This window comes from Levilactobacillus humaensis (assembly GCF_024345185.1).
GTDB classification, from domain to species: Bacteria; Bacillota; Bacilli; order Lactobacillales; family Lactobacillaceae; genus Levilactobacillus; species Levilactobacillus humaensis.
Map to the genome: position 1 here is coordinate 1 of NZ_BROB01000001.1, position 115,343 is coordinate 115,343.

Annotated in this window: 105 protein-coding genes and 1 riboswitch (1 of these 106 running past the window's edge); of the genes, 14 read left to right on the plus strand and 91 right to left on the minus strand. The window is 49.9% G+C overall.

Annotated elements, in window-relative coordinates; all coding sequences use genetic code 11:
* The 3 genes from OCU14_RS00005 to OCU14_RS00015 all read left to right on the plus strand — a co-directional run.
* On the plus strand, window positions 1-184 hold a 184-nt coding region (locus OCU14_RS00005), incomplete at its 5' end, for a hypothetical protein (protein WP_261809217.1).
* Window positions 185-913: 729 nt separating this feature from the next.
* On the plus strand, window positions 914-1,549 hold the full coding sequence (locus OCU14_RS00010; RefSeq protein ID WP_261809218.1) for an ATP-binding cassette domain-containing protein: 636 nt from the start codon (window positions 914-916) through the stop codon (window positions 1,547-1,549).
* The gene (locus OCU14_RS00015; protein ID WP_261809219.1) at window positions 1,536-2,069 is read left to right on the plus strand and encodes a hypothetical protein; all 534 of its coding nucleotides are present in this window, start codon (window positions 1,536-1,538) and stop codon (window positions 2,067-2,069) included. The genes OCU14_RS00010 and OCU14_RS00015 overlap by 14 nt, the downstream gene beginning before the upstream one ends.
* Before the next feature lie 71 nt (window positions 2,070-2,140).
* On the opposite strand, the gene OCU14_RS00020 is transcribed toward OCU14_RS00015, so the two are convergent.
* The 44 genes from OCU14_RS00020 to OCU14_RS00235 all read right to left on the minus strand — a co-directional run bounded on the left by OCU14_RS00020 (window position 2,141) and on the right by OCU14_RS00235 (window position 54,900).
* Window positions 2,141-2,641 (minus strand): dihydrofolate reductase, encoded by a 501-nt coding sequence (locus OCU14_RS00020; RefSeq protein WP_261809220.1) that lies wholly within the window; start codon window positions 2,639-2,641, stop codon window positions 2,141-2,143.
* 17 nt (window positions 2,642-2,658) lie between these two features.
* The gene (locus tag OCU14_RS00025; RefSeq protein WP_261809221.1) at window positions 2,659-3,609 is read right to left on the minus strand and encodes a thymidylate synthase; all 951 of its coding nucleotides are present in this window, start codon (window positions 3,607-3,609) and stop codon (window positions 2,659-2,661) included.
* 13 nt (window positions 3,610-3,622) lie between these two features.
* A complete protein-coding gene (locus tag OCU14_RS00030) occupies window positions 3,623-5,515 on the minus strand; it encodes an ABC-F family ATP-binding cassette domain-containing protein (protein WP_261809222.1) in 1,893 nt (630 codons plus the stop codon).
* 26 nt (window positions 5,516-5,541) lie between these two features.
* Complete coding sequence (locus tag OCU14_RS00035; protein WP_261809223.1) at window positions 5,542-6,735, minus strand: CCA tRNA nucleotidyltransferase; 1,194 nt, start codon at window positions 6,733-6,735, stop codon at window positions 5,542-5,544.
* A gap of 237 nt (window positions 6,736-6,972) precedes the next feature.
* Window positions 6,973-8,235: a tetratricopeptide repeat protein gene (locus tag OCU14_RS00040; protein WP_261809224.1), complete on the minus strand. Its 1,263-nt coding sequence runs from the start codon at window positions 8,233-8,235 to the stop codon at window positions 6,973-6,975.
* A 214-nt stretch (window positions 8,236-8,449) separates the two neighbouring features.
* Window positions 8,450-8,725, minus strand: a complete 276-nt coding sequence (hbs, locus tag OCU14_RS00045) for a non-specific DNA-binding protein Hbs (RefSeq protein ID WP_011667553.1) — start codon at window positions 8,723-8,725, stop codon at window positions 8,450-8,452.
* A gap of 237 nt (window positions 8,726-8,962) precedes the next feature.
* Window positions 8,963-10,270, minus strand: a complete 1,308-nt coding sequence (gene der, locus OCU14_RS00050; RefSeq protein ID WP_057878912.1) for a ribosome biogenesis GTPase Der — start codon at window positions 10,268-10,270, stop codon at window positions 8,963-8,965.
* A gap of 93 nt (window positions 10,271-10,363) precedes the next feature.
* The gene (gene rpsA, locus OCU14_RS00055) at window positions 10,364-11,677 is read right to left on the minus strand and encodes a 30S ribosomal protein S1 (RefSeq protein WP_261809225.1); all 1,314 of its coding nucleotides are present in this window, start codon (window positions 11,675-11,677) and stop codon (window positions 10,364-10,366) included.
* A 73-nt stretch (window positions 11,678-11,750) separates the two neighbouring features.
* On the minus strand, window positions 11,751-12,437 hold the full coding sequence (cmk, locus tag OCU14_RS00060; RefSeq protein ID WP_125572892.1) for a (d)CMP kinase: 687 nt from the start codon (window positions 12,435-12,437) through the stop codon (window positions 11,751-11,753).
* A 36-nt stretch (window positions 12,438-12,473) separates the two neighbouring features.
* On the minus strand, window positions 12,474-13,088 hold the full coding sequence (locus OCU14_RS00065) for a LysM peptidoglycan-binding domain-containing protein (protein ID WP_261809226.1): 615 nt from the start codon (window positions 13,086-13,088) through the stop codon (window positions 12,474-12,476).
* Window positions 13,089-13,159: 71 nt separating this feature from the next.
* Window positions 13,160-14,575 (minus strand): RecQ family ATP-dependent DNA helicase, encoded by a 1,416-nt coding sequence (locus tag OCU14_RS00070; RefSeq protein WP_261809227.1) that lies wholly within the window; start codon window positions 14,573-14,575, stop codon window positions 13,160-13,162.
* Window positions 14,550-15,611 (minus strand): helix-turn-helix domain-containing protein, encoded by a 1,062-nt coding sequence (locus tag OCU14_RS00075; protein ID WP_261809228.1) that lies wholly within the window; start codon window positions 15,609-15,611, stop codon window positions 14,550-14,552. The genes OCU14_RS00070 and OCU14_RS00075 overlap by 26 nt, the downstream gene beginning before the upstream one ends.
* A 92-nt stretch (window positions 15,612-15,703) precedes the next feature.
* Entirely contained in the window at window positions 15,704-16,288 is a 585-nt protein-coding gene (locus OCU14_RS00080) for an ECF transporter S component (RefSeq protein WP_261809229.1), read from the minus strand.
* 112 nt (window positions 16,289-16,400) lie between these two features.
* Window positions 16,401-16,519: riboswitch (FMN riboswitch) on the minus strand.
* A 59-nt stretch (window positions 16,520-16,578) separates the two neighbouring features.
* Complete coding sequence (locus OCU14_RS00085; protein ID WP_261809230.1) at window positions 16,579-17,301, minus strand: pseudouridine synthase; 723 nt, start codon at window positions 17,299-17,301, stop codon at window positions 16,579-16,581.
* Entirely contained in the window at window positions 17,302-17,901 is a 600-nt protein-coding gene (scpB, locus tag OCU14_RS00090; RefSeq protein ID WP_261809231.1) for an SMC-Scp complex subunit ScpB, read from the minus strand.
* Window positions 17,879-18,667: a segregation and condensation protein A gene (locus OCU14_RS00095; RefSeq protein WP_261809232.1), complete on the minus strand. Its 789-nt coding sequence runs from the start codon at window positions 18,665-18,667 to the stop codon at window positions 17,879-17,881. The genes scpB and OCU14_RS00095 overlap by 23 nt, the downstream gene beginning before the upstream one ends.
* Window positions 18,621-19,016, minus strand: a complete 396-nt coding sequence (locus tag OCU14_RS00100) for an N-acetyltransferase (RefSeq protein ID WP_261809233.1) — start codon at window positions 19,014-19,016, stop codon at window positions 18,621-18,623. The genes OCU14_RS00095 and OCU14_RS00100 overlap by 47 nt, the downstream gene beginning before the upstream one ends.
* Before the next feature lie 54 nt (window positions 19,017-19,070).
* Entirely contained in the window at window positions 19,071-19,967 is an 897-nt protein-coding gene (gene xerD / locus OCU14_RS00105; protein WP_261809234.1) for a site-specific tyrosine recombinase XerD, read from the minus strand.
* An 11-nt stretch (window positions 19,968-19,978) separates the two neighbouring features.
* The gene (locus OCU14_RS00110) at window positions 19,979-20,860 is read right to left on the minus strand and encodes a CvfB family protein (protein ID WP_261809235.1); all 882 of its coding nucleotides are present in this window, start codon (window positions 20,858-20,860) and stop codon (window positions 19,979-19,981) included.
* A 201-nt stretch (window positions 20,861-21,061) separates the two neighbouring features.
* Window positions 21,062-22,819 (minus strand): pyruvate kinase, encoded by a 1,758-nt coding sequence (gene pyk, locus OCU14_RS00115; RefSeq protein ID WP_261809236.1) that lies wholly within the window; start codon window positions 22,817-22,819, stop codon window positions 21,062-21,064.
* 257 nt (window positions 22,820-23,076) lie between these two features.
* Window positions 23,077-23,805, minus strand: coding sequence for a transaldolase (locus OCU14_RS00120; protein WP_261809237.1), 729 nt, complete (start codon window positions 23,803-23,805; stop codon window positions 23,077-23,079).
* Window positions 23,806-23,901: 96 nt separating this feature from the next.
* On the minus strand, window positions 23,902-27,246 hold the full coding sequence (gene dnaE / locus OCU14_RS00125; protein WP_261809238.1) for a DNA polymerase III subunit alpha: 3,345 nt from the start codon (window positions 27,244-27,246) through the stop codon (window positions 23,902-23,904).
* A gap of 140 nt (window positions 27,247-27,386) precedes the next feature.
* A complete protein-coding gene (gene clpB / locus OCU14_RS00130; protein ID WP_261809239.1) occupies window positions 27,387-29,987 on the minus strand; it encodes an ATP-dependent chaperone ClpB in 2,601 nt (866 codons plus the stop codon).
* 139 nt (window positions 29,988-30,126) lie between these two features.
* Window positions 30,127-31,368, minus strand: a complete 1,242-nt coding sequence (gene pepT, locus OCU14_RS00135; protein WP_261809240.1) for a peptidase T — start codon at window positions 31,366-31,368, stop codon at window positions 30,127-30,129.
* A 56-nt stretch (window positions 31,369-31,424) separates the two neighbouring features.
* Window positions 31,425-32,231, minus strand: a complete 807-nt coding sequence (locus tag OCU14_RS00140; protein ID WP_261809241.1) for a Nif3-like dinuclear metal center hexameric protein — start codon at window positions 32,229-32,231, stop codon at window positions 31,425-31,427.
* A complete protein-coding gene (locus OCU14_RS00145) occupies window positions 32,218-32,925 on the minus strand; it encodes a tRNA (adenine(22)-N(1))-methyltransferase (RefSeq protein WP_261809242.1) in 708 nt (235 codons plus the stop codon). The genes OCU14_RS00140 and OCU14_RS00145 overlap by 14 nt, the downstream gene beginning before the upstream one ends.
* Before the next feature lie 154 nt (window positions 32,926-33,079).
* On the minus strand, window positions 33,080-36,355 hold the full coding sequence (locus tag OCU14_RS00150; RefSeq protein ID WP_444979788.1) for an MMPL family transporter: 3,276 nt from the start codon (window positions 36,353-36,355) through the stop codon (window positions 33,080-33,082).
* Window positions 36,356-36,391: 36 nt separating this feature from the next.
* Entirely contained in the window at window positions 36,392-36,910 is a 519-nt protein-coding gene (locus tag OCU14_RS00155) for an RrF2 family transcriptional regulator (RefSeq protein ID WP_261809243.1), read from the minus strand.
* A gap of 269 nt (window positions 36,911-37,179) precedes the next feature.
* Window positions 37,180-38,310: an RNA polymerase sigma factor RpoD gene (rpoD, locus tag OCU14_RS00160; RefSeq protein WP_373875056.1), complete on the minus strand. Its 1,131-nt coding sequence runs from the start codon at window positions 38,308-38,310 to the stop codon at window positions 37,180-37,182.
* Window positions 38,311-38,320: 10 nt separating this feature from the next.
* Window positions 38,321-40,165, minus strand: coding sequence for a DNA primase (dnaG, locus tag OCU14_RS00165; protein ID WP_261809244.1), 1,845 nt, complete (start codon window positions 40,163-40,165; stop codon window positions 38,321-38,323).
* A gap of 268 nt (window positions 40,166-40,433) precedes the next feature.
* Entirely contained in the window at window positions 40,434-41,036 is a 603-nt protein-coding gene (locus OCU14_RS00170) for an SdpI family protein (RefSeq protein ID WP_261809245.1), read from the minus strand.
* A 306-nt stretch (window positions 41,037-41,342) separates the two neighbouring features.
* Window positions 41,343-43,418, minus strand: a complete 2,076-nt coding sequence (gene glyS, locus OCU14_RS00175; protein WP_261809246.1) for a glycine--tRNA ligase subunit beta — start codon at window positions 43,416-43,418, stop codon at window positions 41,343-41,345.
* Window positions 43,418-44,347: a glycine--tRNA ligase subunit alpha gene (gene glyQ / locus OCU14_RS00180; RefSeq protein WP_057878937.1), complete on the minus strand. Its 930-nt coding sequence runs from the start codon at window positions 44,345-44,347 to the stop codon at window positions 43,418-43,420. The genes glyS and glyQ overlap by 1 nt, the downstream gene beginning before the upstream one ends.
* 358 nt (window positions 44,348-44,705) lie before the next feature.
* Complete coding sequence (locus OCU14_RS00185; RefSeq protein WP_261809247.1) at window positions 44,706-47,000, minus strand: leucine-rich repeat protein; 2,295 nt, start codon at window positions 46,998-47,000, stop codon at window positions 44,706-44,708.
* Window positions 47,001-47,324: 324 nt separating this feature from the next.
* The gene (locus tag OCU14_RS00190; RefSeq protein ID WP_261809248.1) at window positions 47,325-48,290 is read right to left on the minus strand and encodes an aldo/keto reductase family protein; all 966 of its coding nucleotides are present in this window, start codon (window positions 48,288-48,290) and stop codon (window positions 47,325-47,327) included.
* Between the two features lie 116 nt (window positions 48,291-48,406).
* Window positions 48,407-49,564 (minus strand): MFS transporter, encoded by a 1,158-nt coding sequence (locus OCU14_RS00195; RefSeq protein WP_261809249.1) that lies wholly within the window; start codon window positions 49,562-49,564, stop codon window positions 48,407-48,409.
* Between the two features lie 6 nt (window positions 49,565-49,570).
* Window positions 49,571-49,996, minus strand: a complete 426-nt coding sequence (locus tag OCU14_RS00200; RefSeq protein ID WP_261809250.1) for a MarR family winged helix-turn-helix transcriptional regulator — start codon at window positions 49,994-49,996, stop codon at window positions 49,571-49,573.
* A gap of 190 nt (window positions 49,997-50,186) precedes the next feature.
* On the minus strand, window positions 50,187-50,984 hold the full coding sequence (gene recO, locus OCU14_RS00205) for a DNA repair protein RecO (protein ID WP_125545700.1): 798 nt from the start codon (window positions 50,982-50,984) through the stop codon (window positions 50,187-50,189).
* Between the two features lie 25 nt (window positions 50,985-51,009).
* Window positions 51,010-51,915, minus strand: coding sequence for a GTPase Era (gene era, locus OCU14_RS00210; RefSeq protein WP_057878764.1), 906 nt, complete (start codon window positions 51,913-51,915; stop codon window positions 51,010-51,012).
* 12 nt (window positions 51,916-51,927) lie between these two features.
* Window positions 51,928-52,329 carry a diacylglycerol kinase family protein gene (locus tag OCU14_RS00215; protein ID WP_261809251.1) on the minus strand — a complete coding sequence of 134 codons (402 nt, stop codon included), beginning with the start codon at window positions 52,327-52,329 and terminating at the stop codon, window positions 51,928-51,930.
* The gene (gene ybeY, locus OCU14_RS00220) at window positions 52,307-52,795 is read right to left on the minus strand and encodes an rRNA maturation RNase YbeY (RefSeq protein ID WP_261809252.1); all 489 of its coding nucleotides are present in this window, start codon (window positions 52,793-52,795) and stop codon (window positions 52,307-52,309) included. The genes OCU14_RS00215 and ybeY overlap by 23 nt, the downstream gene beginning before the upstream one ends.
* Entirely contained in the window at window positions 52,795-53,781 is a 987-nt protein-coding gene (locus OCU14_RS00225) for a PhoH family protein (protein ID WP_261809253.1), read from the minus strand. The genes ybeY and OCU14_RS00225 overlap by 1 nt, the downstream gene beginning before the upstream one ends.
* Before the next feature lie 98 nt (window positions 53,782-53,879).
* Window positions 53,880-54,362: a GNAT family N-acetyltransferase gene (locus tag OCU14_RS00230; RefSeq protein WP_261809254.1), complete on the minus strand. Its 483-nt coding sequence runs from the start codon at window positions 54,360-54,362 to the stop codon at window positions 53,880-53,882.
* 91 nt (window positions 54,363-54,453) lie between these two features.
* Window positions 54,454-54,900: a GatB/YqeY domain-containing protein gene (locus OCU14_RS00235; RefSeq protein ID WP_261809255.1), complete on the minus strand. Its 447-nt coding sequence runs from the start codon at window positions 54,898-54,900 to the stop codon at window positions 54,454-54,456.
* A gap of 154 nt (window positions 54,901-55,054) precedes the next feature.
* Between OCU14_RS00235 and OCU14_RS00240 the strand changes: the two genes are divergently transcribed.
* Window positions 55,055-56,080: a zinc-binding alcohol dehydrogenase family protein gene (locus tag OCU14_RS00240; protein ID WP_261809309.1), complete on the plus strand. Its 1,026-nt coding sequence runs from the start codon at window positions 55,055-55,057 to the stop codon at window positions 56,078-56,080.
* Window positions 56,081-56,142: 62 nt separating this feature from the next.
* On the opposite strand, the gene rpsU is transcribed toward OCU14_RS00240, so the two are convergent.
* A complete protein-coding gene (rpsU, locus tag OCU14_RS00245; protein ID WP_261809256.1) occupies window positions 56,143-56,331 on the minus strand; it encodes a 30S ribosomal protein S21 in 189 nt (62 codons plus the stop codon).
* Window positions 56,332-56,511: 180 nt separating this feature from the next.
* Between rpsU and OCU14_RS00250 the strand changes: the two genes are divergently transcribed.
* Window positions 56,512-57,339 carry a pyruvate, water dikinase regulatory protein gene (locus tag OCU14_RS00250; protein WP_261809257.1) on the plus strand — a complete coding sequence of 276 codons (828 nt, stop codon included), beginning with the start codon at window positions 56,512-56,514 and terminating at the stop codon, window positions 57,337-57,339.
* A 70-nt stretch (window positions 57,340-57,409) separates the two neighbouring features.
* On the opposite strand, the gene OCU14_RS00255 is transcribed toward OCU14_RS00250, so the two are convergent.
* From OCU14_RS00255 to hisS, 8 genes are all read right to left on the minus strand, one after another.
* On the minus strand, window positions 57,410-58,339 hold the full coding sequence (locus tag OCU14_RS00255) for a deoxyribonuclease IV (RefSeq protein WP_261809258.1): 930 nt from the start codon (window positions 58,337-58,339) through the stop codon (window positions 57,410-57,412).
* Window positions 58,340-58,341: 2 nt separating this feature from the next.
* The gene (locus OCU14_RS00260) at window positions 58,342-59,562 is read right to left on the minus strand and encodes a CDP-glycerol glycerophosphotransferase family protein (protein WP_261809259.1); all 1,221 of its coding nucleotides are present in this window, start codon (window positions 59,560-59,562) and stop codon (window positions 58,342-58,344) included.
* 24 nt (window positions 59,563-59,586) lie between these two features.
* Window positions 59,587-60,396, minus strand: coding sequence for an ABC transporter permease (locus tag OCU14_RS00265; protein WP_125545680.1), 810 nt, complete (start codon window positions 60,394-60,396; stop codon window positions 59,587-59,589).
* 33 nt (window positions 60,397-60,429) lie between these two features.
* Window positions 60,430-61,542, minus strand: a complete 1,113-nt coding sequence (locus tag OCU14_RS00270; protein WP_261809260.1) for a CDP-glycerol glycerophosphotransferase family protein — start codon at window positions 61,540-61,542, stop codon at window positions 60,430-60,432.
* A gap of 489 nt (window positions 61,543-62,031) precedes the next feature.
* Window positions 62,032-62,907 (minus strand): YitT family protein, encoded by an 876-nt coding sequence (locus tag OCU14_RS00275; protein ID WP_261809261.1) that lies wholly within the window; start codon window positions 62,905-62,907, stop codon window positions 62,032-62,034.
* Window positions 62,908-63,011: 104 nt separating this feature from the next.
* On the minus strand, window positions 63,012-63,536 hold the full coding sequence (gene msrA, locus OCU14_RS00280; protein ID WP_261809262.1) for a peptide-methionine (S)-S-oxide reductase MsrA: 525 nt from the start codon (window positions 63,534-63,536) through the stop codon (window positions 63,012-63,014).
* A gap of 188 nt (window positions 63,537-63,724) precedes the next feature.
* Window positions 63,725-65,524, minus strand: a complete 1,800-nt coding sequence (aspS, locus tag OCU14_RS00285; protein WP_261809263.1) for an aspartate--tRNA ligase — start codon at window positions 65,522-65,524, stop codon at window positions 63,725-63,727.
* Window positions 65,525-65,537: 13 nt separating this feature from the next.
* Entirely contained in the window at window positions 65,538-66,833 is a 1,296-nt protein-coding gene (gene hisS, locus OCU14_RS00290; protein WP_261809264.1) for a histidine--tRNA ligase, read from the minus strand.
* Between the two features lie 360 nt (window positions 66,834-67,193).
* On the opposite strand from hisS, the gene OCU14_RS00295 reads away from it, so the two are divergent.
* The gene (locus OCU14_RS00295; protein ID WP_261809265.1) at window positions 67,194-68,048 is read left to right on the plus strand and encodes an N-acetylmuramoyl-L-alanine amidase family protein; all 855 of its coding nucleotides are present in this window, start codon (window positions 67,194-67,196) and stop codon (window positions 68,046-68,048) included.
* Between the two features lie 92 nt (window positions 68,049-68,140).
* Window positions 68,141-68,980, plus strand: a complete 840-nt coding sequence (locus tag OCU14_RS00300) for a fructosamine kinase family protein (RefSeq protein WP_261809266.1) — start codon at window positions 68,141-68,143, stop codon at window positions 68,978-68,980.
* Between the two features lie 183 nt (window positions 68,981-69,163).
* Here OCU14_RS00300 and OCU14_RS00305 read toward each other — a convergent pair whose 3' ends face one another.
* From OCU14_RS00305 to OCU14_RS00335, 7 genes are all read right to left on the minus strand, one after another.
* Entirely contained in the window at window positions 69,164-69,805 is a 642-nt protein-coding gene (locus tag OCU14_RS00305) for an HAD-IA family hydrolase (RefSeq protein ID WP_261809267.1), read from the minus strand.
* Window positions 69,806-69,858: 53 nt separating this feature from the next.
* A complete protein-coding gene (gene dtd, locus OCU14_RS00310; protein WP_261809268.1) occupies window positions 69,859-70,305 on the minus strand; it encodes a D-aminoacyl-tRNA deacylase in 447 nt (148 codons plus the stop codon).
* Window positions 70,306-70,317: 12 nt separating this feature from the next.
* Entirely contained in the window at window positions 70,318-72,549 is a 2,232-nt protein-coding gene (locus OCU14_RS00315; protein WP_261809269.1) for a RelA/SpoT family protein, read from the minus strand.
* A gap of 31 nt (window positions 72,550-72,580) precedes the next feature.
* Window positions 72,581-72,916, minus strand: a complete 336-nt coding sequence (locus tag OCU14_RS00320; RefSeq protein ID WP_261809270.1) for a hypothetical protein — start codon at window positions 72,914-72,916, stop codon at window positions 72,581-72,583.
* A 67-nt stretch (window positions 72,917-72,983) separates the two neighbouring features.
* The gene (locus OCU14_RS00325) at window positions 72,984-73,733 is read right to left on the minus strand and encodes a 16S rRNA (uracil(1498)-N(3))-methyltransferase (protein ID WP_261809271.1); all 750 of its coding nucleotides are present in this window, start codon (window positions 73,731-73,733) and stop codon (window positions 72,984-72,986) included.
* Between the two features lie 2 nt (window positions 73,734-73,735).
* On the minus strand, window positions 73,736-74,686 hold the full coding sequence (prmA, locus tag OCU14_RS00330; protein WP_261809272.1) for a 50S ribosomal protein L11 methyltransferase: 951 nt from the start codon (window positions 74,684-74,686) through the stop codon (window positions 73,736-73,738).
* Between the two features lie 92 nt (window positions 74,687-74,778).
* The gene (locus OCU14_RS00335) at window positions 74,779-75,096 is read right to left on the minus strand and encodes a hypothetical protein (RefSeq protein ID WP_057879152.1); all 318 of its coding nucleotides are present in this window, start codon (window positions 75,094-75,096) and stop codon (window positions 74,779-74,781) included.
* A gap of 323 nt (window positions 75,097-75,419) precedes the next feature.
* Here OCU14_RS00335 and mscL point away from each other — a divergent pair, with 323 nt between their 5' ends.
* From mscL to OCU14_RS00360, 5 genes are all read left to right on the plus strand, one after another.
* Window positions 75,420-75,791, plus strand: a complete 372-nt coding sequence (gene mscL, locus OCU14_RS00340) for a large-conductance mechanosensitive channel protein MscL (RefSeq protein WP_057878809.1) — start codon at window positions 75,420-75,422, stop codon at window positions 75,789-75,791.
* A 281-nt stretch (window positions 75,792-76,072) separates the two neighbouring features.
* Entirely contained in the window at window positions 76,073-76,744 is a 672-nt protein-coding gene (locus OCU14_RS00345) for a sunset domain-containing protein (protein WP_261809273.1), read from the plus strand.
* Entirely contained in the window at window positions 76,744-77,586 is an 843-nt protein-coding gene (locus OCU14_RS00350) for a DNA/RNA non-specific endonuclease (RefSeq protein ID WP_261809274.1), read from the plus strand. Before OCU14_RS00345 ends, OCU14_RS00350 begins: the two co-directional genes overlap by 1 nt.
* A 63-nt stretch (window positions 77,587-77,649) precedes the next feature.
* Window positions 77,650-77,904 (plus strand): hypothetical protein, encoded by a 255-nt coding sequence (locus OCU14_RS00355; protein WP_261809275.1) that lies wholly within the window; start codon window positions 77,650-77,652, stop codon window positions 77,902-77,904.
* A 211-nt stretch (window positions 77,905-78,115) separates the two neighbouring features.
* On the plus strand, window positions 78,116-78,478 hold the full coding sequence (locus OCU14_RS00360) for a hypothetical protein (RefSeq protein ID WP_261809276.1): 363 nt from the start codon (window positions 78,116-78,118) through the stop codon (window positions 78,476-78,478).
* Between the two features lie 83 nt (window positions 78,479-78,561).
* On the opposite strand, the gene OCU14_RS00365 is transcribed toward OCU14_RS00360, so the two are convergent.
* Complete coding sequence (locus tag OCU14_RS00365) at window positions 78,562-78,819, minus strand: MarR family winged helix-turn-helix transcriptional regulator (RefSeq protein ID WP_261809277.1); 258 nt, start codon at window positions 78,817-78,819, stop codon at window positions 78,562-78,564.
* A 417-nt stretch (window positions 78,820-79,236) separates the two neighbouring features.
* Between OCU14_RS00365 and OCU14_RS00370 the strand changes: the two genes are divergently transcribed.
* Both OCU14_RS00370 and OCU14_RS00375 read left to right on the plus strand, forming a co-directional pair.
* The gene (locus OCU14_RS00370; protein ID WP_261809278.1) at window positions 79,237-79,824 is read left to right on the plus strand and encodes a hypothetical protein; all 588 of its coding nucleotides are present in this window, start codon (window positions 79,237-79,239) and stop codon (window positions 79,822-79,824) included.
* A gap of 149 nt (window positions 79,825-79,973) precedes the next feature.
* Window positions 79,974-80,792, plus strand: a complete 819-nt coding sequence (locus OCU14_RS00375; protein ID WP_261809279.1) for an SHOCT domain-containing protein — start codon at window positions 79,974-79,976, stop codon at window positions 80,790-80,792.
* A gap of 554 nt (window positions 80,793-81,346) precedes the next feature.
* Here the strand turns inward: OCU14_RS00375 and OCU14_RS00380 are convergent.
* The 30 genes from OCU14_RS00380 to rpsB form a co-directional block, all read right to left on the minus strand.
* A complete protein-coding gene (locus tag OCU14_RS00380) occupies window positions 81,347-81,898 on the minus strand; it encodes a KwaA family protein (RefSeq protein ID WP_261809280.1) in 552 nt (183 codons plus the stop codon).
* A gap of 14 nt (window positions 81,899-81,912) precedes the next feature.
* Complete coding sequence (locus OCU14_RS00385) at window positions 81,913-82,875, minus strand: Kiwa anti-phage protein KwaB-like domain-containing protein (RefSeq protein WP_261809281.1); 963 nt, start codon at window positions 82,873-82,875, stop codon at window positions 81,913-81,915.
* Window positions 82,876-83,169: 294 nt separating this feature from the next.
* Window positions 83,170-85,002, minus strand: a complete 1,833-nt coding sequence (lepA, locus tag OCU14_RS00390) for a translation elongation factor 4 (protein ID WP_261809282.1) — start codon at window positions 85,000-85,002, stop codon at window positions 83,170-83,172.
* Between the two features lie 138 nt (window positions 85,003-85,140).
* On the minus strand, window positions 85,141-86,430 hold the full coding sequence (gene dltD, locus OCU14_RS00395; protein WP_261809283.1) for a D-alanyl-lipoteichoic acid biosynthesis protein DltD: 1,290 nt from the start codon (window positions 86,428-86,430) through the stop codon (window positions 85,141-85,143).
* 3 nt (window positions 86,431-86,433) lie between these two features.
* A complete protein-coding gene (gene dltC / locus OCU14_RS00400) occupies window positions 86,434-86,667 on the minus strand; it encodes a D-alanine--poly(phosphoribitol) ligase subunit DltC (RefSeq protein ID WP_057879157.1) in 234 nt (77 codons plus the stop codon).
* A gap of 38 nt (window positions 86,668-86,705) precedes the next feature.
* Window positions 86,706-87,914 (minus strand): D-alanyl-lipoteichoic acid biosynthesis protein DltB, encoded by a 1,209-nt coding sequence (gene dltB / locus OCU14_RS00405; protein WP_261809284.1) that lies wholly within the window; start codon window positions 87,912-87,914, stop codon window positions 86,706-86,708.
* On the minus strand, window positions 87,914-89,443 hold the full coding sequence (gene dltA / locus OCU14_RS00410) for a D-alanine--poly(phosphoribitol) ligase subunit DltA (RefSeq protein WP_261809285.1): 1,530 nt from the start codon (window positions 89,441-89,443) through the stop codon (window positions 87,914-87,916). Before dltA ends, dltB begins: the two co-directional genes overlap by 1 nt.
* Before the next feature lie 55 nt (window positions 89,444-89,498).
* Entirely contained in the window at window positions 89,499-89,648 is a 150-nt protein-coding gene (locus OCU14_RS00415; protein WP_057877593.1) for a teichoic acid D-Ala incorporation-associated protein DltX, read from the minus strand.
* Window positions 89,649-89,950: 302 nt separating this feature from the next.
* Window positions 89,951-91,096, minus strand: coding sequence for a molecular chaperone DnaJ (gene dnaJ, locus OCU14_RS00420; RefSeq protein ID WP_261809286.1), 1,146 nt, complete (start codon window positions 91,094-91,096; stop codon window positions 89,951-89,953).
* A gap of 124 nt (window positions 91,097-91,220) precedes the next feature.
* Window positions 91,221-93,095: a molecular chaperone DnaK gene (gene dnaK, locus OCU14_RS00425; protein WP_261809287.1), complete on the minus strand. Its 1,875-nt coding sequence runs from the start codon at window positions 93,093-93,095 to the stop codon at window positions 91,221-91,223.
* Between the two features lie 38 nt (window positions 93,096-93,133).
* A complete protein-coding gene (gene grpE / locus OCU14_RS00430) occupies window positions 93,134-93,712 on the minus strand; it encodes a nucleotide exchange factor GrpE (protein ID WP_261809288.1) in 579 nt (192 codons plus the stop codon).
* A 20-nt stretch (window positions 93,713-93,732) separates the two neighbouring features.
* Window positions 93,733-94,770 (minus strand): heat-inducible transcriptional repressor HrcA, encoded by a 1,038-nt coding sequence (hrcA, locus tag OCU14_RS00435; protein WP_057877589.1) that lies wholly within the window; start codon window positions 94,768-94,770, stop codon window positions 93,733-93,735.
* Window positions 94,771-94,904: 134 nt separating this feature from the next.
* On the minus strand, window positions 94,905-95,855 hold the full coding sequence (gene ribF, locus OCU14_RS00440; protein ID WP_261809289.1) for a riboflavin biosynthesis protein RibF: 951 nt from the start codon (window positions 95,853-95,855) through the stop codon (window positions 94,905-94,907).
* 24 nt (window positions 95,856-95,879) lie between these two features.
* Window positions 95,880-96,788 carry a tRNA pseudouridine(55) synthase TruB gene (gene truB / locus OCU14_RS00445; RefSeq protein ID WP_261809290.1) on the minus strand — a complete coding sequence of 303 codons (909 nt, stop codon included), beginning with the start codon at window positions 96,786-96,788 and terminating at the stop codon, window positions 95,880-95,882.
* A 102-nt stretch (window positions 96,789-96,890) separates the two neighbouring features.
* Complete coding sequence (gene rbfA, locus OCU14_RS00450) at window positions 96,891-97,244, minus strand: 30S ribosome-binding factor RbfA (RefSeq protein ID WP_057877586.1); 354 nt, start codon at window positions 97,242-97,244, stop codon at window positions 96,891-96,893.
* A gap of 19 nt (window positions 97,245-97,263) precedes the next feature.
* On the minus strand, window positions 97,264-99,678 hold the full coding sequence (gene infB / locus OCU14_RS00455; protein WP_261809291.1) for a translation initiation factor IF-2: 2,415 nt from the start codon (window positions 99,676-99,678) through the stop codon (window positions 97,264-97,266).
* 47 nt (window positions 99,679-99,725) lie between these two features.
* Entirely contained in the window at window positions 99,726-100,031 is a 306-nt protein-coding gene (locus tag OCU14_RS00460) for a L7Ae/L30e/S12e/Gadd45 family ribosomal protein (RefSeq protein ID WP_057877584.1), read from the minus strand.
* The gene (gene rnpM / locus OCU14_RS00465; protein ID WP_261809292.1) at window positions 100,024-100,320 is read right to left on the minus strand and encodes an RNase P modulator RnpM; all 297 of its coding nucleotides are present in this window, start codon (window positions 100,318-100,320) and stop codon (window positions 100,024-100,026) included. Before rnpM ends, OCU14_RS00460 begins: the two co-directional genes overlap by 8 nt.
* A 27-nt stretch (window positions 100,321-100,347) precedes the next feature.
* Complete coding sequence (nusA, locus tag OCU14_RS00470; RefSeq protein WP_261809293.1) at window positions 100,348-101,577, minus strand: transcription termination factor NusA; 1,230 nt, start codon at window positions 101,575-101,577, stop codon at window positions 100,348-100,350.
* A 24-nt stretch (window positions 101,578-101,601) separates the two neighbouring features.
* Window positions 101,602-102,075: a ribosome maturation factor RimP gene (gene rimP / locus OCU14_RS00475; protein WP_125572813.1), complete on the minus strand. Its 474-nt coding sequence runs from the start codon at window positions 102,073-102,075 to the stop codon at window positions 101,602-101,604.
* Window positions 102,076-102,602: 527 nt separating this feature from the next.
* Window positions 102,603-106,940: a PolC-type DNA polymerase III gene (locus OCU14_RS00480; RefSeq protein WP_261809294.1), complete on the minus strand. Its 4,338-nt coding sequence runs from the start codon at window positions 106,938-106,940 to the stop codon at window positions 102,603-102,605.
* 100 nt (window positions 106,941-107,040) lie between these two features.
* Entirely contained in the window at window positions 107,041-108,753 is a 1,713-nt protein-coding gene (locus OCU14_RS00485) for a proline--tRNA ligase (protein WP_261809295.1), read from the minus strand.
* A 36-nt stretch (window positions 108,754-108,789) separates the two neighbouring features.
* Window positions 108,790-110,067 (minus strand): RIP metalloprotease RseP, encoded by a 1,278-nt coding sequence (rseP, locus tag OCU14_RS00490; RefSeq protein WP_261809296.1) that lies wholly within the window; start codon window positions 110,065-110,067, stop codon window positions 108,790-108,792.
* Between the two features lie 93 nt (window positions 110,068-110,160).
* Window positions 110,161-110,949, minus strand: coding sequence for a phosphatidate cytidylyltransferase (locus OCU14_RS00495; protein ID WP_261809297.1), 789 nt, complete (start codon window positions 110,947-110,949; stop codon window positions 110,161-110,163).
* Window positions 110,950-110,970: 21 nt separating this feature from the next.
* Window positions 110,971-111,759 (minus strand): undecaprenyl pyrophosphate synthase, encoded by a 789-nt coding sequence (uppS, locus tag OCU14_RS00500; protein WP_261809298.1) that lies wholly within the window; start codon window positions 111,757-111,759, stop codon window positions 110,971-110,973.
* A 101-nt stretch (window positions 111,760-111,860) separates the two neighbouring features.
* Window positions 111,861-112,283 carry a hypothetical protein gene (locus OCU14_RS00505; protein WP_057877574.1) on the minus strand — a complete coding sequence of 141 codons (423 nt, stop codon included), beginning with the start codon at window positions 112,281-112,283 and terminating at the stop codon, window positions 111,861-111,863.
* A 31-nt stretch (window positions 112,284-112,314) separates the two neighbouring features.
* Window positions 112,315-112,872, minus strand: a complete 558-nt coding sequence (gene frr, locus OCU14_RS00510) for a ribosome recycling factor (protein WP_373875055.1) — start codon at window positions 112,870-112,872, stop codon at window positions 112,315-112,317.
* A 2-nt stretch (window positions 112,873-112,874) separates the two neighbouring features.
* Window positions 112,875-113,597, minus strand: a complete 723-nt coding sequence (gene pyrH / locus OCU14_RS00515) for a UMP kinase (RefSeq protein WP_261809299.1) — start codon at window positions 113,595-113,597, stop codon at window positions 112,875-112,877.
* 147 nt (window positions 113,598-113,744) lie between these two features.
* Window positions 113,745-114,629: a translation elongation factor Ts gene (tsf, locus tag OCU14_RS00520; protein WP_057877571.1), complete on the minus strand. Its 885-nt coding sequence runs from the start codon at window positions 114,627-114,629 to the stop codon at window positions 113,745-113,747.
* Window positions 114,630-114,782: 153 nt separating this feature from the next.
* Window positions 114,783-115,343 carry the 3' portion of a 30S ribosomal protein S2 gene (rpsB, locus tag OCU14_RS00525; protein WP_057877570.1) on the minus strand. 240 nt of this gene lie beyond the right edge of the window, so the window shows 561 of its 801 coding nt (coding positions 241-801); its start codon lies off the right edge, out of view — the gene reads right to left on this strand; it ends in the stop codon at window positions 114,783-114,785.

Here is a 115,343-nt window from a genome sequence, read left to right on the forward strand (position 1 = left end):
ATTGGCGTACACCATTAGAGGTCTTCTGGGAACAGATGAGGTTCTAATAAGTGTTCGGATAATTCTTGCAATCTCCCATTTTGAAACGCCATTAGTAAAATTGACTAGTTGTCTTAGTTTGTTGCTAATGCTTGGAATTATTTCAGCAATTTTAAATGCCATTGTAAAAGGTAGGGATTATTAAGTGACCAGATTGATGTATGTACAATTCAAATACTTAATGTCACATGTGCTTCAGCGTTTTTTATGGCTTACTGGCATTTACGTCGTGACGATTATTATCTTGAGTATACGATTTCATGCTTACAATTCTATTCTAGAAATGCCGACGAATGGTCCAAGCTTTGAAATGATTCAGGCCGGGCACCCCTACCTGCCTATTTTCTGGATGCTATTACTAACGTTACCCCTATTTATTGTAGGTGATAGTTTTAATCAAGTTCACCAAAAGTTACTGTCCCAAATTAAAGGCCAGAGATTCACCAAAAGTCAGGTAGGACTAGTCAATTTATCTTTTTTAATCTCACTAGTCTTAGGATACATTGGGGTAATCCAGCTAACCACGACACTAGTTGATCTCAACTCTCTAGGGTTCACTGACTTTTTAAAACACCATTTGATTGAACAGTATTTATCATTTAATTTTATCCTGTTTCTGTCACTACTATCGATTCTTGTCATTCAACAGTTGTGTGGCTGGATCAATAGAATCTTCCTCTTACTGGCACCAATACTTCTTGTTGTTTACACCGCCTTTTCGGTAAATAGGCTGAATCCCTTAAATCTGACAATGGCTACAAGAAGAACGGTAATGCCGCAGACAGCAATTGTTGAACTGATAGTTGGTTCCCTACTGCTGTGTGTTGCGTATGTGTTAATCTATGGAAAATTTGAAATGAAATGAGAGAAAATAATGAACTTAATCGAGTTGACGAATGTCAGTAAAGTCATCAAGGGTCGGACATTGCTGGACAATGTCTCCCTGACTGTAAGAAAAGGTAGCATCACAACTTTAGAAGGAATCAACGGCTCTGGCAAAACCTTGATTCTAAAATCCATTTTAGGATTAATCAAAACGACTGGTGAAGTTAAGGTTAATGGTGAATTGGTATCAGTAAGCAGTCGATTCCCGGTTAGATCCGGTGCATTGATTGAATCTCCCAGCATCATAGAAGAATTTTCAGCATTTAAAAATCTTGAGCTCATTGCGAGATTACAAGGGCCTGTCAATGAAGACAGCATTCTACACTTACTGACTAAATTCGACTTGCCTACTGATAAAAAGAATCGGGTTAGAAAGTTTTCGCTAGGTATGAAACAAAAACTGGGTATCGCGCAAGCAATGTTAGGAAACTGTGAATTAATTGTCCTAGACGAACCCACTAATGCGCTGGATGAAGAAAGTATCCAGAAATTAACCACCTACATTCGTGAGATGAATGTGATGGGATCAACATTTCTAATTACATCTCACGATCGGGAATTTTTAGAAAACATCACCTCACAGCGAATAAAGGTAAAGGCTGGCAAAGTAAATGAAGAAGCGTAATTTAACACTGTATAGTCTCATGGCCCTCGTAGCTTTGAGCTTAATCAGTCTAGGCGTTTGGCAATATACAAGAATAAACAATGGGCCTAAGCATCCTGTGAGTGAAAAAATATTTTCTCAAAACGAGTGGGTAAATGCCCCACAAGTTAGGTTCAAGGTTTTAAAGGTCGTGACGTCAACCGGTGCTGATGAAAAACGTGCTACTGTGACGATGCGAATTAAGCAATTGGCCCCCGGGAATTATGGGGCAATAAAAGGGAACTCCAACATTCTCGAAAGCATTTGGATTAATATTCCGTATGGTTTTAGTAATATGAGTCAGTGGATGAAAAACGCCAACGGAACTCGCTATACGATGAAGGAACTGGGCGATGGCAAAAGTAAGATTGCAAAATTCTATTTTACAACCCCTTCTGCTAATTATAAATACAGAAGTGCACCTGCTCGATTAAGCATTTTGATACCAGATAATGATAAATTTGAACACTTTACCAAGTATTCCATGTTGGTAGATTTGTAGGAGCCAAGTGATGTCGATAAAATGACCCCCTGAACTGGAGAAGATCCAATTCAGGGGGTCATTTTATTGGCTTATTTCACTGAATAGCGCTGGTATTGTTCGAACCGATACTCATAAGGATTCTTCTCGTTTCGGACGCCAGGCTGCGTCGCAGTCAACTTGAATTGACTATAATCAATCGCGGGCATCCAGGTATCCCCGGCAAAGTCAGCCTCAATCACGGTGCGATAGAGCTGATCGACATCGGGCAGTAAGGCTTCAAAGATCTGGGCCCCACCCACGACGAAGAGCTTGTCTTGCCGATGGGTTGCGGCATACTGCCGAACGGCATCGATGCTATCAAGCACGATGACCTCTGCGGGAAAGTTGGTACGGTCCTGGTGAGTGATCACGATATTTTGGCGATTGGGTAACGGCCGGCCAAACGAGGCATAGGTCCGTGACCCTGCCAAAATGGTGTTCCCGGTCGTCACGGTCTTGAAGAAATGCATGTCGGCCGGCAGATGCCAAGGGAGCTGGCCATTTTGGCCGATAACGCCCTGGTTACCCTCCGCCCATAAGAAGATCAGCATAGGTGGGTCCTCCTGTCTTAGACGGCCACAGGGGCCTTAATTGCGGGTGCTGGGTCGTAACCTTCGACCTTGATGTCGTGCATGTCGTAATCGAAGATACTGGACTTATCTGGATTCAGCCACAGCTTAGGCGCCGCTTTCGGCGTCCGTGCCAGCTGGGTCTTAACCTGTTCGATGTGATTGCTGTAAATGTGGGCATCACCCAAGGTGTGGACAAAGTCACCGACCTCGAGGCCAACCTCCTTGGCAATCAAGGACGTTAGCAGTGCATAACTGGCGATGTTGAACGGCACCCCAAGGAAGATGTCCCCACTCCGTTGGTAGAGCTGACAGCTCAGTTTACCGTCATTGACGTAGAACTGGAACAGCGTGTGACAAGGTGGCAAGGCCATGGAAGGCACGTCGGCGGGATTCCAAGCTGAAACGATCATCCGTCGAGAATCAGGATGCGTTCGCAACGTCTGAATCACATTGGCCAACTGGTCAATCGTTTCGCCGTTGTGTCCCTGCCAGGCACGCCATTGACTCCCATAAACCAAGCCGAGATCACCGTAGTGGTCCCCGAAGGCTTGATCGTTTAAGATTCGGTCGTCAAAGGCCTTCTTCTCGGCCTGGTACTGGTCATTGAAGTCGGAATCGACGAGTGAACGCCGTCCGAAGTCGGTCATGTCAGGACCATGGTAGTCGGGGCTCTCGATGAACCGTTGAAAGGCCCATTCGTCCCAGATATGGTTGTGATGCTGGAGGAGAAAACGAATATTGGTATCCCCCTTTAAAAACCAGAGTAGTTCCGATTTGATAAGGCCGAAGGGAACCTTCTTCGTGGTTAAGAGTGGAAAGCCTTCTTGCAGGTTGAATCGCATCTGGTAACCAAACAAACTGATGGTCCCAGTCCCCGTTCTATCGGTTTTCTGGTGACCTTCCGTCAAAACAGTTTTGGCAAGGTTGAGGTATGCCTCTTCTAACATGCTGGTCGTCTCCTTAGTCGGCGTATTCGCTGAGATATTCCCAGCGAGCCATCTTTTCATCGAGCTGTTGATCTAATTGGTCTAGTTGCTGTTGCAGATCGGCTAACTTGTCATAGTTGGCGCCATTGGCATTCATGGCGTCCTTAACCTGTGATTTCTGGTCTTCCAGGCCATCGATGACGCCTTCGATACCTTCCCATTCCTTCTGTTCCGCGTAGGTCAGCTTGACCTTCTTCTTAGGTTTGTCAGGGGTTTCTTTTGCGACAGGCTTGGGTGCTTTCTTTTCGGTTGTCTGTGCCTTATCGGCCTTCAGACGGTCGTTCAGGTACGTACTGAATCGGCCGGAATACCGGTCAATCTGGGCGTTCCCATTGAATATCAGAAGCCGATCGGCCACCTTGTCCAGGAAGTAACGGTCATGGGAAACCGTAATAACGGTGCCGGCAAATTGTGAAATGTAATCTTCCAAAACGGTCAAGGTCCCAATATCGAGATCATTAGTTGGTTCGTCTAACAGTAAGACGTTTGGCTGTTCCATGAGCAGTTTCAACAGGTAGAGCCGGCGTTTCTCCCCACCGGATAATTTGCGAATCAGGGTCCCATGCATGAAGCGTGGGAACAGGAATTGTTCCAGGAGATCCGTGACACTGACGGCGTTCCCATCCTTATCCGTGACTGTTTGGCCAACTTCGGAAAGGTAGTTAATCATCCGCTTATCTTCCGGAATGGGTTCGATCTGTTGCGTATAGTAAGCCATCTTGACGGTTTCGCCGATGGACACCGTTCCGGAATCCAGTGGCAGCCGCTGGGCGATGACATTTAAGAGGCTGGATTTGCCGGCCCCATTGTCGCCACTGATCCCGATGCGTTCGCCGGCCTGAATCAAGTCGCTGAAGTCATTGAGAATGTGGTGACCACCGAGATCCAGTGAAGCCTCTTTGAGTTCGATGACCTTCTTCCCAAGACGTTGTTGACCTAAGGAAATGGCAACATTGTGCTGTACCTGACGGGTACCCACATTGTCTTCCAGATCGTTAAAGCGGTTGATCCGGGCCTGTTGCTTGGTTGAACGGGCTTGCGCCCCGGCCTTCATCCAGGCTAATTCCTGTTGATAGAGTCGCTGCTGCTTACGATCCGCAACGGCTTCCTGGTTGACCCGTTCGGCCTTCTCTTGAACGTAATCCTGGTAGTTCCCAGGATATTGGTAGAGTTTCCCGAAGTCGAGTTCCCAGATCTGATTGGCAACTTGATCCAAGAAATACCGGTCATGGGTCACGACGAGTAAGGCCCCTTTGTAGGCACTCAGATACTGTTGGAGCCAGGCAATGGAATCGAAGTCCAAGTGGTTGGTCGGTTCGTCTAACAGGAGTAGATCTGGCGATTGGATCAGCACTTGTGCCAAGCCAACCCGCTTAATTTGGCCCCCGGACATGGTCTTAATCGACTGGGAGAGGTCTGTTATCTTCAATTGTGTCAGGATAGTCTTGACGTCACTCTCGGCCGTCCAGGCGTCCTCTTCGTTCATCTGAGCCTCAGCATCCAGATAGCGTTGAAGGGCCTTTTGATCCTCTGGGTGAGCCCCATAGGTGGCCAGAGCGGCTTCATAACGCCGAATGGTCTTAAAGACGGGTTGGTCTCCAGAAAAGACGGCGTCCATGACCGTTAAGTTCTCATCGAGAGCAGGTTTTTGGGTGAGGTAACCGATGCTGTATTCCTTAGGGGTGTCGATCACCCCTGTTTGGTCATTGCTGACGCCGGCTAGGGTGTCCAATAACGAGGTTTTCCCACTCCCGTTAACCCCAATCAGACCAATACGGTCGTGTTCATTAATGATGAAATTCAAATTATCAAAAAGTACTTTTTCACCATAGGTTCGGTGTAAATTCTCTCCACGTAAGGTTTGCATACTGTCTTCACTCTCTTAGTTTAGATTCAGTTGGTAGTAACTTGTTTAATTAGCGCTGCGGCGTCGTTAGATAACTGTCCCGTGACGACTTGAAATTCGAGATCACCGAGGCTCGCTCCCAATTGGGGTCCGGGTTGAATCCCTGCTTTCATGAGATCGCGTCCCGTGACGGCTAATTGTTTTTTATCATGAATGGGTAGTGCGGCGTAGGCCTGTGTTAGTTCGGTCTCACGATCGGGAGCGCCAAGGATGACGGCGACTTCATTAGCTCGTGCCAAATTAGCGCCACCCTGGTAAAGTTGCCAGGCATTGAGCTCCCCTTGGCGAAGGCGTTGTGCCATCTGGCTGGCATTCTGAACGATGGCGATGGTCTGATTGGCCGTCTTCCAGTGTTTCAGAAATGGGGAAACTTCAGCGACTGGCAAGTCGAATTGCGTGGCGAGCAGTGTCCAAGCAGTCTCGGCATCACTGACCCCACTGGTCAGGCGTTGCGTCAAATCAGTTAAGGCGGCCTCATGCGTCGCAAAGTCCGGACAATGTTGCCACAAGCCTGTCTCCATGAACGGTTTCAGTCCCCGTTGTGGTGTCCGACCCGTGAAGAGTTTGAGAAGTTCGACTTGAGTCCGTTCAACGGCAATTTTAGCAAGTAGTTCGGCGTGATCGGTGATGGCCGCCAAAGTTGGTTCAACAATGTTAAAGTCGAGTTGACTTGCGAAGCGGACAGCTCGCATCATGCGCAAGGCATCTTCGTGGAACCGTTCCTGAGGATCGCCCACAGCGCGAATTTGATGATTTTTCAGGTCGCCGAGGCCGTCGAAAAGATCAATGATTTGGCCGTCTTCCTTCATTGCCAAGGCATTGATGGTAAAGTCTCGGCGCTTGAGATCTTCTTCCAATGAGCGAACGAAGGTTACTTGGTCCGGTCGCCGGAAATCGGTATAGGTTGACTCCGACCGAAAAGTCGTCGTTTCATAGCCGGTTCCGTGGTCTAAAATCATAACCGTTCCGTGTTCGATACCGGTATCGACGGTGCGGTGAAAGAGCCCCTTTATCTCATTAGGATAGGCACTAGTGGCGATATCAACGTCGTGAATGGGTTTCCCTAAAATGGTGTCACGGACACTGCCGCCAACGAAGTAGGCTTCGTAGCCCGCGCGTTCAATAGTTTGTAAGACGGGCCGTGCCAGCTCGAATTCCTGTGGTAAGTGGGTCAATTGCATGTTTTCCGTCACCTTTCCAGCCGATAGTAGTCGGTAATGCTCTATATGCCAGTCTAACAGATTCGGCCGCAGAATTGAATTCAAAGACGGGGTCGTTTTGACTGAACTGGGCCGACTGTTGTTTAGGGGTTGCAACCGCGGGTTTTGCGGTTGTGATTCTAAAAATGCCATAGGTTAAAGTAATTATTGTGTTATGACTTATTAAAAAAGATGACCTACTCGGCCACCCTTTTGTTCTTAATCTTCTTGATAACCTTCTAACATCAAGGCCATCTCTTCATCATCTGGGACAACCTTCAGATAAGCCTCGAGTAGTTTCACGACTTGGTCGGTAGCCCCTTCCTCACGGTAAAAGTAAATGGCTGGCTTTAAGAAGTCGGCCTGATCCATAAAGAATGGTGTCGCAGCATCGTAGTACTTTCGTGCCGCGTCATAATCCTCTTGATTTAACGCCGTCACTGCCAGGTTCCAGTATAATTGTGGGTCGGCATCCTCACTCGCCAAATAAGGCTTGGCAAGTTCAGCATTCTCGTCCCAACGCTCCTGCTTCACATAAAGGTTACTGAGCTGAATCACGGCACCTAAGTCCTCGCTATCCAGTTCATGTCCCTTCTTCAGGTAACGTTCAGCGAGCTTCTCATCGTCCAATTTTGTGGCCACGTGAGCCGCCTGGAGCCAGAGCTTCTCGTTATACTGGTCAACACCCAAACCTTCCTGGAGGCTCTTCAGGGCCTCAGGAAGCCGGTTCTCGTCCTCTAGGGCTTGTCCCAGATAAGGATAGAGTGACGTGTAATGCGGATCACTATCCTTTAATTCGTTAAATAAGTTAATCGCCGTTGCCCGTTCCTTCAATTGCAGGTAGGTAAATGCCGTTTCAAATTTGACATCCGGGGTCATATCACCTGGATGAATCTGTTTGAGATAGCCGATGGCTTGCTCAAATCGGCCCGCGTTGGCATAAGCGACCCCTAGCCGTTCCACCAGGTTAACCTGTGAGAGCGACGTCGTGCCACTGGTGATCAGGTCGAGGTACAAGGGAATAGCCTTCCGAAATTCACGCATGGTGAAGTACAATTCGGCCAGAGCAAAGGTAATCACCGGCTCGTCTGGGGCCAATTTCTTCGCCGTCAGGAGCTTCTGCTCGCTCACCTCAAAGAGCTCTTGGGTCTGATACAAGTCGGCGGCAACCATCAAGGATTCCACATAGGCCGGTGAATCCGGGTTGACCTGGTTCAAATAGTCCAGGGCTTCGTCATTTTTATCTTCATCAATCGCAATATCTGCTAAGTTCGTTCGTAGCTCATCCTCGTCCGGATACTTCTTCAAAAGTTTCTCATAGATGCGTCGGGACTGGTTCAGAAAGCCCAGTGAGTAGAGTTCCTCCGCCAAACTGAATAAGGTATCATCGTCGTCATGACGCAGCGACAAGGCATACTGCTTTTTGAAATCCTCGAGCTGCCCCTTTTCCAATTGGTCAAGTGCTGTTTGTGCGTAACTCATAACCCGCCTCCATTTAATCTGCTTGTTAGGTGTAGCACTGCCACGGCTACACCCGTTTCATTAAATTCTCTAAAATTCGCAACGCATTTAATTATACGCAATCCCAGCAAACATGGAAACTATAAACACTCAGTCCAGCACAAATTTTGGACAATAAAAAACCAGACCGACAAAAGTCGACCTGGTCCTTTACCGATTAAATAATGAAGAGTCATTATTTAACAGCATCCTTTAAAGCTTTACCTGGCTTGAATGCAGGTACTTTGCTTGCAGGGATTTGGATTTCTTGTCCAGTTTGTGGGTTACGGCCCTTACGAGCTGCACGTTCACGAACCTCAAAGTTACCAAAGCCGATCAATTGAACCTTTTCGCCTTTAGCTAACGTTGCTTGGACAGAATCGAAGACTGCATCAACTGCAGCCGTTGCGTCTTTTTTAGTTAAACCAGTTGCAGTTGCAACGTCGCTAACCAATTGTGCTTTGTTTGCCATGTTTGAATTCACCTCCTGCAAAGAAGATTAGATGATTACCATCTAGGTCATTTTTGAGTGGTCCAAAAATGATGAAACAAATACGGTCAGCCGCATCATTTCTTAATCAAAGATAGCACAGGAAGCCTTATATGACAAGGGATAACGGCATTTTTTAGTAATAAAACGTCGAATATTAAGAGTTTTCGGTGAAAACTCACCAAAATCCCCCTTAGACCCGGTCTAAGGCCCTTTGTCCTACTTTCTTGCGCGTTCGATCAGATGAAGCGGTGTTCCCTCGAAATCGAAGTGTTCCCGAATCTGATTTTCTAAGAAACGTTCGTAAGAGAAGTGCATCATTTTCGGATCGTTGACGAAAACCACGAAAGTTGGTGGGGCCACGGCGACCTGCGTCGCGTAGTAAACCCGCAACCGTTTCCCGTTGTCCGAAGGCGTTGGGTTAACGGCAATGGCATCCATGACCACATCATTCAATGTGGACGATTGGACCCGCTTATTATGGTTCTCGGAGACTCGCTTGATCAGTGCCGGAAGTTGTTCCAAACGTTGGCCCGTCTTCGCAGAAACGAAGATAATTGGGGCGTAGCTCAAGTATTGGAACTCTAGTCGAATCAGGTTCTGGAAGTCCGTCAGCGTATGGTTATCCTTCTTCAAGGTATCCCACTTGTTGACCAAGATAATAATCCCGCGGCCCGCCTCATGAGCGTAACCAGCAACTCGTTTATCCTGTTCACGGATACCTTCTTCAGCATTCATGACCATCAGGACAACGTCGGAATTATCAATCGCTCGCATGGCCCGCATCACACTGTAACGTTCCGTGTTTTCGTAAACCTTCCCGCGCTTCCGAATTCCGGCCGTATCGACCATGGTGAACTTCGTCTTATCAGCGGTAAACTTGGTATCAATCGCATCACGCGTGGTCCCGGCAATGTCAGAAACAATGACCCGGTCTTCACCAAGAATGGCGTTAACCAGTGATGATTTCCCAACATTGGGCCGACCAATCAGACTGAAACGAATCGTATCGTCCTTAGGAGCACCACTGTTGTCAGGGAATTCCTTAACAACAGCATCAAGTAAGTCTCCTAAACCAAGTCCGTGAACCCCAGAAACGGGGTATGGATCGCCGAATCCTAAGGAATAGAAGTCGTAAATTGACTCCCGAACTTCAGGGTTATCGGCTTTATTGACGGCCAGAATGACTGGCTTGTCGGCCCGATACAGGATCTTAGCAACCCGTTCATCGGCATCGGTCACACCCTCAGGGGCGCTCACGATAAAGACGATCACATCGGCTTCTTCAACCGCGATCTCGGCTTGTTGGGTAATTTGATTCATGAATGGTTCATCACCGAGGTCAATACCCCCGGTATCAATCATCCGGAATTCGGTTCCTAGCCACTCTCCACCGGCATAGATCCGGTCACGAGTGACACCCGGTGTATCTTCAACGATCGAGATACGCTCACCGGCAATCCGGTTGAATAGCGTCGACTTCCCCACGTTGGGGCGGCCGACAATGGCAACTACTGGAAATGCCACGACAATCCCTCCTTTAATTTCAAATAGTGACGAAAAAAGGTCTGGAACGAAACCAACAAAAGTTTCGCTCTAGACCCATTTCAACCAAACGTATTAGTTGTTTTCGTTATCTTCCATATCTTTCTTTAAGCTATCACCAATCAGATCACCTAAAGAGAAACCAGTGCTTTCTTCTGGGGCGTTAGCCGTTGAAGTTTCAGCAGAGTTCCGGCTGTTACGACGACGGTTGTTGTTACCGCCATTGTTACGGCTACGGTTGTTGTTACTGCTGCTCCGGTGTTCGCCAGCATTGCTGTCGTCGCCAGATTGTGGCTTTTCTTCAAGAGCCTTGATTGATAAGGCCAAACGGTGGTCGTTAGGACGAACGTCCAAGACCTTAACCTTGATTTCTTGACCAACCTTCAGAACGTCAGCAGGCGTTGCGATGTGTTGGTGAGAAATTTGGGAAATGTGAACTAAACCTTCAACGCCAGGGAACACTTCAACGAAGGCCCCAAAGCTAGTCAAACGCTTAACAGTTCCATCCAAGACACTACCTTGTGGTGCCTTTTCTTCGATACCGTCCCAAGGTTCTGGTAACGTTTGCTTGATGGAAAGGGAAATCCGGTCACGATCTGGGTCTACAGATAAGACCTTAACCTTAACTTCTTGACCCACCTTCAAGACATCGCTAGGCTTTTCAACCCGTTCAAAGGCGATTTCTGAAACGTGAACCAACCCATCAACACCACCAAGGTCAACGAAGGCACCGAAGTTGGTCAAACGAGCAACCTTACCTTCGACAATGTCGCCGGCGGTCAACTTAGCCATGATTTCAGCCTTTTGTGCTGCCCGTTCCTTTTCGACAAGTGCCCGGTGAGATAAGATTAACCGGTTTTCGCTAGGTTCGATTTCGATGATCTTGAATTCAAGAGTTTGGCCCTTGAATTGAGAAAGATCTTCAACGAAGTGGTCGGATACCATAGATGCAGGAACGAATCCACGCACACCAGCATCAACGACTAACCCACCCTTAACCACTTGGGTAACAGGGGCAGTTAACGTATGACCAGCTTCGAATTCCTTTTGGATGTCGTCCCAAACCTTACGGGCTTCCAAACGACGTTGAGACAGTAAGTAGCTACCGCCTTCCTTATCGGTACCGATACGAGAAATTACGACGAGGTCCATAACGTCCCCGACTTTAATTACAGTATTAATGTCATCTACTGGCTTAGTTGATAATTCCTTCTTAGGAACCACCCCTTCAATACCAGTGTCGGCAATGCCGACGATTGCTTGTTGGTCATCATCAATTGCTAAGACTTCACCCTTAACAACGTCACCAACTTTAACGGTTTCGATGCTGTTTAAAGCATTCAATAAATCGTTGTTTTCATTGTTTTGACTCGTGCCATTTTCACTCATGCGAATTTTTCCTCCTTGCGACAACTCTATATACTATTCTAGCCGATTGTGCCAGTAAAAGCTAGTAAAATGCCTATTTCTCTAGGGATTCTTTTTCTTGAATAATTTCAGCGATTCGATCGGCCACTTGTTCGATAGACATTGACGTCGTATCGAGCCGAATTGCGTCGTCTGCTTGCGTTAATGGTGAAATCTTCCGAGTAGAATCTTTGCGATCCCGTTCTTCGATCTCGTACTTCAATGTTGCCAATGGGGTATCAATCCCCTTAGCTGCATTATCCTTCAAACGGCGTTGGGCCCGTTCATCGACGCTTGCAACCATGAAAATCTTCACTTCAGCGTCCGGCAGAACGGTCGATCCAATGTCGCGACCATCCATGACAATGCCTCCAGCGTCGGCGATTTGCCGTTGCCGTTCCGTCAATTCGGAACGGACCGCAGATAGTGCGGATACTTGAGAAACCGCGTTCGTCACATCCGGTTGGCGAATGGCTAACGTCACTTCGGTATCATCCACGTAAACCTTTTGAACGGGCTTACCGGGTTCAAACCGAATCACGATGCCATCTAACAACTTTTTGATAGCGGCTTCGTCATCCAAAGCAACACCTGCCTGTAACGCCTTCCAAGTAATTGCCCGATACATTGCACCTGTATCACAGTAGATGTAGTGGAACCGTGTTGCGACAATCTTAGCAACCGTACTCTTACCAGCTGATGCCGGTCCGTCGATTGCGACTTGCAAACCTTGTTTATCCATGAAAACCAAGCTCCCTATCCAATTTTAATCATTTGCTTATCTAACCCGTAAGCGCTGACCCGGATACAATGATGAACCCGAGGAAAGGCCGTTAAGTTCTAGCAATTTGTCTACCGAGATACCGGCGTTAGTCGCCACCCGATAAACCCCTTGGCCAGATTCAACGGTCGTGTACTTGGCACCAGCAGTTGTACTACTACTGCTACTCGTGGTCTTGCTAGACGATGAGGCTGCTTGACTTTCTTGGGTAGCCGAAGAACTGCTAGTCTTCGTTGCTGAACTAGCAGTCGTATTTGACGTTGAACTCTTCTTGCGACTACTAGTCGTTGAGGAAGACTTTTTACTGGCCGAGGATTTGCTCGACTTGTGTTTAGCCGCCTTAGACGAGTGTGACGAACTGGCCGCCACGCTCTCTGTATTCTCGGGCCGGTTAACCGCGCTTTGCCGTGCTAAACCATAAACCAGTGAGGCCGCTGCAATAACGATAATAATCGCGACGAGAATAATCGTCACCATCGTATTGCTGTGATTCTGCCGCCGCATCTTTGACCGCGACAGGTTACCCTGATCGTCGCGATCATCGGCAAACGATTGATCCCACGGATGGGATTCTTGCTCCTTTGGTGTTTGATCGTCACGCTTTTGACTCATCATCTAACCTCCCAGAAAAACTTTCACCCGTAATTGTACCATATCGACAACCTGAATTCTCTAAAATCTTCTTAAAATAGCTGTCTGAGCTGGTCACGCCATGCAGTTTTGGTGCTAGTGACTGTCGCCAGAGTCGACTGTTGGAGCCCCAAGGTTGCCAAATCGAGGGCCACTGCTTTAGGCGCACAGCACTTATCGCTGTGCGTTCCCTGCTCATCGAAGGCTTTCAGCCAATTCTGACGCAGGCAATGCGGTTCTCTGACGTAGCTGAGCATCTGGGCCAAGGCCCGATTGCGTTCTCGCTCCCGTCGTGTGAAGAGCCGAACTACCGCCGCCTCACTAATCCCGTGATTACGGTAAAAGGCCAGGAGATGTACTCCGGGGTCGTTGACATCAAACGCCGCCGGTCGTGCATAGTAATCATGCACGGTGACCGCTGTTGGTCGATTGGCCTGTCCCAGCATCAAGGGTAACTGCTCATCCCCGGGAGCATACAACAATACGGCTAGACTGGGTTCACCATCCCGACCGGCCCGGCCGATCTCCTGCGCATAGCTTTCCATATCCGCTGGCAGGTGGTAGTGAATCACATACCGAACGTCATTCTTATCGACACCCATCCCAAATGCACTGGTGGCACAGATCAGATCCAATTGGCCGGCCATATATTGTTGCTGAATCTTAAACCGTGACTCATTGTCTAAACCGGCATGGTAAGCCGCAACGACCTTGCCCGTTTGTGACTGCAACCACAAGGCCATGTCACTGGCAAGTTGCTTGCTAGAAAAGTACACGATTCCCGGCCCTGGCAGCTTACCTACCAGTTCGGCCAACCGCGCCTGCTTCTCGTTGCCATCGCCCACGTCTTCCACATCCAGAAAAATATTTGGACGATCCACGGAAGTTGCCACAACCTGTGGCTGACACCGTAACTGATGGGCGATCTCCTGGCGGGTCGTCTTACCCGCCGTGGCCGTCAACATCAGCGTCCGGGGCATCCCCAATTTCTCACGAATAGCACCCAATAACAGGTATTCCGGGCGGAAATCAGGCCCCCACTGGACGATACAATGTGCCTCATCAATGACGAGCAGACTGAGATCGACCTGACGAAGTTGACTCAGCATTGTCGGCTGCGACAACATCTCCGGGGACATGAAGAGAAACTGATACTCCCCTAAATGACGTAAGATCGCCTGGCGTTCGTCTCGTCCGGTTAGCGAATTAATTGCCGCTACTCGGCGAAACCCAGCCATCCGCATGCGATCCACTTGATCATTCATTAAGGACAATAAGGGCGATACGATCAGGACACAGCCCGGATGACGATACCCATAGAGCTGATAGATCAGTGTCTTACCGGCACCAGTCGGTAGAACGGCCAGCACATCTTGTCCCGCCTCTAGGTCGCGTAAAGTCTCCGCCTGCCCCGTTCGGAACTCTTCAAAACCAAAGACCCGTTTAAGACTCGCTGTTAGCTCTTCCATCGACTAGCACGCCCCCTTTCTCAATCCAAATGGCATAGAGCCGAAAATAAAAGAAGTCATATTGCTGCTGCAAATCAGCGGGCAGACTGGTGTATTGCCAGTCATCGATTGCCCCCGTTAAATTCTGGGCAAAAAGCCGACATAACTCGGGTGTCAGAATTTGCTCATAGGGAAAGCCCGACAGTGGGAGAAAAATGGCCGCTTCCAGTAGATGCTCCCGCACCGTACTCAACTTAATTCGACGTTGTGCCGCCACACGGTCAAGGTCGCCAGTCTGCCGGACCGCTTCTAATGTCAGCTGGGCACTCCGCGTGACCGGTGATTGCCACAGGCTATTCAGCAGACTGGTAAATGGCGTCTCTGCGACCCGAGCATCCTGACTGATCTGCATCAGGCCATCCAGTTGCATCAGGGTAACCTCCCAGGCCGTCTGCTGATGCGCCTGTGCGACCTGTTCTCGCGTTAACCCAGGATGCTGATAGCCAGTCAACAGACTCGTCGTGACCACCGCAACCTCCTCTGGTAGCTGTTCTAGGGCGTGTGTCAGGGCTTGTAAAAGCTGCTGACCCAGTTGGTCGGATTTTACCCGTTGAAACCAGGCTCTGACCGCCTGACGAGTCGCCAAATCCGTCATCAGTGGATAGTAACGCCGAGTGGCATGGGTATATTCACTAACCACCTGAACGGCTAACAGGATCCGCTGCCGTGCCGCCATCAAATCCAACTGAATCCATTGATCGGCCGTTTGTGGCCGATAGTAATCTCGTTGGGCGGCAATGACTCCGGCCGGCGTTAATCGTAGCTGGTCATTTTCCTCATCCAGCGTTGCCAAGCCTCCGGTGACCAGCGACCGGGCCGAAGCATCTAACGCCCCACGATCGAGCGTCTTATCCAGTCCGATAAGCGGCAATAACTGGTATCGCTGTCCCCAATAAAGCGTTGAGACCGTCTTTTTACCACGAAGGAGGTTTTCGATCACCCGCAGACGCCGGGCTTGTTGTGGGGTCAAAACCTGAATTAAATCCGCCGCTTCCAAAAGACCATCTCCTCATATCGCTTAATTTTACCATAGAAAAAGGACTGACGACTGCCAGTCCCTCGTTTGCCTGTAATTGTTTATGTGCGTCTTTATGACAGCGCATGCTTAGCCATCCAGGGCGCCAATCGCCGATTCAAGGGGATAAATAACACCCCAAGCACAATCCCCTTAATCAGGTTGAATGGGACCACTCCCAGCAGCACTAACTGCTTTACGGGGAGTCCGAGATCCATATGCCAGACCTTGAGATAGAGCGGCGTAATGACCCACCAGTTTGCCAGTGACAGCACGACCGTCAGACTCACCGTCCCCGCAATAATCGCGAGAATGTGGCGCCCGATGGAAGCCTTGTGTTGCCGCCGTAGAACGGCACTGATGGGCAAGACGTAAGCCACGTCAGCAATAAAGGCCGTCATGACCCCAATGAAGTTCATGATGTCCATCCCAGTCGTCACAAAGTACAGCAGTTCCTTAAGGGCGGCGATCAGAATCGCCCCCGCGGGCCCAAAGACCCCCAGTCCCACTAAGACCACCAGATCACTGAGATCCAACTTCATGTACGGCACAATGGGAATAATTGATACCGACATGAACATGAGAATGTAGGATACCCCCGCAAACAGTGACATTTCCACCATCGCGCGAACGCCTAAACCCTTGTGAACATTTTCCATAATTCTGTTCCTCCTTGCGGCCATCTCAGTGGTGAGACCACGAAAAAAGATCCCACCACAGAAGGGTAAGACCTTGGCTTTACGTAAACATGGGCCTACGCAAAGAGCAACGTCTCATCTTCTGCATACCAGACTTTACTGTCGGTTCCGGAGTTTCACCGAATCAACCGCTTAACGCGGGTCGCGGACTTTACCGCCGGTCGGGAATTTCACCCTGCCCTGAAGATGAACCATAAATTATTTGACACCATAAATATACTAATACTGCGCGTTACTGTCAATCATTTGACTTAGGCCAGATCCGTCAGTCGTCTGAGTTCCTTCACTTCTTCGGGCTTCAGATAACGTGAATCCCCGGGATTAAGTCCCTTGAGCGTCAATTTGGCATATTCTTCTCGCTTCAACTTTTCCACGGGACAACCCACACTAGCCAACATCTTCTTGACCTGATGGTTCTTCCCTTCGTGAATTGTTAACGAGACAATCGCCGTATGCTTCTTGTCATCAGTGCTCAGCACCTTTGCCTTGGCTGGTGCATAGGTAATATTATCCACCTCAACCCCTTGACGCAATTGACGTAAGGCATCGTTGGTTGGGATTCCCGTGACCTTCGCCACGTAAGTCTTCTCGACCCCGTACTTGGGATGGGTCAACCGATTGGCCAGTTCACCGTCGTTGGTTAACAACAACAGCCCCGTCGTATCGTAATCTAACCGGCCTACAGGATAAATCCGTTGAGGTACGTTTTCGATCAGGTCGACAACGGTTTCGCGACCCTTTTCATCGTTAGCAGTCGAAACTACCCCACGAGGCTTGTACAACAGGACGTAGGTTGGGGCTTCGCTGGACACCGGCACACCGTCCACCACGATTTTATCGTGAACGCCGACCTTAGTTCCAAGTTCCGTGACCACGTCACCGTTGACCCGTACTCGGCCACTCATGATGAGTTTTTCCGACTGACGCCGTGATGCAACCCCGTCGTGGGCTAAAACTTTTTGTAATCGTTCCATTTATTGGTCATCTCCTGCTTGATTGAGTTGTTGATTGAAGGCCTTTAAAAAGATGTCGCCACCGTCTTCATCCGCATGGTCACCGGTGGTTGCCGCAGCGGGTAATGGCGGCAGATCCGTCAATTCTTCCAGGCCGAAATAGTCCAGGAAGTAGGCACTGGTCCGATACAGCTTTGGTCGACCGGGCTCATCTAACCGTCCCGCATCTTCGATCAGTCGGCGCAAGACCAGCTTCTGCACGGTCGAGGCACTCTGAACCCCGCGAATCTCATCAATCTCGATACGCGTAATGGGCTGGCGGTAAGCAATAATTGCGAGCACTTCTAAGGAAGCCGGCGACAAGCTCGTACTCAACGGATTTTCAAAGTAACGTTTGATGAGGTCCCCAGTCGCCGCCTTGGTTACCAGCCGGTAGGTGGTCTCATTCACCATCAGCTCCAGGGCTGAATCGGGATCGTCCCGGTATTTCTCCGCCAGCCGTTCCAGACTGGCCAGGATGGCCGGTCGTAAGAGGCCAGTTGCCGCAGCTAAATCCGCCACGGTGATCCCTTCATCGCCACTCACGAACAGGAGACTTTCAATTTGTGCCAGAGGTGACATCGGTGGCATAACTTCCTTTCGCTTTCAAGAAATTCACTTGCAGGGGCAACAGCCGACTGGCCTGAGAGAGCGCCACTTGTCGTTGCCGGGCCAATTCGAGGATTGCCAAGAATGTCGTGACAATCTCGTCGACAACCGTGGTTTGGCCCACTAGGCGTTCAAAATCCATTGGACCCTGAGCCCGCTCTAATCGAGTCAAGACCACCTGCATCTGTTCTTTAATTGTATATTGTTCCTGCTGAATGCTCTGGGTGACTGGCCGGGCAATACGCGCGCGTTTAATCAGTCGTGCCAGGGCCGTTTGGAGATCGGCGGCCTGAATCCCCGGTTCCACGGTTAAGACCACATTGTCCGGAACAGCCATCGCCGGACGGGTAAAGTGTTGCTGTCGCTGTTGGGCTCTGACCTTCAGTTCCTGGGCAGCCTGCTTATAACGCTGGTAATCCAGTAGCCGTTGGACCAGGTCCTCACGCGGATCACCCTCGGGTTCCACATCGTCGTCCGTCACCAGTGTTGGCTTAGGCAACAACAACTTGGCCTTAATGGCCATCAGGTTGGCCGCCATGACAAAGTATTCCCCCGCAATATCCAAACGCAAGACCTGCATCTGATGCAGGTACGTCAGGTATTGACTCGTGATGGTTGCAATCCGGATATCATAAATATCCATTTCATTGGTTTTAATTAAGTGAAGCAATAAATCAAGCGGTCCCTCAAAATCACTGACCTGAATCAGTGGTTGACCGCTGGGTGTGACTTTGTCCATGTTGATACTCCCATTTTGCAATAATCTTAGCGGTCGTCAGGGTCCCCATTAACCGTTTATCTGGTAGCGCCGTTGCGAGTTGGTCCAGCATCTGCCAGGTATTCTCGGTGAGGTCTTGGTCTGGGGTCAAAGTGACCAGCCGGACAATCAGATAGTCGCCCTGAATCTCAGTCCCCACGGCCCCAGCAAAATCATCGTGATCGTCCTTCCACAGGTAGAGTCGCCGGCTATCATCACTCTGATACCAGGTCAATTCCCGTTGTAGCCGATCCCAATCCTTAAAGGTGGGCAACAGGCTCAGGAGTCCCATCGCAATCTTTTGATAATCGCTCCGATATTTCAGTAACATGGTCTGCCTCCGTTTAAATCGTCCCTATACTTTACCACAAAGCGCTGGTCACCGCTAGGCACGCGGATGTGCCTGGTCATAGACGGCCACTAACCGCTTCTTGGAAATATGGGTGTAAATCTGAGTCGTGGTAATGTCCGCGTGGCCCAGGAGTTCCTGAACCACCCGTAGGTCCGCCCCGTTCTCCAACAAATGCGTCGCAAAAGAATGCCGCAGGGTATGGGGGGTGACGTCCTTGGTAATATCCGCCAATGCCACGTAGCGCTTGATCTTCTGCCAAATGGACTGTCGCGACAAGCCCCCACCGTGGGCATTCAAGAAGAGGTAGGGACTCGTGCGCTGCTTCAACAACAGTGGCCGGCTTTCGGTCAAGTAGTGTTGAATCCAGTCACTGGCGACATCGCCAATGGGCACGATCCGTTCCTTGTCCCCTTTACCCAGGGTTTGAATCAACCCCATCTCCAGATGCAGGTCGCCAAGCTTGAGGTGAACGAGCTCGCTCACCCGCAATCCCGTGGCGTACATGACCTCGAGAATGGCACGGTCGCGAATCCCATACTTATTCGCCGTGTCGGGGGCCGCCAGCAGGCGGTCCACCTCGGCCACCGTCAGGACCGCCGGCAAATGCTCGGCATGCTTAGGTGCCGCAATATTTGCCATCGGGCTCTCCGCCATTTGATGGGTCTGAACGAGGTAGCGGTAAGTCTTTCGTAAGGCCGAGACCGCATGGATCACGGAGTTACGCGACTTGCCACTCTTGGTCAACGTTTCCAAATAGGCCATCACCTGTAGGCGATCGACCTGGGTCAGAGACGTCACATGCTGCGTGGTCAAATAGTCAGCGAATCCCCGCAACTCCTGGACATAACTCGTGACCGAATTCTTTGCTAATCCCTGTTCTACCGTAAGATAGTGGGCAAAATCCGCAATCTGCGTTGTCAATTCGGTCATGTCGTCACCTCCTATTTTGTCGCTTGTTCATCATCCTTAACTAGCCAAAGTTGTCCATCATGCTGGGTAATCTTCCGAGCCTTCAAGAGGTGCCCAATGGCCCGTTTAAATTGACCCTTACTGATCCCAAAGTAAGCCTTGATGGCAGCCGGATCGCTCTTGTCGCTGAAGTCCAGGTAGCCTTCACCACTGTGTTCCAATGCAGCCAATAACATGGCAGCGTCGTCGTCAATGGCTTCGAAGGTCCGTGGCCGTAATGACAAGTTTAACGTCCCATCATCGTGAACGCCAATCACCCGCGCGTGGAGTTCTTCTCCCAAACGAGGTTCCGTTTCACGTTCTGAGGGGTGAATAAATCCTAACTCGTAATGGTCAGTCATCACCCGCGTTCCCACCAGTTTTAATTGATAAGCCCGAGCCACGACATTAGAATTTTGCAGCTTCTTCTTAGCAGGCTGGCCAATGGCTTGGTAAATGTCGCCGTCGGCTAACACCCCCCAGAGCCGCTGTTTCTTATCTTCACGCAGGGCGATCAGTAACCGATCTCCTTGTTGTGGCCAAAGTTCCATCATCGCTGGCAGATCATCTAAAGACACCACGATGTCCTTGTTAGGTAGTCCAACATCCACGAAGACGCCTAATGTTCGTTGGGTCCGAACAACCGTACCGAAACCATAATGGTCCACTTGAACCTCGGGTGCGTCCCGGGTAATCTGCATGTCATGGTCTTCATTTTCATAAGCGAAGCCCTTGAAGACCGACCCTAGCTTCAGCGGCTTCTTGATCTCTGCCTTATCCAAGCGGAAGGTCGTCCCCGCCACTTGTACATAATAATCTTTTTCATTCTCGTCGGTAACTTTACCCGCAACGATGCGGCCTAATAGTTCTTCCATAATCTCCTCAATTCTACTGGCGAGGCCAGTTTTCCGTTCAAAGTGTCTAATGCCTATTTTACACGGAAACGCCCCAACTAGCGACCTTTTCTCATAAAATTCGTGGCAATCTTCTCGACTTGTGTCTTGCACAGGGCTTCGAAAAAAAGAAAAAACGGACCCCCGACAGAGGGTCCGTTTTCATAACAGGTTTATCTCTTATTAAAGCGCGTTGGAAGCACCGTGGTAGACGATACCGCGACGTGAGTCAACGGTGATCAATTCACCATCGGAGATCTTGTCGCTGGCACCAGTAGCACCAACGATAACAGGAATCCCCATGGAAATCCCAACAACAGCCGCATGAGAAGTCAACCCACCGTTTTCAACGATAACGGCACTAGACTTTTCGATAGCTGGCAAGTAGTCCTTGTCGGTGTTCTTGGCAATCAAGATACCACCTTCAACAACCTTGGCGTTGGCTTCGGCAGCGGTGTTGGCAATGATTGCCTTACCGATAACCGTGTCATCACCGACACCTTGACCTTGAACTAACTTTGAACCGATCAATTGGATCTTCATCAAGTTAGTGGTCCCGCGTTCGCCGACTGGCACACCAGCGGTGATCAGGATTAAGTCGCCTTCCTTAGCTAAGCCCGTTTCAACGGCCTTGGCTGCGGCAAGATCGAACATTTCGTCAGTGTTAGCTGGCTTTTCGGTAACGATTGGGTAAACACCCCAGTTAACCATCAAACCACGACGAGTCCGGTCATCAAAGGTAACAGCTAAGATATCAGCATTTGGCCGGTACTTAGAAATCATCTTGGCGGTGTAGCCACTTTCAGTAGCAGCAACGATCGTCTTAACGCCTAATTCGTTGGCAACACGTGCAACGGAAGCACCGATTGATTCGGTAACGTCACCGTTGTCGAAGTTCAAGTTGTCACGACCAAAGTCTGGCAAAGCATTTTCAGCCTTGATGTCGATCTGGTTCATAGTTGCAACGGCTTGTACTGGGTATTCACCGTTAGCACTTTCACCAGAAAGCATAGTTGCGTCAGTACCATCAAAGACGGCGTTGGCAACGTCAGAGGCTTCGGCACGCGTAGGACGTGGGTTTTCTTGCATGGAGTCTAACATTTGGGTAGCCGTGATAACGGGCTTGCCTAAGATGTTACACTTCTTGATCAAAGCCTTTTGTACTAAAGGTACGTTTTCCGTAGGAATTTCGACACCCATGTCACCACGAGCAACCATCAAACCATCGGAAACCTTGATAATGTCATCAAAGTTGTTGATACCTTCTTGAGATTCGATCTTAGGGAAGATTTGCACGTGTTCCATGTGCTTTTCTTCAAGGAGTTCACGAATATCCATCACATCTTGAGGCTTCCGTACGAAGGAAGCAGCGATGAAGTTGATTTCGTGGTCCAAACCAAAGCGAATGTCATCTGAGTCCTTTTCAGTGATCCCAGGTAAGTTGATGGAAACACCAGGGGCGTTAACACCCTTACGGGAACCTAAGATACCATCGTTTTGAACAGTCACAACTAATTCCTTAGTTGCATCGTCCTTTTCGTCAACAACAGTGTCTAATAAACCGTCATCAAACAGAACGTGGCCACCTTCGTGAACGTCATCGTAAAGACCTGGGTAAGTAACCGCAATCTTTTCGTTAGTTCCTTCAAGTGAGGCATCCATGGAGATCCGGAATTGGTCGCCAGTGCTAAATTGCAGCTTGCCGCCCTTTTCAACGGTCGTCCGAATTTCGGCACCCTTAGTATCTAACATGATACCAACAGTCTTGCCAGTAATCTTTTCGGCTTGGTGAACTTTGTCCAAGCGACCTAAATGTTCTTCGTGGTCACCGTGAGAAAAGTTAAACCGGAAAATGTTGGCACCGGATTCGATTAACTTAACAATCGTATCGACGTCATTACTTGCAGGCCCAAGGGTACTTACGATCTTGGTTTTCTTCATTAGAAAAATCTCTCCTTTAGAATTGGCCCGATGGTTACTAATTTTAAAAAATTAGCAGACCAAAAGTTTCGGCACAAATTTCATTACACCAATATTCTAGCACTTTTAATTTTTTCTGTCTGCTATGTTTATCGAATTTCGAGCCTTTTGTACATCTTTTCTCAAAGTAAGCGTTTTCTGCGAACTGACGGGCCCCAGCGCAATTAAAAACCTACTCGTTTGATAACGAGTAGGTTATAAAAGGGATAACTTTGATTTTATTCTTGGATGCCGTCAGCTACTGGAATCGTAAACCCGAGTTCGGCGATGTCGGAATCAAAAGTCTTCACCGTGTCAACCGAGATTTGGAAGGCTGGTTTGCCAAACTTGTCTAACTTGTTCAAGATCTTTGGGGGTACCGTGATGATGTCACAGCCCGTTTCATTAGCTTGAACGATGTTGATAGATTCCCGCGTGCTGGCCCATAACAAGTCAATGTTAGCCTTGGCGTGGCAAAGGTTAGCAGATTGTCTCATCAATGGTAAAGGATCAACACCGGTATCGGCTACCCGTCCAGCGAAGACGGAGACGATCCCGCCAACTTCTGGGTTCAAGGCATCAACGGCCCAACGAACTTCTTCTAAAGTGGTAATTGCCGTGACGTTCACACGAACCCCGGCATCGGATAACTTAGAAATGACATCGGTATTGTCTTCACCAGTGGCACGAATGATTGGCACCTTAACTGCGACGTGTTTCCCCAATGATGCTAACGTCTGTGCTTCGGCCAGCATCCGTTCCGGTGTGTTCCCAAAAACTTCGAAACTGATCGATTGGTCGGGGAAAGTTGCCACGGCTTCCTTAGCAAAGGCTAAGTAGTCGGTAATCCCGGCAGCCTTCATCAAGCTAGGGTTCGTGGTGAATCCTTCAACTAAGCCCTTAGCAGCAACAGCCTTCATAGCGGATAATTCTGCCCCATCGGAGTAGACCTTGACGTTTAATTTCATTTTGTAAATCCTCCCAAAATAGATTATCTCGTTCATTGGTATATATAATACCGAACTTGATAACAATAGTCCAGAAGTATTTTTCACAAAATTGGTCTATCCATTCCTCAGAATGACATTTTTCGCACCCATTAGGCTTCTCAGCCCAGTCATAACAGCATTCTCATTTGAAAGCCATTGTTCATTAGGTAAGATTCTTTTCTGATCGGTCTGGGCTTGATAGATGATTACCGGAACTTTTCCGGGGTTGGATTTGATGAATTGGCCTAGTTGTTTAGCAATTGGTCGTTGGTCATGTTGTTCATCCACCCGGATGTACCAACAAGGACCCGCAGGTAACTTCGTCGGCTGTGCTGACTCAGTGACCGGTCGTTCTAACCGGTCCACGACAATCTGCAGTCCCCGCTGTTGTTCCACCTTCCCAGTCACTAGAACCACTTGGTTGGGCGCCAACCACTCGCCGACAATTCGGAACTGGTTGGGGAAGACCGTCAGACTAATCTCCCCGGTCTCGTCACTTCCCGTCACAAAGGCCATGGGTTCGCCGCGTTTCGTGCGGATCGTCCGAATCTTCGTGACGTAGACAATTACCGTTACACGTGAATTCACCGTTAGATCACTGATCGGCACCGCATGCCGTTGCGCACCCAACTGACGGTACTGTTTGACCGGATGCCCAGACAGGTAAGCTCCGAGCACTTGTTCTTCATGACTCAACTTGGTCATCAGGTCAAAGTCAGGTTGCCGTTTTACCTTGGGAGCCAGGGCCGCAAACAATTCGACATTATCACCGGACAACTCGACCGTACTTAGGAATTCCGGCAAGGCGGCGATCAACTCGGCACGGTTATAGCCGAAATGGTCAAAGGCTCCGGCATAAACTAGGGCATCCAGCAGGTCTTCCTTGCGATACTTAGCCTCAATGCGTTCCAGGAATTGGTGCAGGTCGCGGAAGGGTCCCTGCGCCTTGCGATCGGCCAAGACCGCTCGTAGAAAGTCCCGGCGGACCCCCTTGATTGAACTCAAGCCAAAGAGAATTGCCTGCTGGTGAAGACTAAAGTAGGCTGCCGAATGATTGATATCTGGCGGCAAGACGGTGACCCCGTGGCGTTTGGCCTCAGCCAGATAGAGTTTCGTCTTGTCAGGCACATTGACCACCGAGTTCATCAAGGCCGCATAGAACGGTCCGGGATAATGCGCCTTGAGGTAGGCCAACTGAAAGGCTAGCTTACTGTAGGCCACGGCATGGGAGCGATTAAACCCATAGTTGGCGAACCGATCCATGTAGGCAAAGACCTGTTGCGCGGTCGCCGTGTCGTAACCCAGCTCCTGCGCTCCGGCCACGAACTTCTTTTGCATCGCGTCCATGGTGGCCTTCTTTTTCTTACTCATGGCCCGACGAAGCAGATCGGCTTCTCCCAGGCTAAAGCCCCCCATGACCGCGGCCACCTGCATGACTTGTTCCTGGTAGACCAGAACGCCATAGGTTGGCCCTAAGATGGGTTTCAGTGCTGGCGCCGCGTACTGAACAGGTTCCTTGCCATCTTTACGGTTAATAAAAGTTTCGATGTTTTCCATAGGACCCGGCCGGTAAAGGGCGTTAACGGCGGCCACCAGTTCGAAACTATCCGGCTTGAGTTGACGCAAGACCCGTTTGATCCCAGAGGATTCAAATTGAAAGACCCCGTTGGTTTCGCCCTGGGCAAAAAGCGCCAGGGTGTCGGGATCGTTGAGGTCGATCTGATCGAGGTCAAAGACCTTGCCCGTCTGCTGCTTCACCAACGCCAAGGCATTGGCTAGGATACTCAAATTCCGCAACCCCAGTAAATCCATCTTCAATAGCCCTACTGCTTCGACCGTATCCTTGGGATACTGCGTCATCAGCAGGTCCTCGGCGCCTGGTTGTAACGGGACCACATCGGTCAGCGGTCCCTGACTCAACACGATCCCCGCAGCATGCGTGGAATAGTGTCGTGGCAAGCCCTCGACCTTGCAGGCCGTTTCAAATAACAGGCGATTCTCGGGACTATCCGCGACTAAATTTTTCAGTCGTTGGGATTGATCATAGGCATCGTGTAGCGTGATGTGGAGCTGGTTAGGAATGGCGGCACTCCAATCACTCATCTGATAAGGGGCCATCCCCAGTGCGCGTCCCACATCACGTAAGGCGGCCTTGGCAGCCAATGTTCCAAAGGTAATGATCTGTGCTACCCGCGTGTGACCATACTTGCCATGAACGTACTGCAGAACTTGCTCTCGCCGATCGTCCGGAATATCCAAGTCAATATCGGGCATCTGGGCCCGTTCTTCATTTAAGAACCGTTCGAACAAGAGATTGTAGGCCAAGGGATCGACCTCCGTAATCGCCAAAACATAGGCTACCAGGGAGCCCGCCGCGGAACCTCGCCCCGGCCCCGTTTGGATATGGGCCCGATGGGCGAAATTCATGATGTCCCAGACAATCAGGAAGTAGTCATCAAACCCCATCCGGTGAATGACCGAGAGTTCGTGGTTTAGTCGCTCCTGGTAAGGGTGGTCGTCGGTGATGCCATTGGCCTGTATCCGTCGCTGTAAGCCTTGGCCACAGAGTGCCCGCAGGTAGTCCTGTGACGGCTGCTGGTCCGGCGTCGGAAATTGTGGGAGCTGTGGCTGTTGAAATTTCAGCGTCACGTCACAGTCGTTGGCTAAGACTGCCGTGGCAGTGGCTGCGGCTTCTAAGCCAACCCCAGCAAAACGCGCCTGTTGCTCGGCGGCTGGTCGTAACCAGTGAGTGCCCAGTGTGGCCTGCTCGGCGGGGATGTCCGTAATCGTGGCCCCGGCATCAATGGCGCGTAGGACCGTGACAGCAAAATGGTCGTCCTGATTCAAATATTCCACCGGAGACAGCCCAACTAGGGGAATCCCCACGGCTTGACCTAATTGTTGTAGGGCTAGGCGCGTCTCCTCACTCTGGTCAGCACTGATTCCCAGCGAGACGTTGGCCGGCGTGAACAGGTCCTGTAAGCGACCCAGTGCCTCGCTAGCCGCACTCCGATCCCCATTGGCCAACAGCCGGGGAGCCTCCCCATTCAACGGCACAACGGCCTTTAAGTGGGTCAGATTGGCGCGTTGCTGGGTCAGGTCGACCGGGGCCGCCGCCACTTGATAGGCCGTGGAAAGTTGCATGAGTTGCTGGTACCCTGTGAAATCACGCGCTAAGACCACCAGATCGGCCCCGGCTTCATCCCCGGCAACTTGAACCGTCAGTGTGATTCCCAAGATCGGCTTAATACCCGCCTGTTGACAAGCATTGTAGAAGGCCACGACCCCGTACATCACATTTCTATCGGTGATCGCTAGCGTCGTGTACCCCCGCTCCTTGGCCGTTTGGACCAATTCATTTATTCGATTGGTACTCTGTAACAGACTGTACGTACTGATGACCTGTAACGGGACAAACATGTTGGACGCTCCTCTCAAGAATTCTTTATCGCTATTATACCAGAAATTCACGACCGATCCGTCACATAAGAACGTACGTTCCAGCCTAAATTTTCCGCATAAAAAAGCGGGATCGACGACGGTCGACCCCACTAAAATACTTACTGTTCTAACGGTGCATGTGTAAACGTTAATTGATCGTCTTGAACGGCGATGGTAATCAGGCTCTTGGCTGGAATCTCGCCACCAATAAGGGCCTTGGCCAACGGCGTTTCCACGTGCGTGGTGATAAACCGTTGGAGTGGCCGGGCCCCGTATGCCGGCAGGTAACCCTTCTCGGCAATCCAAGCCTGAGCCGCCGGCGTAATGGTCAGATCCAACTGCTGTTCGTGTAGCCGCGTTGCCAGGTGACCAATCAACTTGACCACAATCTGCTGCACGTCCGCTAAGGTCAGTGGCGTAAACATGATCGTCTCGTCAATTCGATTCAGGAACTCTGGCCGGAAGTGAGTCTGTAAGAGTTGGGCAACTTGCTTTTGGGCCTCAGGCTTCAATTGTCCCTGATCGTCTGTGCCTTGCAGCAAAATGTCTGAGCCCAGGTTAGACGTCATAATGAGAATCGTGTTCTTAAAGTCCACGGTCCGTCCCTGACTATCCGTCAGGCGGCCATCGTCTAAGACCTGTAGCAACAGGTTAAAGACATCCGGATGGGCCTTCTCGACTTCGTCAAATAAAACAATGGTGTACGGATTACGCCGGACAGCCTCGGTTAATTGACCGCCTTGTTCGTAACCCACGTAGCCGGGAGCGGCCCCCACTAACCGGGAGACCGATTCCTTTTCCATATATTCACTCATATCAATCCGAACCATGTGATCTTCACTGTCGAAGAGGTTTTCGGCCAAGGCCTTGGCTAATTCCGTCTTTCCGACCCCAGTTGGGCCTAAGAAGAGGAATGATCCTAAGGGCTTCGTTGGGTCCTGTAGACCGGCCCGTGACCGCAAGACGGCATCGGCCACCGCCGTCACCGCCTGATCCTGCCCGACAACGCGATCGTGTAGCCGGTCGGCTAACTTCAACAGTTTTTCCCGTTCACCTTGAACCAACTTAGTGACTGGAATCCCCGTCATCCGGCTAACCACGGCCGCAATTTCATTTTCGGTAACTGATTCGGATACCAACCAATCCTGCTGCTGGTCGGCCTGTTCCAGATCCGCCAGTTCTTTTTGTAAACGCGGAATAGTCCCGTGTTGGAGTTCGGCGGCCTTGTTCAGGTCATAGGCAGACTCGGCATTAGCCAAATCACGTTTGGCGCGATCCAGCTCCTGCTTCTTATCTCCCAGACCCTTAATGGCTGTCTTTTCTTGCGTCCAACGAGCACCCAGGCGATCCACCTTTTCCTTGGTATCGGCCAGTTCCTTTTGGAGTTCCGCCAAGCGCTTCTTGGAAGCGTCGTCGGTCTCCTGCTTCAACGCTGTCTGTTCAACTTGCATCCGCATCAGTGAACGCCGCGCCTGGTCCAGTTCCGTTGGTGCCGAGTTCATCTCTACTCGGATCGACGCCGACGCCTCGTCGACCAGGTCAATCGCCTTGTCTGGCAGGAAACGGTCAGTCAGGTAGCGATCGGATAACTTAGCCGCCGCAATCAGAGCATTGTCGTGAATCCGAACACCATGGTGGATTTCAAACCGTTCACGTAATCCCCGTAAGATGGTAATGGTATCCTCCAGACTCGGTTCGGCCACAACTACCCGTTGGAACCGCCGAGCCAAGGCCTTGTCCTTTTCCATATACTGACGATACTCATCCAGCGTGGTGGCCCCAATCAGGTGAAGCTCACCTCGCGCCAACATTGGCTTCAAAATGTTGCCGGCATCCATACTGCCTTCGGCCTTCCCGGCCCCGACAATGTTATGAATTTCATCGATAAACATGATGATCTGGCCGTCACTTTTGGTGACTTCCTTCAAGACGGCCTTCAAGCGTTCCTCAAATTCACCCCGGTATTTAGCCCCGGCAATCAGGGAACCCATATCCAGGGAGAAGATGGTCTTGTCCTTTAAATTATCGGGGACATCCCCGCGAACGATGCGTTGGGCCAAGCCCTCGACGATCGCGGTCTTCCCCACCCCAGGTTCCCCGATCAGAACGGGGTTGTTCTTGGTCTTTCGCGACAGAATCCGAATGACCGAAAGAATTTCGTCATCCCGGCCAATGATCGGATCAATCTTGCCACTACGCATGGCCTTCACGAGGTCGATCCCATATTTCTCGAGGGCCTTGTATTGGTCCTCCTGATTCTTCGATGTGACACGCTCGCCGTTACGGAGCTTGTCCACGGCTTGACGCATCTTCTTTTCGGTAATCCCGACTTGCTTCAGATAGTCTGTCAGGCTCTCGCCACGCAACTGGGTAACCGCGATCAGCACCGTGTCCACCGCCATAAAGTCATCGTGGTAGGCCTCCCGAATGCTGTCGGCTTTCTGTAAAAGATCGGTTAAATTCCGTGAGAATTCCTGGCCGTACTGCACGCCACTCCCACTAACGGTACTGATACTATCGAGCTCCCGATCCAATTCACCATCCAGGGCCGTCACATCAGCTCCGGCATCCTCGAAGAGCTGCCGACCGAGTTCCCCCGGTTGGACTAAAAATTTAAACAAGTGGGCAACCGTGACCGCCTGGTGCTTACGGGTCATCGCAATTCGTTGAGCCTCCGCCAAAGCATCGGTCAGGGCCTGCGTCATTTTTTCTGGGTTCATCTAAACATCCTCCTCAAGGTTTCATTTTTTTCAGGGTCTAAAAAAGAGGCAACCCTTAGGTCAACCTCCATTTTCACTCATATTTTAACCGATCTGTCGCCAAATTCAAAATAATTTGACCAATTTTGACTAATTCGATTTAAGCTTTATTTTCAGTCAGTTCAGCGATCTTGATAATCACGTCAGTGGCCTTTTCCATAGTCTGTTCGGAGACATACTCGAAGCGCCCGTGCATGTTTTCCCCACCGGCGAAAAGGTTTGGTGTTGGCAAGCCCATGAAGGAAATCTTAGACCCATCGGTCCCCCCACGAACAGGGAAGATCAGTGGCTTGATGTCGAGATCTTCTAAGGCTTCCTTAGCCAGGTCAACAACGGTCATATCCTTCTCAATCACTTCACGCATGTTGTAGTACTGGTCCTTAACGGTCACTTGAACCCGTTCTGAACCATATTGCTTGTTCAACTGGTCAGCCACGCCTTGGAAGAGCTTCTTACGGTCTTCGAAGACTTGACGGTCATGGTCTCTGATGATGTAACTCAGGTGAGCAGAATCCACGGTCCCAGTCATACTGTACAGGTGGAAGAACCCTTCACGACCCTCAGTATTCTCTGGCCGGTCGTGTTCTGGCAAGGCAGCATGGAAGTCCATCGCCACTTGCGAGGCATTGACCATGACCCCCTTGGCTTCGGCTGGATGCACGTTGGTCCCGGTAATTTCTACCTGAGCATCGGCGGCGTTAAAGGTTTCATATTCCAATTGACCCAGTGGCCCACCATCAACGGTGTAGGCAATATCGGCGCCAAAGTCCTTGACGTCAAAGTGGTCGGCCCCGGTTCCGATTTCTTCATCGGGTCCCAAGCCAATCTCAATTTCACCATGCTTGATTTCTGGATGAGCCAACAGGTATTCGGCAGCGGCCATGATTTCGGCAACCCCGGACTTGTCATCGGCCCCTAACAAGGTGCTCCCATCGGTGGTAATCAGGGTGTGCCCTTTGTAATTCTTCAAATTAGGGAAGACGGCTGGATCCAGGGTGTATTTGCCCGCATCATCCAACTTGATGACCGACTGACCATCATAGTTTTCAACGAACTTGGGCGTAATGTGCTCGCTGTTAAAGTCCGCCGTGTCAAAGTGGGAAATGAATCCTAACTTCTGAACGGTCTTGTCGGTGTTGGCTGGCAACGTCGCAAAGACGTAGCTCGACTGTGGATTAATGTGCACATTCTTCAAGCCAATCGCCTTGAGATCAGCCACTAACCCATTGGCGAATTCAGTCAGACGGGGATCGGAAGGAACCGTCGTCGAATCCGGATTGGATTGGGTATTAATCTTAACGTACTTCAGAAAGCGGGGAATCAAATTTTCATACTTTGCCAAAATAAATCACTCCTCAGTTAAGTTAATCAACAAATTAAGTGTACCTGTTTTTGAAATTAAAGAAAAGTAAAGGGATCGGTATTCAACCCAGAGGCTTCAACCGTAATTGGCCAGTCATTTTCCTGAGCCCACTGCTTGAACAGCGTGGTCAATTGGACCTTACAGATGCTCTCAATGTGGTGACCGGGGTCGATCACACTGAGACCGTGTGCCAGCATGTCATGACCGGTATGGTAGGAAACATCCCCCGTTACGTACACGTCGGCACCCTGAGCCAAGGCTTCGGGATAGAACTGACTGCCACTGCCACCCAGGACAGCAACGCGCTTCACGGGTGCATTAGGGGTCTGGCTAATCAGCCGTAAGCCAGCGATGTTGAAGATCTCCTTGCACCGAAAGGCAAAGTTCAAGACGGTCGTTGGTTCTGGTAAGTTGCCGATCCGCCCCATCATAATTTCCGGGGTCGCGCCACTGCCATTGCTGGGAATCAAGCCGGTGGTGTCTTCCAGACCCAGTGCTGTAGCCAACCAGTCATTCATGCCACCGGGCGCGCTGTCCAGATTCGTGTGAGCCCCATACACCGTGATGTGGTGCTGAAGCAGGGTCGCATACATCTGATTTTGTGGGTCGGCCAAATCAAGATTCTTAGCCGGATGAAACATCATGGGATGGTGAGCAAAGATGAAGTCGGCATTAAAGGAAATCGCCTCGGCCACAATTTCTGGTCGCACATCGAGGGTGACTAAAACCTTGTGGACTGGGGCATCTAAGCTTCCCAGCTGTAAGCCAATCGGATCGCCTGGTTCGGCCCAAGTCTGGGGCGCAAATTGTTCAAATCGTTCAACTAAATCACGCACTAACACGGTGTAAAACCTCCTCAATCTCTTGAATCTCTGCTGTCAGTTGGGCAACCTTGTCCTCCGGAACCACCGCGGCTTGTTGCACCTGCGTGAGGACTTCTTGCGTCCGTGCCAGTTCACGTTGCCATTTCGCGATGAAAATTGCCGAATGTTCCTGTAATAGGTAGGGCCCAAAGCGCAATTCCTCATCGTTATAGATCTTGGGCTGATCGGCCAGATCGGCCACTAGGACTTCATAGGTGTGGCCATCTTCGGCCAAAATTTTCTCGGTCACCAGTTGGAAACCATGGGTCATCAGGAATCGGCGAACCACCATTTCACCCACGTTGGGTTGGAGGATCAGGCGTTTAACCCCGGCCAAGCGATCGAAGTCTTGGGTCAGGATCTGGGTAATCAGGGTGCCTCCCATCCCCGCAATCACAACCGTATCAATCTGATCGGCAGGTTCAATGGCCTTTAAGCCATTGGCCAGGCGGGCTGTCAGTCGGTCGGTTAAGCCCTCACGTTGGATCTCATGAGCGGCATTTTCAAAGGGACCGCGGACGACCTCACCAGCAACACCGCCGGCAATCAGGCCGCGTTTTAAGAGGTTCACTGGGAGATAGGCATGGTCGGTCCCAATGTCCGCCAATCGGCTCCCCTTTGGCACATAGCTGGCAACGGTCGCCAGTCGATTTGATAAGTGGTCTGCATCCATTTTCTACGCTTCCTTTCGCATTTAAAATCTCATTACTCCTAGTATAAGCTAGTCACCGGCTCTTGAATACCCCACAAATCAAAACATATGTTCGCCTCACAAATAAAAAAAGTGCGTGGCCAACGCCACACACTTTTCTTTGTCATTTTAGAAATTAGTGACCGCTTCTCGTTTGAGGTTCTGTCGGCTGATCATCAGTCGGCGTTGGCCCCATTTTAGAATACGGATACGGGTACGTAATTTTCATGACGGCTGGCATCACGATTGGTAAGAGGATGACCAACAGGATAATCCCGATGATCACGGCTAACGCAATCTGAATCAGTGTCATGACACCGGATGGCATCAAGGCCGCGAAGGTCCCACTTAAGATGACCCCGGCAGAGATAACCACCGTTCCAATCACCGTAGCAGCCTGTAACATCTTGTCACTGGTTGCTCCCGGTTCGTGGAGGTATTCACGGTACTTACGCATCAGGAAGATCGAGTAATCTACCCCGAGAGAAATCAGCATCACGAACGTAAAGAATGGGGTATTCCACGTCAGCATGTTGGTTCCCAAAACGGGATCGACTAACCAGTGCACAATGGTTAAGGCACCGGAGTAAGCCACTAACAGGATCCCTTCGATCACGATTGGTTGAACCAGGGAGTGCGTCACAATCATTAAGGCAACGAAGATCCCGGCTAACATGATAATAACGGTCCGCGTGAAGTCACTGGAGGCCATATCATTAATATCGTTGGTCTGTGAGGTATTCCCACCAAAGGCCACCTTAGCCTTACCCAGGCTGGTCCCCTTCAATGTCCCGTTAACCACCTTTTCCAGCTTAGGCAGCCGGGCCATGGCAGCAGCGGAACTTGGATCATCATCGAGAACAACCGTCAGCTTCGTCAACTTCTTATTTGGCGAAACGTAAGTGTCCAAGGCTGGCTTAAAGTCACTTCCGTGGAGTTGCTTAGTTGGAATGTAGAAGGTTTCCGAAGCCGCGGACTTCTGCAAGCCCTTCAGGTAAGAGTTGGCCGTACCAACCCCACCGGAGACCTGCGTCAACCCATCGGTTGCGGAGGTTAAGCCCTTCCGCAAAGCGGTCAGTTGCTTACTCATAGCGGCTAGCTTTTCCGCCATCGTTTGGTTCCCGGCAGCAACTTGACTCGCCCCGGAGACCAGCGTTGGCATCTTCCCGTTGATGCTAAACATCGCCCCGGAAAGTTGACCCGTAGCACTCGCCAATTGCGCCGACTGTGAACTAGCGGCACTCAAGGCCGTGGCGGCTCCCGGTAACGCAACCCCAGACTTCTGAGCCAAAGTGGCCACGGCAGTCTGAAGTTGTCCCGTTGAACTTTGAAGAGCTTCGAGTTGTGAACCGACACTCTTGGTTGAAGCCCCGATGGCGGTCGCGTCCCCACCAATATTGGTTAAGGCGCTCGTCAATGTTGATTGTAACTTACTCTGAGCGGCACTCTGTTGCTTCAGCACGCCCGCTAAGACGGCCTGTTGCTTGGCACTCAATGGTGCCCCATTTTGGGTAAATGCCTGAGCTACCGATGCCGCATCGATCTGTGGCATACTCTTCATTTCGCTCTGAACCGTTCCGATTTGTGTGCCAATATCGTTGGCCTTAGCCCCAATATTGGTCAGTGATGTCTTGATACCACTGGTATCGGTGCCACTGTTTTGAATCTGAGAATTCAATTCTTGGATTGCCGCATTTAATTGTGGCAAGGCAGCTTCTAGTTGAGCCAATTGGGCCGCCTGCTTGCCGCCAGAAGCGGAAGAGACTTGGCTGTTCAGCGTATTCACCCCAGTGGAAACTTGGCTGATCGCTGATTGTAATTGACTCGTGCCGTCGCTGACCTGTTGAGCCCCACTAGCAAGCTTGTTCGCATCGCTAACGGCCCCAGAAACATTTTGGCTACTCAGTTGGCTATTAGCCGACTTAAGGCCCTTATTGACCTTGTTAACCCCTTGTTGGGCCTGCGCTAAACCAGAGGTGACAGAACTCATTTGGTTTCGCACATAGAGCTTCTTGATGGCCTTCCCACCAGGTTGGGTGACGGAAGCCACGGTCTTGACCCCATCGGAAGCTTGGAGTTGCTTCGTCAACCGGTCAATCAATAACAAGGATTTTTCATTATCTAACTTGTGATTACTTTGGATGTAAATGGTCGTTGGTTCGGCAGTTCCCTTGGAGAAATGCTGCTGAACGATCTTGAACCCTTGCTTGGCGGGAACATTGTCACCAATTTCCACCAAGTTATCGTAGTCCAACGTCCCGTGAGACGTCAGGGCCAGCGGAACGAAGATTAACCCAGTCACGATTAACGTGAGAATTGGCCGAATCATGGCATGCTTGGCCATCCCATGCCAGAGCTTGCTATCGCCTTCACCCTGGAACTTCTTAACTGGCCAGAACATCTTTGGCCCACAGATGGCCATAAAGAATGGATTTAACGTCAGGAGAACGGCCAGTAAGACCACAACCCCAACGGCAATCCCAACGGCTGACTTGTAGAGTGAGAAGTTGGCGAAGCCCAACACACTCATCCCAATCAGGACGGATAGACCAGAATACAGAACGGTCCGACCACCAATCTTGATGGCCTCTTTGGTTGCTGTATAGCGGTCTTTCCCATTGGCCAGCCGCTCTCGGAACTCGTTATACAGGAGGATATTGTAGTCGGTCCCAATCCCGAAGAGCACGATGACGATAAAGACTTCCGTAAAGTTGGAGAATGGGAAGTTAAACCGATCGACCAGGTTGGCAACGACGGAAATTGACGTGATGACGGATACCGCCACCGTCAATAAGGAGAAGAGTGGCGTGACGGGTGATCGGAAGACCAACCAGAGCACCAAGAAAATAAAGATGGCAGCAATGACTTCGGTCTTCTGAACCCCGGCCTGCGTCGCGTCGGAGAAGTCTTGGTTTAAGACATCTGCCCCGGTCACGTAGGTTGTCACCCCGCTCGTCTTCGCCAACGACGTGATGTCGGAACGAATCTGGGTGACGGAATGACTGTTGGACTTGTGCACGTTCAGTTGGAGTAATTGCGTACTCTTATCCTTAGAAATTAACTGCGAAGCAGCTGTTGAACTGTCACTGGCGGCGGTAATTGACCGGATTTCATACTTGTTCTCATTATTTTTGATCCGGTTAATCGTCTTGTCGATCTGGGTATTCTGGGCCGAAGTTAAAGCCGAATTCCCGTTGTTGAAGACCACGACGACCGCTGTGGTTCCCCGTTGTGACCGCCCCCATTGCTTTTGCATGTTGGTGGCGCGGGTACTTTGGTAGCTACTAGGGACGGTGATTTGCCCCTTATCCGCAACTAATTTACTCATGCTGGGAATCGTCACGACAGCTAGGATAACAATCGCTAGCCAGCCAATCACGTTCCAGATGTAATGCTTATTCATCCATCGCACGCTGTGAAACCTCCTAATCAATTTTTGAAAATTTATCTATTCTGCTGAGTGACGCGTTAACCACTTAGTCCAATCCAGTTGGAGGGGTTGGTTATCCGCCGTGGGCAAGACATCCCCAATCGACAGTTTGGTTAATTGTTCCCGATACTGTTGTTCCGCCTCAGCGAAGACAGCCAACAGTGTTGCAACCGGACGCTGATTCTCAAAGTCCTTTAACGCATACGTTTTTGTAAACGTACTCTCTTTGCCGAAACCAAAGACTTTGGAAACCAGGCCGGTACTCCTGACGAAGGGCGTCTCAGTCTCAATGGCTTCGAAGACATCCAGCAATGTAATCTGCTTGGGGTCTCGGGCCAAGACGATGCCACCTTCACGACCGGAAACGGTCTTGACGATGCCACCACCCGCTAACTTCTGGACAACCTTCTTCAGATAACTGGTCGAGATTCCCAATCTCTCAGCCACTAAATGGCTATGTAGGGGGACTTTTCGGTCCTGAATTCCCAAAATTGCCACGATACAAAAGGCTTGTTCCAAGCTCGGTTTGCTCTTCACGACGGCCCTCCTTCCTCATAAAGTCCTACTTTTTAAACAAGATACATTATATCCCCTTTAAAGATTAATGCAAGACTTTTAAAGAATAAATTAAGTCTACCGGAATTATTTTCCAGTGTAAACGGTTTCAACTCGGCGATTTAATTCTTTTGCATTTTTGTCGAACTTTTAACGGAATTATCTGTGACCAGGGTTATCCGAAAACAAAAAAAGCACCCGATACTCACCGCAAAATTGCAGTGAGCACTGGGTGCCCTTCAAAAGTTAAGTTATTCCAAGAAATCCTTCAGTTGCTTGCTCCGTGATGGATGACGCAACTTCCGTAAAGCCTTGGCTTCGATCTGACGAATCCGTTCACGGGTAACCCCGAAGACCTTGCCGACTTCTTCCAAAGTCCGTGTCCGGCCATCATCGAGTCCGAAGCGTAATCGCAGCACGTTCTCTTCACGATCAGTCAAGGTGTCCAAGACACTCTCCAACTGTTCCTTCAAGAGTTCGTAAGCCGCGTGATCGGCAGGACTTGTGGCATCTTGGTCTTCAATGAAGTCACCTAAGTGAGAGTCATCTTCTTCACCAATAGGCGTTTCCAAGGAAACGGGTTCTTGCGCGATCTTCAAGATCTCACGGACCTTTTCCGTTGGCATGTCCATTTCGGCCCCAATTTCTTCAGGCGTTGGTTCCCGCCCTAAGTCTTGGAGTAATTGCCGTTGAATCCGAATTAACTTGTTAATGGTTTCAACCATGTGCACGGGAATCCGAATCGTCCGCGCTTGGTCAGCAATCGCCCGTGTAATGGCTTGCCGAATCCACCAAGTGGCGTACGTGGAGAACTTGAACCCTTTACGGTAGTCGAACTTTTCGACGGCCTTCATCAGACCCATGTTCCCTTCTTGGATCAGATCCAGGAATTGCATCCCCCGACCCACATAACGCTTGGCGATAGAAACCACCAACCGCAAGTTGGCTTCAGCCAGCTCTTGCTTGGCAGCTTCTTCACCCTTTTCGATCCGCAAAGCCAAAGCGACTTCTTGGTCCGCCGTTAACAGGCTAACCCGACCGATTTCCTTCAGGTACATCCGAACAGGATCGTTAATCTTGACCCCGGTCGTTGACCCGGCAGCCTTCAATTCCTTCTTAGAAACGGCCTTTTGGGCTTTAACCGCCCGTGGGTCTGGCTCACCCTTAGCATCAACCACGCTGATCCCAGCATCGGAAATTGTTTCAAGCAATTTATCCATCTGCTTAGCATCCAGCGTGTACGGGGTAGCCACCTTATCAGTCAAATCATCATAAGTGATCTGACCCGCTTTCTTGGTGTTCTTAATCAGAGCACGCACCGTCTTGTTGTATGCTTTCTGGTCAAACATTGGTTGATCCGTGGTTTTTTTTGCCATTAAAATACCCCCTAGACTAAACTGGTTTATTCGCCTGTCGTTGCCGCTCTAACTGCACAATCTCAACCACGAGTTGGCGCTGTTGGTCGGCATCACCTAAGCGCGCAGCCCTCGCCAACTGCTGTTTCTTTTGCCGGAGTTGCGCATCGACTGGCGCTTGGTCCATAATCACCGCTAAATAATCATCGATTTCCCGCGGGGTTACCGCCGCGGCCATATTGGTAGTTTCTAAGTCGATGACCATTTGCTGCAGCCGGTCTTCTTGAACGAAGTCCGTAAACTGAGCGGCCTGATAATCTTGATGCGTTTGAAAATAGCCCTGGGCCAGGGTATAAATCACTTGATAATCCTCATGAACAAAGCTGAAATTTGGGACCTCACTCACCCGCGTCCACACGTTGCGATCGTGCAAACACCGATAAAGTAAACTCCGTTCCGCTCGTTCGAGGCGGTTCAATGGCCGTTGCTGTTGATGCACGGTCATCACCGGTTCGCTAGGGGCCGGCTGTTGTTGCTGTGCCGGCCGCTGACGTTCCTGTTGGGCCGCACTGTCCCGCTGAACTTGCTTGAGCTGAGCCAGCAATGCCGCCTTGTCGATCCCAAGCTCCGTCGTTAACTGATTCAAGTAGAGATCCAATTCGACGGGTTCGGTGACCTGAGCCAATAGTGGCATGACCTGATTGACATAGGCCAACCGCTCACTGTCCGTGTTCAGTGCCTGAGAACGCCGCAGATACCGCAATTGGAATTGCAACGGCGGTTCTTTGGCAGTCTCGAGCATTTGCCGAAACGCCTCGTCACCGTGCGCCTTACGGTATTCATCCGGGTCTTCACCCTCAGGCAACTGAATCACGCGCAATTGCAAATGACTGTGTTCCCCAAGGAGACGCAACGCCCGGTCGATCGCCCGTTGTCCGGGTTCATCCCCGTCGTAACAGACATTCAACCGATCTGTCGTCCGCTCAATAGCGTAGATTTGCTCGGTCGTGAGACTCGTCCCCATGGAGGCAATTCCATTCAGCACACCCGCCTGGGTGGCCGAGATGACATCCATGTACCCTTCAAATAGCGTGACTTCCCCGGCCTGGCGAATTGCCGGGCGCGCGAGATCAAAGTTAAAGAGTAAGCGACTCTTATTAAATAAGCTGGTTTCCGGACTGTTCAGATACTTCGGCTGATCCGGTGCGGTCTTCAGTAAACGACCGGAGAACGCCGCCACATGCCCACTCGCATTACGGAGCGGGAACATAACCCGTTCCGTGAATCGATCGCGCAGTTCACCGTCAGCATTTTCAATAAAGAGCCCCGTCTGACGCAACAGCTGGTAGTCACTTTGCCGTTGTTCGAAGAACGGTTTCAATAACCGTTGCCCGGGTGCAAAACCTAATTGGTAGGTTTCAATTGTCTCGTCAGTCAGGCCCCGGTCGTGGAGATAGTCCAAAGCCGGTTGCCCCATCTCGGTGTTCACCAGGATGTGGTGGTAGAGCTTGGCGGCCTGTTCGTGCAGCGCCAGCAATTGTCCCGTCTTGGAGTCCACCGCTGGACCCGTCGATTCTTGCCGGTATTCACTAGCGAGATCGACGTGACTAAAGTCAGCCACCTTCACGACGGCCTCCGGGAAGGAAACGTGTTCAAGTTCCATCAAAAACTTAAAGACGTTTCCACCCCGACCACAACTGAAACAATGAAAAATCTGTTTGTCTTCCGAAACGGAAAACGACGGTGTCCGTTCCTCATGAAACGGACACAACCCAAATAGGTTTTTCCCGGACTTCTTGAGTTGCACGTACTGACCCACGACATCTGCGATGTTCGTGGCCGTCCGAACTGTTTCAATGACGTCTTCAGGTATCTTTGCCACCCAATCACTCCCTTGTCGTGGATGACCCTGACTCACCATAGCCTTGAAAAGTCGCACCCCGGAAACCCGAAAAGTGCGACTCTTTAATTAGAATTCGTGCGCAAAAATACACTATACATACTACTCCTATTACGGCGCATGTCAACTCATAAGCCTCTCTGGTAACCCATGGTTTCAGTATACCGCACGTCGCCTCTCCTGTCCGTTTACGGGGTCCATTATTGCCATAAAAACAGTGACCAATTGCTGAATCAGCCACCGTTATTCTTCAACGCGCCATTTTTGATAAGTGATGTCCGTAAGACACAGTCACAATCGCCATAATCACAACGCCAACACCCATGACGATCAGACCCCAGGTGTCCCCTAACAAACCGGCCGCCAGCAAGATGACCATCCCCAACAGGAAGAATAGCCGTCCACCTAAAACATTGGTCTTGTGCCAAATAACTGGTGAGGCCGCTGTCGACGGAATTCGAATACCAATGATGCCGTTTCGCGGCATATACATCATGATGACGCCTAATAGGCTAAAGATAACGCCACAGCCCGCCACACTAGTCAGCGGGTAAGCCGCAATTAAGACCCGTGGTGCTGCCAAGTAAATCACTTGATACGAGATGAGTAATAGATTGGCATCGCGGGCGATATAGGTCGTCTGACTCGCTGAGAAACGAGCTGGTAACGCGCTCGGCAAAAGCCCGGCAATCCCAACAAACAACGTCAGCACCAATAATAACTTTTCCGAACGAATGGGTTCGCTCAGGCCCCAACGCAAACCGGTAGCCTGAGCGTCCCACAATAGAATAATTAAAACCACATTGCCTAGACACAATTGCCAATTCTTGAGTCGTAACCGTGGCACTAACATCCCCATCGTCTCCTTTCCAGACGGGCAACCCCGCCTACACCTGAGACGATCATAGTTGCCTGGGAAAACCGTCCCCAATAAAGAAGTTAGATTAGGCAGTACCCGAACCAAGTCATTTCGACGCCTGATCCGAAAGGCCAAATAAAATGGCCGTGACCCACACCAAAAGTGTCAGTCACAACCATTTTAACAGGTATGGGGCAATTCTCAGATCCGCTTGTAGCAACAAACTTATATAGTCGAAGCGTGCAACAAAGGGTAGCTGGTACCGCTTAACCCAGCTAACCGCCCTTTGACTCACTCTTCCTATTTAACGATTAATTGGTCCAAGTCACCCAACTTCAGCGTCAGCCGAGCCAAACCACTCAATTCGGTTAACCGGTTATTCCGAACCGCATCGTTCTTATCCATAACCATCGTGGCTTCAAAGTAAGCCGCAATCGTTGGTTGAATGTCAGCTAAGGCAGCGTACAGATCAGCTAATGTCTTGTCAGCAGCAGTTGCAACTTCGGCAACGCCTTGGTGCAAGGCACCTTCACTGTCATTTTCAAACAGATCGGTGTCAACCGTGGCCGTAGCCAATTCGGCTGGGGCCTTCTGGGCCAAACGAATAACCCGCGTCAAGGACTCGATAACCGCCTTGAAGTTGGCATCGTTGGCATGGCTAGCCAGGATATCGGCAGCCGTGAAGATCCGCAGCACATCACTGCTAGAACTGTTGGTAACGGCATCAATGATGTCATGACGTTGCTTAGCAGAACGCAAGATCTTCCGAATCCGATCCTTAACGAACCCAATCACAGCGTCAATTTGGCTAGCTTGGTCAAGTTGAGGGGCCACCTTGGCAGCCTCTTCAGCCGTGATGAAGGCTTGCGCCAAATCAGCAATTGGTAAGGACCACTGTTGGTCGGTGACAATCCGAACAATCCCGATGGCCTGACGCCGTAAAGCGTAAGGGTCATTGGATCCACTAGGAATCATCCCAGCGGCGAAGAAGGTCAGGATGCTATCGAACTTGTCAGCCAAGGCCAATACGGCACCCGGCACGGATTCTGGTAAGGATCCGTTAGCAGAGATGGGTTCGTAGTGTTCACGAACGGCCTGCGCAACGGCTGGGTCTTCCCCGGCCAGTAAGGCATACTTCTCACCCATGACCCCTTGTAATTCGGCGAATTCGCCAACCATTCCGGTAACCAGGTCGAACTTGTAGATCTCACTGGCACGCAGGGCAGCCTGAGTTTGGACATCGTTTAAGTGGAGGTGCTTGGCCAGCACGCCCACGATCGCCTTGACCCGATCCATCTTTTCAGCCATCGTGCTGATCTTATCATGGAAACTAACCGTCTTGAGCCGTTCCACGTAGTCGGCAATGGACTTCTTCTGGTCTTCGGTGTAGAAGAACATGGCATCTTCCAAACGTGCTGTCAGAACCTTTTCGTTCCCAGCAACGACGTTTTGAAGGTCGTGGTCGTTCCCATTACGAACGGAGATGAAGTTAGGCAAAAGCTGGCCCTCGGCATTCCGGGCGTAGAAGAACCGTTGGTGATCACGCATCGAGGTAATCAGAACTTCTTCGGGGATGGTCAGGTACTTTTCGTCAAAGCTACCTTCAAAGGCTGTTGGCCATTCGACCAGATTGTTAACCTCTTCCAGCAACCCGCCGTCGATGGTAACCGTCCAGTTGTGATCGGTCGCAATCTTTTCGATTTGGCTCTTGATAAGCGCCTTACGCTTGTCGGCATCGGCAATGACGAATTGCGCCGTCAGGTCGGCTTCGTAGTCGGCGGCCGTGGCAATATCCACGTCGGTCCCTAAGAAACGGTGACCCCGCGTGTTGCGACCGGTCGTGACATTCAAGATGCTAAATGGAATGACATCGGCATCTAACAACGCCACAATCCAGCGAATTGGCCGGATGTATTCGAAGTGATGGGTGCCCCATTTCATCATGGTTGGGAAGGTCATGGCGGTCACAATATCTTTTAAACCAGCCAAGACAGATGCCACGGGTTCGCCGGCAATGAACTTGTCAACGTAGACGTATTCCGTTCCCTTGATTTCCTTAAAGGTAATGTCGTCAGGAGTGAGGCCTTGACCACGGGTAAATCCAATGGCCGCCTTCGTCCAGTTGCCATCGGCATCCTGAGCAATCTTCTTAGCGGGACCCTTGACGGATTCACTAATGTCTTCCTGCTTGTCAGCTAAGCCAGTAATTTGGATGGCCAACCGGCGAGGCGTGGAGAATGGCTTGATGTCATCGTAAGCCACGCGTTGTTCCTTTAAATAATCTGCCGTCCGCTTGACCAGTTGCTTGATAGCTGGCGTTACCACGTGGGCTGGCATTTCTTCTAGTCCAATTTCCAGTAAAAATGTGTGTGCCATTATTTTTTGGCCTCCTCGTCGTCTGCTAGTAGTTTCGTCCGCAGGGCTTCATCCTTGATCAGTGGGAAACCACGCTTCTTCCGTTCGTCAACGAAGGCCCGAGCCACGGCACGTGCCATGTTCCGGATGCGTGACAGGTAGCCGGCCCGTTCAGTAACGGACACAGCCCCTCTGGCATCGAGCAAGTTGAAGGTGTGGCTACACTTCAAGATGTAGTCGTAGGCCGGGTGAACCAGACCGTTGGCGATTTGCTTCTTGGCTTCATCTTCAAATTCATTGAAGTGCCGTAACAGCATGTCTTGGTTGCTTTCTTCGAAACTGTACTTGGAGTGTTCATATTCGGGTTCCTTGAAGATATCCCCGTATTTAACGCCATCGGCCCATTCCAGGTCAAAGACGGAGTTGACGTCTTGGACATAAGAAGCCAGACGTTCTAGACCATAAGTCACTTCGGAAGTGACAGGATCAACTGCCATTCCCCCAACAACTTGGAAGTAGGTGAACTGGGTGATTTCCATCCCGTCCAACCAAACTTCCCAACCAACACCGGCACAACCCATGGATGGGTTTTCCCAGTTATCTTCCACGAAACGAATATCATGTTCGAGTGGGTTAATGCCAAGCTCCTTCAAACTGTTCAGGTAAAGTTCCTGAATGTTGTCTGGTGAAGGCTTCATCACCACTTGGAATTGGTGATGTTGGTACAACCGGTTAGGGTTTTCCCCGTAACGACCATCGGCTGGTCGACGGGAAGGTTCAACGTAAGCGGCGTTCCAAGGTTCTGGTCCGATTGCCCGTAAGAAGGTGTAAGGACTCATCGTCCCGGCCCCTTTTTCGGTATCGTAAGCTTGCATCAGCATGCAGCCCTGTGCGGACCAGTACTGTTGTAACTTCAAAATGATTGCTTGCATGGACAGTTTTTCTGTCATGGGTGCTGTTTCCTCCTTGTGTGGTTGCCAAGCGACTAAATTCGGCCGTTTTGGTCAATCGATTAAACAAATAAGCGCGCAAAAAAGTCCCTACGAGAATTCACTTAGGCAAATTCACGTAGGGACGAAGTTTTAATTTCGCGGTTCCACCCTACTTCTAGTCAGACGTGACTAGCAGCTTACTTGGAAACGACTCCGAATGTGCCAACTCACCACGCCTTGGGTTCGGCTTACACTTTCCCGAACTCGCTTAACCAACCACGCGGTGACTCTCATTCATCATAATCGACTTATTTAACTGAGTTTTATGATAGCTGTCTGAGACGGGGATGTCAATGGTTGACCCCCATTCTTCTTGCTAGTGTTCTCGCCGACGATTACTCAGGCCGAGCCAACCGAGAATTGCCAGTAGCCATCCCCCGATCACTGCCCAGAGATTAGTCGTCTCACTGGTCTGGGGCAAGGTCGTCTGATGTTGTGGGGTAGCCGGCTGATTGACCTTTAATTGGCTGGTTGCCGTTGTTGGACGCATAACGGTCTTGGCCGAGCGTGTCCCTGTTGCCAAACGTTGACCTGTCGCTGCCTGCCCCGTTGACTTACCATGACGGTTAGCCTGCTTCTGAGCGGACTTCTTGGGTTGTGTGGACCGCTTGGCCGGTTTGGTTGGCTTGATTGGCTGAGCTGGTGTGACTGGCGTCGTGGGATCAACTGGAGCGACTGGTTGACTTGGTGTCACGGGATCGGTGGGGGTGGTGGGTGTCGACTGTGGCGTTCCATCCAGCGTCAACTGCAAGACACCATAATTTCCAGAATTATCACCGGATGTTCCCGAGGTCATCATGACAGTCAGCTTTTCTCCAGTAAAACCATCCGGTAACGTCAGGGTATCTGTAGTTTCGTCGTATGTCACTGGCGTCCCATCAAGGGTAAACGTCAGCGCGTTTAAGGCTAAATTGCTTGGCATAACTTTGTTCAAAATGGCCTGCTTAACACCAACAAACTTGCCATCAACTAATTTAACTGGCACCGTTAGGGTTTGCTGAGTTGCGAGCGCACCATCGTCAAACGTGTTCAATGGTGAATCAGCCTGAATATGTTGCAGATTATTTTGGACAAAGGCGTCGGCTCCAATACTATCTGGAACTCCCAGGAAGTGAACACCTGTTAATTTATTTTGCAAAAAGGCGGCATCACCAATTGTTTTCACACTGGCTGGAATTGTCAACATTCCATTGAGTTGGTTCTCACCGAATGCACTCGCCCCAATCGACTGAACCTTATCAGGTATTATCAATGAACCCGTCAGTTGGTTACCATCCGGGGCCCCGCCAAAGGCTCTGTTACCAATGGTTTCGACATTTGCTCCAAGCTTCACTCCAGAGAGATGATTGCCCTCAAAAGCGGTATCGCCAATGCTAATCACGCTATCCGGAATATCAATGGTACCCTGCAGGTTGTTAACGTTAAAGGCATCAACCCCAATAGTTTCAACATTCTTCCCAAAAACAACACTGCTAAAAGCATCATCTACAAATGCTGCTGGTGAAATTGTCTTGACACTATCTGGAATGATCAACGGACCGCCATTTAAGCCACCCGTCAAAGTTTTCATGTGCGAAAATGAATTGATACCAATTGTTGTCAGCTGTGACTGCCCAGTGCCGAAGGCAAGCTCGGTTAATTTGTTCCCAGAAAAAGCCATCATGCCAATACTCTGCACACTGTCCGGAATAATTAAAGCTCCTGAAATTTGATTACCGCTAAACGCGGCGTAACCAATTGTCTGAACGTCTTTACCCAGTGTTAAGCATGTCGCACTATTACCGTCAAATGCTGAGCCACCAATTGTCGTCACATTATTCGGAATATCGATAGTTGCCAACTGATTTTCTGAAAATGCACCATTGCCAATGGTTTCTAAGGCCTTGTCAAATGCAATTGTCTTCAGAGAGTTACTCTCAAAAGCCCCCTTACTAATATTAATCAAACTATCAGGCAACTTAACACTAATTAGGCCTTTTTGGCTAAAGGCCCCTTCACCGATACCAACCACACTCAATCCTTGATAGCTGTCTGGGATCGTGATATCAGTATCGCTACCAGAATAGGCTGTAATGTCATAACCGGTTGTATTCCCGTCTTCATCCACATGCTTCGTGTACGTATAGCCTGCAGCATCCGTCACTGGCTGATTGCCGTCAGAACCCGTGTCCTCTGGATCAGTATCTGTTGGGTCCGACACAGTTGGCGCTGCCATCCGTGCTGAGAACAGCCCGACTTTCCGTTTTGACTTTGGCTTAATAGCCTCATTGCCATCAGATGTACCTTGCCCGCTTCCATCGTCACCCTGCGAGCTACCGGTGCCATCAGTAGCACTTCCAGTGCCTCCAGTTGTTTGTTCTGAACCAGTGCTGCCAGACTCTTCAGCCGACGATTTGTTCACAGTAACTACTTCTGCAGACTTAGTAACCTCTTCGGCTGGCTTCTCACCGGAAACCGCTGTGGGTGCTTGATCACCGGTTGCGGCCTGGGCTGGCGTCACACCAACCACGAGCAGTTCGGTACTGAGAACCGCCGCGGCCACACCGACAAACAACCATTGCCGACGATGGGAAACTTGTACATTTTTAGTTTGCTGCTGATCAACTGACATTGACTAGACTTCCTTCACCTTGACCACTTATTTAGGTCAAATTCATTTCAAAGATTAAATACATTTTATGTATACAATTTCATCGTACCACGCCAAATTCAGTTTTCCAGACTAACCGATTGTCACCCCATAAAACTATTTTTAGGTTAAACGGCCAATCATTAAAGCGCCAGGCTTTCCTATCTTTTATCAGCCGTAGTGCCTTCTTTGAGAGTAAGCACTATCGCAAAAATGTGATAGTTTTATAAATATTTTCCAATTCGATCCGCCAACACAAAAAAATCACATCCGAGTGACTAGCCCGAATGTGACACCTTCTGTCTCTTAAATTTCGCGGAAAAACTTCTTAAATCCAAATAACTTGTCAATCTGGGCTTCATATTCGGCTGGAATAGCCAAATCAACAGCCTTCAAGTTATTCTGTAACTGGGCCGGCTTGCTGGCCCCGATGATCAGACTGGAAATTCGGGAATCGCGTTTGTCCCAGGCTAAAGCAAAGGTTGCCAGGTCCGTATTTAACTCGGCGGCCATCTTCGACAGTTCTTCAACCTTCGACAGATTTTCAGGAACTAGTTGTGCCTGCAAGTCCGGTTGGAACGACCCCCGCGACCCCGCGGGAACAGGTTGGCCCTGACGATATTTACCCGTCAATAACCCCTGAGCCAGTGGTGAAAATGGCACAACACCCAGGCCTAACTCGCCACACAAATCCAACAGTTCATGTTCAATGTAGCGGTCAAAGAGGTTGTACTCGGGTTGCACTACGGTAATTGGGTGAAGGCCTCGCTCCTGAATAATCAGTTCCGCCTTAAGAATCTGTACTGGAGTCCACTCGCTGACCCCGTAATACAGGATCTTTCCTTGATCGACTAAACCACTCAAGGTCTCCAGCGTCTCTGCCAATGGTGTCTGCGGATCAAAACGATGACAGAAGTACAGATCCAAATAATCTGTTTGTAAATTAGTCAACGATTGATCAATCGACTCGGTAATATGTTTCCGTGATAGGCCGCGGTCGTTGACCCCTTTGCCTGAAGGAAAATAAACCTTGCTTGAGACGACCAATTCCTTCCGTGGAAACTGTTGCAACGCCTGACCCAAGAATCGTTCGGCACCACCGCCACTATACACATCTGCACAATCAAAATAGTTGATCCCACTGTCATAGGCTAATTGGACGCTCTGCGCTGCTAGCTCCTGTTTAGCCGCATCACTGACGTCTGTCAGCCAACTCCCTAAGGCTAGTTCACTAACTCTTAAACCTGATTTGCCTAATTGCCGATACTTCATATGTGCGCGCTCCTATTCATTGGAAAATAACAAGATTTCGATTAGAAAACGATATGAAGTTAGTTTACCACGTCGGAACTCGTGCGGCCAACTATTCAGTCAGGCCGGTTGCCATTTCAGACCAATCCTCGCCGATTATCCCAGTAAACCAGCACAATTGCCGGCAGGGTCACGGCCATGACGGGATAGAGCCAGGACCATGGCAGATAGGTCGTGATAACCCCCGCCAGCATGGGTCCCAGGGTCATCCCCAGGTCAATCCCAATGTAGAAAGTGCTGTTGGCCAGCCCCCGATCGGCCTTGGGAACCAGCGTCAGCGACTTCGCCTGACAAATGGAAAACATCAGACCATAGCCGGCAGCCAGGCCCACGGCCCCGACGATGAGCATCAACCAATTATCCATATCGGTTAGGCCGATGATCCCAATGAGGTTACAACCGAGGCAGATCCAAAAGAATTTTTTAAAAGGAACACGGTCAAAGGCGTCGCGGAGAATGAGCCGCATGGCCAGCAACACCAGCGCATAGACCGGGAAGAAGGCCCCAGCCGGGATCGCAAAGCCCCGGTGAAAGACGTAGCTCACGATATAGGTCTGCGTTGCAAAGTAAGGCAGTGAAAACAGCAAGAGAATGGCAGCAACCGGCACGACCTTGGGTTGAACCAACCGAATCTTTGGACGCTCGCCCTTAGCCTTTTGATAGTCGGGATGTGGAACACTCTTATCCCCGACAAATTGGATGGTCACCAGGAGTAAGGTCACAAAGCCTGCGGCCACCCAGAAGACACTGCGATAGCCGAGACGGTGATACAGGTAAACACTCACTGCGGGACCAATCGCCATTCCCAGGGCATTGGCAATCCCGTAGATCCCCATCCCCGCACCGATTCGATCGGCTGGCAACAGACTCGCCATCCAGGTGGCCATGCAAACGGAGCACAACGTATAGCCAACCCCATTGACGACTCGCCACAACATAATCAGGGGTACCGACGTCGTGACCCCATACCCAATGCAGGCAATGAGGATCAGACTGCCCCCGATCAGACTCAATCGATATTTCGAAAAACGGTCAGTGAGATTCCCGGCCACTGGCCGTAACAGCAGCGAGGTGAGATTCATCATCCCCGCCACGATTCCGGCGAGGACACTGTTCGCTCCCACGTTACTTGAGAAGCCTGCAATGATGGGATTGACCATCATGGGACTCATCAGGAAGAAGAAACTCGCCGCCAAAACCAATTTGACATCTCTTGTATATAGCCGTGTCTTCAAACGCCCTCAGTTCCTTTCTAAATTCCGTTCGATTCGATCCAACATCGTGAGGACCGCTTGCTGTTCAGCACCCGTAAATCCGGCAAATAAGGCTTGACTCGTATCTTTGATGTAGTCGTCTAGCTGGTGACGTTTCGCCAAGCCGGCTTCGGTAAACCCGACCAGCTTTTCGCGCCGGTCGGCCGGATTGGCCTCCAACACCAGCAGGTCCCGATCGACCATCCGCTTCACAATTAACCGAGCTGTCTGGTGAGTCACCTGTTGGCGATCCTTGAAGTCGGTAATGGTGCTGTGGGGGAAATCACCAAAGAAGCGCAGAGCATCGGCCTGTTCACTCGTTAAATTCAGGTGTCGCACGAACCGATTCCGTCGATTTCGAATCTTTCGTCCCAGTAAGACCAATTTCCAAGACACCAGTTGATTGCTATCCATGTGATCACCTCTAAAACTAATTGTACAACTAGCTGTATATTTTTTAAAGTATCGATTCAGACTTTAATCCCCGATAAATCTCCTTGATGAGACCCAATTCCCCCTTTAGTCGTCAAGGGTCAACCAATTTAAGTAAAAAAGCCGCTCAAACCACTCACAAGGAGTCAGTCTGAACGGCTTTTCGAATATTTTATTGTTCTTTGGGTTTGTCCGCTGGTGGCATCGTCATCCGCGCCGACCAGGATTGCATCTGATCTAAGAAGCGCTTGCTGCGGGGATGAACCCCGATCTGACTGTCATAGATCTCATCCATCAGTTGCCGCAAGGCGTGTTCCGTCTGCGGTTTCACCTTGATGGAATGCAGGCGATCTAGGTCCAAGACGGAGAACTGTCGCAGATAGTAGATCGTCCGCTGAGCCAAGTGGAGTCGCCGTGGATCACGCTGCCAGTGCTGTTGGCACAACAGGCCCCCATAGCTTTCCGAGTAGTCGAATGGCAAATCATTTCGACCACAGATTGCACACCCCTGAAGTTGCGGAGCCACCCCGAAGGACGGCATCAGCTGGATCTCCATGATATTGGTGACAATGGCGGCATTCACCCCATCATCAATCAACGTCAGGGCCCGTTCAACCTTGTGATACCACTCAGGTAACGGTTGACTATCCGGAAAGGCCGCATCGACCAGACTCATGACGTAGGTCGCATAGGCATTCTTAAAGATGTCGGCAGAGATGTTCTGAAACTGATGCGTCTCACGCGCCGTTCGAATGTAAGAGAGCCCATCGTCGGCAATATCACCCACGTAGCCCCCCACCGTAAACGGGAGAATATCCGCCACCATTTTGAACCCACGTTTCTTAGCGCCACGAACCAAGAACATTTTTTTACCGAACTCTTGCGTCAAAAACTTCACCAGGAAGTCTCGTTCGGCATAGTCACGGCGAAATAAAAGGATGCCGTGAAAATCCGTAACATGACGTGCCACACCGCATCCCTACTTTCCTTCAGTTTTAAAGATCATCTTTCCGGTAACCGTAGCTCTTCAACAACGTGGACTTGTCTCGCCAATTTGGCTGAACCTTGACCCACAGTTGCAGGTAAACTTTACTACCGAGTAAGTGTTCAATGTCGCGACGCGCTAACGTCCCGATCTTCTTGAGCATGCTCCCACCCTTACCGATCATGATACCCTTTTGCGTAGGCCGATCGACAATAATCGTGGCTTCGATGTGGACGTGGTCCGCATCTTCTTGCTTCATACTTTCGATTTCAACAGCCACTGAATGTGGCACTTCCTCACGCGTTAACATGAAGATCTTTTCACGAATGAGTTCACTCACCACGAAACGTTCTGGGTGATCGGTCACCTGATCCTCAGGGTAGTACTGTGGCCCATTTGGCATCTGATCAACCAGATCGCTCAGGAAGTCGTCAACGTTATTCCCCTCCAGAGCGGAGATCGGATAAACAGCTTTCCAAGGGATCGCGGTCTTGTATTGTTCCATAATAGGCAACAGATCGTCTGGATGAATCTGGTCAATCTTGTTGATCAACAGGTAGACTGGAGCCTTAACATCCTTCAAACGGTCAATGATGAAGTTGTCTCCGGCTCCCCGCTTTTCGGCGGCATTAATCATGAACAACACGGCATCGACTTCGTTTAAGGCTGACAGGGCCGACTTGACCATGTAGTCACCCAGCTTGTGCTTAGGTTTATGCACCCCAGGGGTATCGATAAAGACGATTTGGGCCTCGTCCGTCGTGTAAATTCCTTGAATCTTGTTCCGCGTGGTTTGCGCCGTATCCGACATGATGGCAATCTTCTGGCCAATCACGCGGTTTAAAAACGTCGACTTCCCCACATTGGGCCGGCCAACAATGGCCACGAACCCTGATTTGTAATTTGGATTATCCATATTTTCCTCCACTTAAAACCAACGACTCAGCGCTGGCAACATCACGAGCGCCCCAACAATTACCGCGAAGGTCGCAGCCAGCAGAACCCCACCGGCAGCCACATCCTTGGCGCGTTTCGCTAAAGCATGATAGGTTGTCCCCACCACAAGATCCACGACGGCCTCCACAATAGTATTGAGGGTCTCCGCGATTAACACTAGGAAGATCGCTAACATCAGCCACAACCACTCGTTAACATCGAGCCGTAAGACCAGGCCAGCCAACACGGCTACCGTGCCAAAGGCCAGGTGCTTACGAAAGTTGCGTTCATAGTGAAACAGAGCCCGTAGGCCATCCCACGCGTGACCCAACGACTGAATAAAGGCCCGATTCTTCCCGGTTTGTTTTCGTTTATCGCTTGAGGCCATAGGCATCCAAGATGTCCGCCTGAAGCTTAAACATCACCTTTTCATCTTCCGGCTCCATATGATCGTAGCCGTTAAGGTGCAGGAACCCATGGACCACGAGAAAACCAAGTTCCCGTTCGTAGGAATGGCCCAAGTATTCCGCCTGTTCTTCAACCTTATCCATCGAGACAAAGATATCCCCGATGTTTTCGGGAATCTCGGCTGCCATTTCGTCATCCATCACGAGTGGAAATTCGGCAGCTTCCTCGTCGTCATCCTCAATCGCAAAGCTAATGACATCGGTGGCCCGATCAACGCCCCGGTATTCCTTATTGATCCGGTGAATGTCTTCGTTATTCATCAACGTCACGGACATCTCCGTGTTGGCCGCCAACTTTAGGTAGTCCCCGGCATAGGTTAACACGTCTTGAATCAATTTCACGTGCTCTGCTGGCACGCCATCTTTGGTCTTATCATAAATCTCTAAATTCATTATTTTTTAGCTCCATTTGGTTTAGTATCGTTGGCCTCGTATGCGTTGATGATGCTGGCCACGACGGGATGCCGGACCACATCATCTGAGCTGAAGGTGACGAAGTTAATGTGTTTCACGTTTTGTAAAATGTGTTGGGCCTGAATCAGTCCCGACTTCGCATTATGTGGCAAGTCAATCTGGGAGATATCCCCATTGACGATCATCTTGGATCCAAAGCCTAACCGCGTCAGGAACATCTTCATTTGCATGTTCGTGGTGTTTTGCGCTTCATCCAAAATGACGAAGGCCGACTCCAACGTCCGACCCCGCATATAGGCTAATGGGGCGATTTCAATCACACCACGGTCCATCAACCGTGTCGTGTGTTCTGCCCCCAGAATTGCGTACAAGGCGTCGTAGATTGGCCGCAAGTAAGGATCAACCTTTTCCTTCAGATCACCTGGTAAGAATCCCAGACTTTCACCGGCTTCAACGGCCGGACGAGTGATGATGAGCTTTTCCACATCCCCGCTCTTCAGCGCAGCCACAGCCATGACGACAGCCAGGAAGGTCTTCCCGGTCCCGGCTGGCCCAATCCCAAAGGTAATATCATTGTGTTTAATTGAATCAATATACTGGCGTTGACCGAAGTTCTTGACCCGCACAGAGCGGCCCTTCGCATCGCGAATCAACGTTTCCGTATAGAAATCCTTGAAGTAAGTCAACGTGCCCTTCTGAGACATCTTCATGGCACTGAGAACATCGGCACTGTTCAGCTTGATGCCCTTTGCCAGGAGGTCACTCATGTTGCCTAGAATAGCCAACGTTTGGTCGACAGCCTCGGTCGTACCAGAGACTTTGATTGAATTGCCAAAGGGCTTGATCGTTACGTTAAGCCCTTCCTCAAGGATCGTCACAAACTGATCCTGAGCGCCCAATAACCCCATTTCGTCCTCGGGCCGTTCTAAGATATATTCTTTTTCAATCGTTGCGTTCTCAGTCAAATACGGTGGCTCCTTTGTTTTTAATTAGTGTCTGATAGACAAATTTTAGCATACTGCCGGGGATTGTAAAAGGATTCGGCGTGAAAAGTCGGCCGGGGTCAGTTGATTGGCAGGTTTGGCAGGTTAATTTGCAGGTCTAACACCAAGCGATCCCGCAGAACTAAGCCGTTCTCAATGATCGTCTGACTGTAGTTTTGGGTGAAGTAATCCGGGTCCACCCGTACCACGCGAAAGCCTTGTTGCTGATAGAGGTAGAGTTGCTTGAGACTCGTGGTCCCCGTCGCAATTCGCACCGTGCGATAGCCGTGTTCGATAGCCCACTGCTTGGCAAAGACCAGTAAGGCCCGGCCGTACTCTCGCCGTTGTTTCGTTGGGCTAACCGCGAGTGCCATGATTTCAATCGTCAATGGCTCCTGTGGCTTTAAGACCAACATCCCCGCTAATCCCGTAGCATCATTTGCCGCATAGACGTTGCTGACGGGCACATAGCTGTCGATTAGTCGCTGGCTGGGATCCGCCAACAATAGGAGCCGATTCTCTTCAGTTGTCGGCGCTGTCACCCGTTGATAGGTTAACACCATTGTTTTCAACCTCCCTTGATTGAAAAAGCCGCCACGAAAACTCGTGACGGCCGCAACCCGTTGGCCTGTTACACCAAGCTGGGTCTCTTCATTACTTGTTTAATTGTGCCTTAACGGTCTTGTTGACCAGGGCCCCATCGGCCTTGCCCTTAACCTGTGGCATCACAACACCCATGACCTTACCGAAGTCACTCATACCACTAGCGGAAACTTTGGCAATGCCATCAACGACGATCTTAGTAATTTCGTCTTCGCTCAATTGCTTAGGCGCATACTTTTCAACGATCGCAATTTCTGCCTTAACGCCTTCAACCAAGTCATCGCGGTTACCCTTGGCAAATTCTTCCATGGATTCCTTACGTTGCTTTAGTTCACGGGAAACGATGGTTAACTCCTCGTCACTGGATAAGTCATGGCCCTGCTTAACCTTTTCGTTAGTCAAAGCGGCCTTCATCATCCGGATAACATTCAGGGATAACTTGTCGTGAGCCTTCATTGTAGTTTTTAAATCAGTGTTGAGTTGGGTTTCTAAACTCATTACATTTCCTCCTAAAAATCAATCTTACGATTAAGTTTACACCTTATTGGCGGCGACGTCAGGTAAAGATGCCTCCCTCAAGAGGCTGAAATTGTATTTTCAGAAGTGATGCGCTAGTCTGGAGAATATGAAGGGAAGTTTTAAGATGACAGACATGCGCGCCATTGGGGTCACCCAGTATCGCCCGATTGAAGATCCTGACAGTTTTACGACCTTTTTTGAACCAAAACCGATGCCAACCGATCATGACTTATTGGTTAAAATCATTGCAACCTCGGTCAATCCGGTCGACACTGGCGTTCGCCAAGGCATTCAAGCCCCCTTGAAGCAGCCTAAAGTCCTGGGATGGGATGCCTACGGAACCGTAGAGGCCACTGGCGAGGCCGTCAGCCTCTTTCAACCAGGTGACCGGGTATTTTACGCAGGTTCGTTCATTCGTCCAGGAACGAACAGTGAGTACCAACTCGTGGATGAGCGGATCGTGGGACACGCTCCCCAGAATTTAAAACCAGCGGAGATTGCGGCCATGCCCTTGACCAGTCTCACGGCCTGGGAAGCCCTCTTTGAACAGCTTCACATCCCAACAGACGATGCTACTGAGATGCATGGGAAAACCATTCTCGTCATCAACGGAGCTGGCGGTGTCGGTTCCGTGGCGACCCAATTGGCTCGGATGGCCGGGCTCAAGGTCATTGCCACCGCTTCACGTCCGGAAACCATCGCCTGGACCAAGGCCCACGGTGCCAACGAGGTGGTCAATCACCGACAAGACCTCGTCCAGCAAGTCCGAGAACTTGGGATCACCTACGTCGACTATATCCTAGAACTCAGCGATCTCAACCAACACTGGCACGAGATTACCGAGCTCATTGCCCCCAGTGGCCACATTGTTTCCATCACCGGTAGCGACCAGCCCATCGATCTACGCGCCTTAAAGCAAAAACGCGCCACCTTTGCCTGGGAATGGATGTATACCAAGTCTTACTATCAGACGGCGGATATGGCCAGCCAACATGCGATTCTTGAACAAATTAGCCTGTTACTCGATACCGGTCAGTTGCAATCGACCTTGACCAAGACGCTATCTCCCATCAACGCCGACAATTTACGAGCCGCGCATCAGCTGGTGGAAAGTCACCATATGATGGGAAAAGTCGTCATCACCAACGAACACGATTAACCGCAACAAAAAACCACCAGCCGAAAACGGTTGATGGTTTTTATTAAGCTTGCAAAAAGAGCTTAGAAACGCTTCTTCTTGGCCTTACGCTTACGCGCAGCTTCTGATTTTAACTTTTTATTCACACTTGGTTTTTCGTAAAATTCACGCTTACGGTATTCTTGTAAAGTACCGCTACGGGAAACCGTACGTTTGAAGCGCCGAAGAGCGTCGTCAAAAGACTCGTTTTTGCGAACGACTGTCTTTGCCATATAAAATTCCCTCCCTCCGAGCACAAATAATAACACCAATTGGATTTCATCCATCGGCGTAACGGTTCTTAACTATTATACATAAACTGCTAAACCGCGTCAATATTGCCAGCAAATAAAATTTGAACGGATTTCGACTCCGGGGTACACTATAAGAAATAACTAGAGGAGTTGGGTGCCATGCCAAAGATTGCCATATTTATTATCTCCGATTCATCCGGTGAGACCGCGCTAACCGTGGCCCAGACGGCCGTCTCGCAGTTTCCCAAGGTGGAAGCCAGCTATCAACGGTTCCCCTTCATTCAGACGGATTCCATCCTGGAAGGGATTCTCAACCTGGCTAAAAAACAACGTGCGATGATTTTTCACACATTGGTTAATGCAAAATTAAGTGCCCACGTTAAAGACTTTGCGACCGGCAACCGGTTACAACAGTTCGACTGCATTCAACCCGCCATGGGTGTCCTGCAAGCGGCCACGGGGATGACTCCCGTTGAGGTCCCAGGTCTGGTGCACAACTTAAACGACACCTACTTCGACCGTATCGCCGCCATGGAGTTTGCCGTGGCCTATGATGATGGGAAGGACCCCACTGGCCTGCTTAAGGCTGACCTGGTCATTCTCGGCGTCTCACGGACGTCTAAGACCCCGTTGTCACTCTTCCTGGCCAACCGGGGGTTACGTGTCGCAAACCTTCCTCTGGGGCCAACGACGCAGCTACCAGACGAGCTCTGGCAAGTTGACCCGAAACGAATCTTTGGTCTGACCAATCGACCAGAGATTCTGCGTAAAATTCGACAGGAACGGATGCTCTCCTATGGGCTACCCGCCGACAGTGCCTACTCGGATACCGATAAAATCAGTTTAGAACTCGACTACGCCCAACAACTCTACAAAAAGATTGGGTGCCTGGTCATCGACGTTTCCAACAAATCGATTGAAGAGACAGCCACCCTCATCATGGAAAGCGTGGATTATGATTTGATCCCGCACTCCCTGACTGATTAAAACCAACTCCACTAAAAATCACGTTCTGCCCGATAAAGGCGAAACGTGATTTTTTTAGTTTCAAAATAAATTACCGTTTCAGATAAGCATCCACTGGATTGCCAGCCAAGACATCGGCTTCAAAATTGGGATTAAACCGTTGGGCCTTCAACATGGCCACTTCGTACCCGTGCGGATTGACACCGTGCTTGCGATCCGGCCCCACCACGGGGGTCTCCATAATCTTCGGCACTGTCGTTAATTGGGGATGGTGGGCAATGCTATTTAAAACGTCAAACCCTAAGGTTCCCAACCCAATGTTGGTATGACGGTCCTTGTGGCTTCCTTGCGGATTCTTCGAGTCGTTGAGATGAATCACCTTCAGTCGATCGACGCCAATCACATGATCGAATTCGTTAAGCACACCGTCAAAGTCCGAGGCAATGTCATAACCGGCGTCGCTCGTGTGACAGGTGTCAAAACAGACCGACAACCGGTCATTGGCACTGGTGGCATCCATAATAGCGGCCAGCTCCTCGAAACTTCGGCCAACTTCGGTTCCCTTGCCCGCCATGGTTTCCAGGGCAATCTGGACCGGTTCGTCTGCCGCAGCTAGGATCTCATCGAGGCCCTTGGCGATCTGCGCAATTGCGGCCTCCGGACCAGCCCCAACGTGGGCCCCCGGATGCAGGACAATCTGAGTGGCCCCTAAGGCTGCGGCCCGCTTAATTTCTGCCGTCAAGAACTCTACCGCAAAGCCATAATTCTGAGGCTTGACCGTATTGCCGAGATTGACCACGTAAGGTGCATGAATGACCACCGCTCGTTGGTCGTGATCGGCCATAAAGGCCTGACCTGCCGGAATGTTAAGTTCTTCGATGGGCTTACGCCGCGTGTTCTGCGGGGCCCCAGTATAAATCATAAAGACATTTTCACCATACTGGGCCGCCTCCTGGGCCGACCCCAGAAACATGGGTTTTCCCTTCATACTGACGTGTGATCCGATTAGAAATTCTGACATGTTTATTCGTCCTTTCCACTGATGATTAAGTCCGCGACACGTTGACTGGCCGTACCATCTTCCCACTCACAGAACTTATGGTTAAACGCCGCCTGTTGCTCACGGTAGGCTGGGAAGTCCCCTTCTTTTTGCCACTCGTCGAGCTGGTCGTAGAAGGCTGCTGCCGTGGTAACCAACGGACCCGGAATTTCCTTTTGATAGTCAAAGTAGAACCCGCGAAGCTGATCGCGATAGTGTTCCAGGTCGTAAGCAAAGAAAAGTTGCGGCCGTTTTAAGTTCGCAAAGTCGAACATGACCGATGAATAGTCTGTAATCAAGAGATCCGTAACGAGGTAGAGTTCGGCAATGTCAGTATCGGCTAACACCGTGACGCGATCCTCGAAGCCACGGGTATTCACGGCATCCTTGACCAGATAATGTGGCCGAATGATCAGGTGCGTCCCTGCCGGCACATGCTTGAAGAAGTCGCCAAGGTCAAATGGCAGATCGAAGCGATAGACCCCCTCGCTCACGGCCATGTCATCCCGCCAGGTTGGCGCATACGTCACGACTGGCCCACTGACTGGACCCAGCAACCGTTGCCGAAGTGCCGCAATCTTAGCCGGTTGATTCTCGGTATAGAGCACATCGTTTCGCGGGTAGCCCACCGTTAAAAAGTGCCCGCGATAGCCAAAGGCCCGCTTAAAGATATCCCGCGAATACTGGTTTGGTGCAATCAGGTAGTCCCACCGTGAAGACGCCGTTACAAACTGCTGATGGTAATCGGCCGTGGACGTTCCCGGGATGGCGACGTGTTCGATGTCGGCTCCCAACTTCTTTAGCGGGGTCCCGTGCCACGTCTGAATGGTTCGGGTGTGCCGGTTGGACCGCCACCAATTCGGCAGGCGCGAATTCAGCACCCAGTACTGCGCTCTGGCCATGAGCCAGACCCATTTGGGCGTAAACCGCCGAATCAATTGGACTTCGGGATACTGCCGTTTTAATTTGGCGTACTCCCTAGGCTTCACGCTGAAGTATGCCGTTTTGCGATAACGCGGGTCGCTGGCCACCAACGCCCGGTAAATGGCTGCCGGATTGTCGTTGACGTCCTTCCCGTTAAAGCTTTCAAAGAGGACTAGTCGCCGTTTAATGGGTAAACAAATGAGCCCATCGTTCAAGACGATGAGCCCATAACGAGCAACTAGCTTCAATGACTGAGTAATCTTGCGAACTGCCTTAGTCATGACGCGTGCTCCTTTCAAATTCAACTAGATTAAATCAACGAACCGTGACCGGAACTTGAAGTGCAAGTGTGATCCCACTAAGAAGACGATGAACACGAATAACCAGAATTCCAACGTCAACAGTGGCCGATCCCAGAACCAGCCTGTTCCCAGGAAGGATTCCCGGAAACCAGAAACAATGTAGTAGTATGGGTTCAATTCCAATAAGTGGACGAATGGTGCGGGGAACGACGTCGTCACGAAGTTAAACAGCACACCAGACATGTAGAATAACATCCGCATCAGGGATTGGAGCAAGATATGGTAGTCTCGAACCAACACACTGATACAAGAGTTGAAGATTCCTAAAGCCACTAACATGCAAATCATGGCGAAGAAGTAGTAGATCCACTGCAACCAAGACACCTTGGGGTAAACACCATTCAAGGCACCGATGAAGACGGAGAAGACCATCATCGTCCAGAAAGAACTCAGATTGCTGACAATCTTAATCGTTGGTAAAGCAGAGACTGGGAACTTCATCTTAGCCACCATGTTGACCCGTTGGAAGATACTCTTCGAAGCATCCAACGTGGCCCGGTTCATGAAGAACCATGCCGAGTACCCGATAACCATCCATGGTAAGTAACTGACCCCGTTCAATGGTTGACCATGTTTCAGACCAACACCGAACACCAACCAGTAAATTCCGATTTGGATTAAGGGATATAAGTATTCCCACATTAAACCTAAGTAATGACTCTGATAACTGGCTTGATCCTCATAACGGGAAATCCGTAAGATAATCCCCAAACTTGAAATCTGCTCTTTAAATAAGGTGATAACCTCTTTCAAGGCACTGCACTCCTTTAATTTTTAATCGTTAACCTAGTTAAGCAGATCAACGTAACGCCGGATAACCCGCGCAGTGGCGGCTCCGTCGTTAGCAGTATTCCAGTGACGGTTAAACTGAATCAAATCAGTCGCCTCGTCGGCCGTAATTGCTGCTGCCAATTGCGCATTCGTCGTGAGCATTGGACTTGGCAACCAATCAGCAAGGTCGCTTTGAACCCCAGGATTTTGCTGATAAGTTGGTAAATCGAAAAGATAAAATAACAAACTGTGTGCATTAGGCAAGAGGCTGTAGTCGAATGCCACAGAAGAATAGTCGGTGACCAAGGTTTCGGCAACCGTCAATAGTTCCGTCGTACTCAGGTGTTTGGCCACCACAACCTGGGGACCTAATTCACGCTGTAACTGTTCCGCGGCGTTCGCTAGGGCCGGGTGGAGCTTAACCACCACCTTAGCCTTAGGATCCGCACGCAACGCTGCCGCTAACCCTTTCGGGGGGGTAAACGTGACCCCTTCGCGATACGTTGGTGCATACAGAATAACCCGCTGGTCAACCAACTCTGGTGCTAACCGCACAACCCGCTCGTGGGTCTGGTCTCGCCAGTTAGGGTCTAACAACCGATCGGAACGTGGGTAACCAAGAACGTGCATCCGCTGGGCTGACGCCCGGTAGCTCCGTTCAAAAACCTGGGCCATGGCCGGGGCGCCCACAACGTACTCGTCGAAATGGTCATACACGGCTTGGAACCGCCGTTGATCACTCGCCGAACGCTCTGGCGTCGTGGGATCCTCCCAACCGAAGCGTTTGATCGCTCCGGCGGCATGCCACAACTGCACGATCCGCATATTTGCCGGATGTGCCAGCCCACCGAGAAATGCATAATAGTTATCGCAGAATAAGACCTTAGCCCGCATGACAACGGGAATTCCCGTCAACACGAACCGCAACCCATCCTGAAATTCCTGTATCCGAATTCCGTCGGTTACCAATTGTTCCGCCGCAGCGCGTTGTTTCGGCCGGTAAAGCACCCACAACTGCCGATCCGGCGATAACGACTGGGCCATTGCCCGTATAAAAGGGACGTTGTCGTCAAAGCTCATGAGGTAAACCACATCACGCCTCGACCGCCAACGCCATAGCTGCGACATTAGTCGAACTAACCATAAATAAATCTCTTTCACGTTCATCACCAATATCACTTATTTTCGCTACCCATAACACCGAGAATTATACCACAACTGCTCGGTGAACCTAGAGAATTTTAAAAAGGCTTAAGAAACAAGTGAGAGAGTGTGACAAAAGGCGGTTAGTCAATGAGCATTAACGTCGCTAAACGGCTAATCCCGGTCTTGGATTGTTTGTCTAGCGGGGTTAAGCGGAGTTGACTGCCTTTTGTCACACGTTTCGACTATAGATGTTCGGAGCGCAAAACGAGCCTGAGATTTGTGTCCCAGGCCCTCACCTTTTTGGTGTTTTTGCTTATATGGTTCTTGGTTGGATGCTTTCAAGTTACGTGGTCGAAACGTGCGCCCCAGGGCAGCTGGTTCCGCTTAATCCTGATAAGCAAATAATCCAAGACCAGGATTATCTGCTTATCAGCCTTAATGCTCGCCAGCTAACCGCCCTGGGCCACACTCTTACCACTTTGGCTCGTAGAAATGTCCCAGCACCTTCACCGTGTCGGAGATGCTGACGAAGGCCTTAGGATCGGCCTCTTCCATCGCCGTTTCCAGCGCGTCCATTTCGTAACGCGTAATCACCGTGAAGAGAATCGTCTTCTCATCGTGATGGTACGCTCCCTCTGCGCCATGGACGATCGTGATCCCCCGTCGCATGTGGTTTTGAATACTATCAATCACGGTCTTTGGTCGATCCGTAATAACCATGACCTGCATCCGCTGTTGCCGCGTAAAGGTCATGTCGATAACCTTGGCATTCACGTAAAGTCCCAGGGCTGAATACAGGGCGTATGGCCAACCGTAAACAAAGCCCGCACTGATCACAATCAGACTGTTAAAGGCAATGTTAATGGTTCCCATGCTCCGTCCGGTCTTCCGCCGAACGACAATCCCGATGATATCCAATCCCCCAGTAGAAATCCCATTCTTCAATGCGAAGCCCGTACCGAAGCCGTTGACGGCTCCCCCGAAGATCGCACAAATAATGGGGTCACTGGTCAAATGGATTGGTTGAATCAACCGAATCATAATTGACGCGAATAGCACACAAATAAAAGTAAATACAGTGAACGTTTTGCCAATTTGTTTCCACGCCAACACAAACATTGGGATGTTAATCAGAAACAACCCCAAGGCAGTGGTGATATGAAAAGCTCCGAGACCCGCGGTTAACGTGTTAACCAATTGAGCCAGACCGGTCACGCCTGAAGAGTAAATCTTACCAGGCGTCCAAAAGAAGTTCACCGCGATCGACACCAGTAACCCGTAGAAAAACGCTACGGAAAACTTTGTCGTGTAGGTATGCCGTTTCATTAACTGCTGCACATCATCCATGATTTAAAACTCGACCTCACTTATTTCCATCGTTGTTATTGCTCGGCTTAGTATAGCATTTATCCCCCGTGGCGGCCACGGCCAAACTGATCTCTTAGTGACTTCTAATTTTTCCAATTCTTCGCAATGAAGTCCGCTCGACCGCCGGCTTCCTGTTCGGCATAAACACGCGGATTTTTCTTATAGAACTCCTGATGCCGCTCTTCGGCCACGTAAAACGGTTGAACCTCTTCAATTTTAGTGACGATTGGCTGGTCGAATTGTTCCCGATCCTGGAGTGCCTGGCGTGAGGCTTCGGCGACAGCTCGTTGGGCCGGACTGTTAACAAAGATAACGGGTCGGTAGTTGTTCCCCCGGTCCTGAAACTGGCCACTGGCGTCGGTTGGGTCCGTCTGTTGCCAATACAGGCTGACCAATTTGTCATATGAAATAACCTGCGGATCGAACCAAATTTTCACGGCCTCCGTGTGACCGGTTGTCTGGCTTTTGACCTGTTCGTAGGTCGGATTAGGGACAGTTCCTCCCGTATAACCGGAAAGAACTTTTTGAATTCCAGGTAACGTTTCAAAAGGCTGGACCATGCACCAAAAACACCCGCCGGCAAAAATTGCTGTTTCCGTTTCACTCATCATAATCACTCCAATTTCTAATGTTTCTATTAAACGTCTTTTCGCCGCTTAGGTCAACCCGTCACCAGGTTAACCACCGTCAGTGCCCACGGTTCAGGGGGATCGCCATTAAAAAAGACTGACCGATCACCCAGCTGAGTGATCGGTCAGTCTCATTAATTTAGTCGCTTAGTTGTCCGGAATGCGGCCTACTTATCGGCTGGTTCGTCGGGCGTAATCTGCAAGTCCAAGTCAACCAATTGCTTGTCAGCAACCGTGCTTGGGGCTTCCGTCATTGGTTCCGTGGCCTTCGAGTTTTTAGGGAAGGCAATCACGTCGCGAATGTTGTCGCGCTTAGCTAACAGACGGGCGAAACGGTCCAACCCGATAGCTAAACCACCATGAGGTGGGAACCCGTAATCCAAGGCTCTCAACAAGAACCCGAATTGCTTGTCGGCGCGTTCAGGCGTAAAGCCTAAGGCCTTGAGCATCTTCATTTGGAGTTCACGGGTGTGAATCCGGATGGATCCCCCACCTAATTCCAAACCGTTCAGGATGATGTCATAGCTCTGAGCGTAGGCCTTGTGTGGGTCTTCGCCGTCGTTCAAGTAATGGGCATCCCCTTCAGCAGGCATCGTGAATGGATGATGGGCTGGAACCCAACGCTTCAAGTCGACATCGTAGTCGAACAGTGGCCAGTTGACGATCCAGAGGAAGGCCCACTTGGTTTGGTCGATCATGTCTAATTCCTTAGCAATCGCAACACGTAAGTAACCCAGCGTCTGGGCAACGACACGCTTGGAGTCGGCAGCGAACAACAGAAGGTCGCCACTCTTAGCACCAGTAGCTGCGGTGATCTGGTCGAACCAGTCGCCTTCCTTGAAGAACTTCGCGATTGGGCCACTGAAGCCGTCATCGGTCACCTTCATCCAAGCCAAGCCCTTGGCACCGAAACGTTCGATGTATTGGCCATACTTGTCGATATCCTTACGGCTGTATTTGTCAGCACCACCAGGAACGGCGATCGCCTTGACTTGGCCACCGTTAGCAACGGCGCCAGAGAAGACCTTGAAGTCGGTGTTGGCCATGATAGCCGACAAGTCCTTCAATTCCATACCGAACCGGACATCTGGTTGGTCGGTCCCGAAGCGCGCCATGGAGTCGTCCCAGTCCATCCGTTCGAATGGCAACTTGACGTCCACGTTTAACGTGTCCTTCATAACCTTAGCGATCAGGCCTTCGGTAATGTCTTGAATTTCTTCAGCGGTCAGGAATGACGTTTCCAAATCGATTTGCGTAAATTCTGGTTGACGGTCACCACGTAAGTCTTCGTCACGGAAACAACGCGCAATTTGGTAGTAACGGTCAAAGCCAGAACCCATTAACAACTGTTTGAACAGTTGTGGAGATTGTGGCAAGGCATAGAAGTGGCCCTTGTAGATCCGTGAAGGAACCAGGTAGTCACGGGCACCTTCTGGCGTCGACTTGGTTAAGTCAGGCGTTTCGATGTCAATGAAACCATTTTGGTCAAAGTAACTGTGAACGGATTGCACAATCCGGTTACGCAGCATCAATGACCGTTGCATTTCTGGACGACGTAAGTCCAGGTAACGATACTTCAACCGTAAATCATCGGAGGCATTGACGCCATCCTTGATTTCAAATGGTAAGTCCTTGGCCTTGTTTAGGAGATTGATGCCGGTAACCCGGACTTCAACCTTCCCAGTACGCATGTCAGGATTGATTTCCTTTGGCGTCCGGGCAACGACTTTCCCTTGAACTTCGATCACGTATTCGCTACGAAGTTGATCGGCAACGGCTAAGGCGTCCTTGTCGTATTCTTCACTGAAGACCAATTGAACCAAGCCTTCACGGTCGCGCAAATCAACGAAGATCAGGCTCCCAAGGTCTCGGCGCTTCTGCACCCAACCCTTTAAAACGACAGTTTGATCGAGGTATTGTTCATCGACTAAACCGGCGTAAGTGGTCCGCTTTAAATTCTTTTCCATAACTTTTCCCCTCTTATTTTGCCGTAAACTTGGTCGTCACGACTTTTTCAAAATCTTGATAAATATCGGCTAACGGCACGCTGATTTCTTCACCAGTGGCCATCGACTTCAGGTTAGCCGTTTGGTCAGCCAATTCCTGACTGCCAATCGTCAACGTGTAAGCCGCTGACAAACGGTTGGCCGTCTTGAATTGAGCCTTGGGCTTGCGACCCAAGTAATCTCTGTCGGCGGTTAAGCCAGCCGCTCTAATCGACTGAACCAACTTCAAGGTTTCCAATGACGTTTCATCGCCGATACCAACCACGTAGACGTCCAAGGCATTGTCGTTTGGCACGGCAACCTTTTCGGCCTGCATCAGTAAGACCAGGCGTTCCACCCCAAGACCGAAACCAACACCCGGCATGTCGGGTCCACCCAGTTCTTCTACGAGGCCATTGTAACGGCCTCCGGCAAGAACCGTGGTGTACCCTTCACCCAAGGCTGGTGAGTCGGCCATGATTTCAAAGATGGTGTGGTTGTAGTAATCCAACCCTCGAACCATGGTGGCATCGACGTCATAGGCAATACCTAAGGCGTCTAAGCTGGCCTTAACTCGGTCGAAGTGACTGGTAGCGGCTGGCGTCAGGAAGTCCAAGATGGATGGGGCATCGGCCACAATGGCCTGGTCATGCTTGTCCTTGCTGTCGAGGACCCGCAATGGGTTCTTGTGCAGCCGAACCTTGGAATCGTCACTCAATTCTTCAAAGTGAGGTTCCAAGAAGTCGATCAAGGCTTGACGGTAAGCATCGCGAGATTTCTTGTCACCCAAGGTGTTCAAGGCTAACCGCAAGTGCTTCAAGCCCAACTTGCCTAAGAGGGTCATCCCCAGGGCAATGACTTCGACGTCTAATTCAGGCGCGTCACTTCCAAAGGCTTCCACCCCGATCTGATGGAATTGACGTTGCCGACCTGATTGGGGCCGTTCGTAACGAAACATTGGTCCCATGTAGTAAACTTTGTAAGGCTTCTGGGTCTCGGGACCGTAAAGCTTGTTTTCAACAAAGGCCCGAACAACTCCGGCCGTTCCTTCTGGCCGTAAGGAGAGGTGGCGATCACCCTTATCCTTAAAGTCGTACATTTCCTTGGTCACGATGTCGGACGTATCGCCTGAGGTGCGTGAGAAGACCTCAAAATTTTCAAACATCGGGGTCCGAATCTCATCGAAGCGGTAAGTCGCAAACAGCTTGCGGGCCGTGGCTTCGACGTATTGCCAGATCTGTGAGTCGCCTGGTAAGATGTCGGCCGTTCCCTTTGGTCGTTGATAACGCATGAGCATTCTCCCTTTCTACGCCTGCTGAAAATAAAAAACGCCCCTGTCAATAGACAAGGGCGCAGGTATGCACGGTACCACCTTTAATAATTTCTCTGCAGGATAACGTTGCAAACGAATGACGGGCAACCGTCATTAGCCTCAAAAGTGTCTTCGAAGTCACGCCGCTAACCGTTCTCAGCAACACGGTCTCTCTGCAAACGGGCTTTCTTCTACTAATCTTTCTCATTGGCAATCTATTTTATTCTTCCTAAGCTTACTGAAATGGGCGTGAAAAGTCAAGGTGACTTACCCGAAATTTAACGGGAATGAAAGCCTGGCGTGGTATAATAAAAGCTAATTTATTTAAGGAGATTTCCTATGCATTTTAAATCACACAACTGGCCGGGGATCATTACCGCGCTAGTCATCCTCTTAGTTGCCGGGGGGCTACTCTTTAGCTTCACCCGCAGCAACTCCGTGACCGCCACCATCAGTAACCTTAACTTGCGTGACGGGCCCGGACTGACCTACAAGGTCACTCACAAAATTGAAAAAAATACCCGCCTCACCATTATCGGTGAAAAGGATAACTGGTATCACGTCCGCGATCACAACAACCACTTCGGTTGGGTCGCCAGTTGGCTGGTCGATCATCCAGGCAAATTGAAGCGCGCGACTAGCCTATCCGAAGCCACTATTGTGCTCGATCCGGGACACGGGGGTAACGACTCCGGGGCCCTCTCCATCGACCAGAAGCATAACGAGAAGACCTACACGTTGGCCATGGCGCAACAGGTTGCCAAGCAACTCCGCGCAACCGGCGCCCACGTCATCATGACGCGTGACAGTGACAAGTACGTCAGCCTGGCGGATCGGCCATCGTTGGCCAATACCAAGCAAGCCAGTGCCTTCATCAGTTTTCATTTTGACTCCTCACCGTCTAGTAATTTAGCCTCCGGAACCACGACCTACTATTACCACCGCGACACGTCCTACGAGCTGGCTGAGGATATCAACGGCGAGATGAATGACCTGCCCCTCCAGAATCGAGGGATTAAGTATGGGAACTTCGAGGTTATCCGGGATAATAATCGGCCTTCCCTATTGCTTGAAATGGGCTACATCAATACCAAGAAGGATTTCCACTACATTCAAAGTACCCAGTATCAGAAACAGGTGGCGACCCGTGTCGTCAAGGGCTTGAACACCTACTTTAAGGCCGGTAACTCCTAGCCATGGTGTTACAATAGAGTCGTCAGAGGACGTCGTTTGTCAGGATCATCTGGCTCACGACGTCCTCTATTTTCGTGAAAGAAGGTTTTTCAATGTTATCTTCTGAATGGCTAGCCCAACTTCCGCTCCGGCAGGTCACCGGGGTTGATCCAGTCTCCGGTGGTGACATCAACGATGCCTATCGCCTCCAGACCACCGAAGGACCGTACTTCTTGTTGGTCCAACCCCACACACCGGCCGCCTTTTATGACCACGAGGTGGCGGGGCTCCAGGCCTTGGGTCAGGCCATCAATGTGCCCGAGGTCATCGGGTCCGGTCAAATCGACGGCGATGCCTACCTCATCTTGGAATATCTGGAGATTGGCCAGGGTAGTCAGCGTGAATTGGGAGAGGCCGTGGCTCGCGTTCATCAAGTCACCGCACCCCGATTTGGCTTCGACCAAAACAATTTAACCGATAAGCTACCTAAGAACAATGCTTGGCAGGATGACTGGACGCATTTTTATCTGGAACAACGCCTCGATCCCCTGGTCAAACGGGCCCAGGAACATCACCTCTGGAATGCCGGCCGGCAACAGGCCTATGATCGGGTGCGTCAGAACATCATCGACGAGAACCAGCATCGGCAAATTACGCCATCCCTGCTGCACGGGGATCTGTGGTCCGGCAACTACCTCTTCACGGCCGATGGCACACCAACCTTGATCGATCCCGATGTGTTGTATGGCGATCGCGAGTTCGATCTCGCCATGACCACCATCTTCGGTGGCTTCTCCGCTGACTTCTATCGCGGTTATCAGGAACGCTATCCGTTGACAGCCGGCTATCAGGAACGACTGCCACACTACCAGCTCTATTATCTGTTGGCCCACTTGAACCTCTTTGGGGAAACCTATGGTGGCGCCGTAGACAGCGTGTTGGCACGCGGCTAAAAATTTTATGCAAGTTAAAGGCGTCCTACCTAGATTTGGTGGGACGCCTTATTTTTGAGCAATTCTTCATGGTCGAAACGTGTAAAAAAGGGCAGCCGACTCCGCTTAACCCTGGTAACTAAATAATCCAAGACCGGGATTATCTAGTTACCACCGTTAATGCTCATCGACTACCGCCCTTTTTTACACTCTTAACCATTCCTGCAACTCAGCCATCCGCGTCACGCGGACTTCGGGTTGGCTCTCATCCACAATCATGTGTTCCGGATCGAATAGTGCCCCCGCCATACCAGCACGGTGACCCGCCGCAATGTCCAGATTACGGTCGCCAATCATGATGGCCGTCTTGGGGTCGATGGCATAACGCGTCAACAAGGACTGTAGTCCACTGGGATCGGGCTTACGCGGAAAGTGGTCATCAGCCGTCACCAAGTCAGTGAAATAATCCGCTAAGCCCAGATCGGCTAGGAAGTCCAATGCCCCCTTATCGCGATGCGTTTCCAAGTAATTGTGGCCCCCGGCGGCGACGATCGCTGCCAACAGATCAGTCACCCCATCGAAGACGCCGGCATCGGCAATGGCTTCGCCCACGGACTGTTGATAAATCTTCCGCAGCCGTGCTTCATCCAACTGATACTCGGCCGTGAATCGTTGAAAGGCCGTGCCCACACTGTGTTGGCGCATGGCTTGATAGATGGCTTCCGTATCAAGTTCAAAGTCATTGACGCCACTGGCTACCAGGGCGTCGCTAAAGGCCCGCACCATCCCCGGGTACGTGTTCACCAGCGTACCATCGAAATCCCAAAAGTAATGTTGATAACGCATCATTTTCCTCCTAAAAAAGGAGTCGGACTGTGCTGACCCCTCTTGATCAGTGTTTACTTGTGATCCGTGTCAAACCAGATCGTGACTGGACCATCGTTTACTAAGGCCACCTGCATATCGGCACCGAAGACCCCGGTTGCGACGGGAATCCCCGTGGCTACCATCTTCTGATTGAACTCGTCATAAACCTTTTCTGCATGGGCCGGGTCACCGGCATCCACAAAGCTCGGTCGGTTGCCCTTCTTTGTGTTGGCATAGAGGGTGAATTGAGACACAGAGAGCACGCTACCGTCGACGTCGTTCAGACTCAAGTTCATCTTGTCATCGGCGTCTTCGAATACCCGGAGCTTGCTAATCTTGCGTACCAGGTAGTCAACCTCTTCACTGGTGTCACTATCCTCGGCACCTACCAACAGGCAGAAACCCTTTTTAATGGCCCCATGTACCTCGCCATCAATGGTGACGGAAGCCTCACTGACTTTTTGCAATAAAATTCGCATATTGACCCTCTTTTAGTGGAACGCCCGCTTAACCACATAGACGTCCGCAATGTTTTTAATGTTATCCATGATTCGTTGCAATTCGACCAGGTTCCGTGTGCCCAAGCTAATGGAAATGGTGGCCATCTTGTTGTGGTCAACCTTTCCGTTAATGGACGTGAGGTACTTGGTGCTGTTGTTAATGGACCGAAGCACATCGTTTAACAACCCATTACGATTGTAGCCTTGAACTTCGATATCGGCGTTGTAATTGGTCTTGTCGCCGGCGAGATTTCCCCAGCGAACCGCCACAATTCGTTCGCCATTGTCCTCGGCATGCTGGACATTGGGGCAATCCGTCCGGTGCACGGAAACCCCGCGGCCCTTGGTGATGTACCCGATGATGTCGTCGCCGGGAACCGGTGAACAACAGTGACTCAACCGAATCAACAGGTTGTCGACACCCTCGATGACCACGCCATCGGTATCCTTATTCTTGCGATCCTTCTTGTCATTTTCGGAATCATTCTTAATGGTCTGATGCTCTTCCAGCAGTTCCCGTTCCTCTTGCCGTCGGCGTTCATCTTCGGCGGCCTGACGGACATCATCCGTCAACCGGTTCACCACGCCGCGCGGCTGAACATCCCCGAAACCGATCGCTGCCAACAAATCATCGGCGTGTTGATAATGCATCTTCCCGATAACCTTTTCCATGTTGGCCTTGGTCATCAGGGCCTTGGGATCATAACCCATTTCACGTAACAGTCGCTCGATAGAATCCTGTCCTTGAACAATATTCTTTTCACGATCACTCTGCCGGAAGAACTGCTTGATCTTGTTACGGGCCCGCCGCGTCGAGACCAACTTCATCCAATCTCGACTAGGACCAGCAGAACTGGACGACGTGCGAATATCCACGATGTCCCCGTTCTTAATCTCATAGTTCAAGGGGACAATCTTCCCGTTGATGGTGGCCCCGGTGGTATGGTGCCCCACCTCGGTATGGATGGCATAGGCCATGTCTAATGGCCCGGCACCCTTCGGCAATTCCAGCACGTCACCCTTAGGGGTAAACGCGTAAACGTGGTCGCCAAAGAGTTCCCCTTTGACACTGTCCATAAAGTCGGAGGCGTCATCGGTATCTTCTTGTAATTCAATGATGTGTTTGAAGATATTGAGCTTGTCACCGGAGTTGGTTTCTTGAACCTTGTCCTTGACCCCTTCCTTGTAGGCCCAGTGCGCCGCAACCCCATATTCGGCAACGGCGTGCATTTCCTTGGTTCGGATTTGCACTTCGAGTGGCTTACCTTCGGGTCCAATCACCGTGGTATGCAGGGATTGGTACATGTTGGCCTTAGGCATCGCGATGTAGTCCTTGAAACGTCCAGGCATCGGCTTCCACTGGGAGTGAATCGCCCCCAGCACCGCATAACAGTCCTTGATGGTGTCCACGATCACGCGGATCGCCAGCAGATCATAGATTTGGCTAAATTGTTTGTGTTGATCCTTCATCTTCCGGTAAACGGAATAGATGTGCTTCGGCCGGCCATAGATCTCGGGCTTTAGATTCAGGTCCGCAATGGACGACTGAATCACCTTGATCGCCGCGGCAATGTACTGTTCCCGCTGGTCTCGCCGTGAATTCATGAGGTGCACAATCCGGTAATACTGTTGGGGGTTCAGGTAACGGAGCGAAACGTCCTCGAGTTCCCACTTGATCGTACTAATCCCTAAACGATCGGCCAGTGGGGCATAGATTTCCAACGTTTCATTGGCAATCCGGCGTTGTTTATCCGGCCGTAGGTGCTGTAATGTCCGCATATTGTGGAGTCGATCGGCCAATTTGACGATCATGACCCGAATATCCTTGGACATTGCCAGCAAGAGCTTCCGGTGGTTTTCCGCCAACTGTTCTCGGTTCGACTTGTATTTAATCTTCCCGAGCTTGGTAACGCCATCCACAATCAAGGCCACGTCGTCACCGAAGAGTTCACGCACGTCACTCAACGTCACCCCGGTATCTTCCACGATGTCGTGTAAGAACCCGGCGGAAACCGTTTCGGGATCCATATTCAGATCGGCTAAAATACCGGCAACCTGAATAGGATGCATGATGTAAGGTTCACCAGATTGACGGAATTGATCCTTGTGCGCTACCGTCGCAAAATGACAGGCCTTAACCACCATTTCCACGTGTTGTGCATTCATATATTTGCTAACTCGAGCAATTACTTCTTCAGCTGTCCAGACGCGTTCCTTGGTCATATTGAACGCCACCACCCTTAAATTTTAAAATTTATGATTCGACAGATTTCTTCGTTTGTGTTAACCCGTAGCCTAAATAGGACAGGCAGAGATAAACAATTGCAAAATACCGGGTATATTGTGGTAAGAAAAGCATTGCCCCAATTAAATATACCACGGGCCAAATAATGACCCACCAACCGGGTTGTGAACGCTGGAAAATCCAACGGCCCAACATCACGGCCAACAAACCATTAATGACAATTAAGAGGCCCCCAAAACGCCAAACCGGGCTAATTCCAATCCAAGTTGCTAAAGCCGGAACCAGTAAACCCATCCCCAGGCTGACCAGCCAGTAACGCCAGCCGATCCTTTCTAGAACTGCCATATGCCCTCACCCATCTCTCATGATAATTGCAACCATTTTAGCATGTTTTCAGCTAGATTTCATTAAGTTATCTTGGGGTTTGTAACTCCAAGACCATTGACGTTGCCGCCAAGAGATATAACGGCGCCGTTTCGGTCCGTAAAATTCTGGGTCCCAGGCCCACAAGTGTCGTTTGGGCCGCCGTCGCCTGTTCAACTTCGACAGGACTAATCCCACCTTCCGGGCCAAAGATCGTCAGGAGTGTTTGTCCAGGCGTCAAGGCCGTTAGCTGTTGATTTAAGGCACTCTGTTCCCCCTGCTTGGCTGATTCTTCATAAGCCATCAGACGGACGTCTACCGGCTGTTTAAGCACATCAGCCAGGCTCGCCGCATAGCTAACCTCCGGCCGGTGTAAACGATGGGATTGTTCGGCCGCGGCCGCCGCAATCTTATTCAGTCGGGCAACCTTCTTGCCAACTTTATTGCCCTGCCACTTGGCCACCGACCAATCGGCAGCATAGAAGACAATGTTAGTCACGCCTAATTCCGTGGCCTTTTGGGTAATCCATTCGGCCTTCTCCTGCTTGGGTAACCCACAGGCGATGGTCACTGCCACCGGCAACTCGACCTCGGGCGTCGGTACCGCCGTCAGCGTCACCGTGGCTTCGGGTTCCATGACCGTGAGCGCCCCCACAAAGAGGTGGGCCGTGCTATCAACAAATTCCGCCTGATCACCCACCTGGGCCCGCATAACGCGGAGCCAGTGACGGGCAATCGTTTCCGGCAAGACCAGTTGATCACCGGTCTGATGCGGGTCATCTAAGAAATAACGTTGCATGCCTACTCATCCTCCGTTGGCTTGTGAGCGATCACGCCACGCCAATCCTTCATTTGTAGAATGTTATCAATGATAAAGCCTTGTTTCTTCTGGGCAGCCACCACGGTCTCCAGCTTGTCGGCAATGATGCCCGATGTCAGGAAGTAACCGCCGGACGTTAAGTTTTCCCACGCTTGAGGGACCAGAGGTAAGATGATCTCAGCCAAAATGTTGGCCACGACCAGGTTTACGGGTTGGTGAATGCCCTTCAAAAGGTCGTTAGGCTTAGCCACCACGTCACTGGCCACCGGATTCAAGTCAAGATTAGTCTTAGCCGAACGCACGGCGACCTCGTCGAGATCAAAGGCGGTGATGGCCTTAACCCCCATGAGTTTAGCGGCGATGCTCAGCACACCGGAACCCGTTCCCACGTCATACATGGTTTCGCCACCGCGAACCACCATTTCTAAGGCCGTCAAGGACAGTCGGGTAGTGGGATGAGTCCCCGTTCCAAAGGCCATCCCAGGATCCAACCGGATCACTTTTTCTTCAGCCTGTTGTGGTTGATAGTCTTCCCAACTTGGCGTCACCGTCAAGTAGCGGGTCACACGAACCGGATGGTAGTATTTCTGCCAAGCCGTTGCCCAGCTCACATCATCGACAGCCGCCGTCGTGACGGTCCCGGGAAGTGGATCCAGGCCAAATTTAGCCAGGTCGGCTACCCGTTGCTTAATGGTGGGTAAAATTTCTGGAATAAAAATGGTTTCCGGATAGTAAGCGGTAATCTCCGCCCCGTGATCGCGGTGTGGAATCGTTGCGAGATCCACGATCTCACCGAATTTACCGGCTTTTAAATTCTTGAAGTCGGCCGCGTCGTCAATCTTAACCCCGCTGGCCCCGGCTTCCTGTAAGATGTTACTGACGGCTTCGACCGCTTCATTGGTCGTCAGCACGCTAACTGCTGTCCATTCCATAAATGACGTCCTCCTTGAAAAATTAATTTAAAAAAAGAGCCAGGACAAAAGATTGTCTCTAGCTCACCACTAAAACATTTAAAAATATCGCTTTAGATCTTTTCGGCATCGGTCGGATTTTCAGCGTCCTTGTGATCCCGCTGGGCTAGACGTGTTTCTAAGTAATCTAACATATCCGCCTCATTTTGGAATACACGCGGATGCTTCTGTTTGTGCAGCCGCAAATCAATTTCGTTAATTCGCTGCCGTCCGGTCCACGTATGCCCATAACGAATGATTACCCGGTTATTGAGCGAATCTCGACCAAATTTGAAGACATACACACTTTCGGGTGCCATCAACGGCCGAATATACGACTTTTCGTAACGATAGTTATGTTGCCGTAAGAATTGCTTGGTTCGACTCAGCATGGTAATCACCTCCTAATGACTATTTACTCGTTCCTCATTTCAATCGCCCAAAACTCGAGTCGGATTAAAATGTATCAATAATTGATAATAGTTGATTTTACTAACGATTGCAAGCGAAACGGCGTAGAAAACGGTAATTTATGCTGGCCGATTTCAAAAAACGTGATCTCACTCTGAAACCACTTACATTTTACCATAGTTTCGGATGGGCTTCTATCAAAAGTCTTGTCTCCCAGCGGGCTAACCGCCGCGTATTGGTTGCAATTTATAATAAGATCGTTAAAAATATAAATAAGAACTAATTTTGTGAAGGAGGAGTCATTTTGCTTAAAGAATTTAAGGAATTTATCGCTCGAGGAAACGTCATGGACCTAGCCGTTGGGGTCATTGTCGGGGCTGCCTTTACCGCCATCGTGAATTCCCTGGTGGATAACCTCATCAACCCCTTGCTGGGCATCTTCATTGGTAGCATTGATTTCTCCGACCTGGTCTTCAGTGTCGGCAAGGCCCACTTCAAGTATGGGGCTTTCATTAACTCGATTATTAACTTCCTAATTATTGCCTTCGTCGTCTTCCTCTTAATCAAATTGATTAATAAGCTCGTGGCCAAGAAGCCTGAGCCAGAGGTGGATACCACCACGCCAGAGGAACGCTACCTCAAGGAAATCGTCGACCTGCTCAAGGAAAAAGATTAGCACGACCGTGAGAGTGTGACAAAAGGCGGTTAGTCAATGAGTATTAACGTCGATAGATAAATGATCCCGGTCTTGGATTGTTTGTCTATCGGGGTTAAGCGGAGTTGACTGCCTTTTGTCACACGTTTCGACTATAGATATTCGGAGCGCAAGTAAGGGCCTGAGACTTTTGTCTCAGGCCCTTACTACGCCATAACTGTCCTATTATTTTCTCATTGTCCTCAATTTAACGAAAAAGTCAGACTTTAGGTTGCGTATCCCCACCGCTTCTCTTAAAATTAGTGAGGCGGCTTAATTATCTGTGGGGCTTAACTGCCGCACCAAAGCCGAAAATCACGAGATCAAAGGAGGTCAGTGTCATTATATTCCTATTAATTTGTATCCTACTGGGCGGTTATGGCGTCTGGTGGGCCTTCTTCAAGACCACGAAACGTCACTGGATCATTGGCATCCTCGGGGTGCTGGTCATTCTGTTGGGATTCGGCGGTCTAGGGAGCACGGGCGACTCAGCTGCACCCAAGACCAAAACCATTAAGGTCGGTACCGCCCGCCTAGCCAAGGCGCAGGCCGAGTCCAGCCGTCTAGCCGATTCAGCGAGTCAACAGTCCAAGGCGAGTGCGGCCCTGGATGACCAGAGCAGCTCGCTGGCTGCTTCCGCTTCATCAGTAGCCAAAGCCAAGAAGGCTAGCCAGAAACAAGCTGCAAGTGAAGCCGCCAGCGCCCGTAAGGCCGAAACGGCGACCAGTCAAGCAGCAGCGACTAGTGCCAGTTCCCATAAAACCCACCGGGGTAATCTGAACACCAGTCAACGCGGCAAAATCATTGGCAATCGGAATTCCAAAATTTACCACACCGCGGACCAGGCTGGTTACCGCATGAATAGTCAAAACGCGGTGTACTTCCAGACCGAAGCTCAGGCCCAGGCCGCTGGCTATAGAAAGGCGCGTCGCTAATGTCAAAGAAATTTCGAATCACGCTATACATACTCACGGGTCTCACCCTCTTACTTGGGGGTTGTGGCTCCCAGCAGGCCAGCCATTCTACGGCTAGCTCAACCAAGATCGTCCGCGACCACGGTCCAGAAAAGAAAGCCATTAAGCTTGAAAAGGCAAATGCCGCGGAAAAGAAGCGCCTCGACCGCGAACAGACCCGCTTGAATCAGCAACAGGCCGCCTTGAAAAAGGAAGCCCACCACAAGAAAGCTAAGAAGTCCGCTAAAACAAACCTCTCCACTCTGTCCTACAATGGCCAACAGGAGATCACGATTGATGGGAATAACCCCCACTTCAGTCGTCAACAACTGTCAACGGCTAAGGGGGCTTGGCAAACCTACCACAACTTAGACGGCTTGAATCGGGTAACCGGTGCGGCTGCCCTCTTGAACCAATCCCTGATGCCTAAGAATAAGCGTGAAGCCTTAACGGTGGACCCGACTGGTTGGCACAACAAGCGCACGGCTCATGGCTGGCTCTACAATCGGAGCCATCTGATCGGTTACCAATTTACCGGACAAAATAACAATATGAAGAATCTCATGACTGGGACCCGAACACTGAACAATCCCAGCATGCTGCATAACGAAATGGACGTCGCAACCTACCTCAAGGCCAGTCGTAAAAATTACGTCCGCTACACCGTGACGCCAATCTTCAAGGGCAACGAGCTCGTCGCCCGCGGCGTTCAAATGCGCGCTCAGTCCATTGGCAGTAATGCCGTGCGCTTCAACGTCTATATCTTTAACATTGAACCCGGCTATCACATTGATTATGGCACCGGGTATAGTCGCGCTAGCTAAGCCGTGTGTCCAATGGCTGACGACGTAAAAAGCTGTCAATTTTTAGTTCCAGGGAGGATACATATGAAAGTCTTACGACGGACACTGTCGGTCGTGGCGGTTGCCTTCACTCTTGGGAGTGTCGCCGAACCCCTCGCCGCCCCAGTCACCATCGCTCAAGCACGTTCTTCACGCGTATGGATTGCCCCCTACCAGGGTAAAAAGTACCATTATTCAAAAGGATGCCGCGGTTTGCGCCGGGCACGTAAGGTCAAGCGCGTCACGCTCAAGTGGGCCAAGAAACACCACTACAAGCGTTGCCGTATCAACGGCTGTTAGCCGTGCAAAGGAGCCTGAATCTTAGGCTCCTTTTGTTTTGCGCGCGATTACCGTTGAAGGCCGTCATCACGCCGTTTAGCCGCATTCACGAAAGCGTCACTACTTATTTTTCAGAAAAATGCTATACTATGTAAAGACACGATTTCTTAAGGTTCACATAATTATCCGATAAGTTTTCACAAATTTACGTGGGAATAAAGAGGTCGAAAGAATGAAAGTAGAAGATAGAACGTTTACGAAGGTCGATTGGGAACGCGCACAGAAGGCCGTTTTCGAAGAATATGACCGTTTCGTTAAGCAACTGCATGCCAAGGGCGTGGATTACACGGTCCAACAAGCCCGCCGCATCGTGATTTATCAAGACTTGGTAGACGAGTGGAAACACACGGTGCCCACCCTTATAGCGGATCTTGAAGACAACGATCTTGCCTTGACCGTCTTCAAGGACCTTGCCAAGGATAAAGTCAGCCATGTCTTACAGCGCTGTGCCAAGAAGATGGAGATCTGGCCGGATTATATTCCGTCCCCACTCACTATCTGGTTGGAGCTCGCTGAAGACGCCGAACGCGAATAAACCCAGCGTAGAACAAGACACTTTGTTCTACGCTTTTTTGATCGAAAGAAAACGCCGACCTCATCACCAAGGTCGACGTTTCTTTATTTAGCCACCTGGACCGGATCGGCCTGCCAGGTGATGAGTCCAAAATGTTCGAGTCGCGTCAGAATATGATCGAGTTCCTTGGGCGTTACCGCCAGCTGTTCCCCAATCGCTTTGAACGTAATCTCTTGGTCCGGGTTGACTGCGATATCTAGCAGGACCTGTAGGAGTCCCAAATCCGTGTCATCAAGTTGATCAATGACCTCGTGCAACCGCTGACTGAACCCCCGAATGCCATTCTTAAAAGCAAATTCCATCCCCATTACCCCCTGTAATCATCAAGTGTCTCAGTAATTGGAGCTAGCTTACCACGTCTCTCAGGAGATCGGTTGTACGGCCACTGCCAATGATAAAGCGATTTATAAACTAACTCCCCTTGACTGGATCAGTATTCTTTTTGCTCGATTAAAACTAATCGTTGTATAATGAATATGCTGACTAATTATCGAGATAATTTATCACGAAGGCCGACAACTAGCTGTTTGCCCGATTTGCCTGATTGTCTCTGGTAATTACGGGATTTTCTCAACCACTTTGGCTGTCGGATACGCAATCATTATCGTCTTTTAACCAGTAAAAGAGGCGTTTTGAAAAAAAGGTATACTGATCCGTGGAGAACCAAGACGTCCAAAACTGATGACGTTAAAAGCTGTACATATTCCGGGAGGAAACACATGAAAAAACAAACGTTTATCATGACTGCCATGGCATTGGCCGCATTCGGTGTGGTTGGATCAACGACCACCGCACACGCTGCCAGTCATTGGAAGGCAGCACAATGGGTTGATCTGACCAAGACGGTCAAGGTCGATAAGATTCAAAATTCGACGGCGAAGAAGCTCAAGACTTACACCATTAAATCTGGAACTCGCTACAAGATGAGCCACTGGACGGGTGTGACACGTTGGGTTGTTCAGTCCGGTCGCTTCAATTCTGGTAAGAAGTATACCTACGCCGTTCGCAAGGGTGGTAACAACACGAGCTGGTTCAAGATGACCAAGTACCTGCCATTCCATGGCTACCGCATCGCAACTGAATTCACGATGGATAAGGTCAATACTTTTTACTCCAAGGATCAAGATAGTTCGATCCTTTCCGACTTCAAACCTACCCAATATAAAAAGGTCATCTTTGACAATGATTTGAAAGCCTTCAATCCCAAGCATCACCAATGGGATTGGGAACATGGAGATTACATCACGACTTACAAGTACAAGAAGGGTTCTTGGCATTATATTAGTAGCCGGAACTACACTCTCTAATTTTGGCAAAACACCACTCGATTAAATGAGTGGTGTTTTTTTCTTCCCTGACCTCAGTTATCGGTCGGGGCTTCTTGTTATTTTAAAAGTTATCGTTGTATAATTGTGGTTATTATCACTAAACCTAGGAGCAAGGATGCGTATTTAAGATGGCACTATTCGGAAATTGTAGCATTTGTAGCAAGAAATTAAAATTCTGGACCATGAACTATTTGGTGGACGGCCGGCTTTGCGGCGATTGTTGCAAGAAGGTTGGTCTGACCGAAGACATCGATCATCTAACCGACGTTGCTGGCACTTACACCGTGCAAGAAATTAAAACTTTAATCGATAATCACCAAAAAATTGATATCAATCATCAGGAAGCTCAACAAGCGGCCTCTACCGAGCCAACACAGGACGACCTTATTGCCAATCTCAAGCTTTACCAAGAAGCAACCGTCATGGCAGCTTATAAGATTGCGGTTAAATCTGGCATTGATTGGTCTTCTGTCGTGATTGCCCTGAGGGGGACCAACAAGGAATTTCTCATTGCCACCAACGATCAAGTTGCCATTATCAAGACTGGCTTTATGACTGGTCATACCTTAGGAAGTGGCGTCTTCAGAATGCCCTACAGCAATATTACCAACGCTCAGGTCGACTACCATATGTTAAGCGGCTACTTTGAAATTGCGGCCGGTGGGGTTCAAAACACCGCTAAAAATTACTGGTCCACTGGTTCCGACTCCCCACAGGAATCACCCAACACCATCACCCTAACTGGGGACGCCTTACGCCAGCACTTTCTTCAAGCGGCCGACTTAATTAATAGCTATGTCGCCTTGTCCCATCAACCACAGGCCGCTGTGGCAAGTCCTACGCAAGATCCCGTTGATGAGATTCGTAAGTTTAAAGGACTCTTGGATGATGGGATTATTACTCAGGAAGAGTTTGATACTAAGAAGAAGCAGTTGCTGGGGCTGTAACCAATTAGAGTAATTGGTTTCAAGCAAAATCACCTGTGTCTTTATGTGTTACATTTTTCATCCACATACAAACCACTTTCAAGTCTCTTTACACCAAAAATATCTAAGCATTCTAATTTCATTACTATGTTTCGATTCTGGCCCCTTAAAAAAGACAAGTCATTTTATCCTGAATAGTGGCTAGAAATGCTTTATAACAGTTGGATTATTTTGAAATTTACTTGAAACGCCCCCCAAAATTTCATTTTTTCACATTTGTAAAACGTATGAATATAACGATTGGGGCATCTTTTGCGGCGAATCTTAGTTATTAATTCAGATCTAGCATTGCCCATAAACATACTGATAGCAGTATTGCTTCGAAGGATCTAAGTATTAAACTCGTAACAGAAAAAATGTCGTTGACTGATTTAAGGATCAAATCTTAATGAAAGCAGAGGCTTGAACCCTAAAAACTATAAGGTTCAAGCCCCTATTACATAACATTGCTATCTATTGACTCCGTCAATTACGCTTCCGAGATTACACCCTTTTAATGTCAAATACTTGGAACCCTAATCAACAGGTTTAATTAAGAAAACGTCTGACACAATAACCTTCTTTTTGACAACAATGTTATTATCTTTCATTTGTTTCAACTTGTCGGCAGATATTCTCGTAATTATTGTTGCTCTTCCATCCCCAGTGCTAACAAAAACCCTGTAACCAGCCAAACCAAGAATTGGATTTAAATATTCTAGGTCATACCGAACGTAAAGCGATGCAATTAAAGAAAAAAGTAACAAATTAGAAATAACACTAGGTAAATTTCGTAAATCGAGAGTCATGAATGGAATTAGATAAGTAACTATATAGCTCACAATATTGTCGCCTATCAGTTTATAATTATCATTTAATTCTACCTCTCGAGTACCTCTAAAAAAAATCATCCGAAGATTGGTAACCGTAGCTAGAATCATCAAAAAAATCATCAAGAATAAAAAAACAACAACTGACCATTTAGTCATATTAGAAAGACAATAGTTAAATTGATTAATTAACAACATAAGGTAAAGCGGCGCAAAAGAAGCATTAAACATCATAATTTTTGAGAAGTAGTCTTTCAATTATCCTGTCCCCCCTACATGCTAGGGTCTATTCCACTTCTATGCCCAATAATCGATTCATATGGGGCATCTGCAATTAATGTAATTAATTCTCTTTTTGTTTTTTTTGAAAAAAGTAGCTTTCCGTTTGTATCAAACTCGACCACACTGAACTTTTTAAACTCCGGGTCTTTAGACTCAATGACTTTTTTTACTCTTTTGTAATTTTCCTCAAAATACTTGATTCTTCTACTATCGCGAGCTAGCTTAGTTAATCTGCGCGCAGAAACAGTGTCATCCTCAACGTCTGCCGACATGTCTTCAGGATTAGAAATAAATACGGCAGTCTGTGGCCTATCAATAAACTTTACAGCCTCTTGCTTGTAAAACTTATCTAGTTCAAAAATCCTTTCAAACAAATTTGTTGTACCTAAAATCAATATATCATCGTTCATTTGAAGAAAGGAGATTTTGGTGTTGAATCCAAAAACCGGCTTTGTTAATCCAGTAAGTTTACCATCATGTAAATTAGCTAAAAAACCGTTTCTCTTAACCTTATTAACAACACCAAAGTTGCTAAAAAAGTGAAGCTTCCCGCTGGGCAAACTTAATTCAGCACAATACCCGATAAAATCATCAATTTTCAAATCATTAAAATCAGTGTATGCCTCATCTGTTAATTTACTGGGTAAAGGCTTAATCGTGTTAAATTCTGATGTCTTTAAACTATAAAACTTTTTCTTACTCTGAGTAGTGATATCAAAATGTTCAACTTCTTTATTGCGATACCGTTTGTTTCGGAATTGATTAACAAATATTTCTAATAACTTTTTTTGAACCGATTCTTTAGGCAAGTCAGGTGTATAAACTTGAATAGAGGAATCTGCTTGATCAGTAAATAAAAACAATGACACTTTAGAAAAATAATTATCTTCTTGTAGAATTTGAATACTTTCCTTAGTAATTTTCTCCAAATTAATCGAACTATTTTGAGACATAGGTGTCACCCCTGATAACTAATTTATTACCTCAATAATATCACAAATAACAAATTAAAACGGATGATGGTAAATTAGCAGTGCCTTGTAGTTACATCTTACCAGAACATGTGTTCGCTTTCAAGTATTAAATACCTTTAACTATAAAATAAGAGTAACCATCTAAAATATCCCCGTAAATAATGCAGTCTTTTTAATTTTTTCATTCCATACATTAAGAGAAAGAAAGCGCCACATATTCAGTAAAATACAGCTACTGAATGTGTGGCACTAATTCTGTTATATCAACGTTTCTTACTTAGTTTCATCCTCATCAGTCTTCAAAACAGCCATGAACGCTTCCTGCGGGATATCAACCTTCCCAACAGCCTTCATTCGTTTCTTTCCGACCTTTTGCTTTTCGAGCAGCTTCATCCGACGAGTCCGGTCACCCCCGTAGAGGTGGGCGGTAACGTCCTTCCGGTAAGCCTTGATTGTGGTTCTAGCAATAATCTTGGCCCCAATCGCAGCTTGCACGGGAATTTCGAAGTTTTGGCGAGGGATGATCTTCTTCAACCGTGAGGCAATCTCACGGCCTCGTTGTGGGGCGAAGGAACGGTGCGCAATGAAGCTCAACGCATCGACCTTATCCCCATTCAGGAGAATATCAATCTTGACCAGGTCGGCTTCTGCATAGCCATTCGTTTCGTAATCCAGGGAGGCATAGCCCCGCGTGCTGGACTTCAACTTATCGAAGAAATCAAAGATGATTTCCGACAATGGCATATTATACAGAATATTAACCCGGTATTCATCCAGGTATTCCATTGTTAAGAACTGACCCCGACGATGTTGGCACAGCTCCATGATCGCCCCGACATATTCGTTAGGTGCCATGATCGTGGCCTTGACGATTGGTTCTTCAATCCGTTTGATCGAGGACGCCTCAGGCATTTCTGCGGGGTTCTCGACTTCCTTCATTGACCCATCCGTCAGATAAGCGTGGTAGGTTACGGATGGTGCCGTTGTAATCAGTTCAAGATTGAATTCACGTTCCAAACGTTCCTGCACGACATCCATATGCAACATCCCCAAGAACCCACAACGGAAACCAAAGCCCAATGCTTGTGAGGATTCAGGTTCAAATTCCAAGGCAGCATCGTTTAACTTCAACTTTTCCAACGCTTCACGCAGGTCGGTCAGCTTGGCATTATCCGTGGGATACAGCCCGGCATAAACCATTGGAGCCATTTCACGATAACCTGGTAAGGCTTTTTCCGCTGGATTATCGGCATCCGTCACGGTATCCCCAACTCGGGTATCCGTAATATCCTTGATGCTGGCAGTAATGTAACCCACATCCCCAGCAATCAGGTATTCCCGTGAGATTGGTTTGGGCGAGTTCACCCCAACTTCGGTCACTTCATAGACACTTCCGGAGTTCATCAATTGAATCTTATCGCCTGGTTGAACGGTTCCTTCGAAGACCCGGACACTCAGCACAACCCCACGATAATCATCGTAGACGGAATCAAAGACCAAGGCCTTTAATGGCGCATCCAAATCACCGGTTGGTGCCGGCACCTTGTCGACAATCTGTTCCAACAGTTCCGGAATCCCGATCCCCTGCTTGGCACTGGCCAAGACAGCATCGGAGGCATCCAGCCCAATGACATCTTCAATTTCGGTCTTAACCTTCTCTGGGTCAGCGGAAGGCAAATCAATCTTATTGATAACCGGGACGATTTCCAAATCGTCATCGAGTGCCAGATAAACATTGGCTAACGTCTGCGCTTCGACCCCTTGCGCGGCATCCACGACCAGAATGGCCCCTTCACAGGCCGCCAGGCTCCGTGAGACCTCATAGGAGAAGTCCACGTGTCCTGGGGTATCAATCAGGTGAAACTCATAGTCATGGCCGTCCTTGGCGTGATACGTCAATTCTACGGCATTTAACTTGATCGTAATCCCACGTTCTCGTTCGAGATCCATGTTATCCAACACTTGATCTTGCATGTCTCGCTTGGAAATCGTATCCGTCAATTCCAGAATACGGTCCGCGAGCGTCGACTTCCCGTGGTCAATGTGCGCCACAATGGAGAAGTTGCGAATGTATTTTTGATGGTTTTTTAATTTCTCAAGATCCATGTTGATTTCCTACTTTCCTATAACACCATGTCCCAACAATTATACCAACCATCCGCGGCAAGTACAAACTAAAAGGAACCCAGCCACTATGGGAACCGTAAAAAAGGCTCGGAACAAATTGTCCCGAACCTTCTTCATTTATTTCGTCGTCTGTTCGTACTGGCTCAGTTGAGAAGGTCCCAACTGTTGCCAAGTCTTCGAATAGAACTTATCACTAATATCATACTTAGGTTGTGCTTGTTTTTGACTGAGGAACGGGTTAACCCGTTGGTCAATCGCCAACCAGCCCCGCCATCCGGGGTGAATCGTATCCGTCATGAAGTACGGGACGTTCCCCTTATCACTCAAGTCGACAATGTTATGGAAACCTTGGGACTCAAGCTGGTAGCGAATCTTCTGGTCAAACTGCCGCAACATCGCTGGCGATAACCCCGTGTACTCCTGCCACTTCTGGTTAATTGGTGGGATGATGAAGAGCACGTTGGTATTCAACCGAGCAAACTGATCCAAACAGAGTTGGAAATCACTGTATTCCGGTGACTTCAAGTAAGAGAGGTTCTTCTGGAAGTTCTTCAGTTTCCCCTTCTTCAACTCCTGCTTGAGACCATGATTGTAGAATTGATCGCTGATGTGGAAGCTATTATTACCAGTCTGCGCTTTACCGATGCGGCCTGCGAGTGAATCCAGCGCCGAGTAAGAATAATGAGTGGGTAACTTCTGGGCTTGCTGGTTAACTCGAGCTAAGTTTCGCGATGGTAAATTGATTCCAGAGAAGAATTGGTCTTCCTGGGTCAGCATATTCTTCCGTGATTGCAGGTAGAAGCGTTGGTAACCGGTTAAGGTCTTCCCAGCGGCGACCTGCTGTAAAGCCGTATTGATGAAGTGATCGGACTTGGCTGCGGGCATTTGAAGCAACCGCTTAGCAGCGTACTGATCAATTGCATCGTGACGGTAGTGGCTCAACCATTCACTCGTTTGCAGTTGTGAGTAGTAGAACCCAAAGGCATCCTTACGCGTCCCACCCTTAACGAACCATTGTGGCGAAATGAAGAAGACTGCCTTCTTGTTTCGTAACTGGCTCTGGATGTTTTGCATCACAAAGAACTGTGTCAACGACTGTGTGCCCCGGGCACCCAAGAGAAACGGCCGGTAATCCCGGTGATACTTCTGGGCGAGCACGGAAGGATGCATCGGGTCGATTCGTGACCATTCTGATGACCCAAAGAACGGCACGTAGCCATCGCCGAGCGCTGCTTCCTTAACGTGCTTCCCCCGTAAAATGTTGGGTGACAGTGAAACCGCAGCCTGCCGTTCCTTGGCCGCACTCATGTGCTTAAAGCCAAAGGTAACCGGCGAAACCAATACCGCGAAAACTAGAATAGCCGCGAGAATTAACGGACCAAAGATCCGTAGTAGTCGCTTGGCCATAAATTAAGCCAGACTTTCTGCTTTCGCAATAATCTTGTTGGGCGTGTCCCACTCTGACCGCTCAAATTCAGAAACTGGCACGTTAATGCCCAAGTCACTTTGGAGTTGTAATAATAATTGAACGGAACCCATGGAGTCTAATAAACCACTGTCGAATAAATTATCGTCCATGGCCCCACTAACATCGTTCCCCGTTAAGTCGCTTAAAATTTGTAAAACCGTTGCTTTGATATCCATTATAATTTCCCCCTCGATCGAATTATGAAACCCTTAGTTTAGTGAAACCACAGTTTATCCAGTAACCCAGAGAAGATCAGGAAACTGAAACAAACCATATTTGCCGTTAAGAAGATGGCAAACACCTGGGTAAACCCGTTGTGTGGGATACTTTGGCGATGCTTCTTCTTGTAACGTAACCACGCATCATTAATCACCAACGCGACCCCATGGAACAGGCCGTAAGTGATGTAATACCACGTGACCCCATGCCAGAAACCCATGACCAACATATTAATAATGTAGGTCACATTGGCCGTGGTGGTCGGCTTCTTGAATACCCGGTGCTTCATGAACCAGAAGACTAACCGCATATAGATGAAGTCTCGGAACCAGAATGACAACGTAATGTGCCAACGATTCCAGAAGTCCTTAATGTTCGGTGACCGCCAAGGCTGGTTGAAGTTCATTGGCGTTTCAATCCCCATGAGATAAGAGGTCCCAACGGCAAACAAACTGTATCCAGCGAAGTCAAAGAACAAATCGGCACTATAGCAATACATGTAACCCACGACTGGCCAGGAAAGATCCATGAAGCCACCACGCGAGTTCATCGCCATAATTTGGAGTTTCGGCATCAAGATCGTTCCGAAGTAGTACGCCAGAATGAACTTGTACAGGAACCCGACAAAGATATAGCGAACCCCTTTTTGAATCATGCCCAGGTACTTATCCCGGTCGGGCACCGACCGATAATCGGCTTCGAAACGCCGGTAACGGTCAATTGGCCCGGATGAAATCGTTGGGAAGAAGAGCATGAATTGCAGAAAGGTCATGACCTGATAATCCTTCAGCGTGCCGTCACGCGTTTCCATAATGGTTTGGACGGCACGGAATGATAGATAACTAACACCCAAGAAACCAATCAGTGAAGACTGACCATTGGCTACGGCCGGGGTCACCTTCACGATGGTTAACGGTAAGATGGACAGGATCACCGTCATAAAGAAGACGGGTCCCGAATTATGTTGCTTTCTGTAGACGGCATACCCCCAGGTCAACGCCACCTCGTACAAAATGTAAATGATCAAGGCTACTCCTTGCGTCCACTTCGGACCGCCGAAGGTGAGAACCAGGAAGAAGATTGAAATTAACGTTTCATACAGACGCGACCGCTTGCCGTACAGAATACCAATCATCAGTGGTAAGAGTGCCACTCCCAACAGGGCGAAATATGTTGGGTTACCGTACGGTTCAAAGGTCAACATTATTGATTGACCTCAGCGATAATTGATTTGATATCAACCTTGCCGTTGGGAGTCATCGGCAGGCTTTCCTTGTACACGAATCGTTGTGGGATCATGTATTCCATCATGTCGCCACCTTGTAAGTTTTCTTTAATGGCCTTGGTAAGCGCCAATTCACTGGCAAACTCTGAACTACTTGGAACAATCCAAGCAATCAGTTGGCTCACCTTGTGGTTCCGGTCATACCGTGGAACGGCGACCCCGACCTGAATGTGATCCTCTTGGGTCAGGTAGTGATTGACTTCTTCAAGTTCAATCCGGTAACCATGAAGCTTAATCTGAAAGTCCGTCCGACCACGATACATGATAAGTCCGTTGGTCAGCTGAACGCCTAAGTCCCCTGAACGGTAGACTTCGTGGCCTTGGCTGGTTACAAAGGCCTTCGCCGTCTTCTCTGGATTGTTGAGGTAACCTTTTGACATCGAGGGGCCACTGATAAGCAGTTCCCCCTCTGTGCCGGCGGGAACCGGGTTCAACCCGTCATCAACCACGGTAATCGTGGTGTCTGGCTTGGCATACCCGATTGGCAACCGTGGATTGTCCGCCAAGAGTTCCGCGGTAATCTCAACCTGAGTGACGGCAACCGTCGTTTCGGTTGGGCCATAGGTATTGAAGATCCGCGCACTTGGGAACCGGTCCAACAGTGTTTGCGCGGTCCCGTGGGTTAATTCTTCCCCACAGAACAGGAACCGGCTAAGATGTGGATAATGTTCGGCATCAAAAGTGGGCTCCAACAAGCAAATGTCCATAAAGGACGGCGTTGAGACCCAGACGTTCAGGTCCATCGTTGGCAACGTTTCAAAGAGTTGACGGAAGTTGTCTGTGACCTGCTTAGGCAGGGCCACCAACGTCCCGCCAGCGGCCAAGGTTGGCCCCCAGTCCATGACGGACAGGTCGAATGAGTATGGCGCTTGCGACAACGTCCGTGGGGCGTCAGGTAACGCTAAGTCCGCGCTCAACATCCAGTTCACGTAACTCAGGAGGTTCGTGTGTGAAATCTGAACCCCCTTTGGCTTTCCGGTTGTGCCGGAAGTAAAGATAATGTAATAGTTATCATCACCCGTGACGGCGTGATCTAGTTGGTAATCTACAACCGAGCCACTGAAGATAGTTTCCAGGGCATCAGGCGTAATCACCGGCGTCGATCCAAGCGTGGTTGGCAAAGCTTCAACGGCGATAGCCGCTGCGGGTTGCGCAATCTCGTTAATGGTCGTGACCCGTTCCAATGGCGAATGCGTGTCAATTGGTGCGTAGGCGTGACCACTCTTCACAATGCCTAAAAAAGTCGCCAGCATGTTAAAGGTTTGTCCCCCATAAACTAAGATGGGAGCCTTAGCCGGTAACTGCATGGCGTCCAAATGGGCGGCGAGAGCGTCTGAACGACTCTTCAACTCGCCATAAGTGTTGGTTTGCCCCAGGTAATCATAAGCGATCCGGTTGGGATCGACTTGACCAAAATGGTCAATAGTTGCAATCATATTTTCAATCATTCTATATCCCCCCCAATAGAATTTACGTCTAATCTAGTCGGTTGACCCCCAACGATTAGAATTCGTTATAGATAAACGTGGAATTATTTAACCCACTGTATCCATATAAATAAACTAGTACCATCAAAATAACAAAGTAAAACGCTGTCCAGCCAATAAAGGCGACTACTGGCTGATGCCAAAACGCCAGCCACTTTGCTCTCATGAAATTCACCCCCAGGTTCTGCTGATTGATTCGTCCCCCAAATCAGCTTCCGTTCGCACCTACACAACCTGTCTTTTCCCCGACGAATCCAAGCTGTGTAGGGAGGAATTCCGTGGCCCCAGCCACGTTCCTTATGTTTTGAGATTAGCATTGCCAAAACCGGATTGCAATCAACACTACTCAAGCTTAACACTTTCTTTTTCTTTCATAATTTTTGGTGTAATTAGCGGGGCACAAAAAAGGCCGCTGAAAACCTTCAGCAGCCTTGATAGATTAGCTATTTGAGCAAGTTGCCCCCATAACTAATTCTCATTAAACTTATCTCTCATTTTGTTAAATAAGTTACCTTTGCCTGAACCCGAAACGGTTTCGCCACTAGCCTTGGCAAAGTCACGTAAAGCATCTCGTTGCCCCTTATTTAAGTTCTTAGGGGTTAAGACTTTCACCGTGACATGTTCGTCACCGTTCCCATTACCACGTAAGCGCGGTGCACCCTTGCCACGTAGGCGGAAGATGGTACCACCCTGCGTACCAGCAGGAACCTTTAACTTCACATCCCCGTGAACGGTCTTCACCGTCACGTCATCCCCCATCGCCGCTTGGACGAAGGAAATCGGTTGATCGAAGAAGATCTCGGTGCCATCGCGCCGGAAGTCCTTGCTAGGTGTCACTTCAAAGATAATGAAGAGATCCCCATAAGGACCGCCGTTTTGACCGGCTTCACCTTGACCTTGTAACCGCATTTGTTGCCCGTCATCCACTCCGGCTGGAATGGTGACTTCAACTTCGTGCTTTTCTTCTTCATGACCAGAGCCACCACAGGTTGGGCACTTTTCCTTGATTTCTTGACCCGTACCGTGACAAACAGGACAAGGTTGTTGGCGACGCATCCGCCCTAATGGCGTGTTGGTTTCCGTCGTCACGTAACCAGAACCGCCACATTGGTGACAGGTCTCAGGTGACGTGCCAGGCTTGGCCCCATTACCCCCACAGGTGTGGCATTGGGCCTCACGCGTGTACTTGATCTTGGTCTTCTTCCCAAAGATGGCCTCTTCAAACTTCAGGTCCATCTGGTACTGCAGGTCACGACCCGGACGAGGCGCGTTGGGATTTCGTTGGGCACCGCCGCCAAACATTTGGCTAAAGATGTCACTAAAGTCACCGGCGCCACCACCAAAGCCGCCGAAACCACCAGCGTCGCCGCCACCGAAGCCCCCAAAACCTTGGGGACCGTCGGCAGAACCATACTGATCGTAGTTAGCTCGTTTGTCCTTATCGCCTAAAACGTCGTAAGCATCCTGAACTTCCTTAAACTTATCCGCCGCATCCGGGGCCTTGTTTAAGTCTGGATGATACTTCTTTGATAACTTGCGATAGGCCTTCTTAATTTCATCTTGGCTGGCATCCTTGGAGACACCTAATACGCCATAAAAGTCCGTTTGCGCCATCGTTTTCCTCCCAATCAATTCCGAAATTTTTCGCTACTAGTAAGAATAGCATACTCGAAACAAAAAGCCAAAGCCCAGCGGACTCTGACTTTTTGCCCGATTATTGACAACTTAACCGCTGACCTTACTTCTTGTCTTGGTCATCGTCGTCGTGAACTTCGTGGAAGTCACCGTCGACAGTGTCGCCATCTTTACTATCGGTCTTGGCACCATCAGCACCCGCAGCTTGGCCGGCGCCAGCAGCGTCACCTTGTGCTTGTTGGGCTTGTTGGTACAACTTGACGGAGAGGTCCTGGATGATCTTAGTCAGGTCATCCTTCTTGGTCTTCATGTCGTCCAAGTTGTTGGCTTCTTGCGCCTTCTTTAAGGCATCGCGAGCGTCTTCGGCCTTCTTGATTTCATCATCTGAAACCTTGCCCTTAACGTCCTTCAACGTCTTGTCGGTCTGGAAGAGTAATTGGTCGACTTCATTCTTGGTGTCGACTTCTTCCTTACGCTTCTTGTCGGCAGCTTCGTTTTCCTTAGCTTCCTTCATCATCTTATCGATTTCTTCATCGGATAAACCACCGGAACTCTTGATGGTAATCTTTTGTTCCTTGTTGGTTCCCATATCCTTAGCAGAAACGTTAACGATCCCGTTCTTATCGATATCGAACGTTACTTGGATTTGAGGAACACCACGTGGTGCGGCTGGAATGTCGGCAAGTTGGAAGTTACCTAACGTCTTGTTGTCAGCAGCCATTGGCCGTTCACCTTGTAAGACGTGGATATCAACGGCTGGTTGGTTGTCAGCAGCGGTTGAGAAGACTTGTGACTTGCTGGTAGGAATCGTGGTATTACGGTCAATCAACTTCGTGAAGACCCCACCCATGGTTTCGATACCTAAGGACAATGGCGTGACATCAAGTAACACAACGTCCTTAACATCACCGGTGATGACCCCACCTTGAACAGCGGCACCTAAGGCCACGGCTTCGTCAGGGTTGATCGAGTGGTTGGATTCCTTACCCGTCCACTTTTCAACGGCTTCTTGAACGGCTGGAATCCGAGTAGACCCACCGTTTAAGATAACAACGTCAATGTCGCCAGCCTTTAAATCGGCATCCTTCAACGCATTTTCGACAGGGATCCGGGTCTTTTCAACCAGGTCGGCCGTCAATTCGTTGAACTTAGCCCGGCTCAATGACTTCTGCAAGTGCAGTGGGCCATTGGCGCCGGCGGAGATAAATGGCAAGCTGATCTGGGCTTCAGTAACCCCAGAGAGGTCCTTCTTAGCCTTTTCAGCAGCGTCCTTTAAACGTTGTAAGGCCATCTTGTCCTTGGATAAGTCAACGCCGTTTTCTTGCTTGAAGTCGTCAACTAACCAGTCCATGATCTTCTTATCGAAGTCATCCCCACCTAAATGGGTGTCACCGTTCGTTGAGAGAACGTCAAAGACACCGTCACCTAAGTCCAGTACGGAAACATCAAAGGTCCCACCACCAAGGTCGTAAACCATGATCTTTTCGTCCTTGTCTTGCTTGTCCAGGCCATAAGCCAAGGCAGCAGCCGTAGGTTCGTTAATGATCCGTTCAACGTTTAAGCCAGCAATCTTACCGGCATCCTTAGTCGCTTGACGTTGCGCATCGTTGAAGTAAGCTGGCACCGTGATAACGGCCTTGTCAACCGTGTCCCCAATGTAGTCTTCAGCGAAGGCCTTCAAGTGTTGTAAAATCATCGCAGAAATCTGTTGTGGGGTGTAATCCTTCCCATCAACGGAAACCTTGTAACCTGCTTCACCCATGTGACTCTTGATAGATGAAATGGTGTTGGGGTTCGTGATGGCTTGGCGCTTGGCAACTTCACCAACTTGAGTTTCGCCATCTTTAAATGCGACAACGGATGGCGTCGTCCGAGCGCCTTCCTTATTTGCGATAATCTTAGGGGTACTACCTTCAAGAACGGCAACGGCTGAGTTGGTCGTCCCTAAGTCAATCCCGATAATCTTGTTACTTGCCATCAAAAATTCCCTCTTTTTTAAGTTTTTTGTTTGTAAATTTATTGTGCCACGACAACCATGGCAGGCCGGAGAACCCGGTCCTTCAACTGGTAGCCCTTTTGAAGCACGTTGACCACCGTATCGGCCGTCTGACCTTTTTCAACCGGAACCGATTGAACGGCTTGGTGTTGCGTTGGGTCAAACTTCTGGCCAATTGCGGCAATCTCGGTGACGTTGTTTCGCTTCAAAGCGTCTTCCAAATGATCATAGGTCATTTGGACACCCTTCTTCAGCTGTTCACCGGCCTCATCGCTGGCTTCAACGGCCAAAGCGCGTTCCAAGTTATCAATCACCGGCAAGATATCCTTGGCGAGCTGCTGCCCGTCATACTTAATCAACGTTGCCTGTTCCTTTTGGAAACGTGCCTGAACGTTTTGCACTTCGGCCTCGGCGCGCAGGTACTTGTCCTCGAAGTCGTCGGCTCGTTTGTTGAGCTTGGCGACTTCTTCGGCACTGGCGACGAGTTTTGGCTTAGGCTTAACAGCCTTGGCCTCTGCTTGCTTAGGTGCATCCGTTGCTTTATTGGCGGCCTTTGCCGCGGTTTGGTCATCTGTGGACGGTTGTTGCTTGTCAGCCACGATAAAAAACCTCCCTTTCTTTACTCGTCATAAAACCGGTAATAATCCAGTAGTTTTTTCGCGAGCTCTTCACGAAAAGCCCCGACAATTCCCAACATCCGCGAATAAGGCATCCGCGTTGGTCCCAGGATGGCAATCATCCCTTTACCGTGTTGGTCAACATCGTAAGTCGCCGTAATCAAACTGAAATTACGTAGTGCATCATTGGTCATTTCATTCCCAATTCGGACGGAAATCTTGTCGCTGGGTTGCCCCAGCACATCGGCAATATCATCCGTCTTGTCGAGCATCGCGTATAGCGACTTCAGTGAATCGACGTCGCTGTCCTGTGAGAAGTTCAACAGGTTCAAACGACCGCCAACGTAGAAGCGCTCTTGCGCGGCTCGGGTGAGCACGTCGCCAAAGATATCCAGGAATCCCTCGGGACTCTGGAGATAATTGGCGATCTTCAGCGGAATATCCTGCTGAAGTTTCTTCAGGACCTCTGGCAAGGTTAACCCCACCAGTTGGTCGTTGATTAAGCGAACGACGGCTTCCAGCTGTTCACCGGTAACCTTCTCGTTGACGTCAAACGTCTGATTCTCGACATCCCCGCTGTCGGTAACCAGGATGGCCATGACTTGCCGTTTACCCAATGGGATTAAACGGAAGCCACTCAGGCGGCTATCCTTAAGTTCCGGCTTCAGTGTGAATGCCGTGTAACTCGTCAGATTTGACAGGATCGTCGCAGATTGTGAAATGATTTCGTCAATCTTATGGAAATCACCGCCCAATGAGGACTGAATCACGTCCATATCGTTTGGCCGCAACGGGTCTGGCTTGACCAAGTGGTCAACGTAGTACCGGTACCCTTCGCCAGAAGGAATCCGGCCGGAAGAAGAGTGGGTCTTCTCGATGAGTCCCTGCTCCTCCAACGCCGCCAGCTCATTACGAATTGTCGCTGAGCTTACGTGGATGGGTAACTGCTTGGCTAATGTCTTGGACCCCACTGGCACACCAGTGTTAGTGAAGTCGCGGACAACGGCTCGCAGAATCATCATTTGTCTTTCTGAAAGCATCACAATCACCCCTTTTTTAGCACTCAAACTAATCAAGTGCTAAGACACATATATAATGTAGCAAAACCAGGTTTTGAAGTCAAGAAATCTGGTAGGATTTTTAGCAATCAGTGGGATCAAGTGCTAATTTCACTTTATTCGGCCGTAACTTGGGCAAAATAGGCCCGGGTGTCAACCTCGTCTTTTTTCAGTTGGGTGACCAGATCATCGGCTCCGGCAAACTTAACTTGTCCCCGTAAGCGATGATGCCACTCAACTTCCACGGGTTCCCCATAGAGGTTACCTTGGAAATCAAGCAGATTCATTTCGACGGTCACGGGGCGGTTATCCCCAAAGGTGTCGTTATGCCCCACGGACATCATGCCGGGATACCAGATGGCCCCGACCTTGAGACGCGCCGTGTAGACCCCGATCCCGGGTAACCATTCGTCGTTAGGCGTCAGGATATTCGCAGTTGGAAAACCAATGGTCCGGCCCCGGGCCTCGCCATGGACCACCGTGCCCGTCGTCCGGTAGAGGTAACCCAGGAGGTCATTCACCTCGTCAATTTGGCCTTGTTTCATGGCCGTGCGAATCCGTGTCGAGCTAATCTTATCGGCTTCACTGTCTTGTTCAGACACCGTTTCAACCTCAAAACGCCCTTGGGCGTATTGTGGCAGCCGGGCCATCGTGGCGACGTCCTTCTTGCCATAGGTGTGGTCAAAACCAGCTACGGCCACGACCGTGTGAAAGGCCACCAGATAGTTGTCAACAAAGGCCTGCGGTGATTGTGCCGAAAATTCTCCGGTATAGTTAACCAGAAAGACGCGGTCAACGCCCATCCGGTCCAGCTGATTAAGCTTCCGGTCAGTGGGACTGAGGTACTTCTGATCATCTCCGGTTAGGGCCCGGTAGACGATCGCTGGATGATGATCATAGGTCAGGACCGCCAGCTTGACGTGTCGTTCCTGGGCCAACGCCTTGGCTCGTCGAATCACGGCTTGGTGTCCGCGATGCAAGCCATCAAAGAATCCCATCGCAAGTACCACGGGATCTGCCGGAATTTGGCGTGGGTCCAGTGGATGGTGAATCCGAATAATTTCCATGTTTGACGCCTCTTTCCAAAAATCTTAGTCCACTGTAAACATTTTGAGTGGTTTATATTGCTGTTCTTCGGGTAAAAATTGATACAGACACTTCGTTGCCCCCGCATAACTCAGGGCCACGATTGGTTCGGTGCTGCCGACTTGTGCCTGATCGAGGAAGACGCCGTTTTTAACCAATCCCCACAGGCGCTCTGAGAGGGCCACGTGGGGGTACTGGGTCAAGGCGTAGTCAATCGGCCGTAAGATTGGTGACAAGTCCTCAGCGGCCATCGCAGCGGCCACCTCGTCCAAGGTAACGGCTTGGTCCAGGGTGAAGCCTCCGCTCTTGATCCGCGTGAGTGAGGCCATGACGGCTGGGACACCTAGCTGGCGACCCAGGTCAACGGCCAAGGTCCGCACGTAGGTTCCTTTGGAACAAGCGATCTCAAATGCAACCGTTTGGGTCCCCTGATCGGCATCGAAGTCACCGGGCGTGGTGAGGTCAAAACGGGTAACCGTGATCGTCCGCGTTGGCCGTTCCACCGTCTCCCCCGCGCGGGCATACTCGTAGAGCTTGCGGCCGCGGACCTTAACCGCGGAGTACATCGGTGGGGTCTGTTGAATGGTTCCCGTCAGGGCTGCGGCGGCCTGAATCAATTGATCGGCCGTAAAGGCTGCGGTCAGCGGTTGCCGGTCGATCACATCCCCGTCTAAGTCTTCGGTCGTTGTGGCCAGACCTAGAGTTAAGGTGCCGCGATAAATTTTTCCGGAACCCATGAGGTAGGGAACGACTTTAGTCGCACTGCCGATACAGATGGGAAGGACCCCATCCACGCTAGGGTCCAGCGTCCCGCTGTGCCCCACCTTCTTGGTGTGCAGGATGTGGCGTAACTTTGCCACACAGTCAAAACTTGTGAGTCCTCGTTCTTTGTACAGGGGAATAATGCCATCCATGTGTCTTCCTCCATTTCAACGCTGTCATTGGGGCAAAAAGAGAGTGATAAAAAAGGCGTTGGCCCAATTGGACCAACGCCTTCCTGTTCTCTACAACCCGTGTTACTTTTCTTGGTGGTGGAGATCATTAAGCAATTCATCGATCCGACTACCATAACGAACAGATGCGTCTTGTTCGAACGTTAATTCCGGCGTCTTGTAGATGCTCAGCCGCGAACCAAGTTCGGAACGAATCAGTCCCGTAGCCTTCTTCAAGCCCTCTGCCGTCTTTTCAGCGGAAGAAGCCTTGTCCGATAAAATACTGTAGTAAATCGTCGCCTGTTGTAAATCACCGGTAACTTCGACACCGGTAACGGTGACGCCATCAACCCGTGGGTCGCGAACACGTTTTAGTAAAATATCCGTAACTTCCCGTTGGATTTCTTGTTCCAACCGGCCAACTCGATATTGTGCCATGACTGTTTGCCTCCGATTTTTATTTAACAGGAACTTCCTTCATCACGTAGGCTTCGATAACATCGTCCACCTTAACGTCATTGTAGTTCTCAATCGTTAATCCTAATTCAAAGCCTTGCTTAACTTCCTTAGCGTCATCCTTGAACCGCTTGAGGGAGCCCAGCTTACCTTCGTAAATCACAACGCCGTCACGGATTAACCGGACGTCACTGTCGGACGTTACCTTACCATCCGTAACCATCCCACCAACGATCGTGCCGACCTTGGATGCATGGTAGATTTGACGAACTTCAACTTGACCAATAACTTCTTCCTTGTACGTTGGTTCAAGCAGACCCTTCATGGCCGTTTCGATTTCATCAATGGCATTGTAAATGACATTGTGTAAGCGAATATCAACCTTGTCGGAATCAGCCTGTGAACGTGCTTGTGGCGTAGGACGAACGTTAAACCCAATGATGATTGCGTCTGAGGCTTCGGCCAAGGTCACATCACTTTCGTTAATGGCCCCAACGGCAGAGTGAATGATATTCACCCGAACACCGGAAACTTCGATCTTCTTCAAGCTACCTGCCAAGGCTTCAACGGAACCTTGAACATCGGCCTTGATGATCACGTCAACTTCCTTCATTTCGCCTTCCTTGAGGGAGTCGAAGAGGTTGTCCAACGTGACGTGGCTGGTGTTCTTCCGGTCTTGAATCAAGGCTTCCTTAGCCCGTTCTTCACCGGCAGCTCTGGCCGTCTTTTCATCGTCGAAGACCACGAAACGGTCCCCGGCTTCAGGCACATCGCTCAACCCAGTGATTTCCACTGGTGTTGCTGGAACGGCGTCCTTGATACGACGACCCCGTTCGTTAACCATGGTCCGGACACGCCCGAAGGTGTTCCCAACCACGATTGGATCCCCAACGTGTAAGGTCCCTTGTTGAACCAACAAGGTGGCAACGGAACCCTTACCTTGGTCCAAACGTGCTTCGATCACAGAACCAGCCCCATTTTGTTCAGGGTTAGCCTTTAATTCCAGCACTTCAGCTTGGAGCAAGATCATGTCGAGTAACTCATCGATGTTCTTCCCAAACTTCGCTGAGATTTCAACGAAGATGGTGTCACCACCCCAGTCTTCAGGAATCAATTCGTATTCCGTCAACTGTTCCATCACGTGGTTCGGGTTAGCACCTGGCTTATCGATCTTGTTAACAGCCACGATAATTGGTGTTCCGGCAGCCTTCGCATGGTGAATGGCTTCGATGGTTTGTGGCATGACACCATCATCGGCGGCAACAACCAGCACGGTGATATCGGTGATTTCAGCACCACGTGCCCGCATTTCGGTAAAGGCCGCATGTCCTGGGGTATCCAAGAATGTGATGGTCTTATCGTTGTAGTGGACTTGGTAAGCCCCGATGGCTTGCGTGATCCCACCGGCTTCACCAGCCGTGATGTGGGAGTGACGTAAGTGGTCCAATAACGTGGTCTTACCATGGTCAACGTGTCCCATGATCGTGACAACTGGTGCCCGTGGGGCCAAGTGATCCGTGTTAGCCATTTCGGCATCGAAGAACTTGTCGATATCGGTCACGTCAACTTGAACCTTTTCTTGGGCTTCGATACCATAATCGTCGGCCAAAATTTCAATCGTATCCTTGTCGAGGGATTGGTTTTGGTTAACCATAACGCCCAACATGAATAACTTCTTGACGATTTCAGCAGATGAACGGTGTAAGATCTTGGCCAGGTCTTGAGCATTCATCCCATCGGAGTAAACCAGAACATCTGGCAATGCCTTGTTCTTACGTTCTGGTGCACCCTTGTGTTGGTTCACATCTTTAATCCGTTGGTTCTTCTTGTAACGGTTATTGTTGTTCCGCCGCCGGTTATTGTTCCGGTTGTTGCGGTTATTACGGCCGCCGCGGCTGTTGCTGGAACGGCGTCCATTACTATTATTCGTATTATTATTCAAACTTCCACCAAATCTGCCGGTGCCGGAATTGTGTTGCTCTTGACGGTGACTTCCAGACTGGCTGTTATTTTTATTAGTATTGTGTTGCTGGCCTTGCGGCTTGTTCTGACCGGACCGTTGGCTGGTCGTCTGTGACTTCGGACGGCTGTTACCGTTGGCCTGGTGAGAGGCGTTGGCTTGGCCGTGGCTTTGTCCCGCAGACTTGCCATTCTGGCTCGTCTTGCCTGCTGGCTTAGCGGCCCCGGTCGTCGACCGATGTTGTGCTGGTCGTGCGGCTTGAGTCTTGGCAGGCTTAGCTTGGGATGCCGCTGGCTGCTTCTTAGAAAAAGCAGTCCGTAACTGACGTTCTTCGTTCTCGCCGAGCGTTGACATGTGGTTTTTCACCGGAAAGCCTTTTTCTTCGGCCTTCGCGATGATTTGTTTACTGGAGACATTAATTTCTTTGGCGAGTTCATAAATTCGCTTTTTCCCCATATCTTCACACTCCTTTAATTTCTGTCGATCACGAGAACGTCAGGCGGCTACTTAGCAAGTAATGTTTGTAACTTCCGGACGAATCCCGGATCTGTAATTGCGATGACCGTGCGCGCTGACCCAATGGCCGTGCTCAACTGGTCTTTCGTAAAGTCTTCGTTTAATGGAACATCGTAACTCGTGGTCTTGTCGCGAAATTGCTTCTGGCTACTCTGACCCGCATCACTTGCGAGTAAGACCAATTTGGCTGAGCCATCACGCACTGCGGCTAAGACAAAGGTTTCGCCGGTGGTCAGTTTACCTGCCCGTCGGACCAAACCTAGGAGTTGTAAGGCACGCTCGGAATTAGTCATGATCGAATAATTCTCGTCGTGCTTGTTGGTGGTCGACGTAGGCGATTAGGTCGTCATAGAACTGGTCACCGATCTTAACGTCAAACACGTGGTCAAAAGTCCGTTCCGCCTTAGCCCGCTTTGCAACGGCAACATCTAAGGCGATGTAGGCCCCACGGCCGGATTGCTTACCGGTCGGGTCAATGCTGACCTCTTGCTCTTGGTTGCGAACCACGCGAACCAACTGCTTCTTGGGTGCCATTTCTCCCGTTACAATGTCTTTGCGTAACGGAACCTTACGTTGTTTCATAAGCCCCAAACCTCCTTGAGATGGGTATTATTCTGCCGTCGTTGAATCGTCGTCGCTGGCGTCCTCAGGGGCGTCTGACGGGGTTGCATCGTCGGCTGGTGTCACATCAGGTGCGACGTCTTCACTGTCAGCAAACGGTGCCGCTTGATCTGCAGCCGCCGTGGCTTCTTCGTCAGCGGGAGTTGCATCAGCAGTCGTTTCCTGATCAGCCTCCATTATAGCAGACGCTTCGGATTCTGATTTGATATCAATCTTGTAACCTGTCAACTTAGCGGCTAACCGGGCATTTTGCCCACGCTTACCGATCGCTAATGACAATTGATAGTCAGGCACGATAACTTCACAAGCCCGCTCGTTGTTCGGGTCAAAGATGACGTCGAGTACTTCGGCTGGGTTCAAAGCGTTAGCGATGAACTTAGCTTCGTCCTCGGTCCATTCAACGATATCCATGTTTTCGCCACCGAGTTCATTAACGATCGTCTGAACCCGTTGGCCACGAGGGCCAACACTGGTTCCGACGGGATCGATGTCAGGGTTGTTCGAACGAACGGCAACCTTGGCTCTGTCGCCGGCTTCACTGGCAATCGCCATGATTTCAACGGTCCCGTCATAGATTTCAGGAACTTCTTCTTCGAACAAACGCTTCAATAAATCAGCGTGGGTCCGGCTAACGAAGACCTGAGGACCCTTGGTGGCATTTTCCACGCGGGTCACGTAAACCTTGATACGGTCGTGAATCCGGTAGGTTTCGTTAGGCATCTGGTCTTGACGACCCATGACAGCTTCGACCTTACCTAAGCTCACGTAAACGAAACGGGAATCTTGACGCTCAACTTCACCCGTCACGATTTCATTTTCGTATTGGCTGTATTGATCGAAGATGATGTTCCGTTCTGCTTCACGAACCCGTTGCAAGATCACTTGCTTGGCGGTCTGTGCGGCAATCCGGCCAAAGTTCTTCGGGGTCACTTCAAACTTGATGTCATCGCCTAATTCGTAACCCTTGTTGATAGCCAAGGCTTCATCCAAACCAACTTCCAAACGGGAATCGTAGACTTGGTCCACGACCTTCTTCACAGCAAAGACGTGAATGTTCCCCTTCTTCTGGTCGAATTCAACTTCGACGTTTTGTGCTTGGTCATAGTTACGCTTGTAAGCAGACACTAAGGCTGCTTCTAAGGCGTCGATAACCACTGATTTTGCGATCCCTTTTTCCGTCTCGAGGACGTCTAAGGCACCCAATAATTCTTTACTCATGTTGTGTTTCGCTCCTTAATTAAGTTAGAACTTGACGGCTAACCGGGCTTGGGCAATCGCATCACGTGGAATGGTTAACGTCTTGATGCGTCCCTTGAGGTTGACCTTAAGGTCTAGGGATTCTGCCTCTAATTTCTCCAAGGTTCCCTCGTAAACCTTGCTCTGACCAATCTTTTGATACAGGGAAACGTGGATGTAATCACCCACGGCCCGTTCAAAATCGGCCGGCTTCTTCAATGGCCGCTCGGCACCCGGAGAGGATACTTCGAGAAAATAGGCCTGAGGAATTGGGTCTGGATCCAAGCTATCCAATTTCTCGGATAGTTCATCACTGACCATTGCACATTCCTCAATATTAATGCCTCCGGGCTTGTCGATGTAGACCCGTAGGTACCAGCTCTTACCTTCTTTGACAAACTCCACGTCAACTAATTCAAACTGATGATGCGCCACAATTGGCTGGGCTAGGGCCGTCACGCTCTCGACGACAGTACTCAAAGAATTCCGCCTCCTACATTTTTCCATTAAAAAGAGTGAGCATAAACTGCTCACTCATTTAAAAACGAGTTTAACTACAACCATTACTTTACTACATATGCCGCGGGATTGCAACCGATCCGCCGGTGACTAGAACTCCGTCACCAGGAGGATCACAAATCCCACAATCGTGATAAATTCAAAGACTAGAAGATTCAGTCGATTCAATGCCATTTCCTTCAGACTAAAAGCCTTAATTATTGTCAGCACGAACGCTATCAAGAAGTAACCCACCACGACCGTCAGAAACGGGACGGCCGTGACGCTAGCTACTAGTCCACACAGAATGTAACCCAAACCAATCAGACAATAACCTGCCAGAAAAATCCACCCATCTGGTAACCTCGTAAAGTGCCGGAGCATGGTGAACACCCGCTTTCGTTAAAGTGATTAAAGTTCTTCGTTCCTCACTTTCATTGTAACATACTTGGCGGGTATTGTAAGCGTTGCCATAGTGTCTAAGCCGGTTATTTGCGGGTTGGAAAGGTCTACATCATATCGTCGAATAAACTGAGCTGATTTTCATCGGGTAACCCGGTCAAAACGCCGTTCTCAGTCATGAAGTCAATGATGGTCTTGGAAACCTTGCCTCGTTTGGCCAGGTCTTCCTTGGAAATGAATGGCCGATCGTTACGCGCGGCCACGATCTGCTTGGCCACGTTCAACCCCAATCCAGGTGCGGATTGGAATGGCGCAATCAGCGTGTCACCCTCGATAATCCAGTCGGCGGCATCGGACTTCTCCAGATCGATCATCTTGAAGTTGTAACCCCGTTCCAACATTTCATTGGCAAGTTCCAACACTGTCAGGAGGTTCTTGTCCTTGGTAGAGGCGTCCATCCCCTGGTCATTGATGGCCTTCATCGCGGCCTTCACAGCCGTCTTGCCCTGTGACATGGCGACAACGTCGAAGTCGTCGGCCCGCACGGAGAAGTAAGCGGCGTAGTAAATGATTGGGAAGTAGACCTTGAAGTACGCTACCCGGAGCGCCATCAGCACGTAGGCTGCGGCATGGGCCCGTGGGAACATGTACTTAATCTTCAAACAAGAATCAATGTACCAGTCGGGACAGTCAGTTTCCTCCATCTTCTCTTGCCATTCGTCAGGAATCCCCCGACCCTTCCGCACATGTTCCATGACTTGGAAGGAGGTTTCAGAATCCAATCCGAAGTTAATCAAGTCGGTCATGATGTTATCCCGACAACCAATAACGTTGGCGATGGTGGCGGTGCCGTTCTTGATCAGTTCTTCGGCATTTCCCAACCACACGTCGGTCCCGTGGGATAGTCCAGAAATTTGGAGCAATTGCGAATAGTTCTGGGGATGCGTTTCTTCCAGCATCCCGCGGACAAACCGCGTCCCGAATTCTGGCACACCCAGTGTCCCCGTCTTGGACTGAATCTGTTCAGGGGTCACGCCGAGTGAATCTGTCCCGGAGAACAACGCCATCACACCCGGATCATCCATTGGAATTGTCTGCGGATCAACCCCAGACAAATCTTGCAGGGTCCGGATCATCGTGGGATCATCATGCCCCAGGATATCGATCTTCAAAATGTTATCGTGAATCGAATGGAAATCGAAGTGGGTCGTTTGCCAGGCCGCGTTCTGGTCATCGGCCGGATACTGGATCGGCGTGAAGTCGTAGATATCCATGTAGTCTGGCACAACGATAATCCCCGCGGGATGTTGCCCGGTGTTGCGTTTAACCCCGGTCACACCCTTGGCTAGGCGGTCAATCTCGGCTCCCCGGAAGGTCTGCTCGGTGTCACGTTCATAGGCCTTGACGTAACCGTAACCAGTCTTATCGGCCACGGTGCCGATGGTTCCGGCCCGATACACGTTCTTTTCCCCGAACAACACCTTGGTGTAGTTATGGGCAATAGGTTGATAATCTCCAGAGAAGTTCAAATCGATATCGGGCACCTTGTTTCCCTTGAAACCCAAGAAGGTTTCGAATGGAATATTGTGGCCATCACCGATCATCAACGTCCCACACTTGGGACAGTTCTTTTCCGGTAAATCGTACCCCGAGCTGTATTCACCCTTGGTATAGAAGTGCGAATACTGACAGTTCGGGCAACGGTAGTGTGGTGGTAGCGGATTCACTTCGGTAATTCCGGTGAATGTCGCCACGACACTGGACCCAACGGACCCCCGCGACCCAACCAAGTACCCGTCCTTATTGGACTTGGCTACCAGTCGTTGGGCAATCAGGTAAATCACGGAGAACCCGTTCCCAATGATCGACTTTAACTCCCGGTCGACCCGGTGTTGCACCAACTCGGGGAGTGGATCGCCATACCACGCGTGCGCAGTATCCATGGTCCGTTGCCGAATTTCATCTTCGGCCCCTTCCATCCGTGGCGTGTAAAGTTTGTCTTTCAATGGGTGAACATCGTCCACGTCGTTGGCAATCTTCTGGGTGTTGGTCACCACGATTTCCTTGGCCGTCTCGGCTCCCAGATAAGCGAAGTCATCCAACATCTCGTTGGTTGACATGAAATGGGCATCCGGTAATTCCTGGCGGTTCAGCGGATTCGCCCCACCTTGTGAGTGAATTAAAATTTTACGATAGATGTAATCTTCAGGATCAAGGTAATGGACATCCCCCGTGGCCACCACGGGTTTGTTGAGGTCATGCCCCAACGTCACCATGTTTTTGACGATTTCTTCGAGGTTCGCCTCATCGGCAATCAAACCCGAGTCAATCAGTGGCTGGTAAGCGGCCTTAGGTTGAACCTCCAGGTAATCGTAATACTTGGCCTTAGCGGCAGCTTCGACCTGACCCTTTTGCATCATGGCCGTAAACACCTCACCCGAAGAACAAGCGGAGCCGACGATAATGCCATCGCGGTACTTGTCCAACAGACTGCGGGGCACCCGGGGTACCCGGTAGAAGTAGTCCACGTTGGAGGCCGACACGAGGCGGAACATATTCTTCAAGCCGTCCTGCGTCTTGGCAATCAGGATCGCATGGCTAGGACGCGCGTGCTTGTAGGCATCGTTGTCCGTCATGTGATCGTTAAGCTGGTCGTGGTACTGGATGTCATAGCGGTCCTCAGCATCCTTCAAAAAGAGATAATTCAGATGACCAGTGGACTCGGCATCGTAAACGGCGCGGTGATGGTGCTCCAGGCTGACGTGGAAGCGTTTGGCCAACGTATTCAGCCGATAACTCTTCAACGTCGGATAGAGGAAACGAGCCAGCGTCAACGTATCAATAATGGGATTAGGAATTTCCGGCATCCCGTGGCGCTGATACCCAGTATTCATGAACCCCACATCGAAGGTCACGTTATGGCCAACGATGATGGCGTCCCCACAGAACTCCCGGAAGAGTTTGAAGACCTCTTCTTCGGACTTGGATCCAGCCACCATATCATCGGTGATACTGGTCAGATTAGTTGTCTGTTCTGACAATGGGAACCCAGGATCGATAAATTCTTCGAACTGGGCGATCACATTCTTATGCTCCATCTTAACCGCGGAAAGTTCGATCACCTTGTCATAAATGGCAGAAAGTCCCGTGGTTTCCACATCAAAGACGACATAGGTTGCGCCGTCTAATGGCACGTGCGCACTGTTATAACCAATTGGAACCCCATCGTCTACCAGGTTGGCTTCAACCCCATAGAGCATCTTGACCCCAGCCTTGGTTCCGGCATTAAAGGCCGCCGGGAAGCCTTGGACGTCGGCATGGTCCGTAATGGCCATGGCTGGCATGCCCCACTGCTTGGCCCGACTGACGTAATCGCCAATTGGATTGGTGGCGTCCATTTGACTCATCGACGTGTGCAGGTGGAGCTCCACCCGCTTCTCGTCGGCAGGGGCGGTGTCCTGTGGTGTGGCGTGTTTGACTTGATTGATGTCGTAGGCGTTCAAGGCCAGGTCACGCATGTAGCTGTCCTCTTGGACGCTCCCACGAACCTTGACCCAAGCGCCTTCATCGACGCCGGCAAACTGGGCCTCATCCTCGGCCCCACGAGAGAACTTCTTCACCACAATTGACGAGGTGTAATCGGTAATCTTCAACGTCAGGAGTTGTCGACCAGAACGGAGTTTACGAACTTCCTTGTCGAAGACGTAACCTTCGACGATGACGGAGCGTTCTTCTTGGGTGATATCCACCATCCGGGTAATCGGTTGATCCCCCTTGATGGCTTTCCCAATTTGAGTTGGTCCGCTGGCAGCCACAACATCGCCTTGACTCTGACGTTTCTGGTTAGCCTTTTCGATCGCCGCAGCGGCCTGCTGGGCCAACTGGGCGTCATTCTTCTGTTGCCGGGCCTTAAATTCTTCAATCTTAGCCTGCGACTTGGACTCGTCGACCTTCACCTGAATGTTAAATTTCGGAAATCCGACTTGACGGTAAGTGGCCTCGAGCGGCCCTAAGGCCTGGTTACTGAGAAAGTTCTTAACGACTTCATTTTGAGCGTATAGCAGTACGCGACCATCGGGATCAAGTTGGGGCACCTGCGATTGGCAGAGTTCCTGCACCAGGCTCCCGGTCAGCTGACTATTTTTGACAACCCATTCCCAGTAATCCCCCAGCACGCGGTTCGTAAGTTCCGGTTGGTCGACCAGAAATGTGGCGTCAACAGTGGCAATATCTCTGAACGCCACCTGCAAATGATTCTGAAAATCAACGAATGCCGTGAACGGAAGTAACTGGTCGAACTTGAGATAGAATTGCCACCGACGGGACTGTTCGTGCACCGTCAGACGGTCAATGCTGGCCGTGGCAAAATAAGGTTGCTCGGCCTCACCAGCCAAGTCCAGTTGTTGTAATAATTTTTCGAATAATGCATGGCGATCTTCGTCCACAAGCGAACTCCTTTCATCCTGTCTAAAAAGGAGCCAGGACAATTGTCCCAGCCCCCTTGGATTCGGTCACAGACGTCAATTGACGTCCGTCGTTTAGTTATTAATCAATATCCTTGAAGAGAATTTCAACGGTGCTAGCGACTTCATCCTTGATGACTTCGACCGTTTCACCAGTCTTACGAATCTTAATCTCAACGATGCCTTCGCCAGCCTTCTTCCCAATGGTAATCCGCACAGGAATCCCCATCAGATCGGAGTCGGCAAACTTCACCCCAGGACGTTCCTTACGGTCATCGGTCAGAACCCGGTAACCCGCAGCGGTCAGCTGTTGGTCCAGTTCTTCGGTCAGAGCGGCTTGGTCAGCCTTCTTCAAGTTAACTGGAATCAAGTGAATATCAAATGGTGCGATGTTCCGTGGCCAAACCAGCCCATTTTCATCAGCTTGTTGTTCGGCAACAGCGGACAGTAACCGGCTGACACCAATCCCGTAGGACCCCATGACAACTGGTTGTTGGCGACCATTAGCATCGAGGACCGTGGCCCCTAATGAATCGGAGTAACGGGTCCCTAACTTAAAGATATGCCCGATTTCAATTCCCTTGGTGAACTTCAAGACCCCGGCACCATCTGGTGACAAGTCACCAGGTTGAACTGCCCGCAAGTCGGCGTAAGCGTCCACCCGGAAGTCGCGGTCAACATTAGCATTCACGTAGTGGTGACCGTCTTCATCGGCACCCACGGCAACGTTAACCATGTCACCCACGTATTGGTCGGCCAGGATCTTAACGTCTTCACCGACACCTACGGGCCCCAGGGAACCAAAGTTGGCCCCTAAGAATTGTTGCGCCTGTTCTGGCGTTGCTGGATCCAAGAAGTCCGCGTTCAAGTAGTTCTTCAGCTTGATCTCGTTAACTTCGTGATCCCCACGAACCAAGACCATCACTGGTTGTTCCTTGTCGGCAACGTACAACATACTCTTAACCAGCGTGTTGGCTGGCACGTCCAAGAAGGCTGCGAGTTCGTCGATGCTGTGGACCCCTGGCGTCTCAATCTTCTTGAGCTCGGCCAGTGGCGCATGGGACTTCTTACTGATGAAGAGGCTCCGTGCCATTTCAAGGTTGGCAGCATAGTCGGAAGAGTCGGAGTAGACGATCGTGTCTTCCCCAACGGGCGCAATGGCAGAGAACTCTTTGGAGTCACTCCCACCCATGGCGCCACCATCCCCAACGATGGCCCGGTAATTCAAGCCAATCCGGTTGAAGATGTTTTCGTAGGCCGTTTCCATTTGGTCATAGATGCGATCGAGGTCTTCATCGTCGATTGAGAAGGAATAAGCATCCTTCATGATAAATTCCCGTCCCCGTAAAAGACCGTAACGTGGGCGATCTTCGTCACGATACTTGGGTTGGATCTGGTACATGACCAGTGGTAATTTCTTGTAAGACTTGATGGCGTCTCTGACCAACATCGTGAAGGTTTCTTCGTGCGTTGGAGCCAAGATAAAGTCACTGTCGTGGCGGTTCTTAAACTTAAATAAGTTAGGACCGTACGTTTCATAACGGCCAGATTCTTGCCACAATGAGGCTGGCAGAACGGCGGGCATCAGCATTTCAACGGCGTCGATCTTTTCCATTTCCTCACGGATAATTTTTTCAATGTTGGTTAAAACCCGGTAGGCCAATGGTAGGTAAGCGTACATTCCCGCCGTGACCTGCCGAATGTAGCCGGCCCGCAGCATCATCTGATGGCTCAAGGCTTCGGCGTCATTCGGCACCTCCTTTAGGGTTGGAATCAATAGTTTAGATTGTTTCATCGTCTTGTATTCCCTTCTCGTTACAACGTTAAATCTTTAGTGAATAAAGTAGCGCTCGATATCATTCCAAGTGACCAATAGCATCAGTAAAACTAGGAATGCGACCCCCACCAGCGTGATCCCCGCCTCAACATTTTCTGAGAGTGGTTTGTGCCGGATGGCTTCAATAAAGTTCAATAATATTTTACCACCATCGAGGGCCGGAATTGGCAGTAAATTGACAATTGCCAGGTTAATTGACAGAAAGGCCAGGAAATTCAGGATCCCAACCAGGCCAAATTTGGTAGCTTGAGAGGTCGTGGCAAAGATCGCCACGGGTCCACCCAAGTCATTTAGGCTGAAGTGCCCGGAAACCATGTTCCACAGGGCGCCAAACAGGGCCTTGGTCATTGACCAGGTCTGGGTAAATCCCGACGCTAGGATGGCCCCAATGTGCTTATTCTGGGCTTGCGTGATGCCGATCATGCCGACCGTCTTACCATTGGACTTCTGGCCCTCTGGCGTCAGCGTTACCGTTTTCTTGCTCTGACCACGTTGAATGGTCAAAGTGGTCTTCTTGTTAGCCCGAGGCTGGATCGCCGTACTCAACGCCGTCCAGTCCTTGGTCGTCTTGCCATTCACCGTGAGAATCTTGTCATTGGTCTTCAGTCCCGCCTTCTTGGCGACGGAGACCGGTGAACTTGCCACTTGAACCTGGTTGGTTCCCATGGCAACCCCACCCTGAACAAAGGACATCAACATGAAGGTCACGATGGCCAGGAAGATATTATTCATGGGTCCGGCGAAGTTAGTCATTAACCGCCGACCCAGTGAGGCTGACTGGAATTGCACGTCCTTGGGCGCAATCTGAAGTTCCGTTCCATCGCTCTCAATGATCGTGGCCTCATGGGCAACCGGATAACGCTTAACGGCAGATTCATCCCCGTTTTCGTACCCTTCGATCCACAGTTCATCCTCAAGATCGGTCGCGGTGACCTCTAAGGGAATCCCGTTGAAGAGACTCGACTTCTTGGAGGTGTTAATCCGTTCAACCAGATCGTTCTTGCCAAGGTAGAGACTCACCGGCGTTCCGGGTTGTAGTTCTTCCTCGTCATCTTCGGCACCGGCCATCCGGACGTAACCGCCGACTGGCAGTAACCGTACCGTATACGTGGTCCCGTCTTTGCCCCGATGATAGAAGAGTTTGGGACCCATTCCGATTGAAAACTCACGGACCAGAATCCCACCGCGTTTGGCAAAGTAAAAGTGCCCGAATTCATGCACGATGACCAAAATCCCAAACACGATAATAAAGGTAATAATGGTTGTAATCACAGCTGTCGTCCCTTCTCCTGTTGGCTTCGCTTACTTTTTTCTGCTGTCTAGCATACCGTAAGCAATAGTCGTGGTGCAAGTGACTTGCGGTCGTTAGATCAGTCCGAAGAGATGAATCACGGGCAGAACCAACAGTAGACTATCAAACCGGTCGAGAATTCCACCGTGTCCCGGTAGGATCTTGCCGGAATCCTTGACACCGTAGTAACGCTTGAGGGCAGATTCTACGAGATCCCCGAATTGACCCACGATCGAGAAGATTAGGGTCAAGAGAATCATGACACCCAGACTGAAGTGACCCGTTGGGAAGAAGTACCAGAAGACACTCCCGACAATCGTGGCTACCAGTGAGCCCCCAATGGAGCCTTCCCAGGTCTTGTTCGGGCTGATATGTGGGGCGAGCTTGTGCTTCCCAATTTTCCGGCCAATCATGTAGGCGCCGGAATCCGTCGTCCAAACGATGAACAACGCGTATAACAGAGCCACGAGACTGACATCTCGAGCGGCAATAAAGAAGTGGAACCCAATCCCAATGTACAGCATGCTCAGGGTAATCACCCCGGCATCGTCAAAAGAGAACCGGTTACGAGAAACCACTGTCCGCATCAATAATAGCAGGACAAATAAGTAGACAATGTACCAGGGATCAAGAAAGTGAGGCAGATCCTGCCACCAGGCCACTGGGGCAATGACCGCTAAGATGCCTAAGCCCGAGATAAAGGCTTCAGGGCTCACCAAGAGCTTCTTGCGCATAATCAGCACTTCTGATAAGGCCACCAAACCCAGGACGAAGCCGGCTAGGTCCACCCAGATACTCCCCGCAATGATGATGGGGATAAATATAATTAAGGCGACAACCGCCGTAATAACCCGTTGTTTCATTCTACATGCTCCTCAATGTCGTTATTTTTGTTCCATCGTTTCCAGACCGCCAAAGCGGCGGTGACGTTGTTGATAAGTATAGATTGCCGATTCTAGGGCTGCTTGGTCGAAGTCTGGCCAATGTTCTTGGACAAAGACAAACTCGCTGTAGGCAGCCTCCCACAGCATGAAATTAGAGAGCCGTTGCTCCCCACTAGTCCGAATCATCAGATCGGGATCGGCCAGGTCACCCAAGTCTCCTGTCATGAGTTCCCGGTCCATCTGTGCTTCATCTATGTCCTCGGGAGCCAGATCACCTGTCTGAACGCGTTTTGCCAGTGTTTGCACCGCGGTAATAATCTCCGCACGCCCGCCGTAGTTGAGGGCAAAGTTCAACACCATCCCCGTACAGTCAGCGGTATCAGCGACGGCATCTTTAACAGCTTTTTGCGTTGCCTTAGGCAGTTGATCCACGTAGCCCATCACCTTGACACGAATATTATTCTTGATGAGATCGGGGACAAATGTGCTAAAGAAATCAACCGGAAGCTTCATCAGATAGTTCACTTCCGTCGAAGGCCGTGACCAGTTCTCTGTTGAAAAGGCATATAGCGTGAGAACCTTGACGCCCAAGTGACTGGCAGCCTTTGCCACCGTTTTGACCGTATTCATACCTTGTTTATGACCAGCGATCCGCGGTAAATGGCGTTGTTGCGCCCACCGACCGTTGCCATCCATGATAATGGCGATGTGGGCGGGAATGTTGGTTTCGTCCAATTGCCGTTCCGTGACTTCGCCCGTCGCCTGATCTTTATTTAAAAATGAAAACACAGCGCACCTCCATTAAGTCTTTACAACCTCTCATCATAACAAAAAAAGAGCCGGGAAACTATCCCAGCCCTCAAATTGAGCGAAAACTTTAAGGTTTCTCGCTATTCGATTAACCGCCAGTCACCACGCTTAGCGTCAGCCAACGTTCCGAAGTAACTCAGAAGGTTGTTGGCATCATCGGCACTGACCTGCCCCAGCAGGTTCAGGCCTTCGCCAGTTGGCATTGGGTCAGACAAGTCGGTAATTTCATTACCGTGTTCGATGGTTGCCTTAGAGAAGGCCACAATCCAGTCGTCTCCAATCAGTTGGGTAACGACGAAGAACAGGTTGAAATCATCGCTAACAAAGGCGGGTTGGGCGTATACCCCTTCTTGAATTTCTTCAAGTTCCGCACCGTTGTAGTTCAAGATTGACACGTTTTCAGCATTTACCGCGTTGTTTAACCGAAAGACCATTTTCCCAAATTCCTTAGAACCGGGGGTGATTTCGATGTCGTCTTGGTTATTTTGATTCTCTTCTGCCATAATAAAACGCTCCTTCCCCAAAAGGGTTAGTCTAGTCTGTTAAGATTTCCTTTTCCTTGTCCGCTGAGATGGTGTCAATGCCCTTGATGGCCTTATCCGTCACCTTTTGAACTTGGTCTTCCATGTTGTGCAGGTCGTCGTCGGTGTAGTCCCCGTTCTTGTGGCCCTTCTTGACGTCATCCATGGCGTCACGACGAACGTTACGAACGGCAACCTTACCTTGTTCGGCGGTAGCCTTCACTTGCTTAGCTAATTCCTTACGCCGTTCCTCAGTCAGTTGTGGAATCACTAACCGAAGGGCAGTCCCATCGTTAGCTGGCGTGATCCCAACGTCGGACTCCAAGATCCCCTTCTCAACATCTTCGAGAGCGGACTTGTCGTACGGCGTTACCATCAAAATCCGTGGTTCTGGAATGGTAATGGCAGCCACTTGGTTCAGTGGCGTATCCACACCATAGTATTGCACCATAACACGGTTTAAAATGCTGGCGTTGGCCCGACCGGCACGAATTGTTCCCAATTCACGCTTGAGTGCTTCCTCTGCCTTTTTCATACGATCCTGTGCATCTGTAATGATCTGATCTGCCATGTCTATTTACCCCTTACTGTAGTTCCGATGTTCTCTCCCTCAACCACCTTGCGAATGTTGCCACTCTCATTGAGATTGAAGACGACAAACGGAATATCATTATCCATCGAAAGCGAACTAGCCGTCGTATCCATCACGTGCAGGCCCTTGTTAATAATGTCCAATTGCGTCAATTGGTCAAATTTAACAGCATCCGGGTCCTTCTTAGGGTCGGCGGAGTAAATCCCGTCAACACCGTTCTTAGCCATGAGGATGGCGTCGGCATTAATTTCTGCTGCCCGCAGTGCGGCCGTCGTGTCAGTTGAGAAGTATGGTGAACCCGTACCCCCAGCAAAGATGACGACGCGTTCCTTTTCGAGATGACGAATTGCCTTGCGCCGAATGTAGGGTTCAGCAATCTGCCGCATCTCAATAGAAGTTTGAACTCGGGTTGGCACCCCAATTGATTCTAAATTATCCTGGAGCGCTAAAGCGTTCATGATGGTTGCTAACATGCCGATGTAATCGGCTTGGGCCCGTTCCATCCCCATTTGTTCTCCGGAGACGCCACGCCACATGTTACCGCCACCTACCACAATAGCGATCTGAATGCCCAACTTATAGACACTCTTAACCTCTTCTGCTACGGTTTTAATTACCGGCGGATTAATACCAAAGCCCTTGTCACCGGCTAAAGCCTCACCACTGAGCTTCAGCATAATCCGTTTATACTTTACGTCCGCCATTGTGTTTCCTCCTATTGTATTCTGACAATAATTCTATCATATTCCCGCCACTAGTGATAGTCACGGGTCAGCGATTTAACCGTTTTGCCGCATTAACTTATTAAAAAAGCGTAGTTCCCGAACGGAAACTACGCTTTTCGGTCAAAATTAACCGTTGATTTGGTCTTGGACTTCTTGCGCTAAGTCAGACTTAGGCTTTTCGATTCCTTCACCAACTTCGTAACGGACGAAGCTTACCAACTTGCCACCCTTGCTGGCAACGAATTGGCCAACAGTTTGGTCGCCATCCTTAACGAATGGTTGGTCAGCTAAACTGATTTCTGACAAGAACTTGTGGAGACGGCCTTCGACCATCTTTTCAACGATCTTTTCAGGCTTGCCTTCGTTCAAGGCTTCTTGCTTCAAGACTTCACGTTCGTGAGCCAAACGGTCAGCAGGAATGTCATCCTTGGAAACAAATTCTGGGTTGATGGCAGCAACGTGCATTGCCACGTCCTTGGCAGTGGCTTCATCGGCACCGTCTAAGACAACGACAGCGGCGATTTGACCACCTTGGTGTAAGTAAGCACCGAATACTTGGCCGTCAGTCTTGTTAACAACGGCAAAGCGACGTAACTTAACGTTTTCACTCGTTACTTGAGTCGTCTTGATGATGGCTTCGTTTAACGTTTCGCCATCGTCAGCCTTCAAGGCTAAGGCAGCATCCATGTCAGCAGGTTGCTTTGCAGCAATCGTGTTGGCAACCTTGTCAACCAAGGCATTGAACGTGTCGTTAGTTGCAACGAAGTCAGTTTCAGAGTTAACTTCGATGATGGCAGCGGTGTTACCGCTAACCATAACGCGAGCTAAACCGTTAGCAGCAACGTTGCCACTCTTCTTCTTAGCCTTAGCGATACCCTTTTCACGAAGAAAATCGATCGCCTTGTCCATGTCGCCTTCAGAAGCAACAAGGGCCTTCTTAGCATCCATCATCCCAACTTGGGTTTTGTCACGTAATTCTTTAACTTGTGCTGCAGTGATTTTGCTTGCCATGTTTAATGGCCTCCTTTATCAATGTTAAGCATATAGTCGCAAAAAAGACTGACTCAATCTCAGGCCATGAACGGTCCTAAACATTAAGCCAGCCTAAGGTGCTTTTAAATCTAGTATTTGGAAAGTAGCGGTTGCCCGTTACCTTGCATTAAATTACTTGTTGTCGCCTTCAACGGCGTTAACGATGTCTTCCATCGAGTTGTCAGAAGGCTTTGCGCTCTTCTTGTCAGCTGATTTCTTACCTTCGAAAGTCTTTTCGTCAACTTGGTCTTCACCTTGACGACCTTCAACAATGGCATCAGCCATCTTAGAAGTGATCAGACGAACGGCACGGATAGCGTCATCGTTAGATGGGATAACCACGTCAATTTCATCTGGGTCAGTGTTCGTATCAACCATGGCAACGATCGGAATGTTCAACTTTTGTGCTTCGTGAACAGCGATTTGTTCCTTGCGAGGGTCAACGATGAACATAACGTCAGGGAGCTTAGGCATATCTTCGATACCGCCTAAGAAACGTTCCAACTTGTCTTGTGACTTCTTAAGTAAGGAAACTTCCTTCTTAGGAAGAACGTCAAAAGTACCGTCAGTAGCCATCTTCTTCAAATCTTTAAGACGCTTGATCCGAGTTTGGATGGTTTCCCAGTTGGTCAAAGTCCCACCTAACCAACGGTGGTTAACGTAGTATTGACCGGCACGGGTAGCTTCTTCTTC

What these genes read in the sequence shown, in the direction of transcription:
- OCU14_RS00010 (WP_261809218.1), top strand. Translation starts at nt 914, where the DNA reads ATGAACTTAATCGAGTTGACGAATGTCAGTAAAGTCATCAAGGGTCGG.
- OCU14_RS00015 (WP_261809219.1), top strand. Translation starts at nt 1,536, where the DNA reads ATGAAGAAGCGTAATTTAACACTGTATAGTCTCATGGCCCTCGTAGCT.
- OCU14_RS00020 (WP_261809220.1), bottom strand. Translation starts at nt 2,641, where the DNA reads ATGCTGATCTTCTTATGGGCGGAGGGTAACCAGGGCGTTATCGGCCAA.
- OCU14_RS00025 (WP_261809221.1), bottom strand. Translation starts at nt 3,609, where the DNA reads ATGTTAGAAGAGGCATACCTCAACCTTGCCAAAACTGTTTTGACGGAA.
- OCU14_RS00030 (WP_261809222.1), bottom strand. Translation starts at nt 5,515, where the DNA reads ATGCAAACCTTACGTGGAGAGAATTTACACCGAACCTATGGTGAAAAA.
- OCU14_RS00035 (WP_261809223.1), bottom strand. Translation starts at nt 6,735, where the DNA reads ATGCAATTGACCCACTTACCACAGGAATTCGAGCTGGCACGGCCCGTC.
- OCU14_RS00040 (WP_261809224.1), bottom strand. Translation starts at nt 8,235, where the DNA reads ATGAGTTACGCACAAACAGCACTTGACCAATTGGAAAAGGGGCAGCTC.
- hbs (WP_011667553.1), bottom strand. Translation starts at nt 8,725, where the DNA reads ATGGCAAACAAAGCACAATTGGTTAGCGACGTTGCAACTGCAACTGGT.
- rpsA (WP_261809225.1), bottom strand. Translation starts at nt 11,677, where the DNA reads ATGAGTGAAAATGGCACGAGTCAAAACAATGAAAACAACGATTTATTG.
- cmk (WP_125572892.1), bottom strand. Translation starts at nt 12,437, where the DNA reads ATGGATAAACAAGGTTTGCAAGTCGCAATCGACGGACCGGCATCAGCT.
- OCU14_RS00065 (WP_261809226.1), bottom strand. Translation starts at nt 13,088, where the DNA reads ATGAGTCAAAAGCGTGACGATCAAACACCAAAGGAGCAAGAATCCCAT.
- OCU14_RS00070 (WP_261809227.1), bottom strand. Translation starts at nt 14,575, where the DNA reads ATGGAAGAGCTAACAGCGAGTCTTAAACGGGTCTTTGGTTTTGAAGAG.
- OCU14_RS00080 (WP_261809229.1), bottom strand. Translation starts at nt 16,288, where the DNA reads ATGGAAAATGTTCACAAGGGTTTAGGCGTTCGCGCGATGGTGGAAATG.
- OCU14_RS00085 (WP_261809230.1), bottom strand. Translation starts at nt 17,301, where the DNA reads ATGGAACGATTACAAAAAGTTTTAGCCCACGACGGGGTTGCATCACGG.
- scpB (WP_261809231.1), bottom strand. Translation starts at nt 17,901, where the DNA reads ATGTCACCTCTGGCACAAATTGAAAGTCTCCTGTTCGTGAGTGGCGAT.
- OCU14_RS00095 (WP_261809232.1), bottom strand. Translation starts at nt 18,667, where the DNA reads ATGGACAAAGTCACACCCAGCGGTCAACCACTGATTCAGGTCAGTGAT.
- OCU14_RS00100 (WP_261809233.1), bottom strand. Translation starts at nt 19,016, where the DNA reads ATGTTACTGAAATATCGGAGCGATTATCAAAAGATTGCGATGGGACTC.
- xerD (WP_261809234.1), bottom strand. Translation starts at nt 19,967, where the DNA reads ATGACCGAATTGACAACGCAGATTGCGGATTTTGCCCACTATCTTACG.
- OCU14_RS00110 (WP_261809235.1), bottom strand. Translation starts at nt 20,860, where the DNA reads ATGGAAGAACTATTAGGCCGCATCGTTGCGGGTAAAGTTACCGACGAG.
- pyk (WP_261809236.1), bottom strand. Translation starts at nt 22,819, where the DNA reads ATGAAGAAAACCAAGATCGTAAGTACCCTTGGGCCTGCAAGTAATGAC.
- OCU14_RS00120 (WP_261809237.1), bottom strand. Translation starts at nt 23,805, where the DNA reads ATGAAATTAAACGTCAAGGTCTACTCCGATGGGGCAGAATTATCCGCT.
- dnaE (WP_261809238.1), bottom strand. Translation starts at nt 27,246, where the DNA reads ATGTTTGTCCCGTTACAGGTCATCAGTACGTACAGTCTGTTACAGAGT.
- clpB (WP_261809239.1), bottom strand. Translation starts at nt 29,987, where the DNA reads ATGAACCCAGAAAAAATGACGCAGGCCCTGACCGATGCTTTGGCGGAG.
- OCU14_RS00145 (WP_261809242.1), bottom strand. Translation starts at nt 32,925, where the DNA reads ATGGATGCAGACCACTTATCAAATCGACTGGCGACCGTTGCCAGCTAT.
- OCU14_RS00170 (WP_261809245.1), bottom strand. Translation starts at nt 41,036, where the DNA reads ATGTTAGTGCCACGGTTACGACTCAAGAATTGGCAATTGTGTCTAGGC.
- glyS (WP_261809246.1), bottom strand. Translation starts at nt 43,418, where the DNA reads ATGGCACACACATTTTTACTGGAAATTGGACTAGAAGAAATGCCAGCC.
- glyQ (WP_057878937.1), bottom strand. Translation starts at nt 44,347, where the DNA reads ATGACAGAAAAACTGTCCATGCAAGCAATCATTTTGAAGTTACAACAG.
- OCU14_RS00185 (WP_261809247.1), bottom strand. Translation starts at nt 47,000, where the DNA reads ATGTCAGTTGATCAGCAGCAAACTAAAAATGTACAAGTTTCCCATCGT.
- OCU14_RS00190 (WP_261809248.1), bottom strand. Translation starts at nt 48,290, where the DNA reads ATGAAGTATCGGCAATTAGGCAAATCAGGTTTAAGAGTTAGTGAACTA.
- OCU14_RS00200 (WP_261809250.1), bottom strand. Translation starts at nt 49,996, where the DNA reads ATGGATAGCAATCAACTGGTGTCTTGGAAATTGGTCTTACTGGGACGA.
- era (WP_057878764.1), bottom strand. Translation starts at nt 51,915, where the DNA reads ATGGATAATCCAAATTACAAATCAGGGTTCGTGGCCATTGTTGGCCGG.
- OCU14_RS00215 (WP_261809251.1), bottom strand. Translation starts at nt 52,329, where the DNA reads ATGCCTATGGCCTCAAGCGATAAACGAAAACAAACCGGGAAGAATCGG.
- ybeY (WP_261809252.1), bottom strand. Translation starts at nt 52,795, where the DNA reads ATGAATTTAGAGATTTATGATAAGACCAAAGATGGCGTGCCAGCAGAG.
- OCU14_RS00230 (WP_261809254.1), bottom strand. Translation starts at nt 54,362, where the DNA reads ATGGTGTTAACCTATCAACGGGTGACAGCGCCGACAACTGAAGAGAAT.
- OCU14_RS00235 (WP_261809255.1), bottom strand. Translation starts at nt 54,900, where the DNA reads ATGAGTTTAGAAACCCAACTCAACACTGATTTAAAAACTACAATGAAG.
- OCU14_RS00240 (WP_261809309.1), top strand. Translation starts at nt 55,055, where the DNA reads ATGCGCGCCATTGGGGTCACCCAGTATCGCCCGATTGAAGATCCTGAC.
- rpsU (WP_261809256.1), bottom strand. Translation starts at nt 56,331, where the DNA reads ATGGCAAAGACAGTCGTTCGCAAAAACGAGTCTTTTGACGACGCTCTT.
- OCU14_RS00250 (WP_261809257.1), top strand. Translation starts at nt 56,512, where the DNA reads ATGCCAAAGATTGCCATATTTATTATCTCCGATTCATCCGGTGAGACC.
- OCU14_RS00255 (WP_261809258.1), bottom strand. Translation starts at nt 58,339, where the DNA reads ATGTCAGAATTTCTAATCGGATCACACGTCAGTATGAAGGGAAAACCC.
- OCU14_RS00260 (WP_261809259.1), bottom strand. Translation starts at nt 59,562, where the DNA reads ATGACTAAGGCAGTTCGCAAGATTACTCAGTCATTGAAGCTAGTTGCT.
- OCU14_RS00270 (WP_261809260.1), bottom strand. Translation starts at nt 61,542, where the DNA reads ATGTCGCAGCTATGGCGTTGGCGGTCGAGGCGTGATGTGGTTTACCTC.
- OCU14_RS00275 (WP_261809261.1), bottom strand. Translation starts at nt 62,907, where the DNA reads ATGGATGATGTGCAGCAGTTAATGAAACGGCATACCTACACGACAAAG.
- msrA (WP_261809262.1), bottom strand. Translation starts at nt 63,536, where the DNA reads ATGAGTGAAACGGAAACAGCAATTTTTGCCGGCGGGTGTTTTTGGTGC.
- aspS (WP_261809263.1), bottom strand. Translation starts at nt 65,524, where the DNA reads ATGGAAAAGAATTTAAAGCGGACCACTTACGCCGGTTTAGTCGATGAA.
- hisS (WP_261809264.1), bottom strand. Translation starts at nt 66,833, where the DNA reads ATGCGTTATCAACGACCAAAGGGAACGGCCGACATCTTACCAGGCGAC.
- OCU14_RS00295 (WP_261809265.1), top strand. Translation starts at nt 67,194, where the DNA reads ATGCATTTTAAATCACACAACTGGCCGGGGATCATTACCGCGCTAGTC.
- OCU14_RS00300 (WP_261809266.1), top strand. Translation starts at nt 68,141, where the DNA reads ATGTTATCTTCTGAATGGCTAGCCCAACTTCCGCTCCGGCAGGTCACC.
- OCU14_RS00305 (WP_261809267.1), bottom strand. Translation starts at nt 69,805, where the DNA reads ATGCGTTATCAACATTACTTTTGGGATTTCGATGGTACGCTGGTGAAC.
- dtd (WP_261809268.1), bottom strand. Translation starts at nt 70,305, where the DNA reads ATGCGAATTTTATTGCAAAAAGTCAGTGAGGCTTCCGTCACCATTGAT.
- OCU14_RS00315 (WP_261809269.1), bottom strand. Translation starts at nt 72,549, where the DNA reads ATGACCAAGGAACGCGTCTGGACAGCTGAAGAAGTAATTGCTCGAGTT.
- OCU14_RS00320 (WP_261809270.1), bottom strand. Translation starts at nt 72,916, where the DNA reads ATGGCAGTTCTAGAAAGGATCGGCTGGCGTTACTGGCTGGTCAGCCTG.
- OCU14_RS00325 (WP_261809271.1), bottom strand. Translation starts at nt 73,733, where the DNA reads ATGCAACGTTATTTCTTAGATGACCCGCATCAGACCGGTGATCAACTG.
- prmA (WP_261809272.1), bottom strand. Translation starts at nt 74,686, where the DNA reads ATGGAATGGACAGCAGTTAGCGTGCTGACGACCAATGAAGCGGTCGAA.
- OCU14_RS00335 (WP_057879152.1), bottom strand. Translation starts at nt 75,096, where the DNA reads ATGCTGAGTCGAACCAAGCAATTCTTACGGCAACATAACTATCGTTAC.
- OCU14_RS00350 (WP_261809274.1), top strand. Translation starts at nt 76,744, where the DNA reads ATGTCAAAGAAATTTCGAATCACGCTATACATACTCACGGGTCTCACC.
- OCU14_RS00355 (WP_261809275.1), top strand. Translation starts at nt 77,650, where the DNA reads ATGAAAGTCTTACGACGGACACTGTCGGTCGTGGCGGTTGCCTTCACT.
- OCU14_RS00360 (WP_261809276.1), top strand. Translation starts at nt 78,116, where the DNA reads ATGAAAGTAGAAGATAGAACGTTTACGAAGGTCGATTGGGAACGCGCA.
- OCU14_RS00365 (WP_261809277.1), bottom strand. Translation starts at nt 78,819, where the DNA reads ATGGAATTTGCTTTTAAGAATGGCATTCGGGGGTTCAGTCAGCGGTTG.
- OCU14_RS00370 (WP_261809278.1), top strand. Translation starts at nt 79,237, where the DNA reads ATGAAAAAACAAACGTTTATCATGACTGCCATGGCATTGGCCGCATTC.
- OCU14_RS00375 (WP_261809279.1), top strand. Translation starts at nt 79,974, where the DNA reads ATGGCACTATTCGGAAATTGTAGCATTTGTAGCAAGAAATTAAAATTC.
- OCU14_RS00385 (WP_261809281.1), bottom strand. Translation starts at nt 82,875, where the DNA reads ATGTCTCAAAATAGTTCGATTAATTTGGAGAAAATTACTAAGGAAAGT.
- lepA (WP_261809282.1), bottom strand. Translation starts at nt 85,002, where the DNA reads ATGGATCTTGAGAAATTAAAAAACCATCAAAAATACATTCGCAACTTC.
- dltD (WP_261809283.1), bottom strand. Translation starts at nt 86,430, where the DNA reads ATGGCCAAGCGACTACTACGGATCTTTGGTCCGTTAATTCTCGCGGCT.
- dltC (WP_057879157.1), bottom strand. Translation starts at nt 86,667, where the DNA reads ATGGATATCAAAGCAACGGTTTTACAAATTTTAAGCGACTTAACGGGG.
- dltB (WP_261809284.1), bottom strand. Translation starts at nt 87,914, where the DNA reads ATGTTGACCTTTGAACCGTACGGTAACCCAACATATTTCGCCCTGTTG.
- dltA (WP_261809285.1), bottom strand. Translation starts at nt 89,443, where the DNA reads ATGATTGAAAATATGATTGCAACTATTGACCATTTTGGTCAAGTCGAT.
- OCU14_RS00415 (WP_057877593.1), bottom strand. Translation starts at nt 89,648, where the DNA reads ATGAGAGCAAAGTGGCTGGCGTTTTGGCATCAGCCAGTAGTCGCCTTT.
- dnaJ (WP_261809286.1), bottom strand. Translation starts at nt 91,096, where the DNA reads ATGGCGCAAACGGACTTTTATGGCGTATTAGGTGTCTCCAAGGATGCC.
- dnaK (WP_261809287.1), bottom strand. Translation starts at nt 93,095, where the DNA reads ATGGCAAGTAACAAGATTATCGGGATTGACTTAGGGACGACCAACTCA.
- hrcA (WP_057877589.1), bottom strand. Translation starts at nt 94,770, where the DNA reads ATGCTTTCAGAAAGACAAATGATGATTCTGCGAGCCGTTGTCCGCGAC.
- ribF (WP_261809289.1), bottom strand. Translation starts at nt 95,855, where the DNA reads ATGGAAATTATTCGGATTCACCATCCACTGGACCCACGCCAAATTCCG.
- truB (WP_261809290.1), bottom strand. Translation starts at nt 96,788, where the DNA reads ATGGATGGCATTATTCCCCTGTACAAAGAACGAGGACTCACAAGTTTT.
- rbfA (WP_057877586.1), bottom strand. Translation starts at nt 97,244, where the DNA reads ATGGCACAATATCGAGTTGGCCGGTTGGAACAAGAAATCCAACGGGAA.
- infB (WP_261809291.1), bottom strand. Translation starts at nt 99,678, where the DNA reads ATGGGGAAAAAGCGAATTTATGAACTCGCCAAAGAAATTAATGTCTCC.
- OCU14_RS00460 (WP_057877584.1), bottom strand. Translation starts at nt 100,031, where the DNA reads ATGACTAATTCCGAGCGTGCCTTACAACTCCTAGGTTTGGTCCGACGG.
- rnpM (WP_261809292.1), bottom strand. Translation starts at nt 100,320, where the DNA reads ATGAAACAACGTAAGGTTCCGTTACGCAAAGACATTGTAACGGGAGAA.
- nusA (WP_261809293.1), bottom strand. Translation starts at nt 101,577, where the DNA reads ATGAGTAAAGAATTATTGGGTGCCTTAGACGTCCTCGAGACGGAAAAA.
- OCU14_RS00485 (WP_261809295.1), bottom strand. Translation starts at nt 108,753, where the DNA reads ATGAAACAATCTAAACTATTGATTCCAACCCTAAAGGAGGTGCCGAAT.
- OCU14_RS00495 (WP_261809297.1), bottom strand. Translation starts at nt 110,949, where the DNA reads ATGAAACAACGGGTTATTACGGCGGTTGTCGCCTTAATTATATTTATC.
- OCU14_RS00505 (WP_057877574.1), bottom strand. Translation starts at nt 112,283, where the DNA reads ATGGCAGAAGAGAATCAAAATAACCAAGACGACATCGAAATCACCCCC.
- frr (WP_373875055.1), bottom strand. Translation starts at nt 112,872, where the DNA reads ATGGCAGATCAGATCATTACAGATGCACAGGATCGTATGAAAAAGGCA.
- pyrH (WP_261809299.1), bottom strand. Translation starts at nt 113,597, where the DNA reads ATGGCGGACGTAAAGTATAAACGGATTATGCTGAAGCTCAGTGGTGAG.
- tsf (WP_057877571.1), bottom strand. Translation starts at nt 114,629, where the DNA reads ATGGCAAGCAAAATCACTGCAGCACAAGTTAAAGAATTACGTGACAAA.